At 71.3% G+C, this 111192-nt stretch carries 102 protein-coding genes, 8 tRNA genes, 1 pseudogene and 1 riboswitch (1 of these 112 running past the window's edge); of the genes and pseudogenes, 44 read left to right on the top strand and 67 right to left on the bottom strand.

What is annotated here, in order from left to right; translation table 11 throughout:
- Together HNR30_RS32060 and HNR30_RS32055 are read right to left on the bottom strand one after the other, a co-directional pair.
- Positions 1-2439, bottom strand: partial view of a WD40 repeat domain-containing serine/threonine-protein kinase gene (locus tag HNR30_RS32060; protein WP_181613770.1) — the 5' portion only. The gene continues 852 nt to the left of window position 1, outside the view; 2439 of the gene's 3291 nt are visible here — the first part of the coding sequence; the start codon lies at positions 2437-2439; its stop codon lies off the left edge, out of view.
- A 27-nt stretch (positions 2440-2466) separates the two neighbouring features.
- Positions 2467-3582, bottom strand: a complete 1116-nt coding sequence (locus HNR30_RS32055; protein WP_181613769.1) for an alpha/beta hydrolase — start codon at positions 3580-3582, stop codon at positions 2467-2469.
- A 77-nt stretch (positions 3583-3659) separates the two neighbouring features.
- On the opposite strand from HNR30_RS32055, the gene nfi reads away from it, so the two are divergent.
- Positions 3660-4310 (top strand): deoxyribonuclease V, encoded by a 651-nt coding sequence (gene nfi / locus HNR30_RS32050; protein WP_181613768.1) that lies wholly within the window; start codon positions 3660-3662, stop codon positions 4308-4310.
- On the opposite strand, the gene HNR30_RS32045 is transcribed toward nfi, so the two are convergent.
- On the bottom strand, positions 4303-6966 hold the full coding sequence (locus HNR30_RS32045) for a glycoside hydrolase family 2 TIM barrel-domain containing protein (RefSeq protein WP_181613767.1): 2664 nt from the start codon (positions 6964-6966) through the stop codon (positions 4303-4305). The genes nfi and HNR30_RS32045 overlap by 8 nt on opposite strands.
- A 118-nt stretch (positions 6967-7084) precedes the next feature.
- On the opposite strand from HNR30_RS32045, the gene HNR30_RS32040 reads away from it, so the two are divergent.
- Positions 7085-7441, top strand: coding sequence for a hypothetical protein (locus HNR30_RS32040; RefSeq protein ID WP_181613766.1), 357 nt, complete (start codon positions 7085-7087; stop codon positions 7439-7441).
- Here HNR30_RS32040 and HNR30_RS32035 read toward each other — a convergent pair.
- Positions 7424-7903 carry a DUF2283 domain-containing protein gene (locus HNR30_RS32035; protein WP_181613765.1) on the bottom strand — a complete coding sequence of 160 codons (480 nt, stop codon included), beginning with the start codon at positions 7901-7903 and terminating at the stop codon, positions 7424-7426. The two genes, HNR30_RS32040 and HNR30_RS32035, sit on opposite strands and share 18 nt — an antisense overlap.
- Before the next feature lie 24 nt (positions 7904-7927).
- On the opposite strand from HNR30_RS32035, the gene pcp reads away from it, so the two are divergent.
- Positions 7928-8548: a pyroglutamyl-peptidase I gene (gene pcp, locus HNR30_RS32030; RefSeq protein ID WP_181613764.1), complete on the top strand. Its 621-nt coding sequence runs from the start codon at positions 7928-7930 to the stop codon at positions 8546-8548.
- 4 nt (positions 8549-8552) lie between these two features.
- The gene (gene pyrF, locus HNR30_RS32025) at positions 8553-9365 is read left to right on the top strand and encodes an orotidine-5'-phosphate decarboxylase (protein WP_181613763.1); all 813 of its coding nucleotides are present in this window, start codon (positions 8553-8555) and stop codon (positions 9363-9365) included.
- 17 nt (positions 9366-9382) lie between these two features.
- Here pyrF and HNR30_RS32020 read toward each other — a convergent pair whose 3' ends face one another.
- On the bottom strand, positions 9383-10282 hold the full coding sequence (locus HNR30_RS32020; RefSeq protein WP_181613762.1) for an oxidoreductase: 900 nt from the start codon (positions 10280-10282) through the stop codon (positions 9383-9385).
- A 64-nt stretch (positions 10283-10346) separates the two neighbouring features.
- Between HNR30_RS32020 and HNR30_RS32015 the strand changes: the two genes are divergently transcribed.
- On the top strand, positions 10347-10919 hold the full coding sequence (locus HNR30_RS32015) for a TetR family transcriptional regulator (protein ID WP_220134174.1): 573 nt from the start codon (positions 10347-10349) through the stop codon (positions 10917-10919).
- A 27-nt stretch (positions 10920-10946) separates the two neighbouring features.
- Here HNR30_RS32015 and HNR30_RS32010 read toward each other — a convergent pair whose 3' ends face one another.
- From HNR30_RS32010 to HNR30_RS31955, 12 genes are all read right to left on the bottom strand, one after another.
- Positions 10947-11738: an inositol monophosphatase family protein gene (locus HNR30_RS32010; RefSeq protein WP_312894783.1), complete on the bottom strand. Its 792-nt coding sequence runs from the start codon at positions 11736-11738 to the stop codon at positions 10947-10949.
- A gap of 14 nt (positions 11739-11752) precedes the next feature.
- Positions 11753-12574: a maleylpyruvate isomerase family mycothiol-dependent enzyme gene (locus HNR30_RS32005; RefSeq protein ID WP_181613759.1), complete on the bottom strand. Its 822-nt coding sequence runs from the start codon at positions 12572-12574 to the stop codon at positions 11753-11755.
- Positions 12575-12659: 85 nt separating this feature from the next.
- A complete protein-coding gene (gene rbsK / locus HNR30_RS32000; RefSeq protein ID WP_181613758.1) occupies positions 12660-13550 on the bottom strand; it encodes a ribokinase in 891 nt (296 codons plus the stop codon).
- Positions 13531-14943, bottom strand: coding sequence for an ADP-ribosylglycohydrolase family protein (locus HNR30_RS31995; RefSeq protein WP_181613757.1), 1413 nt, complete (start codon positions 14941-14943; stop codon positions 13531-13533). Before HNR30_RS31995 ends, rbsK begins: the two co-directional genes overlap by 20 nt.
- Positions 14940-16079: an ADP-ribosylglycohydrolase family protein gene (locus HNR30_RS31990; protein WP_181613756.1), complete on the bottom strand. Its 1140-nt coding sequence runs from the start codon at positions 16077-16079 to the stop codon at positions 14940-14942. The genes HNR30_RS31995 and HNR30_RS31990 overlap by 4 nt, the downstream gene beginning before the upstream one ends.
- Positions 16076-17239 carry an ADP-ribosylglycohydrolase family protein gene (locus HNR30_RS31985; RefSeq protein ID WP_312894781.1) on the bottom strand — a complete coding sequence of 388 codons (1164 nt, stop codon included), beginning with the start codon at positions 17237-17239 and terminating at the stop codon, positions 16076-16078. Before HNR30_RS31985 ends, HNR30_RS31990 begins: the two co-directional genes overlap by 4 nt.
- Positions 17240-17269: 30 nt before the next feature.
- Positions 17270-18238 carry an ADP-ribosylglycohydrolase family protein gene (locus tag HNR30_RS31980; RefSeq protein ID WP_181613755.1) on the bottom strand — a complete coding sequence of 323 codons (969 nt, stop codon included), beginning with the start codon at positions 18236-18238 and terminating at the stop codon, positions 17270-17272.
- 5 nt (positions 18239-18243) lie between these two features.
- Entirely contained in the window at positions 18244-19554 is a 1311-nt protein-coding gene (locus HNR30_RS31975) for an ABC transporter substrate-binding protein (protein ID WP_181613754.1), read from the bottom strand.
- A 17-nt stretch (positions 19555-19571) separates the two neighbouring features.
- The gene (locus HNR30_RS31970) at positions 19572-20390 is read right to left on the bottom strand and encodes a carbohydrate ABC transporter permease (protein ID WP_181613753.1); all 819 of its coding nucleotides are present in this window, start codon (positions 20388-20390) and stop codon (positions 19572-19574) included.
- Complete coding sequence (locus HNR30_RS31965; RefSeq protein ID WP_181613752.1) at positions 20387-21298, bottom strand: carbohydrate ABC transporter permease; 912 nt, start codon at positions 21296-21298, stop codon at positions 20387-20389. The genes HNR30_RS31970 and HNR30_RS31965 overlap by 4 nt, the downstream gene beginning before the upstream one ends.
- Complete coding sequence (locus HNR30_RS31960) at positions 21295-22302, bottom strand: LacI family DNA-binding transcriptional regulator (protein ID WP_181613751.1); 1008 nt, start codon at positions 22300-22302, stop codon at positions 21295-21297. Before HNR30_RS31960 ends, HNR30_RS31965 begins: the two co-directional genes overlap by 4 nt.
- A 100-nt stretch (positions 22303-22402) precedes the next feature.
- Entirely contained in the window at positions 22403-23611 is a 1209-nt protein-coding gene (locus HNR30_RS31955; RefSeq protein WP_344982558.1) for an MFS transporter, read from the bottom strand.
- A gap of 23 nt (positions 23612-23634) precedes the next feature.
- Between HNR30_RS31955 and HNR30_RS31950 the strand changes: the two genes are divergently transcribed.
- The 3 genes from HNR30_RS31950 to mihF all read left to right on the top strand — a co-directional run bounded on the left by HNR30_RS31950 (position 23635) and on the right by mihF (position 25705).
- Positions 23635-24768: an ROK family protein gene (locus tag HNR30_RS31950; protein WP_246379614.1), complete on the top strand. Its 1134-nt coding sequence runs from the start codon at positions 23635-23637 to the stop codon at positions 24766-24768.
- Positions 24769-24892: 124 nt separating this feature from the next.
- Positions 24893-25297: a GlcG/HbpS family heme-binding protein gene (locus tag HNR30_RS31945; RefSeq protein WP_181613749.1), complete on the top strand. Its 405-nt coding sequence runs from the start codon at positions 24893-24895 to the stop codon at positions 25295-25297.
- Positions 25298-25399: 102 nt separating this feature from the next.
- A complete protein-coding gene (gene mihF, locus HNR30_RS31940; protein ID WP_181613748.1) occupies positions 25400-25705 on the top strand; it encodes an integration host factor, actinobacterial type in 306 nt (101 codons plus the stop codon).
- 78 nt (positions 25706-25783) lie between these two features.
- Here the strand turns inward: mihF and HNR30_RS31935 are convergent, their stop codons facing one another.
- Positions 25784-26431, bottom strand: coding sequence for a response regulator transcription factor (locus HNR30_RS31935; RefSeq protein WP_181613747.1), 648 nt, complete (start codon positions 26429-26431; stop codon positions 25784-25786).
- Positions 26409-27671, bottom strand: a complete 1263-nt coding sequence (locus HNR30_RS31930) for a sensor histidine kinase (protein WP_181613746.1) — start codon at positions 27669-27671, stop codon at positions 26409-26411. Before HNR30_RS31930 ends, HNR30_RS31935 begins: the two co-directional genes overlap by 23 nt.
- A gap of 156 nt (positions 27672-27827) precedes the next feature.
- Between HNR30_RS31930 and HNR30_RS31925 the strand changes: the two genes are divergently transcribed.
- Entirely contained in the window at positions 27828-29084 is a 1257-nt protein-coding gene (locus tag HNR30_RS31925; RefSeq protein WP_181613745.1) for an acyltransferase family protein, read from the top strand.
- Positions 29081-29581 (top strand): GNAT family N-acetyltransferase, encoded by a 501-nt coding sequence (locus tag HNR30_RS31920; protein ID WP_181613744.1) that lies wholly within the window; start codon positions 29081-29083, stop codon positions 29579-29581. Before HNR30_RS31925 ends, HNR30_RS31920 begins: the two co-directional genes overlap by 4 nt.
- Here the strand turns inward: HNR30_RS31920 and HNR30_RS31915 are convergent.
- A complete protein-coding gene (locus HNR30_RS31915; protein WP_181613743.1) occupies positions 29570-30499 on the bottom strand; it encodes a DUF4344 domain-containing metallopeptidase in 930 nt (309 codons plus the stop codon). The genes HNR30_RS31920 and HNR30_RS31915 overlap by 12 nt on opposite strands.
- Before the next feature lie 98 nt (positions 30500-30597).
- Between HNR30_RS31915 and HNR30_RS31910 the strand changes: the two genes are divergently transcribed.
- Positions 30598-33099, top strand: a complete 2502-nt coding sequence (locus tag HNR30_RS31910; protein ID WP_181613742.1) for a DEAD/DEAH box helicase — start codon at positions 30598-30600, stop codon at positions 33097-33099.
- Positions 33100-33223: 124 nt separating this feature from the next.
- Here the strand turns inward: HNR30_RS31910 and HNR30_RS31905 are convergent, their stop codons facing one another.
- The gene (locus HNR30_RS31905) at positions 33224-33811 is read right to left on the bottom strand and encodes a hypothetical protein (protein ID WP_181613741.1); all 588 of its coding nucleotides are present in this window, start codon (positions 33809-33811) and stop codon (positions 33224-33226) included.
- A 26-nt stretch (positions 33812-33837) separates the two neighbouring features.
- On the opposite strand from HNR30_RS31905, the gene HNR30_RS31900 reads away from it, so the two are divergent.
- Positions 33838-34329, top strand: coding sequence for a DUF2087 domain-containing protein (locus tag HNR30_RS31900; protein ID WP_181613740.1), 492 nt, complete (start codon positions 33838-33840; stop codon positions 34327-34329).
- A 16-nt stretch (positions 34330-34345) separates the two neighbouring features.
- On the opposite strand, the gene HNR30_RS31895 is transcribed toward HNR30_RS31900, so the two are convergent.
- Together HNR30_RS31895 and dusB are read right to left on the bottom strand one after the other, a co-directional pair.
- Entirely contained in the window at positions 34346-35131 is a 786-nt protein-coding gene (locus tag HNR30_RS31895) for a phytanoyl-CoA dioxygenase family protein (RefSeq protein WP_181613739.1), read from the bottom strand.
- 6 nt (positions 35132-35137) lie between these two features.
- Complete coding sequence (gene dusB, locus HNR30_RS31890; protein WP_181613958.1) at positions 35138-36379, bottom strand: tRNA dihydrouridine synthase DusB; 1242 nt, start codon at positions 36377-36379, stop codon at positions 35138-35140.
- A gap of 106 nt (positions 36380-36485) precedes the next feature.
- On the opposite strand from dusB, the gene HNR30_RS31885 reads away from it, so the two are divergent.
- The 5 genes from HNR30_RS31885 to HNR30_RS31865 all read left to right on the top strand — a co-directional run bounded on the left by HNR30_RS31885 (position 36486) and on the right by HNR30_RS31865 (position 39493).
- Positions 36486-37148, top strand: a complete 663-nt coding sequence (locus HNR30_RS31885) for an ACT domain-containing protein (protein WP_181613738.1) — start codon at positions 36486-36488, stop codon at positions 37146-37148.
- A 20-nt stretch (positions 37149-37168) separates the two neighbouring features.
- A tRNA-Gly gene (locus HNR30_RS31880) sits at positions 37169-37240 on the top strand.
- Positions 37241-37261: 21 nt separating this feature from the next.
- A tRNA-Val gene (locus HNR30_RS31875) sits at positions 37262-37336 on the top strand.
- Positions 37337-37964: 628 nt separating this feature from the next.
- Positions 37965-39278, top strand: coding sequence for an MFS transporter (locus HNR30_RS31870; protein ID WP_312894777.1), 1314 nt, complete (start codon positions 37965-37967; stop codon positions 39276-39278).
- A gap of 68 nt (positions 39279-39346) precedes the next feature.
- Positions 39347-39493 (top strand): hypothetical protein, encoded by a 147-nt coding sequence (locus HNR30_RS31865; RefSeq protein WP_181613736.1) that lies wholly within the window; start codon positions 39347-39349, stop codon positions 39491-39493.
- A 244-nt stretch (positions 39494-39737) separates the two neighbouring features.
- Here the strand turns inward: HNR30_RS31865 and HNR30_RS31860 are convergent, their stop codons facing one another.
- The gene (locus HNR30_RS31860; protein WP_181613735.1) at positions 39738-40652 is read right to left on the bottom strand and encodes a carbohydrate kinase family protein; all 915 of its coding nucleotides are present in this window, start codon (positions 40650-40652) and stop codon (positions 39738-39740) included.
- A gap of 43 nt (positions 40653-40695) precedes the next feature.
- Between HNR30_RS31860 and HNR30_RS31855 the strand changes: the two genes are divergently transcribed.
- Entirely contained in the window at positions 40696-43041 is a 2346-nt protein-coding gene (locus tag HNR30_RS31855) for a GcvT family protein (RefSeq protein WP_181613734.1), read from the top strand.
- On the opposite strand, the gene HNR30_RS31850 is transcribed toward HNR30_RS31855, so the two are convergent.
- Genes HNR30_RS31850 through HNR30_RS31835 form a run of 4 tightly spaced genes read right to left on the bottom strand, consistent with a single transcriptional unit; the run spans position 43031 to position 47686 of the window.
- A complete protein-coding gene (locus HNR30_RS31850; RefSeq protein WP_181613733.1) occupies positions 43031-44185 on the bottom strand; it encodes a cytochrome P450 in 1155 nt (384 codons plus the stop codon). The genes HNR30_RS31855 and HNR30_RS31850 overlap by 11 nt on opposite strands.
- 12 nt (positions 44186-44197) lie before the next feature.
- The gene (locus HNR30_RS31845) at positions 44198-46204 is read right to left on the bottom strand and encodes a bifunctional aldolase/short-chain dehydrogenase (protein ID WP_181613732.1); all 2007 of its coding nucleotides are present in this window, start codon (positions 46202-46204) and stop codon (positions 44198-44200) included.
- A gap of 8 nt (positions 46205-46212) precedes the next feature.
- Positions 46213-47361 (bottom strand): L-rhamnose isomerase, encoded by a 1149-nt coding sequence (gene rhaI, locus HNR30_RS31840; RefSeq protein WP_181613731.1) that lies wholly within the window; start codon positions 47359-47361, stop codon positions 46213-46215.
- Between the two features lie 13 nt (positions 47362-47374).
- Positions 47375-47686 (bottom strand): L-rhamnose mutarotase, encoded by a 312-nt coding sequence (locus tag HNR30_RS31835; protein ID WP_181613730.1) that lies wholly within the window; start codon positions 47684-47686, stop codon positions 47375-47377.
- A 105-nt stretch (positions 47687-47791) separates the two neighbouring features.
- On the opposite strand from HNR30_RS31835, the gene HNR30_RS31830 reads away from it, so the two are divergent.
- Both HNR30_RS31830 and HNR30_RS31825 read left to right on the top strand, forming a co-directional pair.
- On the top strand, positions 47792-48775 hold the full coding sequence (locus HNR30_RS31830) for a LacI family DNA-binding transcriptional regulator (RefSeq protein ID WP_181613729.1): 984 nt from the start codon (positions 47792-47794) through the stop codon (positions 48773-48775).
- Positions 48772-50184 carry a rhamnulokinase gene (locus HNR30_RS31825; RefSeq protein WP_181613728.1) on the top strand — a complete coding sequence of 471 codons (1413 nt, stop codon included), beginning with the start codon at positions 48772-48774 and terminating at the stop codon, positions 50182-50184. The genes HNR30_RS31830 and HNR30_RS31825 overlap by 4 nt, the downstream gene beginning before the upstream one ends.
- Before the next feature lie 62 nt (positions 50185-50246).
- Here HNR30_RS31825 and HNR30_RS31820 read toward each other — a convergent pair whose 3' ends face one another.
- The 5 genes from HNR30_RS31820 to HNR30_RS31800 all read right to left on the bottom strand — a co-directional run bounded on the left by HNR30_RS31820 (position 50247) and on the right by HNR30_RS31800 (position 54646).
- Positions 50247-50816 (bottom strand): hypothetical protein, encoded by a 570-nt coding sequence (locus HNR30_RS31820; RefSeq protein ID WP_181613727.1) that lies wholly within the window; start codon positions 50814-50816, stop codon positions 50247-50249.
- 58 nt (positions 50817-50874) lie between these two features.
- On the bottom strand, positions 50875-51420 hold the full coding sequence (locus HNR30_RS31815) for a dihydrofolate reductase family protein (protein ID WP_181613726.1): 546 nt from the start codon (positions 51418-51420) through the stop codon (positions 50875-50877).
- A gap of 29 nt (positions 51421-51449) precedes the next feature.
- Positions 51450-52307, bottom strand: a complete 858-nt coding sequence (locus HNR30_RS31810; RefSeq protein WP_181613725.1) for an SDR family oxidoreductase — start codon at positions 52305-52307, stop codon at positions 51450-51452.
- A 104-nt stretch (positions 52308-52411) separates the two neighbouring features.
- On the bottom strand, positions 52412-54223 hold the full coding sequence (locus tag HNR30_RS50385) for a CocE/NonD family hydrolase (RefSeq protein ID WP_181613724.1): 1812 nt from the start codon (positions 54221-54223) through the stop codon (positions 52412-52414).
- A 15-nt stretch (positions 54224-54238) separates the two neighbouring features.
- Entirely contained in the window at positions 54239-54646 is a 408-nt protein-coding gene (locus tag HNR30_RS31800; protein ID WP_181613723.1) for a hypothetical protein, read from the bottom strand.
- Between the two features lie 313 nt (positions 54647-54959).
- Here HNR30_RS31800 and HNR30_RS31795 point away from each other — a divergent pair, with 313 nt between their 5' ends.
- The 4 genes from HNR30_RS31795 to HNR30_RS31780 all read left to right on the top strand — a co-directional run bounded on the left by HNR30_RS31795 (position 54960) and on the right by HNR30_RS31780 (position 59540).
- Entirely contained in the window at positions 54960-56549 is a 1590-nt protein-coding gene (locus tag HNR30_RS31795; RefSeq protein WP_181613722.1) for a glycoside hydrolase family 64 protein, read from the top strand.
- Positions 56550-56707: 158 nt separating this feature from the next.
- Positions 56708-57862, top strand: a complete 1155-nt coding sequence (locus tag HNR30_RS31790; RefSeq protein ID WP_181613721.1) for a sensor histidine kinase — start codon at positions 56708-56710, stop codon at positions 57860-57862.
- Positions 57859-58518: a response regulator transcription factor gene (locus tag HNR30_RS31785; protein ID WP_181613720.1), complete on the top strand. Its 660-nt coding sequence runs from the start codon at positions 57859-57861 to the stop codon at positions 58516-58518. Before HNR30_RS31790 ends, HNR30_RS31785 begins: the two co-directional genes overlap by 4 nt.
- Before the next feature lie 47 nt (positions 58519-58565).
- Positions 58566-59540, top strand: a complete 975-nt coding sequence (locus tag HNR30_RS31780) for a hypothetical protein (protein WP_181613719.1) — start codon at positions 58566-58568, stop codon at positions 59538-59540.
- A 52-nt stretch (positions 59541-59592) separates the two neighbouring features.
- Here the strand turns inward: HNR30_RS31780 and HNR30_RS31775 are convergent, their stop codons facing one another.
- From HNR30_RS31775 to HNR30_RS31755, 5 genes are all read right to left on the bottom strand, one after another.
- On the bottom strand, positions 59593-59922 hold the full coding sequence (locus HNR30_RS31775) for a nucleoside triphosphate pyrophosphohydrolase family protein (protein WP_181613718.1): 330 nt from the start codon (positions 59920-59922) through the stop codon (positions 59593-59595).
- 98 nt (positions 59923-60020) lie between these two features.
- Positions 60021-62210, bottom strand: a complete 2190-nt coding sequence (katG, locus tag HNR30_RS31770; RefSeq protein ID WP_181613717.1) for a catalase/peroxidase HPI — start codon at positions 62208-62210, stop codon at positions 60021-60023.
- Positions 62211-62231: 21 nt separating this feature from the next.
- Positions 62232-62654, bottom strand: a complete 423-nt coding sequence (locus HNR30_RS31765) for a Fur family transcriptional regulator (protein WP_181613716.1) — start codon at positions 62652-62654, stop codon at positions 62232-62234.
- A gap of 34 nt (positions 62655-62688) precedes the next feature.
- Positions 62689-63438 (bottom strand): class I SAM-dependent methyltransferase, encoded by a 750-nt coding sequence (locus HNR30_RS31760; protein WP_181613715.1) that lies wholly within the window; start codon positions 63436-63438, stop codon positions 62689-62691.
- Between the two features lie 41 nt (positions 63439-63479).
- Positions 63480-64100: an alpha-ketoglutarate-dependent dioxygenase AlkB gene (locus tag HNR30_RS31755; RefSeq protein ID WP_181613714.1), complete on the bottom strand. Its 621-nt coding sequence runs from the start codon at positions 64098-64100 to the stop codon at positions 63480-63482.
- A 113-nt stretch (positions 64101-64213) separates the two neighbouring features.
- Between HNR30_RS31755 and HNR30_RS31750 the strand changes: the two genes are divergently transcribed.
- Both HNR30_RS31750 and HNR30_RS31745 read left to right on the top strand, forming a co-directional pair.
- Entirely contained in the window at positions 64214-64978 is a 765-nt protein-coding gene (locus tag HNR30_RS31750; protein WP_181613713.1) for a VOC family protein, read from the top strand.
- Positions 64979-65008: 30 nt separating this feature from the next.
- Positions 65009-66235 (top strand): MFS transporter, encoded by a 1227-nt coding sequence (locus HNR30_RS31745; RefSeq protein WP_312894774.1) that lies wholly within the window; start codon positions 65009-65011, stop codon positions 66233-66235.
- Here HNR30_RS31745 and HNR30_RS31740 read toward each other — a convergent pair.
- The 5 genes from HNR30_RS31740 to HNR30_RS31720 all read right to left on the bottom strand — a co-directional run bounded on the left by HNR30_RS31740 (position 66224) and on the right by HNR30_RS31720 (position 69895).
- Positions 66224-66751: a CGNR zinc finger domain-containing protein gene (locus tag HNR30_RS31740; protein WP_312894773.1), complete on the bottom strand. Its 528-nt coding sequence runs from the start codon at positions 66749-66751 to the stop codon at positions 66224-66226. The two genes, HNR30_RS31745 and HNR30_RS31740, sit on opposite strands and share 12 nt — an antisense overlap.
- 15 nt (positions 66752-66766) lie before the next feature.
- The gene (locus HNR30_RS31735) at positions 66767-67747 is read right to left on the bottom strand and encodes a WD40 repeat domain-containing protein (RefSeq protein ID WP_181613711.1); all 981 of its coding nucleotides are present in this window, start codon (positions 67745-67747) and stop codon (positions 66767-66769) included.
- A 1-nt stretch (position 67748) separates the two neighbouring features.
- Positions 67749-68741 carry a hypothetical protein gene (locus HNR30_RS31730; RefSeq protein ID WP_181613710.1) on the bottom strand — a complete coding sequence of 331 codons (993 nt, stop codon included), beginning with the start codon at positions 68739-68741 and terminating at the stop codon, positions 67749-67751.
- Between the two features lie 87 nt (positions 68742-68828).
- Positions 68829-69188, bottom strand: coding sequence for a DUF2203 domain-containing protein (locus HNR30_RS31725; protein ID WP_181613709.1), 360 nt, complete (start codon positions 69186-69188; stop codon positions 68829-68831).
- Positions 69189-69199: 11 nt separating this feature from the next.
- Complete coding sequence (locus HNR30_RS31720; protein WP_181613708.1) at positions 69200-69895, bottom strand: GntR family transcriptional regulator; 696 nt, start codon at positions 69893-69895, stop codon at positions 69200-69202.
- Between the two features lie 86 nt (positions 69896-69981).
- On the opposite strand from HNR30_RS31720, the gene HNR30_RS31715 reads away from it, so the two are divergent.
- Entirely contained in the window at positions 69982-71274 is a 1293-nt protein-coding gene (locus HNR30_RS31715; protein WP_181613707.1) for an MFS transporter, read from the top strand.
- Between the two features lie 61 nt (positions 71275-71335).
- Here HNR30_RS31715 and HNR30_RS31710 read toward each other — a convergent pair whose 3' ends face one another.
- Positions 71336-72622 (bottom strand): MFS transporter, encoded by a 1287-nt coding sequence (locus HNR30_RS31710; protein WP_181613706.1) that lies wholly within the window; start codon positions 72620-72622, stop codon positions 71336-71338.
- 158 nt (positions 72623-72780) lie between these two features.
- On the opposite strand from HNR30_RS31710, the gene HNR30_RS31705 reads away from it, so the two are divergent.
- Together HNR30_RS31705 and HNR30_RS31700 are read left to right on the top strand one after the other, a co-directional pair.
- On the top strand, positions 72781-73587 hold the full coding sequence (locus HNR30_RS31705; RefSeq protein ID WP_312894771.1) for a sirohydrochlorin chelatase: 807 nt from the start codon (positions 72781-72783) through the stop codon (positions 73585-73587).
- Between the two features lie 42 nt (positions 73588-73629).
- Positions 73630-74190: a GNAT family N-acetyltransferase gene (locus tag HNR30_RS31700; protein WP_181613705.1), complete on the top strand. Its 561-nt coding sequence runs from the start codon at positions 73630-73632 to the stop codon at positions 74188-74190.
- Positions 74191-74410: 220 nt separating this feature from the next.
- On the opposite strand, the gene HNR30_RS31695 is transcribed toward HNR30_RS31700, so the two are convergent.
- Positions 74411-74869, bottom strand: coding sequence for a hypothetical protein (locus tag HNR30_RS31695; RefSeq protein WP_181613704.1), 459 nt, complete (start codon positions 74867-74869; stop codon positions 74411-74413).
- 60 nt (positions 74870-74929) lie between these two features.
- Between HNR30_RS31695 and HNR30_RS31690 the strand changes: the two genes are divergently transcribed.
- Complete coding sequence (locus HNR30_RS31690) at positions 74930-75334, top strand: nitroreductase family deazaflavin-dependent oxidoreductase (RefSeq protein ID WP_181613703.1); 405 nt, start codon at positions 74930-74932, stop codon at positions 75332-75334.
- On the opposite strand, the gene HNR30_RS31685 is transcribed toward HNR30_RS31690, so the two are convergent.
- Positions 75324-76802: an Nramp family divalent metal transporter gene (locus HNR30_RS31685; protein ID WP_181613702.1), complete on the bottom strand. Its 1479-nt coding sequence runs from the start codon at positions 76800-76802 to the stop codon at positions 75324-75326. The genes HNR30_RS31690 and HNR30_RS31685 overlap by 11 nt on opposite strands.
- Before the next feature lie 114 nt (positions 76803-76916).
- On the opposite strand from HNR30_RS31685, the gene HNR30_RS31680 reads away from it, so the two are divergent.
- Positions 76917-77285, top strand: a complete 369-nt coding sequence (locus HNR30_RS31680; RefSeq protein WP_181613701.1) for a PH domain-containing protein — start codon at positions 76917-76919, stop codon at positions 77283-77285.
- On the opposite strand, the gene glgA is transcribed toward HNR30_RS31680, so the two are convergent.
- A complete protein-coding gene (gene glgA, locus HNR30_RS31675; RefSeq protein WP_181613700.1) occupies positions 77267-78436 on the bottom strand; it encodes a glycogen synthase in 1170 nt (389 codons plus the stop codon). The genes HNR30_RS31680 and glgA overlap by 19 nt on opposite strands.
- Positions 78437-78445: 9 nt before the next feature.
- Entirely contained in the window at positions 78446-78967 is a 522-nt protein-coding gene (locus HNR30_RS31670) for an isochorismatase family protein (RefSeq protein ID WP_181613699.1), read from the bottom strand.
- Positions 78968-79024: 57 nt separating this feature from the next.
- Here HNR30_RS31670 and glgC point away from each other — a divergent pair, with 57 nt between their 5' ends.
- Positions 79025-80260 carry a glucose-1-phosphate adenylyltransferase gene (glgC, locus tag HNR30_RS31665; RefSeq protein ID WP_181613698.1) on the top strand — a complete coding sequence of 412 codons (1236 nt, stop codon included), beginning with the start codon at positions 79025-79027 and terminating at the stop codon, positions 80258-80260.
- A 38-nt stretch (positions 80261-80298) separates the two neighbouring features.
- On the opposite strand, the gene HNR30_RS31660 is transcribed toward glgC, so the two are convergent.
- Positions 80299-81252: a Gfo/Idh/MocA family protein gene (locus HNR30_RS31660; protein ID WP_181613697.1), complete on the bottom strand. Its 954-nt coding sequence runs from the start codon at positions 81250-81252 to the stop codon at positions 80299-80301.
- Positions 81253-81312: 60 nt separating this feature from the next.
- On the opposite strand from HNR30_RS31660, the gene HNR30_RS31655 reads away from it, so the two are divergent.
- Together HNR30_RS31655 and HNR30_RS31650 are read left to right on the top strand one after the other, a co-directional pair.
- Positions 81313-82584, top strand: a complete 1272-nt coding sequence (locus tag HNR30_RS31655) for a lipopolysaccharide biosynthesis protein (protein WP_181613696.1) — start codon at positions 81313-81315, stop codon at positions 82582-82584.
- Positions 82585-82598: 14 nt separating this feature from the next.
- On the top strand, positions 82599-83666 hold the full coding sequence (locus HNR30_RS31650) for a GNAT family N-acetyltransferase (RefSeq protein WP_181613695.1): 1068 nt from the start codon (positions 82599-82601) through the stop codon (positions 83664-83666).
- A 3-nt stretch (positions 83667-83669) separates the two neighbouring features.
- On the opposite strand, the gene HNR30_RS31645 is transcribed toward HNR30_RS31650, so the two are convergent.
- The 3 genes from HNR30_RS31645 to HNR30_RS31635 form a co-directional block, all read right to left on the bottom strand.
- A tRNA-Leu gene (locus HNR30_RS31645) sits at positions 83670-83743 on the bottom strand.
- A 99-nt stretch (positions 83744-83842) separates the two neighbouring features.
- A tRNA-Pro gene (locus HNR30_RS31640) sits at positions 83843-83917 on the bottom strand.
- A gap of 143 nt (positions 83918-84060) precedes the next feature.
- Positions 84061-84792 carry an enoyl-CoA hydratase/isomerase family protein gene (locus HNR30_RS31635; protein WP_181613694.1) on the bottom strand — a complete coding sequence of 244 codons (732 nt, stop codon included), beginning with the start codon at positions 84790-84792 and terminating at the stop codon, positions 84061-84063.
- A gap of 101 nt (positions 84793-84893) precedes the next feature.
- Here HNR30_RS31635 and HNR30_RS31630 point away from each other — a divergent pair, with 101 nt between their 5' ends.
- The gene (locus tag HNR30_RS31630) at positions 84894-86636 is read left to right on the top strand and encodes a gamma-glutamyltransferase family protein (RefSeq protein ID WP_181613693.1); all 1743 of its coding nucleotides are present in this window, start codon (positions 84894-84896) and stop codon (positions 86634-86636) included.
- Here HNR30_RS31630 and HNR30_RS31625 read toward each other — a convergent pair.
- Genes HNR30_RS31625 through HNR30_RS31610 form a run of 4 tightly spaced genes read right to left on the bottom strand, consistent with a single transcriptional unit; the run spans position 86618 to position 91143 of the window.
- A complete protein-coding gene (locus HNR30_RS31625; protein ID WP_181613692.1) occupies positions 86618-87961 on the bottom strand; it encodes a pyridoxal phosphate-dependent decarboxylase family protein in 1344 nt (447 codons plus the stop codon). The genes HNR30_RS31630 and HNR30_RS31625 overlap by 19 nt on opposite strands.
- Before the next feature lie 2 nt (positions 87962-87963).
- On the bottom strand, positions 87964-88812 hold the full coding sequence (locus tag HNR30_RS31620) for a fumarylacetoacetate hydrolase family protein (RefSeq protein ID WP_181613691.1): 849 nt from the start codon (positions 88810-88812) through the stop codon (positions 87964-87966).
- Positions 88805-89707, bottom strand: a complete 903-nt coding sequence (locus HNR30_RS31615) for a 3,4-dihydroxyphenylacetate 2,3-dioxygenase (RefSeq protein ID WP_181613690.1) — start codon at positions 89705-89707, stop codon at positions 88805-88807. The genes HNR30_RS31620 and HNR30_RS31615 overlap by 8 nt, the downstream gene beginning before the upstream one ends.
- Positions 89695-91143: an aldehyde dehydrogenase gene (locus tag HNR30_RS31610; RefSeq protein ID WP_181613689.1), complete on the bottom strand. Its 1449-nt coding sequence runs from the start codon at positions 91141-91143 to the stop codon at positions 89695-89697. Before HNR30_RS31610 ends, HNR30_RS31615 begins: the two co-directional genes overlap by 13 nt.
- 98 nt (positions 91144-91241) lie before the next feature.
- Here HNR30_RS31610 and HNR30_RS31605 point away from each other — a divergent pair, with 98 nt between their 5' ends.
- Positions 91242-92684, top strand: coding sequence for an aldehyde dehydrogenase family protein (locus HNR30_RS31605; protein ID WP_181613688.1), 1443 nt, complete (start codon positions 91242-91244; stop codon positions 92682-92684).
- Here the strand turns inward: HNR30_RS31605 and HNR30_RS31600 are convergent.
- Both HNR30_RS31600 and HNR30_RS31595 read right to left on the bottom strand, forming a co-directional pair.
- Positions 92679-93455 carry an acetoacetate decarboxylase family protein gene (locus HNR30_RS31600; protein WP_181613687.1) on the bottom strand — a complete coding sequence of 259 codons (777 nt, stop codon included), beginning with the start codon at positions 93453-93455 and terminating at the stop codon, positions 92679-92681. The two genes, HNR30_RS31605 and HNR30_RS31600, sit on opposite strands and share 6 nt — an antisense overlap.
- A gap of 46 nt (positions 93456-93501) precedes the next feature.
- Complete coding sequence (locus HNR30_RS31595; protein ID WP_181613686.1) at positions 93502-95190, bottom strand: thiamine pyrophosphate-dependent enzyme; 1689 nt, start codon at positions 95188-95190, stop codon at positions 93502-93504.
- 171 nt (positions 95191-95361) lie between these two features.
- Here HNR30_RS31595 and HNR30_RS31590 point away from each other — a divergent pair, with 171 nt between their 5' ends.
- Positions 95362-96903 (top strand): oxidoreductase, encoded by a 1542-nt coding sequence (locus tag HNR30_RS31590; RefSeq protein ID WP_181613685.1) that lies wholly within the window; start codon positions 95362-95364, stop codon positions 96901-96903.
- On the opposite strand, the gene HNR30_RS31585 is transcribed toward HNR30_RS31590, so the two are convergent.
- From HNR30_RS31585 to HNR30_RS31570, 4 genes are all read right to left on the bottom strand, one after another.
- Positions 96838-97932, bottom strand: a complete 1095-nt coding sequence (locus HNR30_RS31585) for a mechanosensitive ion channel family protein (RefSeq protein ID WP_246379607.1) — start codon at positions 97930-97932, stop codon at positions 96838-96840. The genes HNR30_RS31590 and HNR30_RS31585 overlap by 66 nt on opposite strands.
- A gap of 12 nt (positions 97933-97944) precedes the next feature.
- On the bottom strand, positions 97945-98940 hold the full coding sequence (locus tag HNR30_RS31580) for a ribonucleotide-diphosphate reductase subunit beta (protein ID WP_181613954.1): 996 nt from the start codon (positions 98938-98940) through the stop codon (positions 97945-97947).
- On the bottom strand, positions 98940-101093 hold the full coding sequence (locus tag HNR30_RS31575) for a ribonucleoside-diphosphate reductase subunit alpha (protein ID WP_312894770.1): 2154 nt from the start codon (positions 101091-101093) through the stop codon (positions 98940-98942). Before HNR30_RS31575 ends, HNR30_RS31580 begins: the two co-directional genes overlap by 1 nt.
- Positions 101094-101172: 79 nt before the next feature.
- A riboswitch (cobalamin riboswitch) is annotated at positions 101173-101381 on the bottom strand.
- 23 nt (positions 101382-101404) lie between these two features.
- Positions 101405-102349 carry a tripartite tricarboxylate transporter substrate-binding protein gene (locus HNR30_RS31570; protein ID WP_181613683.1) on the bottom strand — a complete coding sequence of 315 codons (945 nt, stop codon included), beginning with the start codon at positions 102347-102349 and terminating at the stop codon, positions 101405-101407.
- A 131-nt stretch (positions 102350-102480) separates the two neighbouring features.
- Between HNR30_RS31570 and HNR30_RS31565 the strand changes: the two genes are divergently transcribed.
- On the top strand, positions 102481-103176 hold the full coding sequence (locus tag HNR30_RS31565) for a hemerythrin domain-containing protein (RefSeq protein WP_181613682.1): 696 nt from the start codon (positions 102481-102483) through the stop codon (positions 103174-103176).
- Here the strand turns inward: HNR30_RS31565 and HNR30_RS31560 are convergent, their stop codons facing one another.
- Entirely contained in the window at positions 103177-103719 is a 543-nt protein-coding gene (locus HNR30_RS31560) for an ArsR/SmtB family transcription factor (protein WP_181613681.1), read from the bottom strand.
- Positions 103720-103801: 82 nt separating this feature from the next.
- Here HNR30_RS31560 and HNR30_RS31555 point away from each other — a divergent pair, with 82 nt between their 5' ends.
- Positions 103802-105163, top strand: a complete 1362-nt coding sequence (locus HNR30_RS31555; protein WP_220134171.1) for an alpha/beta hydrolase — start codon at positions 103802-103804, stop codon at positions 105161-105163.
- On the opposite strand, the gene glmS is transcribed toward HNR30_RS31555, so the two are convergent.
- Both glmS and HNR30_RS31545 read right to left on the bottom strand, forming a co-directional pair.
- Complete coding sequence (glmS, locus tag HNR30_RS31550; RefSeq protein WP_181613680.1) at positions 105150-106970, bottom strand: glutamine--fructose-6-phosphate transaminase (isomerizing); 1821 nt, start codon at positions 106968-106970, stop codon at positions 105150-105152. The genes HNR30_RS31555 and glmS overlap by 14 nt on opposite strands.
- A 16-nt stretch (positions 106971-106986) precedes the next feature.
- Positions 106987-107250, bottom strand: a complete 264-nt coding sequence (locus tag HNR30_RS31545) for a hypothetical protein (protein WP_181613679.1) — start codon at positions 107248-107250, stop codon at positions 106987-106989.
- 211 nt (positions 107251-107461) lie between these two features.
- Between HNR30_RS31545 and HNR30_RS49555 the strand changes: the two genes are divergently transcribed.
- From HNR30_RS49555 to HNR30_RS31520, 5 genes are all read left to right on the top strand, one after another.
- Positions 107462-109444 carry an N-acetylmuramoyl-L-alanine amidase gene (locus HNR30_RS49555; protein WP_281389850.1) on the top strand — a complete coding sequence of 661 codons (1983 nt, stop codon included), beginning with the start codon at positions 107462-107464 and terminating at the stop codon, positions 109442-109444.
- A gap of 106 nt (positions 109445-109550) precedes the next feature.
- Positions 109551-109622 (top strand) — tRNA-Gly (locus HNR30_RS31535).
- A 19-nt stretch (positions 109623-109641) separates the two neighbouring features.
- Positions 109642-109712: transfer RNA gene (locus tag HNR30_RS31530), tRNA-Cys, on the top strand.
- A gap of 51 nt (positions 109713-109763) precedes the next feature.
- Positions 109764-109835: transfer RNA gene (locus HNR30_RS31525), tRNA-Gly, on the top strand.
- A 22-nt stretch (positions 109836-109857) separates the two neighbouring features.
- Positions 109858-109932 (top strand) — tRNA-Val (locus HNR30_RS31520).
- Between the two features lie 628 nt (positions 109933-110560).
- Here HNR30_RS31520 and HNR30_RS31515 read toward each other — a convergent pair.
- Entirely contained in the window at positions 110561-110944 is a 384-nt protein-coding gene (locus tag HNR30_RS31515) for a hypothetical protein (RefSeq protein ID WP_181613678.1), read from the bottom strand.
- A pseudogene (locus tag HNR30_RS31510) lies at positions 110941-111192 on the bottom strand (hypothetical protein); the annotation flags it as partial. The gene HNR30_RS31515 and the pseudogene HNR30_RS31510, both read right to left, overlap by 4 nt.

Here is a 111192-nt window from a genome sequence, read left to right as displayed (position 1 = left end):
CTCGCCGTCGGCGGCGCGCGATGCCAGGTCGGGAGCCAGGTCGACGGTGGGGACCAGGCCGGAGGTGGTGAGGTAGGAAGCGGTGGTCCCGCTCACCCTGACGGTCTCCGGATACTCGTAGCCGAAGGAGTAACGCCACGGCCGGCCGCCCGGCTCGTCGAGCCGCCACAACGCCATCGCCTCGTAGCTGTGCCCGAGCGAGTCGGACTGGGTGACCAGCAGGTGCTCCCCCCGGCCGGTGAAGGTCAGCTCCACCGCCCGCGGCTGGCTCATGGTCAGCTCCACCCGGTGCGCGCCCGTGGCGGGCTCGTAGAAGGCGATCTCCGCCCTGGTGCCGACGGCCAGCACGTTGTCACCGGGCGAGAAGGCCAGGCTGTAGGCCTCCTTGACCGGGAAGGTCCTGGTGCGGCGGCCGCTCTGGCGGTCCCACAGCTCCACCTGGCCCTCCTGGTTCACCAGGGCGACCCAGCCCGCGCCGACGGCGACGGCGCCGAGCCCGCTGCCGCGCCGCTCGAACAGCGTGCCGTCCCTCCACAGCGTGACGCCGCCCTCGTCGCGCAGGACCAGGACGTCGCCGTCGTAGCCGATCGCGGTGACGCCGGGGACGTCCGGCGTCACCGCGGCGCCGCTCCGCAGGTCGTGCACCACGACCGAGCCGCCGTCGAGCACCGCCAGCGCTCCGGGGCCCAGCGCGAGCGCCTGGGCGTCGCGCACGGCGAACTGGCGCAGCACGCGTGCGGCCTTCACGTCCCAGACGCGGGCCTGTCCCCCGCGTACCGAGGCCAGGCGCGTGCCGTCGGGCGACAGGGCGCGCACCCCCAGGCCCTGGTCGGGGTCGGCGAACACGTCGAGCTCGCGCTGGGTCTGCGCGCCGTACAGGGCCGAGCGGGCCTCGGTGACCGGCGCGAGCCGCCAGGCGGCCACCGCCAGCCGCCTGGACAGCAGCGGGTCGGTGACGCGCAGGCTCTCCGCCCGCCGGGCGGCGTCCTTGGCCAGGGCCTGGTCGCGCTGCTCGGCGACCGTGCGCCGCTGGTACTCCGCGTAGCCGCCCGCTCCCAGCGCCACGGCCAGCAGCACCGCCAGCGCCGCCGAGACCAGGCGGCGCCTGGTGGTGCGGCGGCGGGTCAGCCGCGACGCCGCGGCCAGGAAGTCGCTCTCGACGCTGTTCAGGCTCAGGCGCCGTCGCCCGGTCGCCGCCCAGCTCAGCGCGTGCTCCAGCGCCGAGCCCTGGTAGAGGTCGCCGTCACGCCTGCCGCCGGTGTGCCACTGGCGGGCCGCCCTGGTCAGCCCGCGGTGGACGGCCAGGCCCTCGCGCTCGTCGTCGAGCCAGGCGCGCAGCTGCGGCCAGGCGCGCAGCAGCGCCGGATGGGCGATCATCACCGAGCCGTCGCCCGCCGAGATCAGCCCGGCCCGGGAGAAGGCGGTGATGACCTCGTCGGCCTCGCGCCGCCCGTCGGTCAGCTCCTCGCGCGGCACCCTGCGCACCGCGTCGGCGCCCTCCTCGTCGGCCTCGACCATGCGCAGGAAGACCTCGGGGACCAGGTCGCGTTCGTTCTGGCCGAGCCGCTCGTACACCTCCTCGGCCAGCTCGCCCAGCGCGCGCTCCGACACCCGGGGGCGGACCAGTCCCGCCGCCGTACGGCTGCCGCCCGCCAGGTCCAGCCCGCCCACCAGCGCCCACAGCAGCTCGGCGGCGCTGGGCCTGGCCTGGGGATCCTTGGCCAGCGCTGCCGGGACCAGCGAGCGCAGCGGCTCGACCAGCATGCCGGTGTCGGGCTCGCGGCTGAGCACCTGGTACATCACCCCGCCCAGGCTCTCGGCCTCGAACGGGTCGCGGGCGGTGGCGGCGAACAGCACCACCGCGCCCCAGGCGAAGATGTCGGCGGCGGTGCCCGCCCGCTCACCCGCGATCACCTCGGGCGCCATGTACGTCGGCGTGCCCGCCACGACCTGGGCGGTGGTGAGCGACATGTCCTCGGTGCGGGCGATGCCGAAGTCGATCACCCGCGGCCCGTCGGGGCCGAGCAGCACGTTGGCCGGCTTCAGGTCGCGGTGCACCACACCGGCCTGGTGGATGGCGGCCAGCGCGGTGGCCATCCCGGTGGCCAGGCGGCGCAGGTCGTCGCCGGCGAAGACCCTGCCCTGCTGGACGGCCTGGCGCAGGCTCGGGCCGTCGACGTACTCGCTGACGATGTAGGGCCGCGGCGCGTCCAGCCGGGCCTCGATGACGCGCGCGGTGCAGAACGAGGCCACCCGCTGGGCCGCCTCGACCTCCTTGGCGATGCGTCCCGAGGCGTGGTGCAGCACCTTGACGGCCACGCGGGTGCCGTCGTCGGCGTAGGCCTCGTAGACGACGCCCTGCCCGCCGGTGCCCAGGCGCCGTCCCAGCCAGTAGCGGTCGAGGCGTTGCGGTTCGTTCGTCGGGTGGGCGGGCAGCATCCCTCTTTCGTACGGCCCAGCGGGCGCCTACCGCAAGGCGTTCGCGATGGCCAGGGCGGTGGTCTGCCAGATCGGGGCCTTCGGGTTGATCACCGCGAAGTGGTCTCCTGACATCTCCAGGTAGGTCACGTCGTCACCCGCCTCCTTGGCGGCCCGGGCGTAGCGGCGGGCGAAGTCGACCAGGTCGAGGTCGTCGCTGCGGCCCTGGACGATCAGCTGGCGCACGCCCAGCGGCAGGCGGTGCAGCGGGCTCGCGTCGCCGTACACGGAGTTGAACAGCTCGCTCTGGTACAGGCTGGGCTCGACGCCGGTCACGGGTTCGACGCCCGCGGGCAGGTGCGTCAGTCCGGGGGCCAGGCCCGGCCCGGCGGGGCCGACCGCGCCGAGCGCCGAGCGCACGGCTCCCGAGCTGAGCCAGCGCCGGTCGCCCTCGACGAGGTCGAGCACCCCGGCCAGCGACACGGCCAGCGCCGCCGAGAGGGCGGGACCGTTCCCGGGTTTCTCGTCCGCCGCCAGGTCGGCCGCGGCCCGCAGGGCCAGCTGGCCGCCCGCCGAGTGCCCGGCGACCGCCACCTTGTCCAGGTCGAGAGGCACGTCGAGGGTGGCGAGCCTGCGCAGCCCGTCGGTCACGTCGGCCGCCGTCGCCTCCCAGCCGTGCAGGTCGGGGCGGCGGTACTCCAGGTTCCACGCGGCGAAGCCGCGCTCGCGCAGGTCGACGCAGAGGGCGTCCATCAGGTCGGCGCCCCAGATCGAGCGCCAGTAGCCGCCGTGCACCAGCGCCACCACGGGATGCGGCCCGGGACCCGGCGGCAGGTGCAGCTCCGCCCACTGGTCGGGATGTGTGCCGTAGGCCACGATCTCGCCGGGATGGCGCCGGCGGTGCACCGCCCTGCGCACCGCCCAGGTCAGCCCGGCCACGCCCCGCCCGTGGATGTCGGGCCCGTGGTCGTTCCTGGCCAGATCCAGCCACACCGCGCCGGGGAACTGCCCGGCCAGGTCGGGATCGGAGGAGACGACCACGACCGCCTCGCCCTCACGGCCCAGGGTGACGTCCAGCGCGGCGCACTCGCGCTCGGCGACCTCCTGGAGCAGCGCGGCGTCGGCTACGACGTCGGGGCCGACGATGATTCGCACGTCCGGCATGATCAGACAGTACGGTGAAAGCCGGACGCCCGCCAGACGAGGCCCACCGGACGGCGGAGCGGGTCTACCATCGCCTGATGCACCCTTGGCCGAAGACCGCGGCGGAGGCGGAGGAGATCCAGAGACGCCTGCGTCCGCGCGTGAGCTTCACCGGACCCGACCGTTTCGGCACCGTGGCCGGGCTCGACGTGCACTACCGCGGCGACGACGAGTTGTCGGCGGCGGTCGTGGTGCTCGACGCGCGATCGCTCCAGGTCGTGGACCAGGCTCTGGTGCACGGGGAGGCGGCCTTCCCCTACGTGCCGGGGCTGTTCGCCTTCCGCGAGATCCCCGCGCTGGTCCAGGCCCTGGAGCGGTTGTCGAAGGCGCCGGAGCTGCTGGTGTGCGACGGCCACGGGCTGGCCCATCCGCGCCGCTTCGGCCTGGCCTGCCATCTGGGGGTACTGACCGGCCTGCCGTCGGTGGGCGTGGGCAAGACGCCGTTCGTGGGCGAGTTCGACGATCCCGCCCCGGCGCGCGGCTCGTGGTCGCCGATCGTGCTCGACGGCGAGGTGGTGGGCCGGGTGTTGCGCACCCAGCCCACGGTGCGGCCCGTCTTCGTCTCGCCGGGCCACCGCATCAGCCTCGAGACCGCGTGCGAGCAGGTGCTCAGGTGCGCGCCGCGCTACCGGCTGCCGGAGCCGATCCGCCTGGCCGACCATCTGGCCCGCTACGGCACGGTCAGCTGACCGGCTCGAACAGCAGCCGGATCGCCGCCGGGCGGGCGGTGAGGCGATACTTCTCCAGCGGGCCGGGACCGCACGAGGCGGTGCCGATGCCGTGCTGCGCCAGGTCGACGATCAGGTGCACCTTCTCCCCCGCCACCAGGTCGGTGCGGTGCCTGGCCGCGTCGAGTTCCGCGGTGCTCCAGCGCCTGACCGTCAGGCCGAACGGCCGGTCGCCGGTGATCTTGACGCCGGGGCCGCGCGGCGTGCTCAGGACCGCGATCCGCACGTCGGCCCGCTGGCCGTTCTCCTGCGGGTGCACGTACGGCGTCTGCAGGTCGTCGATCGTCCTGGTGAACAGGCCCACGTAGGCCGCCGCCCCGGTGTCGGGATAGGCCTCGCCCGGTCCTCTGCCGTACCAGGTGACGGTGGTCAGCTCGGCGGGCAGCTCGAAGGCCAGGCCCAGGCGGGCCGGCGGCACCTTCCACACCCCCACCGGCTCCAGATCGGCCTCCAGCAGCAGCCCGGAGGTCGTCTCGCGCCAGGTGTAGGTGGCCAGGTAGCCCTCGTCGGTGGCGGCGGGGGCGACCCGCTGCACGATCGTGCCGTCCTGGCGCTGCTCGGTGCGGTAGGTCAGCCGGTCGAGCCCGTGGTGCGACCAGTGCCACCGCAGGCCGCCGCCCTGGTCGTTGTCGGTGGGCGCCCGCCACAACTCCAGCCGGGGCGTCACCCGCTCGAACAGGGGGATCGCCGGGGCCGCTCCCTCGGTCAGCCCGGCCAGGCGATCGGGGCCCGGCGTGAGCCGTACCTGGTGCCAGGCCACCTCGTGCCCGGCGGGCGCCCACGCCGTGTCGCCGGCCAGGCACGCGCGCACGGTCAGCCAGCGCTCGTCCTCGCCGCCCGCGGGCAGCTTCAGCTCGGAGCCCTCCATCGGGCCGGAGTCGACGAGCACGCCGTCGGCCTCCACGCACCACTCCAGGTCGAGCCCGGCCGTGTCGCCCTCGACGCGCAGCACGCCGCCCGCTTCGGTGAAGCGCAGCGGCTGGTAGACCTTCTTGAGGTCCAGCAGGCCGGGTGAGGGGGTGCGGTCGGGGAAGAGCAGCCCGTCGCAGACGAAGTTGCCGTCGTGCAGCACCTCGCCGAAGTCGCCGCCGTAGGCGTAGCCGTGCCGGTCGTGCCGCAGACCGTGGTCGATCCACTCCCAGACGAAACCGCCCGCGCAGCGCGGATGGGCGTCGTACAGCTCCTGGTATTCGGCCAGGCCGCCGGGTCCGTTGCCCATGGCGTGGGCGTACTCGCACTGCACGAACGGCATGGCGCGGCGGCGCTCGTCCTCGTCCTCGCCCCTGCCGATGGCCTCGACCTCGGCGTGCGAGGCGTACATGCGGCTGTGGACGTCGACGTCGGGGCAGGCGCGGTCGCCCTCGTAGTGGATCGGGCGGGAGGAGTCGCGTCCCCTGGTCCAGGCGGCCATCGCGGCCAGGTTCCGTCCCGTGCCCGCCTCGTTGCCGAGCGACCACATGATGACGCTCGGGTGGTTCTTGTCCCGCTCGACCATGCGCCGCATGCGGTCGAGCAGGGCCTGCTCCCAGCGCGGGTCGTCGGAGGGGTTGCCGCGCCAGTCGAGCTCCTGGAAGCCGTGGGTCTCGTAGTCGCACTCGTCGACCACCCACAGGCCGTACCGGTCGCACAGGTCCAGGAAGTGCGGATGCGGCGGGTAGTGGCTGGTGCGCACGGCGTTGATGTTGTGCCGCTTCATCAGCAGCACGTCGGCGAGCATGGTCTCGGCGTCGAGCGCGCGCCCCTTGACCGGGTGGAACTCGTGGCGGTTGACGCCCTTGAGCTTCAGCGGCTCGCCGTTGACCTTCAGGACGGCGTCCTCGATGGTGACGGTCCTGAAGCCGATGGCCAGCCGTACCCGCTCGTGGCCGTTGCTGACGGACGCCTCGTACAACCGCGGGTGTTGCGCGCTCCACGGCTCGACGTGCTCCAGCGTGATCGTCTCTCCGGCGGGCCGGTCGTGGACGCCCAGTTCCTCGACGGTCAGCAGGGCCTCACCCGCCTCGACCCTGAGCGTGCCGCCGCCGGTCGTGTGGTCGTAGTCGGCGTGCACGAAGACGTCGTCGATCGGCTCGGCGGGGCGCTCGATGACCGTCACCTCGCGGAAGATGCCCGGCCACCACCACATGTCCTGGTCTTCGAGGTAGCTGCCCGCCGACCACTGGTGCACCCGTACGGCCAGCACGTTGCGTCCGGGCCGCAGCGTCACGTCGAACTCCACCGGCACCCTGCTGCCCATGGAGTAACCCAGCTCCTGGCCGTTGAGCCAGACCCTGGCGCAGGAGTCGACCCCCTCGAAGCGCAGCACCGCCCGCTCGAAGCCGGCCTCGAAGGCGATCCTGTGGTCACCCGTGAGGTTCTCGCCGGGCACACGCGGAGGGTCGATCGGGAACGGGTAGCGCACGTTGGTGTAGGCGGGGGTGCCGAAGTGTCCCGGCACCTGCCGCAGCTCCCAGGCCGTGTCGTCAAGGTCGGGGTCGGCGAAGTCGGGGGCGTGCGCGGTGGGCGAGAGCCGGAAGCGCCACGGGCCGCTCAGGTCGATGACGCGGGCGTCGGTGTCAAGGGCGGCCCTGGGGGCCTTGCGGCCGGCGCCGGGAAGGAAGTCCTCGAAATAGCTCACTAACCAACTTTTTCCGACATATCGTCATTTGGGAAGAGCTCCTCCAGGATCGCCGCCACCCCAGGTCGGTCACGACGATGCGCACAGAGCTCACCCGCCGATCATAGAATTTCCCTATATGTCTACTGAGATCGATAAAGGTTCAGCCCTGCGCTTCACCAGCGAGATCCTCGCCTGGGTGGCGACTCCTTGGGCGATCTGGCCGCATTCCGTGCCGCTGGCGGTGATCTCCGTGGTCGTGCTGATCGGTCTGCCGGCCGTCTTCGCCACGCCGGGCTCGCGCCCGCACGTGCTCGTGGCCGTGCCCGGCTACGTGACGGTCGGCCTGGTGATGCTGCAGCTGCTGGCGGCGGTCATCAGCTCGTGGGCCGCCTGGATTCCCCTGGCCGCCTGCATCGTCACGCTGATCGCGATGACCACCGTCGCCTTCGAACTGCCCCGCTGGAAGCTGCTGCTGTCAAAGGCGCATCTCTGAGGGCATCTGGCGGTCGGCGTCGAGCAGCTCGACACCCAGCAGCTCGCCCTCCTGGCCGAAGTCGAGGACCGTGTCCTCACCTGCCACGACCTGCCTGACGGCCTCGCCCGAGGAGATCTCCCGCTTCATCGCGATGTAGGCGGCATTGGCCTCCATGTCCCAGCGCACGAACACCGCCCGCTGGCCCGCCCGCTCCCCGTCGAGCATGCCGTCCAGCAACCCCTCGCGGGCCTCGTGCGATCCGGCCAGCGCGCTGCGCACCACCGCCAGCACCAGCTCCAGGGCGTCGACGGCGTCCTCCCCCGTCACCCGGCGCTGGTGCTCCCATCCGTCGAGCCCGTCGATGCGGTAGGGGCAGCTCCACTCCCCCGAGGGCTCCTCGACCGGGAGCCCGATCGTCACGGTCACCTCACGTGGCGGCGATGAGCGCAGCCACAGGGTGCGCCGGGCGATCTCGTACATGTCGATGATCTACCCTTCCTGGTTATGCGCACTCTCGTCACCGGATTCGAGCCCTTCGGGGGTGAATCGACCAACCCCTCCTTCGAGGCGGCCCGGCGGGTCGGCGGCGTGGCCGTCGTGGAGCTGCCCTGCGTCTTCGCCACCTCGCTGCAGGCGCTGCGGGAGGCGATCGACGAGCACGACCCGGAGCTGGTGCTCTGTGTCGGCCAGGCCGGCGGGCGCAGCGGGATCAGCGTCGAGAAGGTCGCCATCAACCTCATGGAGGCGCGCATCCCCGACAACGCGGGAGCGCGGCCGATGGACGCGGAGGTGGTCCGCGGCGGGCCCGCCGCCTACTTCACGAACCTGCCCGTCAAGGCCATGGTCGAGGCGGTACGGCAGGCGGGCGTGCCCGCCTCCGTCAGCTACAGCGCGGGGACGTTCGTCTGCAACCAGGTCGCCTACGGGCTGGCGCACCTCATCGCCACCGAGCGGCCGGGCCTTCGAGGCGGATTCGTGCACGTGCCGTACTCACCCGGCCAGGTCACCACGTCCTCGCAGCCCAGCATGGCCGTCGAGACCGTCGCCCACGCCCTGCGGATCCTGGTGGACACCGCTCTGACTGTTGAGGTGGATGTGCCGGTGGTGTCCGGCGAGATAGCCTGACCGGGTGGGTGACTCCTTCGGCACGAGGCTCCGCGCCGGCCTCGACAAACGTGGTCCGTTGTGCGTGGGCATCGATCCGCACCCCCAGCTGCTCCACGCCTGGGGCCTCGACGACTCGCCAGCCGGGCTCGAACGTTTCTGCCACACCGTGGTCGACGCCGCCGCCGACGTGGCCGCGGTGGCCAAGCCGCAGTCGGCCTTCTTCGAACGCTGGGGCAGCCGCGGCATCGCCGTCCTGGAGCGGCTGCTGTCCGACCTGCGCGAGGCGGGCGTGCTGACGGTGCTCGACGTCAAGCGCGGCGACATCCCCAGCACGATGGCCGCCTACGCCGAGGCCTACCTCGACGAGGGCAGCCCGCTGGCCTGCGACGCCATCACCGTCCACCCCTACCTGGGCTTCGGCTCCCTGAGCGGCGCCATCGCCTCGGCCGTCGGCAACGACGCCGGGCTCTTCGTGCTGGCCCGCACGTCCAACCCCGAGGCCGCCGAGCTCCAGGACCTGGTCGCCGGCCAGATCCTCGGCTCCGTCGCCGCCGCCAACACCGCGAGCGCCGCCCATGAGCCGCTCGGCCCGGTCGGCGTGGTGCTCAGCGCCACGCCGCCGTCGATCGGCCATGCGCTGGAGCGGCTCCACGGGCCCGTCCTGGTGCCCGGCGTGGGCGCGCAGGGCGCCTCGCCCGCCGACGTGGCCAGGCTCTTCTCCCCGGTACGGCAGGCGGTCGTGCCGTCGGTGTCGCGTGCCGTCCTGGCCGACCCGGGGCGGGTGCGCGAGCGGGTCACGGCCTACCGCGACGAGTTCGCCACGCTCCTCGGCTGACCGCCGCCTTCCGCCGACTAGCCGGGGAACTTGTAGACGACGCCCGTGAGCTGCTCCGACAGCGTCCACAGGCGCCGGGCGCTCTCGGGGTCCTCCGCGGAGGCGACAGGGCGGGCCACGACCGGATAGCCGCGCATGCCGCGGTGCGGGCCGATGAACTGCCCGCCCTGGGCCTGCGGCGCGACGGCGGCGTAGACCTGGCTCAGCGCGCCCATGTCGACGCTCTGGGCGAAGATGCGGTTGCCGAGCCAGCCACCCCACTTCAGCACCCCGCGCGGACCTGAGGTCTGCAGGTTGGTCGCCGAGTATCCAGGATGGGTGACCAGGCTCCTGATCCGCGAGCCCGCCACGGTCAGCCGCCGGTCGAGCTCCAGGGCGAACAGCACGTTGGCGAACTTCGACTGGGCGTAGTGGCCGAGCGGGGAGTAACGCCGCTCGCCGTGCGGGTCGTCGAAGTCGATACGGCCGCGCCGGTGCAGGTCGGAGCTGACGGTCACCACGCGCCCGTCGTCGGCCAGGCGGTCGAGCAGCAGCCCGGTGAGCGCGAAGTGGGCCAGGTGGTTGGCGCCGAACTGCAGCTCGAAGCCCTGCTTGGTGAGCGTGCGGGGCGGCATCATGACGCCGGCGTTGTTCATGAGGATGTCGATCCTGCCGTCGACGCCCGCCGCGAAGGCGCGCACCGAGTCGAGGTCGGCCAGGTCCATGAGGCGCAGGTCCAGATCGGCGCCGGTGATCGCCTGCTCGATCTCGGCCTTGGCCGCGCCGCCCTTGCGCTCGTCGCGCACCGCCATGATCACTTTGGCGCCCTTGCGGGCGAGCTCTCTCGCGCTGACGAACCCGAGGCCGCTGTTGGCTCCGGTGACGATCGCGGTCTTGCCCGTCAGGTCGGGCACGTTGGCATAGGTCCATCGGTCCATGCGTCCCAGAGTGCATCTTTTGGCACTGAGTGTCAAGGACTGCATGGGGTGCTATCCTTGCCGGGTGAGTTTCCTCGAGCGCAAGCGCCAGCTGGTCAAGGACGAGCTGTCGCACGTCGCGGCCCAGCTGATCGCCCGCAACGGCTACGAGGAGACGACGGTCGAGCAGATCGTCGAGGCCGCGGGCGTGTCCCGGCGCACCTTCTTCCGCTACTTCCGCTCGAAGGAGGATGTGATCGTCGAGGTCCTCACGGCCGTCGGCGAGCACGCGGAGTCGGTGATCGACGGGCGGCCGGCCGACGAGGCGCCCGCCCTGTCCGTACGGCACGCGCTGATGGAGCTGACGGTGCACTATCGCGGCTTCCCGGAGAAGGCGCTGGCTCTGAGCAAGCTCATCATCGGCACGCCCGCGCTGCGTGCCCGGTACCTGGACCGGCAGTTCCAGTGGCGCCAGAGCGTCGCCGCCAGGCTCCAGGCACGGTCGGGGACCGACCCGGTGCGCGCCGCGCTCATCGCGGGCGTCGCCTTCACCGCGCTGGACGTCGCGCTCGCCGCGTGGGTGGCATCGGACGGCGCGGCGGATCTGAGCGACCTGGTGCAGCGCACCCTCGACCTGGCGAAGATCGACGAACTGTAGCCGGCCGGTGGCCGGGCGGGCCGGCGCCTAGAAGACCAGTGCGGCGACCCGTTTCCAGGAGGCGGCGTCGGCCGCCGCCAGCAGGCCGACGCTCTCCTCGGCCGGGCGGTAGGCGGCGCCGCCCGGACGTGCCGCCATGCCGCCCGCCTCCGACACCAGCAGGGTGCCAGGCGCGTGGTCCCACGGCAGGGTGCGGTGGAAGAGCACGAAGTCCTGCTCCCCGTCGACCACCCGGGGATAGTCGACCCCGGCGCACTTGGCCCCCGGCGTCAGGCGCCTGAAGTGCACCTGCGCCGCGGTCAGCCTCGCCCTGGCCTGGGGGTCGAAGAAGCGCGTGAGCGCGGCGCCGCTCAGCGGGGGGCGGGCGGGTTCGCGCCAGAGGCGTTCACCGTCGCGCCACGCGCCGCCGCCCAGCTCCGCGGCGTACATCCGCCATCCGGTGAGCCGGGCGCCGTCGAGCATCGGGCGCAGGATCCAGCCGGCGACCGTCCTGCCGTTCCTGACCAGGGCCGCCATCACCGCGAAGTCCGGGATCCCGGCGATGAAGTTGGAGGTGCCGTCGAGCGGGTCGACCAGCCACGCCGTGTCGTGCAGGGCGGCGCGCAGGCCGGGAGCGTCGGAGCTGGCCTCCTCCCCCACGACGGGCACGTCGAGCAGGGCGCGCAGCCGCGGGGCGATCAGCGCCTCGGCCTCGCGGTCGGCGACGGTGACCAGCTCGCCCGGGGACTTCTCGCTCACGTCGCCCCCGGACAGGGCCCTGAAGCGCGGGATGATGGCCTGCTCGGCGACCTCGCGAAGGATCTCGGGCACCTGGTCCATGATCGTCATCGTACTCACACGGGCGGAACCAGCACGAAGTAACGGTCCAGAAGGGAGCGGTCGCCGGTGATCCGGAGGGTGTCGGTGCCGATCCGGTGCCAGAGGAAGAGCATCAGGTCGGAGGCGGTGCCGTCCGCCTCGACCGCGTGCGCGCCCACCTCGCCCGCGTGCTCGGCGGCCTCGGCTGGGTGCTCGCCCGCTTCGTACGTGATCGCGGCGCCGTCGAAGCGCACCGCCCACACGCCGTCGCCGTCGCTTTGACGGAACAGGTAGCTCTCGCCCGCGCCGGGCGGCGCCTGGGTCCAGGCGCGGCGGGCCGGGACCATCACCTCGAAGGTCTGGGCGACGGCGTCGGCGGCCAGCTCGCGGTCGATCGGCTCCGGCTCGCCCACCGCGAGCTGGGCGTCCCACCGGTGGCTCGCCGCCTCGACGGTCTGCATGCGCAGCCAGAACCCGACGGTCTGCTCGGCCGACCAGGTCCACGCCGGTTCGTCGGCCGTGCGCGCGGCGAACAGCGCCGCCAGCTCCGCCGCGCCTTCGGCGAACCAGTCGCACAGGTCCGGCGGCATCGGCCCGAGGTTCGGTGCCCGCGCGGGGTCGGGCCAGCCGGACAGGTCGTCGGGCAGCTTCAGGAACCCCAGGTCGGACATGTCGGGGAAACCCTGGCGCTTGTCCTCGACGAGCTGCACGATGCCGCGGTGCACCCCGCCCAGGTGCATTACCAGGTCGGCCATCGACCAGCCGGGACACGACGGCACCGGCGGCGCGTCGGTCACCTGCCGCGCGACGGCCTCGAACTTCTGGATCTCACGACGGAAGTGCGGGAGGAAGTCCATGGGTCCACCATGTCATGGGCGCCGCGACGACCCGTGCAGGGTCGGGACGGGCCGGAGGTCGATCCCACCCCGGCCCGCCCCGAGCTCAGTGGGCCGCCAGCTGGGCGTCGATCTCGTCGCGGCCGGGCATCGAGGTGCTCGCGCCCTCGCGCTGGACCGAGATCGAGGCGGCCGCGGAGGCGAAACGCAGCGCCTCCTCAGGACCGAGACCCTCCGAGCGGGCGACGGCCAGCGCGCCGACGAAGGTGTCTCCGGCGGCGGTCGTGTCGACGGCCTCCACCTTGACGGCGGGCACGCGCAGCCGCTCGCCGGAACGCGAGCCGTACAGCGCCCCTTGTGAGCCGAGCGTGATGACCACCTCGGGCACCAGCTTCAGCAGTTCCTCCAGCGCGGACTCCGCGTCGGAGGCGCCCGTCAGGTCGGCCGCCTCGTGCTCGTTGGGCACCAGCAGGGTGACGGCCTCCAGCAGCTCGGCGGGAAGCGGCCTGGAGGGCGCCGGGGTGAGCACGACCTGCACGCCCGCCTCGCGGGCGGCGCGGGCGGCGGCGGTGACGCCCTCGATGGGCAGTTCCAGCTGGAGCAGCAGGGCGCTGGAGGCGGAGATCAGGGCGTGGTCGTCGCCGGTCAGGCCGGTGACGGTGCCGTTGGCGCCGGGCACCACGATGATGGAGTTGCCGCCCGAGTCGTCGACGACGATGTGCGCGATGCCGCTGGCGCCCGGCACCTGGCGCAGCGCCGACACCTCGATCCCGGCGTCCACGAGGGTGGAGCGCAGGGCGATGCCGAAGCCGTCGTCGCCGACGGCGCCCAGGAAGGTGACCTCCGCGCCCGCACGGGCGGCGGCGACGGCCTGGTTGGCGCCCTTGCCGCCCGGGACGGTGTGGAAAGCCCGACCCGTGACCGTCTCGCCGAGCTTGGGGGCCTGGGAGACGTACGCGACGAGGTCCATGTTCGCGCTACCGAAAACCGAGATCATGAGTCCATCCTCCCAGCTCGTCCAGGCCGATTCCGTCGAATCCGGTGAGGCTGCTGGCCAGGGTGTTCTTCATGCGCCACCGATCGGGCACGCCGGAGATCGCCCCGGCCACGGACCCGACCGTGGCGCCCGCCGAGTCGGTGTCCCATCCGGCCGCGACCGCCCCGGCGATCGAGCGGGTGAAATCGCCCTTCCCGTGCACGAGCGCGGCGGCGATCAGGGCCGCGTTGTTGATCGTGTGCACCCAGTGCAGGTGACCGTGGCGTTCGTAGAGCCGGTCGATCACCCTCTCGAAGTCGGGCTCCGACCGCGCGTCGTCGACGGCCGCCCGCAGCGCCGCGCCCAGGCGGGAGGCGGGCGGCACGACCGCTATCCCCGCCTCCACCGCCTCCAGGACGTCGGAGGCGACCAGCGACTGCGCGCACAGGGCGGCGGCGAACATGGCGCCGTAGACGCCGTTGGCCGTGTGCGTCAGGCGGGCGTCGCGCCAGGCGTGCTCGGCCGCGGTGGCCGGGTCGCCCGGGTTCGTCCAGCCGTACACGTCGGCCCTGATCAGGGCGCCGATCCACTCCCTGAACGGGTTGCGGAAGCTCGCCGTCTCCGGCGGCTCCAGGCCCTGCAGCAGGTTGCGGTAGGCGACACGCTCGGCGGTGAACGTGCGGCCCGCGGGCAGCTCGTCGAGCCAGACCTGGGCGACGTCCTCGGTCGTGAACGCCCTGCCGTACCTGCGCAGCACCGTCAGGGCCAGCAGCGGGTAGTTGAGGTCGTCGTCCTCGGGGACGCCGTCGATGTTCTCGGCCAGGGAGTTGACGGCGCTGCGGCGGTTCCACGGCCAGCGGCCCGCGACCTCCGGCGGCAGGCCGACGGCGGTGAACCAGCCGCTGATCGGCCAGTTGCCGGTGGCCTCGGCGATCTCCCTGATGCCCTCGCGCGGGATCTTCTCCACGGGCTTGCCGAGCACGCATCCGGCCGCCCTGCCCTGCCAGGCGTTCAGGACCCGCTCGCCGCTGGTGATGCCGCGGCCGGGCTCGGGCCACGCCGGGCAGGCGGCGACGATGTCGTCGAACTCGGACGGCTCGTCGAGCGGCGAGGGGATGGCGGCCAGCTCGTCGAGCAGGGCCTCGGCCAGGCCGCGCAGGTGGCGGGCGTCAGGAGCCGAGGCGCCCGCCCGTGGCGGCGCCTCGTGCCCACCGGCGTCACGCCACCGCCGCGCGATCTCCGCCACGGCGTCCGCCGTACCAGCACCCCTCGCGGTGCCACCGACGTCACGGGTCTGCTCGGCACTGGCCGGCCGACCGGCACCGGGGGCGCCGGGGGCGCGGCCGTCCTCGGTGGCCTGGCGCAGCTCGTGGCCGACCAGGTCCTCCGGCTGGACCCAGGTGAGCCGGATCATCCGTCGGCCAGCCGGGCGAAGGCGTCCTCGTGGGCGCGGCGGCGCAGCAGGTCCTGCGCGTGGACGCGGCGGGCGACCCCGGCCAGCGCCAGTCCCGGGGCGACCAGGTCCGTACGGCTGGCCGTACCGACCTGCTCCACCCACTCCTGAGGAACGCACGCCAGCCCGCCGAGGGCTCCGGCGACGGCTCCGCCCATCGAGGCGATGGAGTCGGCGTCCCGGCCGTAGTTGACGCCGCCCAGCACGGTCTCCCTGAAGTCGCCCTTGGCGATGACCAGGAACGCCAGCGCCAGCGGCAACTCCTCGATGCTGTGCAGCCGCGACGGCCTCCGGGCGCCCAGACCCTGGTCCCGATAGGTGTCGGCGACGGTGTCGAACGGCCTGATCGCCTCGCGCAGCGCCTCGAACGACTCGCTCCAGTGACCCAGGTCGCGGGCGCGGGCGCAGACCGCCTCGATGGCCGCCTTCGTGCCGTCCTTGGCCAGGCCGGCGGCGGTGGCGACGACCGAGTCGACGGTGGCGCCCGGCCGCATGGCCTCGGCCACCGCCGCGGCCATCACCCCGGCCGCCTCCCTGCCGTAGCTGGACTGGTGCGCCCCCGCCAGGTCGATCGCCTCGTCGTAGGCCTTGCGCGGGTTGCCCGCGTTGACCACGCCCACCGGCGCCATGTACATCGCGGCGCCGCAGTTGACGATGTTGCCCGTCCCGGCCTCGCGCGGGTCGACGTGCCCGTAGTGCAGGCGGGCGACGAGCCACTTCTCGGCCAGGAAGATCCGCTGCAGGGGCAGCGCCTCGGCCTCGAACTCGGGGATCCACACCTTCTCGGTCATCAGCTCGGGCACCAGGTGGTCGGCGGCCGCGTAGGCGTCGAGGTGGTCGCCGGCCTTCTCGTAGACCCTGATCAGCGCGTGCGTCATGAGGGTGTCGTCGGTGATGTGGCCGTCGCCCTTGTGGTAGGGCGCGATCGGCCGGGCGTTGCGCCAGTCGGCGTTGTACGGCGGGACGACCCCCTCGACCGCCCCGCCGTACCTCTTCACGATCTGCTCGGGCGTCCACCCCTCCGTGGCGCCGCCGAGCGCGTCCCCCACCGCCGCTCCCACCACGCACCCCGTGGCCTTGCTCTCCAGCGGCGTCATGCGATTCCTTCCACAAGTTCCATCAGATCCCTGCCTGCCAGGTCGGGCAGGCAGCAGCCGGTCAGGGTGCGGGCGGCCCGCGCCCAGCCCTCCGGTATCGCGTGGTACCCCGCGACGGCGCCGGTGAGCGCGCCGGTCAGCGCGGGCGCCGAGTCGGCGAGCGAGGCCAGGCAGGCCGCCGCGGGCACGGCACGTTCCAGCGGCCCGGCCGAGGCCAGCGCGAGCGCCACCGGCACGGTGAGCGCGGCGGCGACGCCGTAGCTGTAGACGTGGTCGAGCAGCGCCGCGTCGAGCGCGGGGACGGCGGCGAACGGGTCGCCCGCCTTGGCCGCGATCGCCAGCGCCTGGCGGGCGTTGTGGCCGATCGCGGTGTCGTCGGGGAGCTCGGCCAGGGCGGCGTCCAGGGCGTCGGCGATCCGGCCGGTCTCGACGACGGCCGCCACCGCACCCGCCATCGCCCGTGCGGCGAGCACGCCGTCACCGGCGTTGGTCACCTCGGCGTCCCGCCCGGCGTCACGCACAGGGTCCCTCGTGACACCGCGACCGGTGCCGCGAGGAGTGCCGCGAGGGGTGCCGCGATCGTCGTACGCGGTGTGCGCGGTGCCCGGCCTTGGGGCTCTTCCCGCGATGCCGAAGGCGACCGCCCTGACGGCCGCGGCGTCGTCGAAGAAGTGCGGGTTGTCGTGGCCGCTGGCAGGCGGTTCCAGGCCCCTGGCCAGGTTGCCCAGGGCGGTGGTCACCGAGATGCGTGCCCTGATCGGCGCGCCGATCAGCCCCCTGAACGCCTCCGCCCTGGGCTGGTCGATGGTGAGGATCGTCCACGCGAGCCACTCGGCGTCGTCCGACGGCCCGAGCGCCAGGGGCTCGGTCGGCTGGTTGAGCGCGAACGGCACGGGCAGCGACGTCACCCCGTGCTCCTCGGCGAAGGTGTCGAGCTCGCGGTGCAGACGCCTGCTCCAGGGGGCGTGCAGGTGCGAGCGGTGCCGCGCCGCGGGCCAGCCCGTGGCGTCGCCGACGGCGAGGCCGAGCGCGGCACCCATGGCCCTGCCCGCAGCCCCGCCGGACGATCGGCCCACGGCACCACCCACCGAGCGGCCCACCGAGCCGCCCACCGAGCCGCCCAACGAGCCGCCCAGCGCGCCGCCCACAGAGCCGCCCACAGAGCCGCCCACTGACGTGTTCCCCGACACTTACCGTCCTCCCCGAGCCGCGATCAACTCGTCCGCGACGTCCAGCACGTGCCTGCCCGCGACGGCGGGCAGGCTCTTGCCCGCAACGCTACCGATCTTGCTCGCCCAGCGATCGGGGACCCCCGATTCGCCCTGTCCCGCTCCCGCCAGGGCGCCGGCGATGGCGCCGATGGTGTCGGCGTCACGGCCGAGGCTCACGCCGAAGGTCACCGACCGTTCGACGTCGCCCTCGCCGTGCAGGTAGGCGGCGAAGGCGAGCGCCACCGCCTCGGGCGCGAGGTCGGTCCACGGGTAGTGGGGCACGACGACCGCCTCGTGCAGGGCCTCGACCAGCGCGGGCCCCTCCGGCGAGGCCGTCAGGGCCACCACACGTTCCACGTTCCTGGCCGTCCACGAGTCGGCCGGGATCGCCGACAACGCGGACGCCACCACCTCGGAGGGCGGGGCGCCGGTCATGGCGGCGGCCACCGCGGCGGCCACGGCCCTGCCGCCGGTGATGCCCTCGCCCGCGTGGCTGACCAGGCCGTCCTGCTCGACCAGCCGCGCGGCCTCCAGTGGGTCGCCCGCGGCGAAGATTCCGTAGGGCGCGGCCCGCATGGCCAGCCCGTCGGACCAGCCGTGGAAGTGCGACGCGCCCGTCAGCGGCGGCTCCAGGCCGCGCCGCAGGGCCGTGACGGTGCCGAGCTCCGAGAAGCCGGCCCCCTTCATGGGTCCCGCGACGAGGGGCAGGACCCGCTCCCGATAGGCGGCGGCGACGTCAGCCGGGGTGAGGGCGAAGCCGTGGCGGACGAGCAGCGAGGCGGCGAAGATCGCGTATTCGGTGTCGTCCGTGCCCCCGCCCGAGATCTCGGTGAGCCGCCCCCATCGGGCGACGATCTCGGCGGGGGTGAGGTTCTCTGCGGGTGCCCCGAGGGCGTCTCCTGCGGCCAGGCCGAGGAGACACCCGCGGGCACGGTCCCGGTAGTCCATCAAGATCAGTACCGCTCCAGGACCTTGTTCCCCTCCTCGACGAGCCGCTTGGCCGCGTCGTCGAGGGAGATCTTGCCGGCGTAGTACTCCTGCAGGACCGGGGTGGCGACCTTGGACTTCCACTCGTCGTAGCCGTTGACCTTGAGGAAGGGCGCGACGACGAGGTTCTTCACCGAGGCGGTGGCGACGTCCCAGCCGTTCTCGGCGCCGGTGATCGACGGGTCGGTGGCGGCCTTCTGCGAGGTGGGCAGCAGCCAGTCACCCTTGGCGAGCCTGGCCTGGTTCGGCCCGTTCAGGAAGAAGGAGATGAACTTCAGCGCCTCGTCGGGGTTCTTGCTGTCGGCCGAGACCGACAGGGTCTGGGAGACCGCGCCCTGGTTGGAGCTGGTGCCCTTGAGCGGCGGGAGCGTCACCCACTCGAAGCCCTCCGGAGCCTGCTCGGCGACCTGCTGGCGCAGGTAGACGCCGACGGGGAGCATGGCGTACTCACCCTTGTAGAAGCCGGGCAGCGGGTCGGCGGTGCCCATACCGAGCGTCTTGGGGTCGGCGGACTTGTCGACGTGGATCTGGTTGTAGATCCGCTGCAGGACCTCCTTCTCCTCGGGCCCGACCTTGACGGTGGACTTGCCGTCGGCGCCGGTCTGGAAGAAGGTGCCGTTGAAGTTGAGCGCCAGGTTCAGCGTCTTGTTGACCGGCGACTTCATCGGCCAGGCGACGCCGAAGGCGCCGTCCTTGGTGAGCTTCTTGCTGACCTCGGCGAACTCGTCCCACGTCCACGGGTTGTCCGCGGTGGGCACGCGCACCTTCGCCGCGTCGAGCAGCTTCTTGTTGGCGATGATGACCTGCGACTCCTGCAGGAACGGCACGCCGTACACGCCGCCCTCGGCGCCGAAGGTGACGGTGTCCCACGCGGGCTGCGGGATGTCGCTCTTGAGCTCGGCCGGCAGCTTGTCCTTCAGGTCCAGCAGGTAGCCGCGGGTGGCGAAGCCCGACAGCGCCGGGGAGTCGTTGTGGATCACGTCGGGGGCGCCGCCGCCCTCGAACTGGGTGACGAGCTGGTCGTTGACGTTGTCCCAGCTGCCCTGGACGTAGGTGACCTGGATGGTCGGGTTGTTCTTGTTCCACTCGTCCACCAGGGCCTTGTTGGCCTCGATGGACTCCTTCTGCCAGGCCAGCGAGAGGAAGTTCAGCTTGACGGGTTCTGCGGGCGCCTCGGAGGCGGTGCCGCCGCCGGTGGCTCCGGTGGAGCCGCCGCTGCCGCATGCGGCCGACAGGGCGAGGACCGCCGCTGCCGCCAGAGCGGATGTGATGCGCATATGGGGAGACCTCCGAACTAGCCCTTGACGGCTCCGGCCATGAGGCCGGACTTCAGCCGCCGTTGGATGATTGCGAAGAAGATCAGGCTGGGGATCGTCGCCATCAGCGATGCGGCGGCGAGCGGGCCGAGCCTGGCCACTCCCTCCGGCCCGGTGAAGCGGGCCAGGGTGAGGGGCAGGGTCATCACGTCGGGGTCGCGCAGGACCACGAGCGCGAAGAGGAACTCGTTCCATGAGGAGATGAACGAGAACAGCAGGGTGGCGACCACGCCGGGTGCCAGCAGCGGGGCGACCACGCTCACGATGGAGCGCACCCGTCCCGCCCCGTCGACCGACGCGGCCTCCTCCAGTTCGCGGGGTACGGCACGCACGTAGCCCTGCAGCATCCACAGCGCGAACGGCAGCGTGAAGGTGACGTGCACGAGGACCAGGCCGGTCAGCGTGTTGGTCAGCTCCAGGTTCCGCAGCACCATGAAGAGCGGAATGATGATCAGGATGAACGGGAAGACCTGGCTGACCAGCACCCATCCGGTCGCCACACGGCTGGCCAGGCCCCGGTGTCTGGCCATCACGTAGGCGGCAGGCAACGCCAGGGCCACGGTCAGCAGGGCGCTGAACAGCGCCACGACCAGGCTGCGGAAGGCGGCGCCGATGAGGTCCTGCTCGCCGAAGGCGTCGATGAAGTTGGCGAAGGTGGGGTCGGCCGGGATCCACGACGGGTCGGTGGAGGCCATCTCGCGTGGTGTCTTGAGGCTGGTCGACAGCAGCCACACCAGCGGGAAGCCGAGGAAGACCACGTAGACGACGAGCGCGAGGTACTGCAGGGGCCGCTTCACGCGTTGGCCTCCCTCATCTGCCGCCACAGGTAGACCCCGAGGATGGCGAGCACCACGATCATGATCACCACTCCGAAGGCGGCCGCGGAGCCGAACCGGCCGTAGCGGAAGGCCTCCTGGTAGGCGAAGACCATCGGCAGTGTCGTCCGGCCGCCCGGTCCACCCTGCGTGAGCACCCAGATCAGGCTGAACTGGTTGAAGTTCCAGACGAAGTCGAGCGAGGTGATGGCCACGATGACCGGCTTGAGCTGCGGCAGGGTGATGTTGCGGAAACGCTGCCAGCTGCCCGCTCCGTCGATCTTCCCGGCCTCGTAGAGCTCGGCGGGCACGTTCTGCAGGCCCGCGAGCAGCACCACGGTGGTCTGCGGCATGCCGCTCCACACGCCCATGAGGATGATCGCCGGGAGCACGAAGGTGAAGTCGGCCAGCCAGTCGATGTCGGTGCCGAGGATGCCGTTCAGGATGCCGGCGTCGGCGTGGTAGACCATGCGCCACATCAGGCCGATGACGACCGGCGGCATCGCCCACGGCACCACGGCCAGCACCCTGGCGAAGCCGCGGAAACGCAGGTTCTCGTTGAGCAGCAGGGCCAGGCCCAGGCCGAACAGGAACGTCAGCACGGTCACCGAGACGGCCCAGATCAGGCCGGTGACCATCGCCTGCCAGAAGGCGCCGTCGCCCATGAGGCGGGTGAAGTTGTCGAGGCCGTTGAAGCCGTACTCGACGTTGCGCCCGGCCCTGGCGTCGGTGAAGGCCAGCGCGATGCCGTACAGCAGCGGCCCGACGCTGAACAGCACGACGGGGACGAGCGCGGGCAGCATCAGCACGAGCAGTTCGCGCCGCTGCCGCGAGGCCGGCGAGGGGCCGCGCGAGGCGGTGCGGACCGGCCGCGTGGCCGTTGCCGTCATGAGGTCTCCAAGGTGGACTCGCGCACGATCAGCCGGGGAGGCACGGTCACCACGGTGGGTGCGCGTCCGCCGTCCTCGAGCCGGGCGAGCAGTAGCTGGGCGGCGGCGCGGCCGCGTTCGGCCGAGCCGAGCGAGACGCTGGTCAGCGTCGGCCAGGAGGCGGCGGCCAGGTCGGTGTCGTCCATGCCGACCACCGCCACGTCCTGCGGCACCCGCTTGCCGTACTGGCGCAGCACATCGAGCGCGCCGAGCGCGATCAGGTCGTTGGCGCACATCAGCGCGTCGACGTCGCCGTCGCGCTCCAGCAGCCGCCGCGCGGCCTGCGCGCCGGCCTCCCGGTAGAAGTCGCCGACCTCGACCAGCGCCGGGTCGTACGGCAGGCCGCATTCCTCCAGCGCCTCGCGGAAGGCGGCGTCGCGGGCGGCGCCGGGCACGGTGTCGAGCGGGCCGTTGAGGAAGCCGATGCGCCGCCTGCCCCGTTCGTGCAGGTGGCCGACGGCCAGCCGCACGCCCTCGCGTGAGTCGGCGCGCACGTTGTCGACGGCGGTGCCGTCGGGCACCAGGCCGATGATGACGACGGGGGCGCGGGCGTTCTCGATCATCTTCAGGTGGTCGTCGGTGACGCGGATGGGGCTCATGATGAGCCCGTCGACGTAGCGCTCGCCGAGGCTGCGCAGCACGTCGATCTCGTCGGCGACGACGGCGTCGGTGGAGTGGAGCACCAGCCGGTAGCCTGCTGTCTTGAGGACCGGCTGGATCTGGCGCACCATGGCCAGGTAGACCGGGTTGCCGATGTCGGCCATGGCGAAGGCGATCTGGTGGGTGCGGCGTGATTTGAGGGAGCGGGCGACGGCGTTGCGCACGTATCCGAGCTCGTCGGCGGCCCGCATCACCTTGCGCTCGGTCTCGGGCCGGGTGGGCAGGCCGTTGAGGACTCTCGAGACCGACGCGATCGAGACCCCGGCGTGCTCGGCGATCGTGGTGATCGTGGGTCCGTCGGGCACCGGGAGCCCCTTTCAGCCGTACTGTAAACGTTTACTGTGCTGGCCCCATGAAACCCGTCGGTAACCTGGGGGTCAAGTCACAGCTACATAACGCGACGATTCACACCTTGGCGGGCACCTTCGTGGCCGAGGGCAGGCGGCGCAGCGCGGGCACTCCCGCGAGCGCGATGATGGCGGCGAAGACGGCCGGGATGATGAGCGAGATCCGCAGCGAGGTCGCCTCCGCCACGAAGCCGAGCACGGCCGGCCCCATCAGCAGGCCGGTGTAGCCGAAGGCGGTCAGCAGCGCCAGGGCCTTGCCCACCGACCCGCCCGAGGCGCCGACCGCACTGAACAGCACCGGGATCACCGTCGCCAGACCCACGCCCGTCAGGCCCCAGCCGATCCAGGCCAGCGCCACCCCGCCGAAGACCGGCGACAGCAGCACCAGCACGTATCCGCCGGTGGCGATGGCCCCCGCCAGGCCGACGGTGGTGACGTTGCCCAGCCTGGCGCGCACCGGGTCGCCGACGAAGCGCACGACCGTCATGGCGGTCGAGAAGATCGTGAAGGCGATCGGCGCGATGGCCGGGTCCACGCCGAGGATGTTCGAGCTGTGCAGGCCGGTCCAGTCCATGGCGGCGCCCTCCGACAGGTGCGCGGCGAAGGCGGCCACGCCGAGGATCAGCACCAGGCCCCACGGGATCCTGCGGCCGTTGCCCTCGCCCTCCTGCTCGGCGGCGGGCTCAGGGGGCGGGAGCAGCGTGCCCACCAGCGTCAGGAAGAGCAGCGGGATCACCAGGGCGGCGGAGACCAGCAACGTCTGGGGGTCGGCGCCCAGGCCCAGCGCGATCGAGGTGATCGCGCCGCCGACCGCGCCGCCCAGGCTCCAGGTGCCGTGGAAGGCCGAAATGATCGGCCTGCCGTACTGGTGCTCGACCTCGACCGAGTGGGTGTTGATGGCCACCTCGACCACGCCGATGCCCAGGCCCAGCACGACGGCGGAGACCATCAGCGTGACGTAGTCGGGCGCCAGCGCCGGCCCGAGCAGCGCCAGCGCGCACAGGGGCGCGGCGACCTGGCTCATGCGCCTGCTCGACAACCGGTCGACGAGCTGGCCGGCGATCAGCATCGAGCCCAGCGCGCCGAACGACACCAGCAGCAGGACCACGCCCAGGCGGCCCTCGCCGAGCTGGAGCCGCTGGTTGAGCGACGGCAGGCCCGCGGCCCAGAAACCGACCATCAAACCGAGGAGGAAGAAGTACCCGAACACGCCCAGACGGGCCCGCTTTATGTTCACGACTAGAGCATAATGGAAGAGTGATGCCAACCGTAAGTGGTGATTTGCGAGCTTTGAATAGGGTTCGCCTCCTTCGCGCCGTCCACGAGGGCGGGGCGACCAGGACCCGGGCGCAGCTGACCCGCGACCTGGAGCTGGCCCGCGGCACCGCGTCGGTGCTGGTCGGCGAGCTGGCCGCCGCCTCGCTGCTGATCGAGTCGCCCGCGGCCGAGCACGGGCGCGGGCGGCCCACCATGGTGCCGGGCGCGCATCCCGGCGGCCCCCAGGCGCTCGCCGTGGACCTGCGCGAGGACGAGTGGGAGATCGCCGTCTGCGAGCTCGGCGGCGCGGCGCGCACGGTGGAGACGCGCGCCCACGACCGCACCCCGGAAGGCGCGCTCCATCCGCTCGGGCAGGTCCTGCGCACCCTGGTCACCGGCCGCACCGTCGGCGTCGGCCTGGCCATCGCGGGCCCCGTACGGCAGGGCGAGCGGGTCGACATCGCCCACCTCGGCTGGCGCGAGGTCGACGTGGCCGGACTGCTCGGCCTGGGCGCCACCCCCCTGACCGTCGGCAACGACGCCCGCCTGGCGGGCCTGGCCGAGGCACGGCGAGGCGCCCTGCGCGGCACGAAGGTCGGCCTGCACCTGCACGTCGCCTTCGACCCCGGCGGCAGCCTCCTGATCGACGGCTGGCCGGTGACGGGCGCGACGGGCCGGGCGGGCGAGTACGGCCACATGCCGCTCGTCCCCGGCGACGAGCCGTGCCTGTGCGGCGCCACCGGCTGCTGGAGTCTCCAGGTGGGCGCCAACGCCCTGCTCAGGCACCTGGGCCTGCCGTACGGCCAGGGCCACGGCCGGGCGGAGGCCGAGCAGGTGCTGTCCAGGACGGACGCCCCCGCGCGCCGCGCGGTCGAGCGTGTGGCCTCGGCGCTGGGGTCCGGCATCGGCGCGCTGGTCAACGCGCACGACCCCGACCTGGTGTCGGTCTCCGGCTTCGGCGGCGACCTGCTGGAGCCCGGCTCCTTCCGCACGGCCTATCTGCGCGCCCTCATGGGCATGCACCGCGAGGCGCCCGCCCGGGTGGTGGCGTCGGAGCTGGGGTGGCGCGGGCCGCTGATCGGGGCGATGGAGTCGGTCTTCGACGGATTCCTCACCCCTGGACGCGTCGAGGCGTGGCGACACGCCCGGATGCAGAGTGTGATGTAGACCACGTACCCCTCGGTCGGTTCAGCTGCTCCGATGCCGGAAAACCGCAGGTCAGAGCGCATCCTTGCGGTCCGGCGAGCGGAGCGGTACGGATAGAGGCGATCAATGTGTTTTTGGGGGTTATGTGGACCTGGAACTGGCCCTCCGCATGTGCGAGGCCGCCGTCAAGCAGGCCGGCCGGGAGGGCGCCAAGATCGCCGTCGCCGTGGTCGACGACGGCGGCCATCTGGTCGCCTTCCAGCGTATGGACGGGGCCGCGATCGCCGGCCCCGTCCTCGCGCCCGGCAAGGCGTACACGTCGGTGGCAAACCGCGTCCCAACTGCGGTTCTGGCAGATTTGACCAAGCCGGGAGGCGAGCTCGCGGGCCTGCCGGGCGACCGGTTCGTCTGCCTGGGCGGAGGCCTGCCCCTGTGGTCCGACCAGGGGGAGAACGGCCGCGTCGCGGGCGGTGTGGGAGTCAGCGGAGGCACCGTCGCGCAGGACGTCTCGTGCGCCGAAGCGGCGGCTCTGGTATGGCGAACCCGCTGAGATGCGCTTTCGGCAACGCAAGCCGCTGGTATCCGCCATGATTAGCCGTTGCAATACGGGTAACAGAGTCCCGGAACGAAACTCCCCGAGGAGAGATACACGATGGCACTTCCCACGCTGACCCCTGAGCAGCGCAAGGCGGCTCTGGAGAAGGCCGCCCAGGCGCGTGCCGAGCGCACCGCTCTGCTGGCCAAGGTCAAGTCGGGCGAGCTGACCTTCGCCCAGCTCCTTGAGCGCGACGACGACATCGCCAAGAAGATCAAGGTCTCCCAGGCGCTGCGTGCGGTCAAGGGCATCGGTCCCGCCAAGGCCACCGCCCTCATGGAGGAGGCGGGCGTCGACGAGAAGCGTCGCCTGGGTGGTCTGGGCGCTCAGCAGCGCAAGAAGCTTGTCGACGCGCTCGGCTAGACAAGCAGTTTTCCGGGGGTTCTAGGGCCGCTGGCGGTTGTGGGGGAGCACCCGGCTCCCCCACCCTCCCCCGGCGCGCTAGGACCGCAGATAGGCGAGCACGGCCAGCACCCGGCGATGCTGGTCGGAATCCTCCGCATGCAGGCCGAGCTTGGCGAAGATGCTGCGGATGTGCTTCTCCACGGCGCCGTCGCTGATCACCAGCTGGCGCCCGATGGCCGGGTTCGACTTGCCCTCGGCCATCAGCCCGAGCACCTCCCGCTCGCGCGGGGTGAGCTGGGCGAGCGGGTCGTTCTTGCGCCGTCGCACCATCAGCTGCGACACCACCTGCGGATCGAAGACCGTTCCGCCCGAGGCGACGCGCCGCAGCCCCTCGAGGAACTCCTCCACGTCGATGACGCGGTCCTTGAGCAGGTAGCCGACCGCCCCGTGGGCATCGGCCAGGAGGTCATCGGCATACGACACCTCCACGTACTGCGACAGGATGAGCACCGGCGCTCCGGGCACCTTCTGGCGGACCTCCACCGCGGCCCGCAGGCCCTCATCGGTGAACGAGGGCGGCATGCGTACATCGACGACCGAAACGTCGGGTTTGTACTCCTGGACGGCCTGCACCAGCGACGGACCATCCCCGACGGTGGCCACCACCTCGTTGCCGAACTCCTCCAGGAGCCTGACGAGCCCTTCCCTGATCAGGACTGCGTCATCGGCCACCACCACCCGCACAGGGCACCTCCGCCACGATCATCGTCGGCCCGCCGTCGGGTGACTGGACCGCCAGTTCCCCGTCGACTGCGCGGAGACGATCGGCCAGGCCCGCCAGGCCATGTCCCTTGGCGACGTGCGCGCCGCCGACCCCATCATCGCCGATCGTGAGCAACAACGAGTCTCCGGTACGGCTGAGCGTGATCGCGCAGAGGGTGGCGCGGCTGTGTTTGGCGATGTTGGTGAGGCATTCGGCGACGACGAAATAGATCGCGTTCTCCACCGAGGCCTGGAAGCGGCCCTCGATCTGGACGTCGAGGTCGACGGGGACGGTGCAGCGGCCGGCAAGCGCGGCGAGGGCGGGCGCGAGCCCGCGGTCGGCCAGGATCGGCGGGGCGATGCCGCGCGAGAGGGCGCGCAGCTCGTCGAGGGTCTCGCGGGTGGCGGTGATGGCGCTGGTGATGGTCTCGCGCGCCGCCTCGGGGTCCTTGGCCATCTGGCGCTGGGCCCGCGACAACTCCATGGCCAGCGAGACCAGGCGCTGCTGGGGTCCGTCGTGGATGTCGCGCTCGAGCTTGCGCAGCGCGGCCGCCTCGGCCGAGACCGCGGCGGCGCGGCCCTCGGCCAGGTCCTCGATCCGCTCCTGCAGCTCGGCGACGCGGGTGAGCAGGATCTGGCCGTATCCGGCGCGCAGCAGCACCCCGCCGCGGATCAGGAACGGCATCAGAAGCAGGCCGAGCAGGCCGATCACGCCGTAGACGCCGACGCTGACCCAGTAGCCCTCGCCCAGGCCCATGAGCTCGGCCAGGTCGGTGTTGCCGGGGATGCGCGAGGTGACGATGCCGTAGAGCGGGTAGGTCAGCCCGGTCAGCGGGATCGCCCATGCCACCACGGTCAGCACGAAGCCGATGATCGCGATCGGCAGCAGCAGGATGCCGTGGAGCAGGTCGAGCCACGACTGCCCGCTGGTCATCGGGTTGACCAGCCGGCGGAAGGCGCCGGCCCCGGCGGGTGCCGCCTTGTAGCGGGGCCGCACGGGGGGCCTGTCCATGACGTCGGCCATCCAGCTGCGCTCGGCGTCGGCCAGGCCGCGGGCGAGCATGAGGGTGCCGGCCAGGATCGGCACCCCGATCCACACGACCGCGGTGCCCACGCCCGCGGCGAAACCGGTGATCAGCATTGCGAAGCCGAGCACGGCGGCGGGGAAACCGACAATCAGGTATCGCGAGTCGAGCAGGACTCGCCGCATCCGGGAACGCATGGCCTCAACGCTACGGCGCTCGATCAACCGCAGCGACCCGGCAGGCAGGCGAGGTCGCGGTAGTGCTGGCCCCACCACGGGGGTGAGGGGATCTTGACCTCAAGACGGCAGTCTGCGTGACTGTGCCCGACGTGCCGAAACGCCAGATTTGTGGCCATGACGGTTCTCCTCGATCGCCCCGTACGGCAGGCGTCCGCCCGCCGCGATCCCTTCATCGACGTGTTGCGGATCTTCGGCATGGCGCTGGTGGTGCTGCAGCACTGGAGCATCCCGGTGCTCGCCTACGACGGCGCCCGGCTGGCCACCGGCAACGCCCTGGCCACGCCCGGCGTCTGGGTGATCACCTGGATCAGCCAGGTCATGCCGCTGGTCTTCTTCGCCGGCGGCGCGGCCAACGCCATCAGCTTCCGCAGGGCCGCGGGCACCGCGCCGATGTGGCTGGGGGTGCGGCTGCGGCGCCTGGCCTGGCCGCTGCTGCCGCTGGCCGCCGTCTGGCTGCCGCTCCCCCACCTGCTGGCCACGCTGGGCGTGCCGGAGCAGCCGCTGGAGACCGGCGCCAAGCTGACCGGGCAGCTGCTGTGGTTCCTGGCCGTCTACCTGATCGCCGTCACCGCGACGCCGCTGCTGATGCGCCTGCACGAACGGTTCGGCGCGCGGGTGCCGCTCGTGCTCGGCCTCGGCGCGGTCGCCACCGACCTGCTGCGCTTCGGCACCGGGGTCGACTCGCTGGGCTACCTCAACATCGTCTTCGTCTGGCTCGCCGTCCACCAGCTCGGCTTCCTCTACCGCGACGGCCTGCTGCGCCGTCCCGGCGTGCTGGCCCTGGCCGGGTACGGCACGGCGGCGCTGCTGGTGGCCTTCGGCCCCTACCCGGGCAGCATGATCGGGCTGCCGGGCGCCGAGATGTCGAACATGGCGCCGCCCACGCTGGCCATGCTGGCGGTCTCGGCCGGCCAGATCGGCCTGTTCACGCTGCTGCGCCCGTGGATCCTGCGCCTGCCGCTCGACCGGCTCGTCACGTGGGCGGGGCCGCGCATCATGACCGTCTACCTGTGGCACATGCCCGCCCTGTTCGCCGTCACCGGGATCGTGGTGGTCCTGGCGGGCGTGGAGACGCCGCAGCCGTTCAGCGGCGGCTGGTTCGCCGGATGGCCGCTGTGGCTGGCCCTGCTGTCGCTGGTGATGGCCGGGCTCCTGCGGGCCTTCGCGCGCTTCGAGGAGCCGCCCGCCCTGCCGTACCGCGCCCTGGGCTGGGGCGCCGCCCTGGCGGCGTCGGTGCTGGTCGGCGGCGCGCTGCTGACGCTCACGGTCACCGGCTTCGCGCCGGGGGTGGCCCCGCTCCTGGCGGTGGCGGCTCTGGGCGGGGGTCTGCTGATCACGCTGCCGCGAGTGCGGAACAATCAGCCGGTATGAGCCTGATTCGCCCCCTGCGTGACGACGATCTGACAGCCGTGCGGGACATCTACGCCCACTACGTGGCGCAGACGGTGGCCACCTTCGACGAGGTGGCCCCCGACCTGGACGCCTGGAGGGCCAAGGCGGGCGCCGTCACGGCCGCGGGGATGCCGTTCCTGGTGGCCGAGGCGGACGGCCGGGTGCTGGGTTTCGCCTACGCGGGCCAGTACCGGCCCAAGCCCGCCTACCGTCACACCGTCGAGGACACGATCTATCTGGCGCCCGAGGCCACCGGGCACGGGCTGGGCGGGCGGCTGCTGGCGGCGCTGATCGAGGGGTGCGCGGCGACGCCCGCCCGCCAGATGGTCGCCATGATCGCCGACACGGGGATCGCCGCCTCGGCGAAGCTGCACCTGCGGCACGGCTTCACCGAGGCAGGGCGGCTGGACCGGGTGGGATTCAAGCTCGGGCGCTGGGTCGACGTGGTGATCTACCAGCGGGAGCTAGTTTCCTGACGGGCTGGGCGCGGCGGGTGGTCGCGACAGCTGCGTCGGCGAAGGGCTCGGCAGGTCGGTGCGCAGGTACGGCTGCAGCAGCCGGCTCCACGAATCGGCCATCTTCGCGTATTCGTGCTCGCAGCGCTGCGCCCTGGCGACCGGCAGGTCCCCCTCCGACACCAGCGGCAGGAAGGCGTTGTGGTTGGAGCCGTACAGGTAGCACATGACGTTGTAGAAGCGCTGGCCGCTGAGGGAGTGCTCGTCGGCGAAGACGTCCTTGCCCAGCGAGCCGTCCTCGGCCTGCGCCATGCGGCCCCAGGCGTCCATCATGCTGATGATGCCGGTGTAGTCCTTGCTCTCCTCGGCCGCTCCGATGAGCACGAGCGCCGACAGCTGGTCGACCGCGTCCTCCTCCTTGCCGGTGGTCGGCAGGTCGTACAGGTCGATCAGGCCGTGGCCCAGCTCGTGGAAGAAGATGCCGTTGAGCGCGCCGACGACCCGCGCGTCCACCGCGTCCGTGCCCGGTGCCTGCTCGCCCTGCTCCGGCTGCGCGAACAGCTGCTTGAGATAGCCGGCCATCTCGTAACACATGGTGATCGACTTGTCGTCGGGGTTGTAGAAGGCGTTGACCGTGTCGCACTGCATGCCGGTGATCGGCACGTTGACGGGCGGGACGAAGCTGGTGTTGGCCGAGTCCGTCCACTGCTGGATCAGGTCGTGGTCCTTCATCAGCTTCTCGGCGCTCAGCAGGTCGCGGTTGCCCGGCGCCTCGTAGCCGGCGGTGAAGCGGAAGGTGGACACGGGGCTGGGCACACTCTTGCCGCCCGCCTGGCCGGAAGCCGACGGCGTGGCGGAGGCGCCCGTGGCCGCCCGCTGCGGCGGATTGCCGCAGGCGGCCAGGGACAGGGCCAGCACGCCGAGCACGATCAGTCTCATAGCGGTATGTAATCAGACGATCTCATCTTGTCACCGCTGGGGTCGGGTGAGATCGGTGTCCTGACTGGGCTCGGTTAAGTCGGTGAGATTATGGACGCGTGGACAACCTCCTCATTGACCGCTTGCCGGACGACATCGACGCCAGCCCCGACGACATCTTCTCGGCCTTCGCCGAGTGGAACTCCGAACGCGGCCTGACGCTCTACCCGGCGCAGGAGGAGGCGCTCATCGAGGTCGTCTCGGGAAGCAACGTGATCCTGGCCACCCCGACCGGCTCGGGCAAGTCACTGGTGGCGGCCGGCGCCCACTTCGCGGCCCTGACCAAGGACCAGCGCAGCTTCTACACCGCGCCGATCAAGGCGCTGGTCTCGGAGAAGTTCTTCGACCTGTGCGCGATCTTCGGCACCGAGAACGTCGGCATGATGACCGGCGACGCCTCGGTCAACGCCGGAGCGCCGATCATCTGCTGCACCGCCGAGATCCTGGCCAACCTGGCGCTGCGCGACGGTGAGCGTGCCGACGTGCACCAGGTCGTCATGGACGAGTTCCACTTCTACGCCGAGCCCGACCGCGGCTGGGCCTGGCAGGTGCCGCTGCTGGAGCTGCCGCAGGCGCAGTTCGTGCTGATGTCGGCCACCCTCGGCGACGTCTCCATGTTCGAGGAGGACCTGGCCCGGCGGACCGGCCGCCCCACGGCGGTGGTCAAGCACGCCGAGCGTCCCGTCCCGCTGATCTACTCCTACCGCATGACGCCCCTGCACGAGACGCTGGAGGAGATGCTCTCCACCGGCCAGGCCCCGGTCTACGTGGTGCACTTCACCCAGGCCGCGGCGATGGAGCGGGCGCAGTCGCTGATGTCGATCAACATGTGCTCGAAGGCCGAGAAGGAGGCCATCGCCACGATGATCGGCAGGTTCCGGTTCACGACCAAGTTCGGCCAGGCCCTGTCCCGTCTCGTACGGCACGGCATCGGCGTGCACCACGCGGGCATGCTCCCGAAGTACCGCCGTCTGGTCGAGCGCCTGGCCCAGGCGGGCCTGCTGAAGGTCATCTGCGGCACCGACACGCTGGGCGTGGGCGTCAACGTGCCGATCCGCACCGTGCTGTTCACCGCGCTGTCGAAGTACGACGGCAACAAGGTGCGCCGCCTGCGCGCCCGCGAGTTCCACCAGATCGCCGGACGCGCCGGACGCGCCGGCTTCGACACCATCGGCTACGTCTCCTGCCAGGCGCCCGAGCACGACATCGAGAATGCCAAGGCCCTGGCCAAGATCGGCGATGACCCGAAGCGGCGGCGCGGCTACGCGCGCAAGAAGCCGCCGGAGGGCTTCGTCGGCTGGAGCGAGGAGACCTTCGCCAAGCTCCAGGAGGCCGAGCCCGAGCCTCTGGGCTCGCGCTTCAAGGTCAGCAACGCCATGCTGCTGGCCGTCATCAACCGGCCGGGCGACTGCTTCCAGGCCATGAAGAAGCTGCTCACCGACAACCACGAAGACCGCAAGTGGCAGCGGCGGCACATCAGCCAGGCCATCGCCATCTACCGCTCGCTGCTGGCCGGCGGCATCGTCGAGCAGCTGCCCGAGCCCGACGAGCAGGGCCGCCGCGCCCGGCTGACCATCGACCTGCAGGAGGACTTCGCCCTCAACCAGGCGCTGTCCACCTTCGCGCTGGCCGCGATGGACCTGCTCGACCGCGAGTCGCCCACCTACGCGCTCGACATGGTCTCCATCGTGGAGTCGATCCTGGAGGACCCGCGGCAGATCCTGTCGGCCCAGCTGAAGAAGGCGCGCGGCGAGGCCGTGGCGCAGATGAAGGCCGACGGCATCGAGTACGACGAGCGCATGGAGCTCCTGGCCGAGGTCATGTACCCCATGCCGCTCGAGACCCTGCTGCTGGGCGCCTACGAGACCTACCGGCGCGGCCACCCGTGGGTCGCCGACTACACCGTCAGCCCCAAGTCGGTCATCCGCGACATGTACGAGCGGGCGATGACCTTCACCGAGTACATCTCCTTCTACGAGCTGCCGCGCTCGGAGGGCACGGTCCTGCGCTACCTGGCCGACGCCTACCGCACGCTGTCGCGCACCATCCCCGAGCACCTCAAGACCGACGACCTGGTCGACCTCATCGAATGGCTCGGCGAACTGGTGCGTCAGGTCGACTCCTCGCTCATCGACGAGTGGGAGAAACTGGCCAACCCCGCCGAGGCGCTGGAGCGCGAGCAGGAGCTCGAGACCAAGGTGCGCCCGGTCACCGGCAACCCGCGCGCCTTCCGCGTCCTGGTGCGCAACGCCATGTTCCGCCTGGTCGAGTTGGCCGCCATGGACCGGCAGGAGGAGCTGGAGGAGCTCTACCCCGACCGCGACTGGGGCGCCATGCTCGACGCCTACTACGACGAGCACGACGAGATCATCATGGACGGCGACGCGCGCGGGCCCAACCTGCTGCGCATCACCGAGGAGACGGGCCTGTGGAAGGTGCGGCAGGTCGTCCTCGACCCCGACACCAACGGCGACTGGGGCTTCGACGCGGAGATCGACCTGGCCGCCTCCGACGAGGAGGGCCGCGCGGTCGTGCACGTCCTGGGGCTCAACCGGCTGTGACGACGAAGGCGTGTGCCGGAACGGACTGGCAAGGACGTCCCGGCACACGCCTGTCTCTTCAGTGTTGTCCGGCTATGGTCGGAGTCTCGTCATGAGAATGTCGCAAGATCGGGACAATCGCCGGTCAGCAGGCCGCGATCTCACAGATCTTGCCGAGCATGCGAGTAGCGTCCTTGGTCTGTCGCGCGTAGTCACCACCGGACGGCTTGCCCCACTCCCCGCCCTGCGTGTAGATCACGATCGCGTTGGCCCTGCGCGCCACGATCGCCCGCTCGCCGCCGATGCGCGCCTTGCTGCCCTGGTAGTACTGCCCGCGCACCGCCAGCGCCTCGTCGCCCAGCGCCCGCGCCGAGGCCGCGAACCGGTAGGAGCCCGCGCCGTAGTCCTTGCGCACGGCACACGTGCGCACCGCCGCACGAAGCTCGCCCATCGCGCCCTCGGCCGCCTTGACCGACGAGTAGACGATCACCTGCTCGGTCTTGGAGAAGTCGGGCACCGCGGTGTACACGACGGTCTTGGCCGCCGCACGCCCCTTCTGCGCCAGACCCGCCCGGTTGCACGGGTTGACCGCGAACAGGGCGCCCTTGCGGGCGCTGACCTGCCAGGAGGTCTCCGGGTCGTTGTCCTTCTTGGCGGCCTGCCCCTCGTACAGCAGGAAACCGTTGGGGATGGTCAGACCAGCGGCGACGGCGAAAAATAGGATCAGGTTCACCGGGCACATGATGCCAAAATGGGCAGGTGCACGACGAAGAAATCAGACGGACCATCGGGTTGCTCGCCCAGGACGACACCCTTCGCGCCTTCGCCGGCCTCGTGCTCGGCTCCTGCGACGCCCCCGACGAGGTGCTGCAACGCCTCGAACGCGGCGGCCTGGCCGTACGGCAGGACGACGGGGCCTGGCAGGCGCGGCCGACGCGGTTCCGCGAGATCCTGCAGGCCACGGCGGCTCCCGCCCCCAAGCTCAGCCCCGAGGAGAAGGTGCTGCGCACCTTCCTGGGCGACGGGCGGCTGCGCGAGATGCCGATGAAGCGTGACAAGCGGCGCATCGTGCTGCAGTACATCGTGCGGGTCTTCGAGCCCGGCGTGCGTTACCCCGAGAAGGACGTCAACGTGGCGTTGCGGGCCTTCCACGACGACTACGCCGCCCTGCGGCGGTACCTGATCGACGAGGACCTGCTCTCGCGCGAGGACAACGTGTACTGGCGCAGCGGCGGGCCGGTCGACCTGTAGCTCCGGGCTCCCGGTTTCAGGTGCCCGGCCTGACCGGGGGTTGCGGACGCAGGATGCGCCTGCGCCGCTCGGTCAGCCCGGCCAGCCACTCCTCGTCATAGACGTAGCCGTACCTGCTCGACCCCCAGACCGGCCCGTACCGGTAGATGACGACACGGCGCTCCCCCGGATTGTTCCTCGTCGCGCCACCATGCAGCAGGGCGTCGGTGAACAGCAGCGCGTCCCCCTTGCCCAGATGCACCGGCTCGGCGCCCGGCAGATCCTCGGGGTGGCTGGAGGCGGCCATCGGGTGCGGCAGGTTCGACTTGTGCGAGCCGGGCACCACGATGGTCGGCCCGTCACCCGGGCCGATGTCGGTGAGGGCGAGCAGGATGTTGACCATGCCGCAGCGGAAGACGCCGTGGCTGTAGCCGTACGCCGTGCGCAGCGCCGAGCGGTGCCCGCCGGAGTGCAGGCCGTGGCGGCCGCCGCTGTGACGCACCGAGGCGATGGTCTCGTCGACGAAGACGCCCTCGACGTAGCTGCCCTCCTCGCCCGCGTAGTGCCTGACCAGGTCGTACCAGCTCGGGTGGTCGATCAGCTCCTCGAACGGCGGCCCGGCCGCGACGGCCTGGTGCAGCTCGTAGCCGCTCTCGCCCGTGTAGTCGCGCCGCTGCGCGCCCCGGTGCCAGCCGCCGCGCTCCAGCTGCCGGGGGAAGGCGTCGACCTCGGCGTTGAGCCTGGCGAGCAGGCTCGCGTCGACCGCGTCACGCAGGATCAGGTAGCCGCGCAGGTCGAACAGGAAGTCGTCGAGCTCCCCCACCGGCGATCACCCTCCAGAGACGTCGGACTCCTCGCTCACCACACCGTCGTCGGGGTCGTCGAGCCAGCCCTCGGGCAGCAGCACCTTGGAGCGCTCGCCCGACTTGCCCCGCGGGGTGTCGGTGTTGGGCGGCCACGGCTGCCCCTGGTCGAGATTGTTCGTGACGCGGCGGAACTCGTCCACCGACTCCACGCTCGTCAGCTCCCGCCGCAGCTCGGCGCCGACGGTGAAGCCCTTCAGGTACCAGCCGACGTGCTTGCGGAAGTCGACCACCGCCGAACGCTCGCTGCCCAGCGTGCCGACCAGCGCCTCCAGGTGGCGGATCATCACCTCGGCCACCTCGCCCAGCGCCGGCCTGGCCCGCTCGGCGCTGCCGTTGAAGGCGTTCCGCAGGTCGCGGAACAACCACGGGCGGCCCAGGCAGCCCCGCCCGACCACGACGCCGTCGCAGCCGGTCTGCGCCACCATGCGCATCGCGTCGTCGGCGCACCAGATGTCGCCGTTGCCCAGCACCGGGATCTGCGTCACTGTCTCCTTCAGGCGGGCGATGTGGCTCCAGTCGGCGGTGCCGCCGTAGTGCTGCCTGGCCGTACGGGCGTGCAGCGCGACCGCGGCCACGCCCTCCTCCTGCGCGATCCGGCCCGCGTCGAGGTAGGTCAGGTGGTCGTCGTCGATGCCGGTGCGCATCTTGATCGTCACCGGCAGCGCCCCGGCGTTCGCGACCGCGTTCCTCAGGATGCGGCGCAGCAGATTGCGCTTGTACGGCAGAGCGGACCCGCCGCCGCGCCGGGTGACCTTGGGCACCGGGCAGCCGAAGTTCAGGTCGATGTGATCGGCCAGGTCCTCGTCGACGATCATCTTCACGGCGCGGCCGACCGTGTCGGGGTCTACGCCGTAGAGCTGGATGCTCCTGGGTGATTCGCCGGGGGCGAACCTGATCATGCGCATCGTCTTGACGTTGCGTTCCACCAGGGCGCGGGTGGTGATCATCTCGCAGACGTAGAGCCCTGCGGCATCGACCACCCCAGGCACCCTCGGGCCCGGAACGCCCCACCCGGGGTGCGACGCGGCAGCGTGTTGCACGTCCCCATGGTCATCGCCGTGGGCACCCCCTCGGGCGCCCTCGCGCGCATCCCGGCGGGCATCGCCATGCACGCCCCCGCGGACATCCCCCTGCTCAGTGCCTTGCTCGTCGCCTTGGACATCCCGACAAACCACCCGGAACGCCGCATTCGTGATGCCCGCCATCGGCGCCAGCACCACCGGCGGCCACACCCCAATCGGCCCAATCTTCACTCCCACAGTTGTAGCGCAGCCCGGCCCCAGAGCGTTATTCGCGGCTACGCTGGAACCGATGCTTCTCCGTCTGCGACTCTCCCTCCCCGACCGGCCAGGATCGCTCGGGCAGGTCACCCACGTCCTGGGCCAGTCGGGTGCCGACATCACCCAGCTCACCGTCCTCGACCGCGGCGCCGGCCGCGCCGTCGACGACCTCACCGTCTTCTGCCCCGACGGCCTGTCACGCGAGGCCCTCACCAAGAGCCTCCAGACCATCCCCGGCGTACACGTCGAAGGCGTCTGGACCACCCGCGAGGCCCCCGGCACCTATCCGGAGCTGGAAATCCTCAAATACATCACCACAGCCGGCGAACGCGGACTCTCCACGCTCGTCGACTCCCTGCCGGTGCTCTTCAGCGCCGACTGGGCCGCCGTCACCACCCCCGAACGCCCCGTGTACGCCAGCTGGAGGGCCCCCACCGACATCCCCCTCCCCGCAGAAACCCCACCCCGTCCCGCAGCCTCTACCCTCACCTCGGACCTCCACGTCATCACCGCCCCACTCCCACCCCTCGCCCTCACCCTGCTCCTGGCCCGCGCCGACGGCCCCTGCTTCCACCGGATCGAAGTGCACCGCCTGACGCGCATCCTCGAGATCTTCCTCAGCCTGCCGGGCACCGAACGCGCCATCTCACGCCGGACCTCCAGCGGGGACGCAAGCACCCCTGGAGTCGGGTAAAGTACTTCCTGCAGCGACACGCGGAAGTGGCTCAGGGGTAGAGCATCACCTTGCCAAGGTGAGGGTCGCGGGTTCGAATCCCGTCTTCCGCTCGGAGTCTCTTCGGAGATTTTGGACGATTAGCTCAGCGGGAGAGCGCTTCCCTGACACGGAAGAGGTCACTGGTTCAATCCCAGTATCGTCCACCATCTTTTTCTCCCACCCTCCCCTTTCAAAGGCATGGGCTTCCTGGGAACTGGCGCTTCGCGCCTGGTGAGTCAGGCTCCCCTCATTGGGGGCCGAGCCCCCAAACCCCAGCCGGGGCTGCCGCCCCGGACCCCGCATGGTTGCGCACTTCCAAACTCGCGGGAGTAAAGGGGTGGTGACTGGCCCCTGGACACATGCAGCCACCGTGACTTGGCGAATAACGTGGCGGCGCTCGACTTCTCGTCTGTAGGTCTGATTGCTCTCGGCCCGCAGAGTCTGGTTCGCCTGGGGCTCATGGGTGCGTCGGCGAGCTCGAGTCTCTTCACCGCCCAGTCACCAGCCGTCCAAGCAGAGCTGCTACTTGGCGGGCTTATCAATCTTCTCCGCGTGACGCCCTCGCTCTCCTTCAGAGGGTGTCGCAGCTGAGTCCTGTCGAGCCGACTCATAGGCGGCGCCAACCCCCGGCTCCAGCTCAGATGGGCACCAACACAAGAATCCTGGAGACAGCGACAAGGGTGCGCACAGTGGCAGGAGGCGCTGCGGGGCTGGCCGTCAGCTGAAGCCGTCGCCGGCGCAGGGCAGCGTGCTCGCCCCACACACGCAACCGCATTTGACGCCACGCCCCCACCCATGATTCCTTGGCTGCAGGCCGGCGGGCGGCCAGCAGGGCGGAAAGAACCGTCAGCACCCGAGGTTTCTCTCGAATCCCCGAGTCCTGGAACGGTCATGCCCTACCTCACTCTTCTTCGCCGCCCGCACGTCACCCGCCTCCTCTCCAGCTCTCTCATCGGCCGTCTCCCCACCGCTATGGCCGCGCTCGCCATCGCCCTGGTTCTGCGCGAGGCCGGGATGGATTACCGGCTTGTTGGTCTGGCTACGGGCGCGTATGCCGTGGCGGGGGCCGTGGGTGGGCCGTTGCTGGGGCGGGTGGTCGATCGGGTGGGGCAGTCCGGGGTGCTGGTGGTGGCCGCTGTGGTGTCGGCGGTGGGGTTCGCGTTGGTGGCGCTGGCTCCCGGGGTGGCCTTCTGGGCGGTGGCCGGGGCGGTGCTGGCGGGGGCTGCCACGCCGCCGCTGGAGCCGTGTTTGAGGGCTCTGTGGCCGGAGCTGGTAGATGAGGGGGAGCTTGACGCCGCCTACGCGATGGATGCGGGGGCGCAGGAGATCGTGTTCGTGGCGGGGCCGCTGCTGGTGGGCGGGATGGCGGCGTTCGGGGCGGGGCGGCCGGCGTTGTGGGTGGCGGCCGTGCTGGGGCTGGTGGGGTCGCTGGCGATGGCGAGTGCGTCACCCTCGCGGCGGTGGCGCGCCGGAGCGCGGTCGGCCGACTGGCTGGGGCCTCTGCGTAGCCGGGCGTTGGTGGTGCTTCTGGTGGCGCTGGCGGGTTCGGGGTGGGCGCTCGGGTCGTTCAACGTGTTCGCCGTCGCCTACGCCGAGGCGCGCCCGCTGCCCGGCGGGGCGGGGCTGCTGCTGGCGTTGTCGGCGCTGGGGGCGCTGATCGGAGCGGTGAGTTTCGGGGTGATCCGGTGGAAGGCGTCGGCGGCGATGAAGGCCTGGGTGCTGGCCGCGGGGATGGCGGCGACGTACTGGCTGGTCGTGCTCGTGCCGGGGGCCGTGGGGATGTGCTTGATCGCGCTGGCGACCGGGGTGTTCTTCGCGCCGCTGTTGTCGGTGTCGTTCGGGCTGGTGGGGCAGCTGGCTCCGGCGGGGACGACGACGGAGGCTTTCGCGTGGCTGGTGACGCTGATCGGTACGGGGATCGCGGGCGGATCGGCGGTGGGCGGGGCGCTTCTGGACGGTGGTGCGAGTGGTCCGGGCGGCGCGCTGCTTGAGAGTGGTGCGCTCGCCCGGGAGGCGGCTGTGGGGGCGGTTGGGGTGACGGTGTGCGCGATCCTGCTGCTGGCGGCACGGCGGGTGATCACGAAGGAAGCGAGAGTCACGGTTCGGTAACGAGCATTCCTGCAGGTCGCATAGGGTTGGGTGGTACGTCACCAAGCAGGGAGACAACAGGGAGATCAGTGAGCAAGCTACGCAGCGCCCTCCTCATCGTCGTGGCGGCCGTGGTGGCCGTCGCGGCGGGTCAGGCGCTGGCCGCGCCCGCCGGGGCAAGCGAGGAGGGACCGCAGACCGTCGTCGTTTCCGTGAGGCCGGACAGCACCCGATAGCGCGGGCGATTGAGCTGGACGGGAGCGGGATGTCGGGCGAGGCCGTGGAGCGTTATGTCGGCGGCTGGATCGGGACGATCACCGACGTCACGGACCGCGTCACCGATCTCCACCGTGCTCTGCGCCAGGGTGAGAACCTCGCCGCCCGCCTGCCGTACGAGCCACCCGCCTGCCGTACGAGCCGACCGCCTGCCGTACGAGCGCCCCTACCCGCTCTCGAAGGAGTCGGAGCGCGCCCTAGGCGTCACCGCAGGCCGACCGCCCACGGCGGGTCGGCTCCCGGTACCTCGCAGGTCCGCGCCGCCGCTCTGACCCCGAGCTCCAGCGCCCGCTTCACGATCTCGGGGGTGAGCCCGTCGAGTCGCCCGCCGAGCTCGCCGGAGGCGGCGAGCGCGTGCAGCAGCCCGGCGGTGAACGTGTCGCCCGCGCCGACGGTGTCGACGACGTCGATGACCGGTGCGGGCACCTCGATCTCCGTGCCGTCCAGCGACGCCCTGGCCCCACGCGCGCCGAGGGTGACCACCACGAGCCTCACTCCCTGCTCGTGCCATCGCTCGCATGCCTGCCGCGCCGTCAGCCCGAGGTGGTCCAGGTCCTCCTCGCTGACCCTGATGAGGTCGGCGAAGGCCGCCCATCGCGGCAGCGCGGCCAGGTACCGGGCCGCCGGCACGATCGACGGGCGCACGTTGGGGTCGACGGAGATCGTGGCGTGCGGGCGAGCCAGGGTGAACAGCTCCTCGACCTGCGGGGCGAGCGCCAGCGTCAGCGAGCCGCCGTGCAGGCAGAGGCTTTCGTACGGCACGCGCGCCGAGAGCTCGTCGGCGGTCCATGCCCAGTCGGCGGTGCCGTCGACGTAGAAGGAGTACGAAGCGCTGCCGCAGGCGTCGAGGGCGGCGATGGCCAGGCTGGCCTGCTCGGAGGCCTCCACGACCTGGCTCAGGTCGACGCCGGAGCCGAGGAGATGGTCGCGCAGCAGGTCGCCCGCCACTCCCCCGGCGAGCCTGCCGAGGTAGCGCGTGGGGGTGCCGAGCCTGGCCAGTGCGACGGCGGTGTTGAGGGGCCCGCCGCCGGGCCGTACGCGCAGATCGAGACGGCCGGGTCCGGGAGTGGCGAAGGCATCGGCGACGGCCTCGCCGATCACGGTCACGGTCGCGGTCATCGCTCTTCCCTTGGCTCTGGGGGAAGACTGTAGCGTGATCGGCATGAGCCTGCCCAGCCGTGCCCACGTGGTGATCATCGGCGGTGGAGCCGTCGGCACCAGCGTCGCCTACCACCTGACCGCTCTGGGCTGGACCGACGTGGTCCTGCTCGAACAGGGCAAGCTCTCCTCCGGCACCACCTGGCACGCCGCCGGGCTGGTGGGCCTGCTGCGGGCCAGCGAGAGCGGCACCCGGCTGGTGCAGTACTCCGCCGAGCTCTACCAGCGCCTGGAGGCCGAGACGGGCCTGGCCACCGGCTACAAGGCGTGCGGCGGCCTGATCGTGGCGCGCACGAAGGACCGCATGGTCCAGCTGAAGCGCACCGCCGCGACGGCGGCCGCGTTCGACCTGGAGTGCGAGCTGCTGACGCCCGCGCAGGCCGGGGAGATCTATCCGATCCTGCGCACCGACGACCTGCAGGGCGCGATCTGGCTGCCGGGCGACGGCACGGTCAATCCGACCGACCTGACCCAGTCGCTGGCCAAGGGGGCCAGGCAGCGCGGCGCGCGGGTCTTCGAGCGCACCCGCGTGACCGGCATCGAGCCCGGCTACACGGTGGTCACCGACCAGGGCACGATCGAGGCGGAGGTCGTCGTCAACTGCGCGGGCCAGTGGGCCAAGGCGGTGGGCGCGATGGCCGGGGTGAACGTGCCGCTGCACTCGGCCGAGCATTTCTACGTCGTGACGGAGCGGATCGAGGGTGTGCGGCCCGACTATCCGATCCTGCGCGACCCCGACGGCTACACCTACGTCAAGGAGGAGGTCGGGGGCCTGGTGGTGGGCGGGTTCGAGCCGGAGGCCAAGCCGTGGGTCTCCCCCGACAGCCTGCCGTACCCTTTCGAGTTCCAGCTCCTGGAGGAGGACTGGGAGCACTTCGAGGTGCTGATGAACAGCGCCCTGCACCGGCTGCCGGTGCTCAACGAGACGGGGATCAAGAAGTTCTACAACGGCCCGGAGAGTTTCACGCCCGACAACCAGTTCATCCTCGGCGAGGGGGCGAGGAACTTCTTCGTCGGAGCCGGGTTCAACTCCGTCGGCATCGCGAGCGCGGGCGGGGCGGGCAGGGCGCTGGCGGAGTGGATCGTCGCCGGTGAGCCGACGATGGACCTGGGCGGCGTCGACATCCGGAGGTTCGGCCCGTTCAACGGCAACAACCAGTGGCTGCGCGCCCGGGTGGCGGAGGTGCTCGGGCTGCACTACGAGATCCCGTGGCCCAACCGCGAGCTGGCCACGGCCAGGCCGTTCCGCCGCTCGCCCGTGCACCACCTGCACGAGGGGGCGTTCTGGGGGTCGAAGCTGGGCTGGGAGCGGGTCAACGTCTTCTGCCCCGAGCCGGTCGTGTACTCGTGGGGCCGGCAGAACTGGCAGCCGTACGCCGACGCCGAGCACCGGGCCTGCCGCGAGGACGTGGCGCTGTTCGACCAGACCTCGTTCGGCAAGCTCCTGGTCAAGGGCGCCGACGCCGAGCGCGGGCTGCAGTGGGTGTGCACCAACGACGTGGCGGTGCAGCCGGGGCGCACGGTCTACACGGGGGTGCTCAACGAGCGCGGCGGCTACGAGGCCGACGTCACCGTGACCAGGCTCGCCGCCGACGAGTACCTGTGGGTGACCAGCGCGGGCAGCGTCTACCGCGACCTCGACCATCTGCGGCGGCACCTGCCTGGCTCGGTCGCGGTGGTCGACGTGACCGCCATGTACGCGGTCTTCGGCGTCATGGGTCCGCGCAGCCGGGAGCTGCTGCAGAAGCTGACCCGCGTCGACCTGTCGCACGCGGCCTTCCCGTTCGGCACCAGCCAGGAGATCGACCTGGGTCCGTACACCGTGCGGGCGACCAGGATCACCTACGTGGGCGAGCTGGGCTGGGAGCTGTACGTGCCGGTGGAGTTCGCCGTCGGCGTCTACGAGCTGCTCCTGGAGGACAACCCCACGCGGGCCGGCTACTACGCGATCAACTCGCTGCGGCTGGAGAAGGGCTACCGGGCGTTCGGCGCCGACATCGGGCCCGACGACAACCCGGTCGAGGCGGGGCTGACGTTCACCTGCAAGGACGGGCCGTACCTGGGGCGCGAGGCGGTGGAGAAGGCGACCAGGAGGCGGCGGCTGGTGTCGTTCGTGGTGGACGACCCCGAGGTGATGTTGTGGGGCGGCGAGCTGGTGCTGCGCGACGGGGAGCCGGCGGGCCGGATCACCTCGGCGGCGTGGGCGGCGACCACCGGGTCGTGCGTGGCGCTGGGGTACGTCGACGGGACCGAGGGGCGGTTCGAGGTCAACGCCGGCGGTGACGTACGGCAGGCGAGGCTGCACCTGCGCCCGCCGTACGACCCGGGGAACGAGAAGATCAGAAGGTGACGGGCAGCCGGTCGACCCCGCTGGTGAGCTTGTCCGGCTGGCGTTGGATCTGCTCCACCGGTATCGCCAGCCGCAGCCCCGGGCAGCGTTCGACGAGCTTGCCGAAGACCACCCGAAGCTCGATGCGGGCCAGCGGGGCGCCGATGCAGTAGCGCAGCCCGTGACCGAACGTGATGTGGTGGGCGTTGTCCCGGGTGATGTCGAAGCGGTCCGGCTCGGGGAACGCCTGGGCGTCGTGGTTGGCCGCCGAGGTGTCGAGCACGACCAGATCGCCGGTTTTCACGGCCGCCCCGCAGATGTCCAGGTCGGTGCGGGCGTAGCGCGGGATCACGCCGATCGCGTCGGCGGGCGTGCGCAGCATCTCGTCCACCGCACCCTGGATCAGTTCCGGCCGTTCGACGAGCAACTCCCACTGCGACCGGTTCTCCAGCAGGAAGAGCGCCCCGAGCTCGATGGCGACGACCGTGGTCTCGTGCCCGGCGAACAGCATCGCCATGGAGAGCATGGCGATCTCGTCGTCGGACACCGTGTCGATCATGCGGGAGATGAAGTCGTCACCCGGCTCCTTGCGCTTGCGCCGGACCAGCTCCTGCCCGTAGCCGTACAGGGCGAACAGGCCCTGCTCCGACAGCTCGCGGTTGGTGACGTCCGAGGTCTGCTGGCTCCACGCGCGAAACTGCGGACGGTCCTCGTACGGCACGCCCAGCAGCTCGCAGATCACCAGGATCGGCAGCGGCAGGGCGAGCGCCTCGCACAGGTCGGCGGGCGAGGTCATCGCGTCGATCAGCTGGTCGGTGAGGGCCTCCACGCGAGGGGTGAAAGCCCGCATGCGTTTGGGCGAGAAATGCGGCTGGAGCAGCTCGCGCATCCGGGCGTGTTCTTCGAGTTCGGTCTCGAAGCCGCCGCGGGGCCCGCCGAACAGCGCCGACTCGCCGGTGCGCGCGGCGTTCGCCGGATCGGGATGGGAGCGGCCCAGCCGTTCGTCCGACAGGTACTTCTTGACCTCCTCGTAGCCGGTGACCAGCAGGGCCTCGTGCCCGACGCGGGTGCGGACGCGATGCACGGGGCCCTGCGCGGCCAGTGCGCGTAACAGCGGGGGGACTTCCAGCGGATGCTCAGCCGGGAACGGCAGCTGTGGAGTCATGCCCCCAAGAAATCATCGAAGGAATGCCGCCGCCACCCCCGCGTCGACCGGGATGTGCAGGCCCGTGGTGTGGCTGAGCTGGGTGAGCAGGAACACCGCCTGGGCGATGTGCTCGGGCAGTACCTCACGCTTGAGCAGTGTGCGCTGGGCGTAGTACTCGCCCAGCTTCTCCTCCTCCACTCCGTAGACGGCCGCCCGGTTGGCGCCCCAGCCGGAGGCGAAGATGCCAGAGCCGCGCACGACGCCGTCCGGGTTGACGCCGTTGACGCGGATGCCGTGGGCGCCGAGTTCGGCGGCCAGCAGGCGCACCTGGTGGGCCTGGTCGGCCTTGGCCGCGCCGTAGGCGACGTTGTTCGGTCCGGCGAAGACGGCGTTCTTGGAGGAGATGTAGACGATGTCGCCGCCGAGGCCCTGGGCGATCATCACCTTGGCGGTCTCGCGGGCGACCAGGAAGGAGCCGCGGGCCATGACGTCGTGCTGCAGGTCCCAGTCGGCGACGCTGGTCTCCAGCAGGCTTCTCGACAGCGACAGCCCGGCGTTGTTGACCACCAGGTCCACCCCGCCGAAGGCCAGGACCGCCTGCCGTACGGCATGGGCGATCTGCTCCTCGCTGGTCACGTCGGCCTGGACGGCCAGCGCCACGTCGGCGTTGCCGAGTTCGGCGGCGACCTTCTCCGCCGAGCCGAGGTCGCGGTCGGCGACGACGACGCAGGCACCCTCGGCGGCGAGCCTGCGCGCGGTGGCGGCGCCGATGCCGCTGCCGCCGCCGGTCACGAGGGCGACGCGGGCGGCCAGCGGCTTGGGCGGGGGCATGCGCCGGAGCTTGGCCTCCTCCAGGTCCCAGTACTCGATGCGGAACTTCTCCGACTCGTCGATGGGCGCGTAGGCGGAGATCGCCTCGGCGCCGCGCATCACGTTGATGGCGTTGACGTAGAACTCGCCGGCGACACGTGCGGTCTGCTTGTCCTTGCCGAAGGAGTACATGCCGACGCCGGGCACCAGCACGATCGCCGGGTCTGCGCCGCGCATCGCGGGTGAGCCTTCAACGGCGTGACGCCGGTAGTAGGCCGCGTACTCCTCGCGGTAGGCCGCGAACTGCGCCTGGACGTCTCCGGAGGGGTCCAGGACGAGCGGGGCGACCTTGGTGCGCAGGAAGTGGTCGGGGCAGGAGGTGCCCAGCGCGGCGAGCTCGGCCAGGCGCTCGCGGGAGACGAAGTCGAGCACCTCGGGTGTGTCTGTGTAGTGGCCGACCTGGGGGCGGTCGGTGGAGGCCAGGCCTCGGACCAGCGGGAACAGCTCGGCTGCCGTGGCCAGGCGCTCCTCGGCCGGCAGGGGCTCGCGCACGAGCGCCCCGAAGGGGTCGGGGCGGCCGTGCTCGGCGATGTACCGCTCCGCCGTACGGATGATCTCCAGGCTGTTGGCCTGGCACTCGTCGGAGGTGTCGCCCCAGGCGGTGATGCCGTGGCCGCCGAGGATGACGCCGATGGCCTGCGGGTTGGCCGCCTTGACGGCGGCGATGTCGAGGCCGAGCTGGAAGCCTGGCCGGCGCCACGGCACCCACAGCACCCGCTCGCCGAAGATCTCGCCGGTCAGTCGCTCGCCGTCGGCGGCGGTGGCGATGGCGATGCCCGCGTCGGGGTGCAGATGGTCGACGTGGACCGCGTCGACCAGGCCGTGCATGGCGGTGTCGATCGAGGGGGCGGCGCCGCCCTTGCCGTGCAGGCAGAAGTCGAAGGCGGCGACCATCTCGTCCTCGCGCTCGACGCCCGGGTAGACGTCGGTCAGCGCGCGCAACCGGTCGAGCCGCAGGACGGCCAGGCCGGGCTCGGTCAGCGTGCCCAGGTCGCCGCCGGAGCCCTTGACCCACATCACGTCGATCTCGGAGCCGGTCACCGGGTCGGTGTCGGCGCCCTTGGCGGAGGCGTTGCCGCCCGCGTAGTTGGTGTTGCGCGGGTCGGCGCCGAGCGTGTGACACCGGTCGAGCAACTGGTCGACACTGCTGTTCGTAGTGGGGTTCATGGTGGTTCTCAGGCCCCCCAGCCTGCTTGCGCGCCGCCGACACGGTCGGCGCAGATCTTCTCGAAGTAACCGGATCGGGCGTAGGCGCCCATGGGGTCGGGGTCCAGGCCCATGCTCTCCCGCAGGGAGGCGAGCATCGGCCGCACGTCGGTGTTGTAGGCATCCATGAGCACGGCGTTGGCGCCGAGCACGTCGCCCTCGCTCTGCGCGGTGGCCAGTGCGTGGCGGTCGAGCAGCAGGGCCTTGGCGGTGGCCTCCTGGACGTTCATCACCGAGCGGATCTGGCCGGGGATCTTCGGCTCGATGTTGTGGCACTGGTCGAGCATGAACGCCACGTGCGGGCCGTACCCTCCGCCGCCGATCACCTCGACCATGATGCGGAACAGCTGGAACGGGTCGGCGGCGCCGACCATCAGGTCGTCGTCGGCGTAGAAGCGGGAGTTGAAGTCGAACCCGCCGAGCTTGCCCTCACGCAGCAGGAACGCGACGATGAACTCGATGTTGGTACCCGGCGCGTGGTGGCCGGTGTCGACCACGACCTGCGCCTTGGGGCCGAGCTTGAGGCAGTGCGCGTAGGCGGTGCCCCAGTCGGGCACGTCGGTGGCGTAGAAGGCGGGCTCGAAGAGCTTGTACTCCAGCAGGAAACGCTGGCCGTCGCCGAGGCGGTCGTAGACCTCCTTGAGCGATTCGGCCAGGCGGTCCTGGCGGGCGCGCAGGTCGTCCTGGCCGGGGTAGTTGATGCCGTCGGAGAACCACAGCTTGAGCGTGTCGGAGCCGGTGGCGTCCATGATCTCGACGCATTCGAGCAGGTGGTCGGTCGCCTTGCGCCGTACGGCCTTGTCGGGGTGCGTCACGCTGCCGAGCTTGTAGTCGTCGTCCTGGAAGACGTTGGAGTTGATCGCTCCGATGGCGACGCCGTGGTCACGGGCGTGGGCGGCGAGGTGGGCGTAGTCGTCGACCTTGTCCCAGGGGATGTGCAGGGCGACCGTGGGGGCGACGCCTGTGAAGGCGTGCACCTGGGCCGCGTCGGCGAGCTTCTCGTAGGGGTCGCGCGGCACGCCTTGCTGGGCGAAGACCTTGAAACGCGTGCCGGAGTTGCCGTACGCCCACGAGGGCGTCTCGATGTGCTGCTCGCGTAGCCGGGAGGCTGTGTCCATGGGGGTCCCCGATTCAGCTGAGATGGAAGATCTCGGTCAGCGGCGTCATCTGCTCGTCCGGCCGCCCGGATTCGAAGAAGGGCGCCATCTCCGCCTGCCAGCGCGCGTTGACCTCGGTGGCGTCCATGCCCTTCAGGGCGGCCTCGAAGTCGTCGGTCTCCAGGTAGCCGACCAGGAGACCGTCGTCGCGCAGGAACAGGCTGTAGTTGCGCCAGCCCGTCGCGCCGAGGGCCGCCAGCATCTCCGGCCAGACCGCCTCGTGCCGCTTCTTGTACTCCTCCAGGTGCTCCGGCTTGACCCTGAGCAGGAAGCAGACTCTCTGCATGACCTCACGTCCACGAAAAACGTTTTAATGTCTGCCAGGAAGGTAGGACGCGCCAGATCCCCTGTCAATTGCGGTTTCTGGATTATTTCGTTTTAATCATGCTCCATGACGGTGAGCATCAAGGAGGTCGCCGAGCACGCGGGCGTCTCCCCGGGCACGGTGTCCAACGTGCTGAACCGGCCCGACAAGGTGGCCGCCGCCACCCGCAGCCGGGTCGAGGCGGCCATCCGCGAGCTGGGTTTCGTACGGCACGGCTCGGCTTCGACCCTGCGCGCGGGGCACAGCAGGACCATCGGCCTGTCCGTGATCGACATCGGCAACCCCTTCTTCACCGACGTGGCGGCCGGCGTCGAGGACGTGGCCAGCGAGCTCGGCTACGCCGTCATCCTCGGCAACTCGGCCGGCTCGCGCGTCAAGGAGGAGCGCAACCTGCTCGTCCTGGCCGAGCAGCGGGTGCGCGGCGTGCTCATCACCCCCTCCGACGAGGACCTGGCCAGGCTCGACCGGCTGCGCGAGCGCGGCATCCACGTCGTGCTGGTCGACCATCCGCCGCACCGTCCCGACCAGTGCTCGGTGGCCGTCAACGACCTGGCCGGCGGCCGCGCCGCCGTGGAGCACCTGGTGCGGCGGGGCAGCGAGCGCGTCGCCTACGTGACGGGCCCGCTCACCATCCGGCAGTGCCAGGACCGGCTCGCGGGCGCCCGGCAGGCGCTGCCCGCGGGGATCGAGGTCGTGGAGATGGGCGCGATGAACGCGCGGGCGGGCGAGCAGGCCGCGGCCAAGCTCGTGGCCTCGGGCGAGCTGCCCGACGCCGTCTTCTGCGCCAACGACCTGCTGGCCCTCGGGATGTTGCGCGGGCTGCTGCAGGCCGGAGTGCGGGTGCCCGAGCAGGTCTCGCTCGTCGGCTACGACGACATCGACTTCGCCTCCGCCTCCGCCGTGTCGCTCACCTCGATCAGGCAGCCGACCTACCAGCTCGGGAAGGTGGCGACGGAACTGCTGCTCGACGAGTGCGACAACCCCGTCACCCACGCGCACCAGCAGATCATGTTCCAGCCCGAGCTGATCGTGCGGGAATCCACCCGATGACCCGGTTCGCCGCCGTCGACCTGGGCGCCTCCAGCGGGCGGGTGATCGTCTCCGACGCCTCGCTGACGCTCACCGAGGTGCACCGCTTCCCGAACGGGCCCGTCGAGCGGGGCGGCTCCCTGCACTGGGACATCCGCGGGCTGTTCGGGCAGATCGTCGACGGCCTGCGCAGGGCCGGGCCCGTCGACTCGATCGGCATCGACTCCTGGGCCGTCGACTACGGGCTGCTCGACTCCTCAGGGGACCTGCTCGGCGACCCCTTCCACTACCGCGACAGCCGTACCGACGGGGTGATGGACGGCGTCCCGCGCGAGCTGCTGTACGGCGTCAGCGGGCTGCAGTTCCTGCCTTTCAACACCGTCTACCAGCTGCTGGCCGACCGGCGGCTCGACGCGGCCTCGGTGATGCTGCTCGTGCCCGATCTGCTCACCTACTGGCTGACCGGGTCGGTCGGCGCCGAGGTCACCAACGCCTCCACGACCGGGCTGCTCGACGTGCGCACGCGGACGTGGTCGTCGTCGCTGATCGCCGAGCTGGGCCTGCCCGCCGGGATCTTTCCCGAGATCCGCCGGCCCGGAACGGCCGCCGGCGTGGTCAGGCCCGGCCTGCTCGGGTGGAGCGCCCCCGTCACCGCGGTCGCCTCCCACGACACCGCCTCCGCCGTCGCCGCCGTCCCGGCCTCCCCCGGCTCGCGCTTCGCCTACATCTCCTGCGGCACCTGGTCCCTGGCCGGGGTCGAGCTCGCCTCGCCCGTACTGTCGCCCGAGAGCCTCGCGGCCAACTTCACCAACGAGGCAGGGATCGACGGGACCATCCGCTACCTGCGCAACGTCATGGGCCTGTGGCTGCTGCAGGAGTCGCTGCGGGTGTGGGGGCTGACCAACGCCGACCTGGGCGACCTGCTGCGGGCCGCCTCCGCCGAGCCCGCCTTCGCCTCCGTGGTCGACCCCGATCTTCCCGCGTTCCTGCCGCCCGGCGACATGCCCGCCCGCATCGCCGCCGAATGCGCCAGGACCGGGCAGCCGGTGCCCTCCACACCGGCGGCGTTCGTCCGGTGCATCCTGGAGAGCCTCGCCCTCGGCCACCGCGCCGCCATCCGCCAGGCGGTGGAGCTGAGCGGGCAGGAGGTCGAGGTCGTCCACCTCGTCGGCGGAGGCTCGCGCAACGCGCTGCTGTGCCAGCTGACGGCCGACGCGTGCGGCCTGCCCGTCGTGGCCGGCCCCGTGGAGGCCACGGCGCTGGGCAACCTCCTGGTCCAGGCGCGTACGGCAGGCGTGGTCGGGTCGTCGTCCGAGATGCGGGCGCTCGTCGCCTCGACGCAGCGATTGGAACGATTCGAGCCGTCGGGCTCCGATGCGGCGGCCTGGGAGGAGGCGGAGGCTCGCATCGGGCTGCTCTGCGGGCGATAGCGGCATGATCCGCGCCTTCGCGCAGGTCGTGCGCGACCTCGGCCCGCTGTGACCTTCCCGGTTCAGACCCTGACCGGTTCCGGGGCGGTACGCGCCAGCGGGAGGAAGGAGATGAACAGGATGACGGCGCCGACCGGGATGAGGTCCTTGTCGATGAAGGGCATCAGCAGGTCGATCAGGACCAGGAAGGGGGTCCAGATCTTGACCCGGCGCTTCACGGCCAGCTGGATGATCAGGGCGAGCTGGCCGACGTAGAACAGGTAGGGCCCGGCGTCGTAGACGGCCAGGGAGACACCCGGCAGTTCACGCACCTGGCGGATGATCATGGACATGCCGTAGTGGTCGGTGGCCATCAGGCCGGCCACGATGTCGACCACGAACTGGGCGATCAGCGCCACGGCGCCGGTGATGGCGAGACCGGCCAGCAGCGTGGACAGGGGCCCGCCGCCTGCCATGCGGCGGAGCTGGACGAAGATGGAGACGAACAGCAGCAGGGCGGCGACGAAGGCCAGGTGGCCGGTGGTCCAGGCCGGACCGGGCCCGCGTTCTCCGTCGAGCCCGTCGAGGATGCGGATCACGCCATAGGTCAGCGTGAGAGCAGGAGCGGCGACGAAGGCCGCGCGTGCGTTCATGGGGATTGGTCCTTGGGGATGAAGGGGGCAGTGGGCCCGGGGGGCGGGCCCACTGCTTTCAGGCGGAGGCCGGGCGGTAGTCCAGCACGATGGCTCCCGAGCTGAAGGCGGTCGTCCCGGCGAGCTGCCAGGCGCTGGTGTCGACCCCTTCGGGGAACATGCGCTTGCCCGCGCCGACGACGACCGGGTGCAGCCACAGCTTGAGCTCGTCGACGAGCCCGAGCTTGATCAGCGAGTTGGTCAGGTCGCCCGCGTAGGTCAGGATGTCGCCGTCGTGGCGCTCCTTGAGCGCGGCCACCTCACCGGCGAGGTCGCCGGTGATGATCGTGGAGTTGTTCCACTCGGCCTTGTCGAGCGTGGCCGAGACCACGTACTTGGGCAGGGTGTTCATCCGGACGGCGAACTCGCCCTCGGTCTCCTCCATGTGCGGCCACACCTCGGCGAAGCCCTGGTACGTCACCCGGCCGAACAGCAGGGCGTCGCTGGAGAACAGCCGCTCGTTCGCGTACGCGGCGTGCTCGTCGTTCCAGTAGGGGCCGGTCCAGGACGGGTCCTCGACGACGCCGTCCAGCGAGATGTAGACCAGCGAGACGATCTTGCTCATATGTCGCTCCAAGAGATCGGTGAGGGATGTCAGGGTGAGCCTTCGCCGCCGGGGGCGGGGATGGCGTGCTCGGCGGCCCTGCTGACCTCCTCCCACCCCGCCCAGACCTCCATCCGGCGGCGTGAGATGTCGAAGGCCAGGTCGTAGACCATGCTGCCGAGCAGCAGCCGCAGCGGAGGCTCCTCGGAGTCGACGAGCCTCAGCATCGCCTCGGCCGCGAGCCGCGGATCGCTGTCGATCGACCCTTCGGCCCACTGCCTGGCCAGTTCCTCCCGAAGCGGGCCGTACGGCTCGGCCGGGGTGGTCGAGGTCATGCTGGTGTACAGGTCGGTCCAGTAGCCGCCCGGCTGGACGATGCTGACCTTGACCCCGAAGACGGCCGCCTCCATCGCCAGCGCCTCGCTCATGCCCTCCAGCGCGAACTTGCTCGCGCTGTACAGGCCCGTGCTCGGGAAGCCGCCCAGGCCGCCGATGCTGGAGATCTGCACGATGTGGCCGGAGCCCTGTTCGCGCATCAGCCCCATGGCCGCCTGGCTGACCCACAACGCGCCGAAGAAGTTGACCTCCAGCTGGGCGCGGGCCTCGGCCTCCGTGAACTCCTCCACCATGCCCGCCGACATGGTGCCGGCGTTGTTGATCACGATGTCGAGCCGCCCGAAGTGCTCGGCCGCGGTGGCCACCGCGGCGAACACCGCCGCCCTGTCGGTCACGTCGACCGCCAGGGGCAGCACGCGGTCGCCGTGGGACTCGTCGAAGTCGCCGCGCGCGGCGCTCCGGGAGACGGCGACCACCCGGTCGCCCCGCTCCAGCGCGGCCACGGCATAGGCACGGCCCAGGCCGCGGCTGGCGCCGGTGATGAACCAGGTGCGTGCGGAGGAAGAAGGCATTCGAGAAACTCCTAGGCTCACACGAGACAAGACGAGTCGTCTTGTCTCGTGTGGTGGACAGTACAAGAGATGGGCAGCTTATGCAAGACGGTGCGTCTCGTCTTCTAGTGGGTGATGACCAGCGGCAGGGTGATCGAGGTGCCGGCGAGGTCGACGGAGACCCTCGCCCCCGTAGCGCTCTCGCCGCTGCCGAGCGCGGGCTGCGCCAGGTCGGCGTTGGTGCCGGTCAGCACCAGGCCCAGCCGGTGCCCGGCCTTGAACTCGTAGTCCTGCGGCAGCAGGTCCCAGGTGACCTGGTACGGCCTGCCCGGCGTCAGCGGCGCCGAGCGGCTCAGCGACCTGCGGTTCTGCGCGTCGATGAGCCCGCGGGAGACCACCTGGTAGGCGGAGGTGATGGTGTTGTCGGCGGCCCTGACGTAGCAGCTGCTGTCGTCGTCCGTGCTCTCACCCACGCAGTCCTGGCCCTCGACGAGCTTGAGCCCCTGGGCCTGGGCGGGGTCGACACCGTGGATCCGGGTGTCGACGCCGTAGTCGACGAGCAGGACGCCCAGATTGGCGGTCGGCTTGTCCAGGGTGACCTTGAGACTCACCCTCGGCGTTCCCGACAGGCGCACCGGCTCCTCCAGCGGCGGGGTCAGGTAGGCCAGCCGGTTCGGGTCGGCGGTACCGGGGCTGCCGGCCATCGCGAGCTCGCTCTGGCCGGTGTCGAGATAGCCGCCCCGGCCCTTCGAGCGGGCGGGGGCGAGCGAGCCGTCCGCCTGCGGCCGCAGAGTCACGCTCCTGGCCGGGGCGGGCCAGTCGGCCTGGGTGATCCAGCGGCCGGGGCCGAGCTGCACGTCGGCGCGGGGCTCGCGCGTGATGCCGTTGTCGATGCCCATCAGCTCGTGGTCGAACCACCGGTGCAGGGTGGCGACCCACGCCTCGCGGCGGGCCCAGAAGGGGTCGAGGTGACCGTACTGCGTCACCCACACCTTTCGCTCCACCGTTCCGGGAAGCTGCTCCCACCAGGTGGAGAACTGGTTGCCCATCACGTTGCGGTCGTGCAGGCCGACCACGGAGAAGACGCTGGCCCGCACGTTGCGCGCGGTGAGACGGTAGTCGAGCTCACGCCAGTAGCCGTTGTAGTCGCCGGTGGCGTCGTCAGAAGCCTCCGTCATGCCCTGCCGTACGGCGGCGCACTTGCCTTCCGGGTCCGCGTCGATCAGCTTGGCCATGAACGCCTGGCCGCCGCGGAAGTCGGTGATGGTGCCGTTGAGGCGCCACATGTCGTACCAGCTGCTCGGCCCGGCGAGCGGCACGATCGTCTCCAGACCCCGCACGCCGGTGCCGGCGACGCCCATGGCGAGCCCGCCCTCGTACGAGTGGCCGATCATGGCGGTCCTGCCGGTCGTCCAGTCGGCCCTGACCGGCCTGCCCTGGGCGTCGTAGGCGGTGGCGCGGCCGTTGAGCCAGTCGATGACGGCCTTGCCGCCCGCCACGTCCGAGGGACCGCCACCGGTCGGGCAGCCGTCGGACAACCGGGTGCCGATCATGTCGACGGAGATGAACGCGTATCCGCGCGGTACGAAGTAGTTGTCGTAGAACAGCGGGAACTTCGTCAGGTTCCCGTCCGCGCCGTACGTCTTCCTGTCCAGCTGGAATCCGACACCGGGCGTGTCGAAGTACGGGCTCTGGTGCATGATCACCGGAACCCTGGAGCCGGTCCTGGGCCGGATGATGTCCACCCGGACTTGGTCCTTCCTGCCGTCGCCGTCGCTGTCGACCGGCGACTCCACCCGCACGTGCTCGCGGATGGCGTCGGCGTAGGAATGGACGGGCCGCGTGCCCGCCCTCGCGGTGGCGGGGGCGGCGGGAACCCCCGCGACCGCGATCACGGTCGCGAGGGGGACGGCGGCGAGTCGATGGGGAATGGTCACGTAAGTCCTGTCTGACTAGGCGGCGTCGAGCGCTGCGGTGATCTTGCGGGTCATCTCGGCGGCGGTGGGGCTGGGCTCGCCCCGGTGCGCGCGGGCGGCGGCGTCGAGGGCGACCAGGACGGTGTCGCGGAAGTCCGCGGCGACGGCGGGGTCCTGCTGCTTGAGCAGAGCCACGGAGGCGGTCAGCGCGGGCAGCACCTTGTCGGCGATCTCGGCGGCGTTCCTGCCGTCGATGTCGACGCCCGGCTTCTTCTCGGCGAGCACGTGGCCGATCGGGCCGGTCGCGGCGTACAGCGCGAGCGAGCCGGCGGTGGCGGCCTTGTGCGCCGAGCCGGCCACATCGGCGGCGGCCAGCAGCGCGACGGCGCCGTAGGCGGCGCTGCGGAGGGTGAGCTTGTCCTGGGCGGAGAGGGTGACGGTCATGGTGGTGAACTCCTGTGAGTCAGTGGTGAACTTCGATGACCTGACGATCGCGGACCGCTCTGACGGCGCGCTGTCACCGGGCTGATACGGCCGCTGACATCCGGCCCGCGAGTACGCCCGGGAGAGTTGTACGTGCGCGGCACCCTGCCCGCAGTCCATTGACTTCACGAGTCAAGCGGCCGTAATGTGAGAGCGCTCTCTCAGGTCGCAACCTGGAACCGAGAGAGCGCTCTCAATCCTCGAGGATCCTCGCCGCCGAGGGCCTGGCGCCCACGGCGGACATTCGGCCACGCCCCCCCGATTGAGAGGCGCCATGCGCATCCCCCCTCGCATCGCCCGCATCCTCGCCACCACCCTCCTGGCCGCCCCGCTCGCCCTCGCGAACGCCTCCCCCGCCCAGGCCATCGGACCCGCCATCCTCCCCGTCACCGTCACCAACAACAGCGGCCGAGCCGACGCCGTCCATCTGTACGTGCTCGGGACGAACCTGGCCACCGGACGCCTGGGCCACGTCAACGCCGCCGGCACGTTCACGCCGTGGAGCGGCGGGCAGATCCCGCCGTCGCCCGCGCCCGACGTGTCGATCGGCGGACCGGGCAACGGCGGCAGCTCGACGATCCGCTTCCCGCGCGGCTTCTCCGGCCGGGTCTACTTCTCCCTCGGCCAGAAGCTGCAGTTCTTCCTGACCCCCGACGGGCTCGTCCAGCCCGCGCCCTGGGCGGGCGGCGACCCCAACCGGTCCATCCTGTTCGACTGGAGCGAGTTCACCTACAACGACGCCGGGTTATGGATCAACAGCTCGCAGGTCGACATGTTCGCCGTGCCGCACGCGGTCTCCGTGACGGGAGCGTCCGGCGCCACGAAACGCACCGGTGACCTCGTCGCCAACGGCCGTGACGCGATCATCGGCGCCATCCGCGCCCAGGCCGGATGGGCCAACACGGTGATCACCCGCTCGGACGGCACGGTGCTGCGCGTCCTGTCGCCGGGCAAGGCCGCCGACGCGGGACTGCTGTCCCCGACCTACCTCGACTCCTACATCGCCTCGGCGTGGAACGCCTACACCGCCAAGACCCTGACCGTCGTCCCGTTCACCGACCAGCCGAACACCAGGTTCTTCGGGCGCACAAGCGGGACCGTCATGACCTTCACCAACACCTCCGGCGCCCAGGTGGCGTCGTTCAACCGGCCGTCGAGCGCCGACGTGTGGGGGTGCGCGGGCAACCTCCACGCACCCAACGACCTGGTCGTCGGCCCGATCGCCCGCACGCTGTGCGCCGCGCTCAACCGGGGCACGCTGGGCACCGTCGACACCCAGCCGAGCCTCAACGCCGCCGAGTTCTACCGGAACAACCCCACCAACCACTACGCCCGGATCATTCACGCGAACATGACCGACGGCAAGGCGTACGCCTTCCCCTTCGACGACGTCGGCGCCTTCGAGTCGCTCGTGCACGACGGCGACCCCCGGTCGGCCGGGATCATCCTCACCCCGTTCACCGGGGGTAGCGCAAACCCGGCCAGGACGATCGTCGGGCCCGGCGGCAAGTGCGTCGACGTCTCCGGTGACGACACCGGCGGCAACGGCGCCGCCGTACAGCTGTGGGACTGCCAGTCGTGGGCCGTCGACCAGCGCTGGACCCGCAACGGCGACGGCACGCTGCGGACGCTCGGCCGGTGCCTGGACGTCGTCTCGGGCGGTACGGCCAACGGCACGAAGGTGCAGGTGTGGGACTGCAACGGGACCGGCGCCCAGGTGTGGGCGCCGCAGGCCGACGGCTCGCTGCGCAACCCGCAGTCGGGACGCTGCCTGGACTCCCCCGGCGGCGCCACCGCCAACGGCACCCGCCTGCAGATCTGGGACTGCAACGGCACGGGGGCTCAGAGGTTCCCGCTCTCCTGACAGTCGGCGGTGCTCCTCTCCCGCGGGAGGCACGCGGAAGAGGAGCACCGGTGGGCGACCACCACCCGCCTGAGCCGGCGAGCATGGGCCCGCGGCGGCGGGCGGGTGTCTGACATCTGTCACTCCGCGACGATCATGCGGGCGACGACAATGGGGGCATGCGTGCCCGCTCCTGGACGAACCTCTGCCTGATCTTCCTGCTGTGGCCGGTCCCCGCCTTCCTCGAACGCGAGCCGGGCGCGACGGCGGCGGCGGTCGTCTTCGCGGGGATGGTCGCCTTCGCCGCGCTCTACCTGCGTACGATCTCCTCGGCGCACAGCGGCGACACCAGCAGCGGCGGAGCCCAGGGCCCTACGGCGCGCTGGTGGTCGGTGGCCGCCCTGTACGGCGTGGCCGCAGCCCTCACCCCCGCCCTCGGCGAGCTGTGGGTCTTCGCCGCGCTGTTCTTCCTCATCGCCGCCCTCTTCAGCGCCCTCCCCCGCATCACCGCCCTCGTCCTGTGCGGCCTCACGATCATCGCCGCCTGTGCCGTACTCCCCCTGGCCACGGCCTGGTGGATCCCCCTGCAGGCGGTCGTCTTCACCGGCGCGATGGACGTGTTCATCCGCCTCGAGGCCGCCAACCGGGCGCTGAAGGCCGCGCACGCCGAGACCGAACGGCTCGCCGTCGACAACGAGCGGCTGCGCTTCTCGCGCGACCTGCACGACATCCTCGGGCACGCGCTGTCGGCCATGACCCTCAAGAGCCAGCTGGCCGGACGCCTGGTCGACGCAGACCCCGCGCGGGCGCGCACCGAGATCGGCGACGTCGAGGAGCTGTCGCGGCAGGCGCTCGACGACGTGCGGGACGCGGTGGCGGGGTACCGGGCGCTGTCGCTGGACGGCGAGCTCGCCACCGCCAGGCGCACCCTGGCGGCGGCCGGGGTGACGCTGGACGTCGCCGCCGCCCCGATCCCGGCGGACGCGGGCTCGCTGCTGGCGTGGGTGGTACGCGAGGGCACGACCAACGTCGTACGGCACAGCCGCGCGCGGTCATGCCGCATTCACCTCGGGGTGGAGGGCGGGCAGGCCTTCGTGGAGGTCTCCGACGACGGCGGCCCCACGTCCCCGGCCGACCGGCGGGGCACGCAGGGAGGCGGGGTTCATGGCACCGGACTCCACGGCAGTCCCGCCAACGGCGGCGCGCCTGCCGGGAGCGGGCTTCGCGGGCTGGCCGAGCGCCTTGAAGCGGCGGGAGGCACGATGCACCGCACTCGCGCCCCGGAGGGCGGCTTCCTGCTCAGAGCGGCCCTCCCCCTAGGAGCGCCGCGATGACACGACTCCCGCCCAGCGACGACGCCCCCCACGACGCCCCCTCGGGGGCCCCGCACCCGATCCGCGTCCTCCTGGCCGACGACCAGCACCTCGTACGGCAGGCGATCGCCGCCCTGCTCAGCTTCGAACCCGACATCGAGGTCGTCGCCGAGGTCGACCGGGGAGACCTCGTCCTCGACGCCGCGGCCGGCGCCCAGCCCGACGTGATCCTGCTCGACATCGACATGCCCGGCCGCGACGGCCTGGCCGTGGCCGCCGACCTCAGGGATCACCCCGCCAGGGTCCTGATCCTCACCACCTTCAGCCGCCCCGGCTACCTGCGCCGCGCCCTGTCCGCCGGAGCCGCCGGATTCGTCGCCAAGAACGCCCGCGCCGAGGACCTGGCCGCCGCCATCCGCCGTGTGCGGGCGGGCGGCACCGTCGTCGACCCCCGCCTGGCCGCCGCCAGCCGCGAGCTCGGCGACAACCCTCTCACCGACCGCGAGTGCGACGTCCTGCGCGCCGCCACCGGGGGCGGGACGATCGCCGACATCGCCCGCGGGTTGTTCCTGTCGGAGGGCACGACCCGCAACTACCTGTCGTCCGCGATCGGCAAGACCGGCGCCCGCAACCGCGCCGAGGCGGGCCGCATCGCCGAGGAGCGCGGCTGGCTTTAGGACGTTCGTCACTACTGACACCCGCGGCTGATCACGATGCTGGGGCCATGGTCAAACGATGGACACCCGTTCTCACCCTGTTCCTGCTGGCTCCGCTGGCCGCCGAGTTCCTTCTGGGCAACCTGCCGATCACGATGCTGATCGCCCTGATCTCGCTGGCTCCCCTGTACGGCGGCGGCGCCCTGCTGATCCGCGAAGTGTCGAGGCGCCTGCCGCTCGGCTGGACCGGCATCGCCCTGCTCGGCCTGGCCTTCGCGGTCGTCCAGGAGGCGTTCGTCACCGGCTCGCTGTTCGACCCGCGCTACGCCGCGATCCCCATGACCGACTACGCCTACCTGCCCGGGCTGGGCGTCAGCGCCTGGTGGACGGTGTTCGTGCTCACCTTGCACAGCGCGTGGAGCGTCTGCGCCCCGATCGCGGTCACCGAGGCGCTGTCGGACTCGCGTGAACCCTGGCTCGGACGCGCGGGGCTGGGCGTGGCGGGCGCGCTCTTCGCCGCCGGAATCGTGATGTCACGCGCGTTCACCGCCTCGCCCCACCAGCCCTCGACGGCCCAGCTGACCGGCGCCGCCGTGGGCGTGGCCATCCTCATCGGCGCCGCCGTGCTCCTCGGCCGCCGCCCCGTCCCGGCCTCTGCCCGCTCCGCCCCCGCTCCCCTGGCGGTGGGTGCCTTCACGCTCACCACCGGGTCGCTCTTCTGGGCCATCACCCTCATCGCCGGCCCAGCCCTGGCCTGGCCCACCGTGGCCGTCCACCTCGTCCTGGCCGTCGCCACCCTCGTGACCCTGCGGCAGTGGTCGGCCGGTCCGGGCTGGGACCGGCGCCACCTGCTCGCCGCCGCCGCGGGCGGGCTGCTCACCTACGCCTGGCACGGCTTCGCCCAGCCACCCGCCGTCCCCACCCCTCCCGCCACGGACCTGGCCGGCGACGTCCTGTTCGCGGCGGCGACCGTGGGCATGCTCCTCGCCGCCGCCGTACGGCTCAGCCGGACACGGAACCCTGCACCCGCGCAAAGCCGCTGACGCCGAGCGTCTGGGCGGACCGCTCCCGCACGGGCCCTTGGTCTCCCCGATGTCAGCGGTCGTCGCCGCTCCCACGCAGCACGCCACGATCCTGGCGGCCGGCCAGCTTGGCCAGGTTCGTCCTCGCGACATCGTCCAGCGACAGGTCGAGGTAGTCCGCGAGCACCGCCACGTACCAGAGCACGTCGCCCAGTTCCTTGGCGATGTCGGCCCGATCGATCCGCGACTCGTCGCTGTCGAGGTCGCGAACCCACTTCTTGAACTTCTCGGCGATCTCGCCTGACTCACCGACCAGCCCGAGCACCAGGTGGAGCAGCTCGTTCCTCTTGTCGCGCGGTGCCGCGGTGCGCAGGGCTGCGCGCTGATACTCATCCAGTTCCATGGCGGATCAGTATGGCCGCCTGGACGCGTTCGATCCGGCGACAGGCGGGCGACCCCGCGAGGCCCATGCCTCGCGGGGTCGCCCACGCGGGAGGAACGTCAGACCAGGTCGAACCGGTCCGCGTTCATCACCTTGTTCCACGCCGCCACGAAGTCCTTGACGAACTTCTCCTTGGCGTCGTCGCTGGCGTACACCTCGGCCAGCGCGCGCAGCTCCGAGTTGGACCCGAAGACCAGGTCCACCCGACTCCCCGTCCACTTGACCGTCCCGGCCGCGTCGACGCCCTCGAACAGGTTGGCGTCTCCGGTCGACTTCCAGGTCGTCCCGAGGTCGAGCAGGTTGACGAAGAAGTCGTTCGTCAGCGCCCCGGGAGTCTCGGTGAGGGCGCCCACGCGAGACTGCTGCGTGTTGGCGCCGAGGACGCGCAGGCCGCCGAGGAGGGCGGTCATCTCCGGGGCGCTGAGCCCGAGCAGGTTGGCCTTGTCGAGCAGGAGGTACTCGGCCGGGAGGCGGTTGCCCTTGCCGAGGTAGTTGCGGAAGCCGTCGGCGACGGGCTCCATGGCGGCGAACGACTCGACGTCGGTCTGCTCCTGGGTGGCGTCGACGCGGCCCTGGGTGAAGGGCACCTCGATGGCGAGCCCCGCGTTCTTGGCGGCCTGCTCGACACCGGCCGCGCCGGCCAGGACGATCAGGTCGGCGAGGGAGATCTGGATGCCGGACGACTGCTGGACGCCTTCGAGGGTGCGCAGCACGACGGCGAGCTGGTCGGGCTCGTTGACCTCCCAGCCGGCCTGCGGCTGCAGGCGGATGCGGGCGCCGTTGGCTCCGCCGCGCTTGTCGCTGTCGCGGTAGCTGGAGGCGGAGGCCCAGGCGGTGGAGACGAGCTGGGAGACGGTGAGGCCGGTCTCCAGGACGGCGGCCTTGAGGGCTGCGATGTCGCCGGCCGACAGCGCCGGGGCGGTGGCGGCGGGCAGCGGGTCCTGCCAGAGCTGGACCTCGGCGGGAACCTCGGGGCCGAGGTAGCGCACGACGGGGCCCATGTCGCGGTGGGTGAGCTTGAACCAGGCCTTGGCGAAGGCCTCGGTGAGCTCCTCGGGGTGCTCCAGCCAGCGGCGGGTGATCTGCTCGTAGACCGGGTCGAACCGCATCGACAGGTCGGTGGTGAGCATGGTCGGGTGCGTGCGCTTGCCGGGGACGTGTGCGTCGGGCACGAGGTCGGCGGCGGCGCCGTCCTTGGGGCGCCACTGGTTGGCGCCGGCGGGGCTCTGGAAGAGCTCCCACTCGTAGCCGTAGAGGATCTCGAGGAAGCGGTTGTCCCACGCGGTGGGCGTGTCGGTCCAGATGCCTTCGAGGCCGGAGGTGATGGTGTCGGCGCCCTTGCCGGTGCCGTGGGTGCTGGCCCAGCCGAGGCCCTGGGCCTCGATGGGGGCGCCTTCCGGGTCGGCGCCGACGTTGGAGGCGGGTCCGGCGCCGTGGGTCTTGCCGAAGGCGTGGCCGCCGATGATGAGGGCGGCCGTCTCCTCGTCGTTCATCGCCATGCGGCGGAAGGTCTCGCGGATGTCGCGGGCGGCGGCCAGCGGGTCGGGGTTGCCGTTGGGGCCCTCGGGGTTGACGTAGATGAGGCCCATCTGGACGGCGGCGAGGGGGTTCTCCAGCTCGCGGTCGCCGGTGTAGCGCTGGTCGTCGAGCCAGGCGGTCTCGGGGCCCCAGTAGACGTCCTCGTCGGCCTCCCACACGTCGGCGCGGCCGCCGGCGAAGCCGTAGGTCTTGAAGCCCATGGACTCGAGCGCGACGTTGCCGGTGAGGATCATGAGGTCGGCCCAGGAGATCTGCTGGCCGTACTTCTTCTTGACCGGCCAGAGCAGGCGGCGGGCCTTGTCGAGGTTGCCGTTGTCGGGCCAGCTGTTGAGCGGGGCGAAGCGCTGCTGGCCGGCGCCGGCGCCGCCGCGGCCGTCCCAGATGCGGTAGGTGCCGGCGCTGTGCCACGCCATGCGGATCATGAACGGGCCGTAGTGGCCGAAGTCGGCGGGCCACCAGTCCTGGGAAGTGGTGATCACGTCGAGGATGTCGCGCTTGACCGCGTCGAGGTCGAGGGAGTTGAACGCCTCGGCGTAGTCGAAGTCGTCGCCGAGCGGGTTGGCCACCGCGGGGTTCTTGGCGAGGATCCTCAGGTTGAGCCGGTCCGGCCACCACTGGCGGTTGCCGCCGCCCTGGGTCGGGTGCGGCGCCCGCTCGTGCGCTACGGGGCACTTACCTTCGGTGACGATCGGGTCGTGGTTCTCGGACATCGGGATCCTTCCGGACATGGCTCAGGAACTTGTACAGGCGGGGCACAGCCCCCAGTAGACGACCTCGGCCTCGTCGATGCGGAAGCCGTGGTCGTCGGAGGCGTCGAGGCAGGGCGCGTGGCCGACGGCGCAGTCGACGTCGGCCACGGTGCCGCAGGAGCGGCAGACCACGTGGTGGTGGTTGTCGCCCACCCGCCCTTCGTAGAGGGCGGGGCTGCCGGCGGGCTCGATGCGGCGGATGAGCCCGGCGGCGGTCAACGCGTTGAGAGCTTCGTAGACGGCCTGGACGGAGATGTGGCCGACGCGGTCTCGCACCCGGGAGGCGATCGTCTCGACTCCGAGGTGGTCACCGCCGCGGACGGTCTCCAGCAGCGCCGCTCGGGCCGCCGTGACCCGAAGGCCCGCGCCGCGCAGTTCCTCTGCGGGGGTCGGGGTCGCGCTCATGACCTGAACGTATCATAAACACGAGTCATACAAGTTAACGATGGGCCAAGGTTTGAGCTCGGGCCACGACGACCATCACCCGGCTGCCCGGCGTCACCGGCCCTCCCGCGAAGTCACCGTAGAGCTCCTCGACCGCGAATCCGGCCTCTTCCAGGAATTCCCGCAGCTCAGGCTCGTCGAAGAAGCGCAGAACGCCCCGATCGACCCGCTCCGCCGTACCGTCGGCCTCGCCGGTCGTCTCGGTCATCGTCACCACGCCGCCCACGGCCGACTCCACGACGTGGGAGACCCGCAGCCTGCGCCCGCTGCCGTCGACGATCTCCTCGGCGTTGCCCGGATGCCACTCCTTCCACTGCTCCGACTGGATGTGGCGGGTCTCGAAGGCCAGGCGGCCGCCCGGCTCCAGCGCGCCGTGGATCGCCGACAGGGAGGCCCGCACCTCGTCGTCGGTGATCAGGCACATGAAGGCGTTGCTGGTCATCGTCGCGAGCTCGAACTCCTCGCGCCAGGCGGTGACGTCGGCGGCGACCCCGTCGACCCACTCGATGTCGTCGCGCCGCCTGGCCAGCTCCATCGCCGCCCGGTCGGGGTCGATGCCGACGAGACGGCCGCGATGGCCTCGGCGCCTGGCGTCGTGGAGCATGGCCCCGGTGCCGCATCCGACGTCGAGCACGGATCGGGCGCCCATGACCATCGCGGTGTAGTGGGCGGAGTCGGCCCTCCGCTCGGTGTCCCACGGGTTGAGCACGTCGTACAGCGCGGCGATATCCGCATCAGAGAACATGCGGCGGATTATTCGAGTGGCACCGGCAAGGACTCAACCGGTTATCGCACCCCTCGCGGGCGGAACTGGACGCTGATGCGGGGCCCGACCGTGCCGCCGGCCTTCGGCACGGCGTGTTCCCAGGTGCGCTGGCAGCTGCCGCCCATGACGATCAGGTCGCCGTGCCCGAGGTCGTAGCGCAGCGAGGCGCCGCCGCCGCGAGGGCGCAGGGCGAGGGTGCGCGGGGTGCCGACGGACACGATGGCGACCATCGTGTCCTCGGTGCCGCCGCGGCCGATGGTGTCGCCGTGCCAGGCGACGCTGTCGCGGCCGTCGCGATAGAAGCACAGCCCGGCGGTGGCGAAGGGCTCGCCCAGTTCGGGCAGGTAGTGGCGGGTCAGCCGCGCCCGCGCCTCCTCCAGCGCGGGATGCGGCAGCGTCTCGTGCTCGTCGTAGAACTTCAGCAGGCGCGGCACGTCGACGACCTTGTCGTACATGCGCCGGCGCTCGGCCTTCCACGGGACGGCGGTGACGAGCCGGTCGAACAGGGCGTCGGCGCCCGACATCCAGCCGGGGCACAGGTCGATCCACGCGCCGTGGTCGAGGACGGTGCGTCGTACGGCGGAGCCGAGCGGCCCCGGCGCGGTCGGCGAGTCGAGATCGAGCAGCGAAGCCTGGAACATGACTCGATTATACGTTCGATATGGCTCCCCGGGGCAGCGGTATGCAAGGCTGTGACCTGCCGGGTTTCCCTGTCCGCACCCAGCGGGGACATCCCACCCATAAGGAGCACATCATGCTCACCACCGAATATGTGCCGGGCGCGCCCAACTGGATCGACCTCGGGAGCCCCGATCTCCAGGCCTCGACGGCCTTCTACACCGCCGTGCTCGGCTGGACCTTCAGCCCGCTCGACGACTCCTACGGTTTCTTCCTCGTGCGCGACACCGTGGTCGCCGCCGTCGGGGCTCTCACCGAGGAGCCGGCGCGTCCGGCGTGGATGCCGTACTTCGCCTCGCAGGACGTCACGGCGACCACCAAGGCGGTGGAGCACGCGGGCGGGGTCGTGCGTGTGCCGCGCACCCCGGCCCAGGACGGCTTCATCGCGCAGTACACCGATCCGAGCGGGGCGGAGTTCGCCGTGCTGCAGCCCGGGGCCGCGGGCGCGCTCGGGACGGTCTCCGAGCCGGGGTCGCTGAGCTGGCTGGAGCTGTACGTGGCCAACCCGCGGGCGATCCGCCCGTTCTACCGCTCGGTGTTCGACTGGCGTTTCGACGACATGCTCATGGGCGACGACGTCTACACGGTCGTCAGCACGGCGAGCGGCGACGACGCCTCGATCGCCGGGCTGGGCCCGCTGCCCGACGGCGGCAGGGCGCACTGGCAGGCCTACTTCGAGGTGGCCGACTGCGACGCCACCGTGGCCAGGGCGCAGGAGCTGGGAGGCACCATCACGATGCCCGCGACCGGCGTGGAGACGGTCGGGCGTTTCGCCATGCTCCGTGATCCTCACGGGGCCAGGTTCGCGGTGATCACCAGCGAGGAGGCCCCCGCCGCGTAGCAGAACATTCGTTCATGTAACGTCTCACCCGTGTTAGGACGTTACATGGCCGGCGCGGTCGCCGCGCGGACGGGTAACGAGATGGCCGGGCCGGCCCTGCTCGTCCTCGGCCTCGCGGTGACCGACTCGGCGGTGGTCGCCTCCTCCCTCCTGTCCGGCCTCACGGTCTCGGCCGCCGTCGGAGGACCCCTCCTGGGCGTGATGCTCGACCGGGCCAGGCGGCCCGGTCTGCTGCTGGCCGCGAGCATCGGCGGGTACGCGGCGGGTCTGGCGCTGATCATCGCGGGTGTCGGCCGGGCGCCGCACGCCCTGCTGGTGGCGCTGGCCGTCCTGGCCGGTCTGCTGGGCCCGGCGCTGGCGGGCGGGTGGACGGCGCAGTTGCCGCTGGTGTCGCCACCCGAGCGCCTGCCGCGCTCCAACGCCCTCGACGCGATGACCTACAACGTCGCGGGGCTGGCCGGTCCCGCGGTGGTCGGGGTGATCACCATGGCCGCGGGCGCGCTCGCCGCGGCGCTCGCGTCGGTGGCCCTGGTGCTGGCGTCGACCGGGGCCGCCTGGATGCTCCCGCGCAAGGATGCCAAGGACGACAAGGACACCAAGGGCGCCGAGGATGTCACGGATGCCGAGGATGTCATGGACGGCAACGCCGCCACCGGCGGCACGGAGCCGGCCAGGCCCCGGAGCCTGCGCGCGGAGCTGACCGCCGGTTTCGCGGCGATCGCGCGCAAGGGCAGCCTGCGCCGGGCAACGGTCACCTCGATGATCACCATGGTCGGCGTGGCGATGCTCGTCGTGGCCGCCCCCCTGCTGGGCGAGGAGCTGACCGGCGAGGTCGGCTACGGCGCGATGTTGCTGGCCGTCGTCGCGGTCGCGGGCCTGGCCGCCAACGCGGTCCTGGCCAGGATCACCTTCGACCCCGACCGCATGCTGCTGGGCAGCACGCTGGTGATCGCCCTGTCGCTCGCGCTGGCCGCCGCGGCCGGCTCCTACTGGGTCGCGGTGGTGGCCGCCGTCGTGGCGGGCGTGGGCGAGGGCCCGCAGCTCACGGCCCTGTTCGCCATCCGGCACCGCGAGGCGCCCGGCCGGTTGCGCAGCCAGATCTTCACCACCGGCGCCAGCTTGAAGATCACCTCGTTCGCCGTCGGCTCGGCGCTGGCCGGTCCGCTGGTCGACCTGTCGCCGAGCACGGCGCTGCTGGCCGGGGCGGGGATCATGGTCGTGGCAGCGCTCGCCTACGCGCTCCTGTCACGACCGTGAGGCCGCCCGGTGCGCGGCGACCCGCTCCCTGGTCGCGCACCGGCTGCTGCAGTAGCGCCGCGCGCTGCCGCCGCCCAGGTCCACGTACGGCAGGCGGCACGCCGCCGAGGCGCACAGCCCGCCGGGCAGCCGCTGCTGCTCCGACAGCAGCAGCGCCAGCGCCATCGCCGACGACGACAGGAACCACTGCCCCCATCCCGCGTCCTCGGTGTCGACGTGCACGTGCCAGCCGGTGGTGCCGCCGTGGTCGGTCAGGCGGGGCGGCCTGGCGCATCCGGCGAGCAGGTCGTTCAGCAGCCGCGCCGCCTCGTCGAGCCGGGAGGCGGCGAAGACCGCCAGGAGCCGCCGTGCGGCCTCGCGCATCTCCGCCACGTCGCCCGGGGTGATCAGGATCGGGGCCGCCTCGCCGTACCTGATCAGGGTGTCCTCGACCCGGGCCGGGTCGTCGTCCGCCAGGAGTGCCCGGCACAGGTCGGCGGCCCTGGATGCCATGACTCTGGTCGAGTGAACCTGCACGCGGCCAGCCTAGGCTCAGCCCCCGCAGGCGGCGAAGACGTAGCTGTCGGCGAGCACCTCGTAGCGGTCACGGATCTTGACGGCGCCGGAGACGACGTCGATCTGCACGATCGTCATCCGGGTCGGCCTGGTGTCGCGGTACTCCTCCAGGTGGAGGGTCACCTGGCTGGGCCCCGTCCAGTCGATCATGTGCACGCTCCCGGCGGGGAGCTTGACCTTGACGCGGCTGGTGATCTTCTCCGCGCGCATGTCGTAGAGCACGAGTTCGGGCTTGCCCGCCGCGACCACGTTGGCGACCGTCCTGCCGTCGGCGGCCAGGGCGTGGGGGCCGTTGGCCGAGACCAGCTGCGGCGGGGTGGCGCGGTCGATGAGGGCGCCGGTGTCGCTGTAGGCGCCGAGGTCGAAGGTGCCCTCGTCGCCGTCGCTCGTGGTCAGCACCTCGTCACCGTCGCCGCTGAAGTCGGCGAAGTTCTCGGCCGCGGGGATGGTGCCGACGCGCGCGCCGGTGGCGGTGTCGAAGACGCGGACGGGCCTGCGGTCGCCGCCGGACTGCATCGCCGCGAGCCTGCGGCCGTCGTCGGACAGGACGAGCGTGATGTTGTACTGCGCGACCGGGGGCAGCGCGTTCTTCGGCAGCACGGTCACGCCGCCGCCGAGCGTGCGGATCGCCAGGCGCCCCCGGCGGTCGAAGTAGGCGACCTTGCTCCCGTCGCCGCTCACCGAGATGGGCGCGGCCTGGTAGACGGAGGACGTGCCCTTGGCCGTGAGCGCCACGACCTGGGCATCCTTGAGCAGCTGGACGCTGCCGTCGTGCAGGGCCAGCCGCCAGTACCCGCAGGGCTTGCGCGCGCCGTCGGCGGCCGTGCAGGCCTTGACGGAGGCGTAGCGGATCGCGTGATGGGCGGAGTGGTCCTGCGTGTTGTGCGGGGCCGCCACGGCCGGCGTGCCCAGCAGGGCCAGGCCCAGGACGGCCACGGCCATCGTCTTGGTCTTCATCTCATTCCCCCGGAAGTGCCCACGTGTAGGAGTGCTTGCTGATGGTGAGGCGCCGGCTGCCTTCCACGGCGCCCGAGTCGACGTCGAAGGTGAGCACCCGGATCTTCACCGGGGCGCCCTCGCCGCCCTCGCTCACGTGCGCGACGAGCTTGCCGTCGGCGGTCCAGTGCACGTGGGAGGGGGTCTGCGACGGCAGGAGCGGCAGCGTGACCGAGGCCGTCAGGTGCTCGCCGACCAGGTCGTACAGGCGCAGCCGCGGCGGCAGCTTCCTGTCCTCGTTGCCGGCGACGACCACCGCGAGGGTGCGGCCGTCGGCGGCCAGGGCGCGGGCGTAGGCGCCGGCGACCACCTGGGGCGGGGTCGTGGCCAGCACACCGCCGCCGAGCCGGTGACCGTACAGCTTGACGACGTTGTCGTTCCGGTAGCGTCCGGCGAGCACCTCGTCGCCGTCGGCGCTGAAGCCCTCCGGGTCCTGGTCGGCCGGGAGCTCGACGGTCTTGCCCGTGGATACGGTGATCACCTTGGTGGGGGTGGGGTCGCCGTCGAGGCCGACGCTCACCATGACCCTGTCGCCCTTGGGCGACAACCACACGCCCACGTTCTCGGTGCCCACGCCCTTGGGCACGAGCGAGGCGGGCAGTGCGCGGGCGGCTCCCCCCGCCGCCCTGCGCACCATGAGCCGGTGGTCGCCGTCGCGCTCGTAGAGCACCCAGCGGCCGTCCGCGCTGATGGCCAGGCGCGACTGCCAGTCGGACCTGCCGCCGCTCTGGGTGGTGGCCCGCGGCGCGGCGCCGGTCAGCTCGCGCGTGCTGCCGTCGCCCAGCACCAGCCGCCACCTGCCGCACGGCTCGGTGTAGCCGCCGTCGCCGACCTCGCAGCCCTTCATCCAGGCCGCTGTGGCCGGCGGTTGTGCTCCGGCGTGAGCGGGTGCCGCCCCCACCCACCCGATCGCCGCGGCGGCCAGTGCCGCGGCGGCCCATGAGGTGTGCCTCATCGGTGTGTCTCCCCCTGTTCGGTGCCTTCTCACGAAGTAGGACACCTCAGGGGCACTACCGGTTGATCACAGGTCAATCACGACATTTCACAGCGGGCGGCGACCGGCGAAACCCAGCTCGGTCCTGTGGTACCAGACCAATTCGTTCTCGCCCTCGATCCAGCACAGCCGTACCGACACGCCGTCGATCAGGGCGGGGAAGTCGAGCAGCACCGGGGCGATGCCCTTGATCTCGAAGCCCTGGCCGGTCCAGTCGCTGAGGATCTCCTGGATGCGCGCCTCGACCGCCTTGATCTCGGCCAGGCCGCCCAGCGGCGAGGCGCCGAGCGCCTCGCGGTCGAAGGTCATCTCCGCCAGGTCGGCGCGCATGCCGACCAGTGCCTCGGCCTGCGCCAGCACTCCGGGCAGCAGCTCGCGCACCTCGTCCACGGAGAAGAGCCTGCTCATGGAACAGAACGTTATCCGGTCGGCTCGTAGGCGCGCAGGAGCATCTGCTCGGCTTCGTCCAGATAGGACTCCAGGTAACCGGCGGCGGCCTGGCCCTCCCCCGCCTCGATGAGCGCCAGCAGCTCCCGGTTTCGCGCGACGAAGGGCTCGTGGAAGGAGCGCGGGTTCTTCATGACGTGGAAGACGAGCCTCAGCTCGGCCAGCAGGTGCCGCATCGACTCGTCGAGGCGTGGGCTCTGGTTCAGCGTCACCAGCGCCTGGTGGAAGCGGCTGTTGGCGGTGCCGACCGCCTTCCAGTCGTCCTGCGCGGCGGCGCGCTCGGCGTCGGCCACCGCTTCCTTGATCGAGGCGAGTACGGCGGGCGGCGCTTCCTTGCTGCGCCGTACCGCGGCCACCTCGATCACCCGGCGCACGCGGTAGAGGTCGGCCACGTCCTCCGCCGACAGCACCCGCACGAAGACGCCCCGGTTGCGGCGATGCTCCAGCAGCCGCTCGTGGCCGAGGAGGCGGAAGGCCTCCCTGAGGGTGTTGCGCGAGATCGCGAGCTGGTCGGCGATCTCGGTTTCCAGCAGCTGCGTGCCGGGCTCGTCCACACCCTCGATGATGCGTTCCCGCAGCAGGTCGGCGACCTCTTCCGCGACGCTGACGCGGCCGATGCGGGTGCGGGCGTGAGCAAGACTGATGACGACGTCGTCCACATTTAACATGAAATCAGTGAACAAACCTCTTGTCGAGTTGTTCAACAATCCTTAGCGTGAAGGGGTGTGACCCCCCTCACCCTAGGAGCGTGCTCATGCACCAGACGCGGCGCGTGATCGTCGCCAGCCTCATCGGCACGTCGCTGGAGTGGTACGACTTCTTCCTCTACAGCACCGCCGCCACGCTGGTCTTCGGCCAGGTGTTCTTCCCGAACTTCGACCCGCTCAACGCCACTCTCCTGGCCTTCACCACCAATGCCGTCGCCTTCGTCGCCCGCCCGCTGGGCGGCATCGTCTTCGGCCACTTCGGCGACCGGGTCGGGCGCAAGACGGTCCTGGTCGTGACCCTGCTGGTGATGGGCATCGCGACCTTCCTCATCGGCCTGGTGCCGACCTACGCCACCATCGGCGTGGCCGCGCCGATCCTGCTGGCCACCCTCCGATTCGTACAGGGGCTCGGACTGGGCGGCGAGTGGGGAGGCGCGGTGCTGATGTCCATCGAGCACGGCTCGGACAGGAAGCGGGGCTTCAACGCCTCGTGGCCGCAGGTCGGGGTGCCCGCGGGCAACCTGCTGGCCGCGGGGCTGCTCGGCCTGATGTCGCTGGTGCTGTCGGACGAGGCCTTCCTGAGCTGGGGCTGGCGCATCCCGTTCCTGCTGTCCGGGCTGCTGGTCGTGGTGGGCCTGTGGATCCGCCTGAAGATCACCGAGTCGCCGCTGTTCGAGGAGGTCGAGGCGCGCGGCGCCAAGGCCCAGATGCCGCTGCTGGAGGTGCTGCGCACCCACCCGCGCGCCCTGCTGTCGGCCTTCACCGCCCGCATCGGCGTCGACGTGGCGTTCTACACCTTCACCACGTACATGCTGCTCTACATCACCCAGAACCTCGGGCTCGAGCGGCAACTCGGCCTCAACGCGGTCCTGATCGGCTCGGCCTTCCAGCTCGCGCTCATCCCGCTGTTCGGCGCTCTTTCCGACCGGTACGGCAGGCGTCCGGTCTATCTGGGCGGTGTCATCGCGGCGGCGGTGTGGGTGTTCGCCTTCTTCCCGCTGCTCGACAGCAAGTCGTTCGTGATCATCGCGCTCGCAGCGGTCGTGGCGCTGGCCACCCACGCCGCCATGTACGGCCCCCAGGCCGCCTTCATCGCCGAGCTGTTCAGCACCCGGCTGCGTTACAGCGGGGCCTCGATGGGATACCAGCTGGCCGGCATCGCCGGGGGCGCGCTGGCGCCGATCATCGCGCTGAAGCTGCTCGACGTCTACGGCACGTCGACGGCGGTGTCGATCTACGTGGTGGCCGCGCTGGCGGTCACCGCCTTCGGCCTGGCCATCGCGCCGGAGACGCGCGACCTGGACCTGTCCACCGCCGACCCGAAGCAGCCCGTGCCGTAATCGAGCCGCCGCGAAAGGAGTGGGCGGTGGCTGCCACCGCCGCCCACCCGCACGGGACCCTCTAGACGGGCACCTTGGCCTCGGCCCGCCATCTGCCCCTGAAGGCCGCGATGGAGACCAGGAAGACCACCTGCCCGGCCATCGCGATGAACAGCCAGGTCGCCCAGCCCGAGGTCTCGGCGACCTGCGTGGCGCTGACGAGCAGCACCACGACCATGATCCGCACGACCATGCCCCACATGCCCAGGGCCGCTCCCTGCAGCCGGGGGTCGACGTCCTCGGCGTCCTCGGAGAAGCCCGCCATCCACGGCACGTAGGCCAGCCCCAGGAAGACGAAGAGCAGCGCGTAGACGAACGCGATGAGCACAGCGCCGGGGCGCTCGCCGACGAGGCTGATGAAGTAGGCCAGCGTCGCGATGGTCAGGGCGGTGCCCGCCGCGATGAAGGGCTTGCGCAGTTGCAGCCGGTCGGAGACGCGTCCCACGACGACGACCACCAGGGCGTTGAGGATGAGCCCGATGGCCACCACCAGGTTGGCCTCGGCGGGACTCAGCCCGAAGGACGTGGTCAGGATGGTCTGGCCGAAGATGGCGAAGGTCCAGTAGAGGATCTGCCAGCCGGTGTTGCCCAGCACGTGCGCCCACAGGTGCGGGTGGCGCAGCAGCTCGCGGGCCTTGCCCGGGTCGATCTTCTCCTCGGCGCTGACGGCGGCCTCCGCGGTGAGCACCTGGGCGCGCAGCGCGGCGCTGGGCTCGGCGATCTGCCAGATGATGACCGCGCACATGACGAGCGACAGGATGCCCATGATGATCGCCTGCGACTGCCAGGCGTTGTCGAAGAGCGGCAGGGTGAGCCCGGCGATGCCGGAGGCCAGGAAGCCGGCGCCGACCGGGCCCCAGGTCCAGAAGCCGAAGGCCTGGGCGCGGCCCATGCGCGGGGAGAAGTCGCGCACGAGGCTGGCGGTGATGGTGATGCCGGCGCCCTCGATGAACAGCATCAGGCACCGCACCGCGAACAGCTGTCCTGTCGTCTCGACGAGGGCGAGCAGGAAGTTGCACGCGGCGGTGACGGTCAGGGTGGGGACCAGGATGGTCACCCGTCCCCAGCGATCCGACAGGATGCCGCCGAAGCCCGCCGAGATCCCGGCGACGAGCACCGAGGCGGCGGCGATGAGCCCGTAGGTGCCCAGCGACATCTGCAGATCGGTCATGAGCAGCGGGAGGATGGTGGCCAGGGTGGTCTCGAAGTTGGCCACGAGGCTGGCCAGGACGGCGATCGAGAGTAACCAGACGCGGCGCCGCCCGACGGGGTAAACGCTCAGCTCACGGACATAGAACGGCTTGCGCATCCGCCCTCCTCCAGAACTCATTTCTAGAGCACGATTCCGTTCCGGTCGTCCGAGGTCAACGGGGCGTTTGATCACGATGTGATGTCGATCACACCCGTGTTGTGCTTGTGATTGGTTTCGAGCACAGGGAGGGCGAAATGGTCATAAACTGCGGGCCTGTGAGCGAGCTTGTCGAGGGATCCAGCCTGCCGAACCGCACCGCCCTGCCCACGCGCCAGAGAGCGCCCAGGCCCGGCGGCGGAAGGCACCGTGCTCCCGTACCCACCAGCCTGCCTTCGGACGCACCGATCCTCGTACTGGTGGTGTCGGGCCAGACCGACGGCGCGCCGTCCGAGATCGCCTCCGTGGTGCAGGTCGACAATCCCCAGATCGAAGTACGCCTGGCCTCCACCGGCTCGCTGGCCGAGGCACTGCCCGAGGACCGGGCCGCGGTGATCGTCCCGCTGCTCACCTGGCCGGACCCCGCCGTCCTCGGCGAGATCGGCAAGACCGTCGCCGCCACCGGGGGCGACGCCGTGATCACCGAGCCGCTCGGGCCGCACCCGCTGCTGGCCGAGGCCCTGCACATCCGCCTGGCCGAGCGCGGGCTGGCCCGCGCCGACCGGGTGCGCCTGATCAACATCGCGAGCCCGGTCGACGCGGTCATCGTGGGCGTCAGCGGCGGCCCCGCCGCCGTGCAGGCCGCCCAGCCGACCGCCGTGCTGCTGGCCTCGCGCCTGACCCTGCCGGTCGTCGCCGCCTGCCTGGACGGCGAGCCGGGACTGGAGGCCGCGGCCACCCGGCTGCGCGCCGCGGGTGCGCAGCGGCTCGCCGTCGCGCCCTGCATCATCGGACACGAGATGTCGGCCGTGGCACTGGCCGACGCGGCCGGGGCCGTCGAGGCCGGCTGCGCCGCCCCTCTGGGCGCGCACAGCCTGCTGGCGGACCTTGTCGCGCGAGCTTACGGGAGTCAACTCGCGACTTGACAGCTATTGTCAAGATCATGTGGATAGGTTTACGTTTGCCCCATGCGTTGCGTACAGGTCACCGGCGCCCAGCTCGGCCTGCGTGAGGTCACGCCGGCCGATGTCGCCGCCCTGCACGCCATCTACGGCGACCCCGCCGCCACCGAGCACCTGCCGTTCAACCCGCGCACGCCTGACGAGGTCTCGTCGATGATCGACGAGGCCCGCAAGGAGGCCGACGCGGAACCGCGCCGCCTCTACCTGCTGGCCGCCACCGAGCCGCACGACGACCGGGTGATCGGCGTCGCCCGGCTGCACATCGAGGCCGACCATCCGCACAGCGCCGAGATCGGGCTCGGGCTGCGGCCCGACCTGTGGGGGCGCGGGCTCGGGACCGACCTCGTCCGGCTCATCCTCGGGTTCGGGTTCCGGCAGCTGCGGCTGCACCGGATCTGGGGCGCCCGCTCGCCCGCCAACGTGCCGGCGCAGCTCGCCATGCTGGTGGCGGGCATGGTGGAGGAAGGCCGGGTGCGCCACCACGTGCTCACGCCGACCGGGTACCGGGACTCGATCGTGCATTCGGCGATCTCGGACGAGTGGCTGGGCGAGCAGGGCCAACGCTGACCCGCCGCACCACCCGCGCCGAGCCACCCACCCGCGCGAACCGAACGACCCCACCCGCGAGTCACGCCCACCCACCCGCACCGCACGCGCGGGCCGGAAACGCGGGCCGGAAACGCGGCCCGAACACGCGGCCCGAACACGCGGCCCGAACACGCGGGCCGAACACGCGGGCCGAACACGCGGGCCGGACACGCGGGCCGGAAACGCGGGCCGGAAGCGGCTACAAATACGCCCGGGCCGCCGTCACGAGGTCGGCCGGGGCGTCGGTGGTGTCGATGAACAGCGCGCCCTCAGGGGTGCGCTCCCGCACGTCGCGGTCGCGGATGGCGAAGACGGCGGGCGCGGGCCCGGCGAGGTCGCCGAAGCGCGCGACGACCGCCGCCACCACGGCGCGCCGCACGTCGGCCACCACCTCCCGGACGCTGTGGTCCTCCCCCGCGGCGACCACGTAGCCGAGCATCGCGGCGAAGCGCGCCTCGGTGTCGGAGGCGGGCAGCTGGCCGGGCAGCACCGGCCGGTCGAGCCAGAAGACCCTGCCCGCCAGGAAACCGTCGTAGCGCCTGCCGTCGCGCTCGAGCGAGCGGGCGGCGGTCGTGACGATCTCCCCGAACTCCGCCAGGTCGGCCCGGGACGGCAGGTCGGTGGTGACGAACAGCGGCACGATGAGCGAGTCGAGCATGCGCGACATCGTAGGGGCGGCCACCGACATTTAACGGCGTGAGTGGGTAGCTGGAACGGCATGTTGTACGGAAAGGAACACGTCAAGCGTTACCAGGAGACCGGCGGCGCCGAAGGCCACGACTGGAACGGCGCCACGGTCCTGCTCCTGACCACCACCGGCCGCCGTTCCGGCGAGCCGTACACCACGCCGGTCATCTACCAGCGCGACGGCGACGCCCACGTGGTCGTCGCCTCCAACGGCGGCGAGCCGAAGGACCCCGACTGGTACCTCAACCTGCTGGCCGACCCGGACGCGGAGATCCAGGTCGGCCCCGACAAGCACCACGTCACCGCCCGTACGGCCGAGCCGGAGGAGAAGCCGCAGTTGTGGGGCCTGATGACGCGCGTCTGGCCCGACTACGACGCCTACCAGGGCAAGACCGACCGGAAGATCCCCGTGGTCGTGCTGGAGCCTAGAAGGTGATCAGCGGATCGCCCACCAGGTCGGCGACGAAGTTGACGAAGAAGAAGCCGAAGAACAGGAAGTTGAGCACGAGCACCACGTAGTGCCACGGCCTGGGCCGCGCCGGTCTCGGCAGCTTGCGGTTGAGGTAGATGAGCAGGAACGGGTAGATCAGCGCGCCCAGGTTCGACATGTTCGCCGACCAGTTGACCAGGTTCTGCGGCAGCGTCAGGTGGATCGCGATCGAGATGATCACGAGCAGCACCAGCATGAACGGGTAGTAGAACTTGCGCGGGTCGCCCTCGATGAGCCTTCGCAGCCGCGGGCTGGTGGCGTGCGAGGCGTCGGTGGTGACGCGCACCATCGCCTCGAAGATGCCCAGCTGGGTGGAGAAGAGGATCAGGACCCCCATGACGAGCGCCAGGTAGAACATCGGCCTGCCGTACTCCGCGTCCAGGGCGCTGGCCACGAAGGTGGGCACGTTGGCGTCGGTGGGCTTCTCGCCGCTGAGCTGTACGGCCTGCGCCATCAGGATGACCGGCAGCAGCATGCCGAAGATCGCGCCGAAGAAGAAGACGCCCCACATGTCGACCATGAGCAGCCGGTACCAGCGTTTCCACAGCGCCTGGTTCTTGGCGTCGTCGGGGAAGGTGACGCCGCTGGCCAGGAGTTCGCGCCGCTCACCGCGCAGGCCGGACAGGTAGCCGGCCCGGAAGCCCATGCCGTAACCCTTGTCGCGGTAGTGGCCGAGGATGTACCAGTTCAGCCCCGAGGCAAGCGCGGTGAATCCGGCCAGGGCGCCGATCTGGGTCGCGGTGATGCCCGCCGGTGGCATGGCCGGGGTGAAGAAGCTCCTGATGCCCTCCCACCACAGCGAGAAGGGAACCACGAACAGGTCGATGATCAGCAGCACGACGAGGATGGTGCCGACCATGATCCAGTTGGCCAGCTCCAGCGCCCGGCTGATCCGGCGGGCCAGCGCGGTGATGAGGAAGACCAGCACCAGCAGCGCGATGGCCCACAAACGTGGTTCCTCGGCCCCGCGCGGCGGCACCACGCCGTGCACGAGCGCGTAGACGCCCTGTCCCGCGGAGGCGGCCCAGCCGCCCGCGATGAAGGCGAACAGGACGATCACCACCGAGAGCGGGACCCAGAGCTTCCAGCCGGGTGGCACCCGCCCCCAGCCGACGACGGGGCTCTCGCCGGTGGCCAGCACGTAGCGGGCGCATTCGACGTTGTAGAAGGTCTGCAGCAGCGCCGAGACCAGGATGACCCAGCCGACGCCGATGAATCCGAACTCCCCGACGCTGCGGGGGCCGATCAGCCATTCGCCGCTGCCGATCGAGATGCCCAGCGCGATCAGGCTCGGGCCGACGGCGTACTTGAACAGTTCCTTGGGGCCGATCCTGGCGACCTTGAAGACCTCTTCAGGGGTGGGCAGATCGACGATGTCGAGATCTGGGCGGCTGACTCCGAGTTTGTAGGCCATGGCACGCCTCCTCCGGATTTCAGCGTGATCCTCCGCATATGAGGGAGCAAGACCCATTTCTTCAGGCGCCGGGGCGCACGGAACCCCGGCTCGGCCGCCACACGTTGCCCTGATATGGCAGACATCCCTTATGACCGAAAAGAGCAACTCAAGCAGATCGAGAGCGGCTTATTGCGCGGCGAGCAGATCATCGCCGTCTACGACGCCATCGGTGCGGGCACCGGATTCCTCGGCCTCACCGACCGCCGCGTGATCGTGCAGGACAAGTCGTTCGTCGGCAAGAAGATCGCCATCACGAGCATTCCGTACAACAAGATCTCCGCGGTCAGCGTCGTCAGCAACAAGTCGCTCGCCGGGCAGTTCTTCTCCTCCGGGGCCATCGCCATCCACGTCGGCACCCACACCTACGAGGTGGAGTTCCGCGGCGACGACAAGGCCCACCACGTGCACAACGTGATCCTGCACTACATCAGCGCGGCGTAGAGCTCCAGGGTGCGCTCCGCGATCCGCGCCCACGAGAAGTGCGACACCGCCCGCGCCCGTCCCGCCGCCCCCAGGGCGGCCGCGCGCGCCGGGTCGCCCAGCAGGGCGTTGACCCGCTCGGCCAGGTCGGCGGCGAAGAAGTCGGGATCGTGCGGCTCGCCGTCCGCCTTGGCCGAGATCGGCACCAGCAGCCCGGTCTCGCCGTCGGCCACCACCTCAGGGATGCCCCCCGTGGCGGTGGCGACCACCGCGGTCTCGCAGGCCATCGCCTCCAGGTTGACGATGCCCATCGGTTCGTAGACCGACGGGCAGACGAAGACGGCGGCGTGCGTGAGCAGCTGGATGACCTCGGGCTTGGGCAGCATCTCGGAGATCCAGAAGACGCCGTCGCGCTCCAGCCCCTCGACCAGGCCCTTGATCTCGGCGGCGATCTCGGGCGTGTCGGGCGCCCCCGCGCACAGCACGAGCTGGGCGGCCGGGTCGAGGGAGCGGGCGGCGCGCAGCAGGTGGGCCAGGCCCTTCTGCCGGGTGATGCGGCCCACGAAGATCACGTACGGCCGGTGCGGGTCGATGCCGTGCTTGCGCAGCACCGCGGTGTCGTGGTCGGGGGTGTACTCGACGGTGTCGATGCCGTTGTGGATGACGCTCACCCGCTCGGGCGCGATCTCGGGGTAGGCGCTGAGCACGTCTTTGCGCATGCCCTCCGAGACGGCGATGACCGCGTCGGCCGAGGCCAGGGCGGTGCGCTCGGCCCAGGAGGAGACGGCGTAGCCGCCGCCGAGCTGCTCGGCCTTCCAGGGGCGCAGAGGTTCGAGGCTGTGCGTCGTGACGACGTGCGGCGTGCCGTACAGCAGCTTGGCGACGTGACCGGCGAAGTTGGCGTACCAGGTGTGGCTGTGGACCACGTCGGCGCCCTCGCACGCGGCGGCCATCTCCAGGTCGACGCCGAGCACCTGCAGGGCGGCGTTGGCCGTCTCCAGGCCGCCGGGGACCCGGTGGGCGGAGACGCCGGCCTCCTCGCGGGCGGCGCCGAAGCAGCGCACCCTGACGTCGGCCAGGCGCCTCAGCTCGCGGGCCAGGTACTCCATGTGCACCCCGGCTCCGCCGTACACCTCGGGCGGATACTCACGGCTCAGCAGATCGACGCGCATAGGCCAACCCTAGCCAAGCGCGGCGAGGAGTTCGGCGGAGGTGGCGACCGTGCCCAGGCGCGGGAAGACGTACTCGAAGGCGAACTCGTGCGCTTTGGCGTCGAGCCCCGTGGTGCCGCACTCGAGCACGATCACCTCGTAGCCGAACTCGTCGGCGAAGCGGGCCGTCTGCTCGACGCCGAAGTTGGTGGCGATCCCCGCGATGACCAGCGTGGTGATGCCGCGCCCGCGCAGTTCCTCGTCCAGGCCGGTGTTGTGGAAGGCGCCCCACGTCCGCTTGACGATCTCCAGGTCGCCCTCCTGGGGGCGGGCGTCGGCCACGAAGCCGCTGCCGGGCGGCTGGGCGGTCACGTTCGGCCGCTCGACCCTGACGTTGACGACGAGCCCTCCGACCTTCCGCATGGCGCTCGCCATCGCCGCACACCGCGCGACGACGACCCCGCCCGAGTACGGAGCCAGTTCCTGGCCGACGATGCGCTCCATCAGATCGACCAGCACCAGCGCGCTGGTCCGGGGGTCCAGGGTGATCATGCGCGCCACAATAGTCCGTTGACTGTTCTCGCGCCCGTTTCGGGGTAGCTTCTGCCTATGACGTCGCCCAGGGTCCTCGCAGTCGTGCTGGCAGGTGGAGAAGGAAAGCGGCTCATGCCGCTGACAGCGGACCGGGCCAAACCGGCCGTCCCCTTCGGCGGCATGTACCGGTTGATCGATTTTGTCCTGTCCAACCTCGCCAACGGTCACTACCTCAAGATCGTGGTGCTCACCCAGTACAAGAACCACAGCCTCGACCGGCACGTCTCGCGCACCTGGCGGCTGTCGGCGATGCTGGGCAACTACGTGACGCCCGTCCCCGCCCAGCAGCGCCTGGGACCCCGCTGGTTCTCCGGCAGCGCCGACGCCCTCTTCCAGAACCTCAACCTCATCTACGACGAGGAGCCCGAGCACGTGATCGTGTTCGGCGCCGACCACATCTACCGCATGGACCCGCGGCAGATGGTCGCCCAGCACGTCGACTCCGGCGCCGACGTCACGGTCGCGGCGATCAGGCAGCCGCTGTCGCTCGCCGACCAGTTCGGCGTGATCGAGACCGACCCCACGGGCAACAAGATCGTGGCCTTCCGCGAGAAGCCCAAGGACGCCGTCGGCCTGCCCGACTCGCCCGACGAGATCTACGCCTCGATGGGCAACTACGTCTTCAAGACCCAGGCGATGATCGACGCCCTGCGCGAGGACGCCCTGGACCCCACCTCCAAGCACGACCTCGGAGGGAACATCATCCCGATGCTCGTCAAGGGGGGCGTCGCGGACGTCTACGACTTCGCCGACAACCTCGTGCCCGGATCCAACGAGCGCGACCGCGGATACTGGCGCGACGTGGGGACCCTGGACGCCTACTACGAGGCGCACATGGACCTGATCTCCGCACACCCCGTCTTCAACCTCTACAACGACCGCTGGCCGATCTACACCGGCCACGACCCGCTCCCCCCGGCCAAGTTCGTGCACAACGAAGGTGACCGGGTGGGCCGCGCGATCGACTCGCTCGTGTCGCCCGGCGTGATCATCTCGGGCGGCGCGGCGGAGCGGTCGATCCTGTCGCCGCGGGTGGTGCTGCACTCCCACTCGCTGGTCGAGGACTCGGTGCTGATGGACAACGTCAAGGTCGGCAGGGGCGCCATCGTGCGCCGCGCCATCATCGACAAGAACGTGGTCATCCCCGACGGGGCGCGCATCGGCTTCGACCTCGAACAGGACCGCAGCCGCTACGCCGTCACACGGGGCGGCATCGTGGTGATCGGCAAGAACGAGATCGTCGAGCGGTAGCGCGGCCGATCAAAGGGCGCCCAGACACGCACGGCCGATCAGAGGGCGCCCAGGCGGGCGCGCACCTCCTCCATCACGCGCATGACCGCCAGGCTGTCGTCGAGCGGCATGATCGCGCTCTCCGTGCGGCCCTCGGCGAGCGCCGCGGCGACCTCGCGCACCTGGCCCTCGTAGCCGCCCTGTGCCGGGTCGAGCAGGTGCTCCTCGGGCTCGACGCCGGGCCCTCTGAGCACCATCCGGCTCGGCGCCCAGAAGGGCGCGTCGATGTCGGCGCGCAGCCCCGTGCCGACGATGGTCGCGGCGTTGGCCATCGGGCTGAGCAACGAGGTGTCGAGCAGCGCGCGGGCGCCGCCGGGGTAGGTCAGCAGGATCCCGGCCTCGGCGTCGACGCCCGACGGCGCCAGCGAGCCGGTCACGTGGATCTCCTCGGGGACGCCCAGCAGGAAGTGCGCCAGCGCGATCGGGTAGACGCCCAGGTCGAGCACGGTGCCGCCGCCGGTCGCCGGATCCCACAGCCGGTGGGTCGCGTCGAAGGCGAGCGGGAAGCCGAAGGTGGCCTGGACCGAGCGGATCGTCCCGAACCGCTCGTCGGTGGCCAGCCGGCGCACGAGCGGGTTGAAGCGCATCCACATGGCCTCCATGAGGAAGACGCCCGCCTCGCGCGCCAGCTTCACCAGCCGCTCGGCGTCGGCCAGCGACGCGGTCAGCGGCTTCTCGCACAACACCGCCTTGCCCTCCGCGATCGCCAATTCGGCCACCCGCAGGTGCTGGGCGTGCGGAGTGGCCACGTAGACGGCCTCCACGTCAGGGTCGGCGCACAGCTCGGCATAGGAGCCGTAGGCCTTCGCGCCGCCCAGGTCGGCGGCCAGAGCGGCGGCGCGTCCCACGTCGCGCGAGCCGACGGCGGCCACCCTCATGCCGGGCTCGGACGCGATCACCGTGCCCACGGTCCGCGCGATTCCACCGGTTGCGGCAATACCCCAGTTCGTCATGAGTACCGATTGAAAGCCAGAGACAAGGCCACCGCAACCGGCGCACCGCACAGTGTGACCATGACCACCCTGGCCGCGCGGCTGCGAAGCGACCTGAGGAACCCCCTGTTCCTGCAGGGGTACGCGCTCATGGCCAACACGGGGATCACCGCCGTGCTGGGCTTGGGCTACTGGATGCTGGCCACCCGCCTGTACTCCCCCGAGGCCTTCGGCGAAGGACAGGCGCTCATCGCCGCGATGCGCCTGTTCGCGTCGCTGACCGGGCTGGCGTTCGTCGGCGTGCTGGCCAGGTTCATCCCGCTGGCGGGCCGGCGCACGGGTGAGCTGATCGTGCGCGGCTACATGGTGGCGGGAGCCATCGGGCTGGTGGCGGCGCTCGGATTCCTGCTCACGCTGCCGATCTGGGGCCCGGCCTACTCCGCGCTCGGCGGCTTCGGCCCCGGCCTGTTCTTCCTGGCCGCGGTGCTCGTCTGGACGATCTTCACGCTGCAGGACGTGGCGCTGACGGGACTGCGGCGCGCGGTCCTGGTACCGGTCAACAGCATGCTCTACGGCCTGGTCAAGATGGGCATGCTGGTGGGCCTGGCGGGCGCCATGCCGGGTGACGGCATCTTCGTCTCCTGGGTGCTGCCGACCGCCATGGCGGTCATCCCGATCAACTGGCTGATCCTGCGCCGCTGGGCGCCCGCCGCCCGGCACGACGGGCCGCCGCCCACCGCGCGCGAGGTCGGCCGCTTCCTGGCCGGCGACTTCCCCGGCGCCCTGTCGGCGCTGCTGGTCGTGTTCCTGGTGCCGGTGCTGGTGGCCGCCTGGCTGGGCGACCCGCGGCTGTTCGGCTACTTCTCCGTCGCCCACTCGCTCGGCTGCATGCTGTGCGTGCTGACCGCGAACATGGCGGTCTCGCTGACCGTCGAGAGCTCGGGCAGGCGCGACGAGCTGGCCCGCAACGTGCGCGCGACGCTGCGCCGCACCTTCACGCTCGTCGTCCCCGTCGTGCTGTTCGTACTGGTCGGCGCCCCCGCCATGCTCGGATTCTTCGGAGCGGAACTTTCCGCGTACGGCACGCCGTTGCTCAGGCTGATGGCGCTGGCCGTACTCCCAGGAGTCCTCATCGACGTCCACCTCGGCACCCTGCGGGCCACCGGCGAGGCAGCCCGCCTGGCCGTGGTGCAGATCGGCCAGGCGGTGCTGGTGCTGGGCTCGGTCGCCGTGGCCTTCCCCGTCTGGGGCATCGCGGGCGTCGGCTACGCCATCGTCGGCAGTCAGTTGCTCGTCGCGGCCCTGGTCCTCCCCCGGGTCCTGAAGGACCAAGCACTCGATATCCACGCATAGGGTGAGCTCACACTATGAAGATCCACGTCGTACGGCCCGGCGAACTGGGCGACACCGAGATCGCGGCCTGGCGTGCCATGCAGGACGCCCAGCCGCACCTGGCCAACCCGTTCCTCAGCCCCGAGTTCGCCGTCGCCATGGGCGAGGTCTCGCCGCACGCGCGCGTGGCCGTCCTCGACGACGGCCGGCCGGCGGGCTTCCTCGCCTACGAGCTGAACGGCCGCGGGGTCGGCGCCGCCATCGGCGCCTGGGTCTCGCTCGGCCAGGGCCTCGTGCACCGGCCGGACCTGGAGATCACCGCCGACGAACTGCTCGGCGGCGCGGGACTGCACGTCTACGAGTACGGCACGCTGGTGCAGCACCAGCCGTGGTTCGAGCCGTTCGAGACGTTGTCGCAGGAGAGCGTCATCGTCGACGTGTCCAACGGCTTCCCCGCCTACCTCGAGGGGCTGAGCAAGCAGTTCGTCTCCAACACCTTCCGCAAGGAGCGCAAGCTCGGGCGCGAGGTGGGCGAGGTCTCCTTCGACTTCGACGTGCGCGACGAGGCGACGTTCCGCCTGCTGCTGGAGTGGAAGTCGGGCCAGTACCGGGCGATGGGGCGGCCCGACCGGTTCGCCAAGCACTGGGTGCGCGAGCTGGCCGAGCGGCTGTGGGCGATCGACACGCCGGCGTTCGCGGCGCCGCTGTCGATCCTGTACGCGGACGGCAAGCCCGTCGCGGGCCACTTCGGGCCCCGGTCGTCGACGGTGCTGGTCGACTGGTTCCCCGCCTACGACCCGGCGCTGTCGCGCTACTCCCCCGGCCTGATCATGCACCTGCGCCTGTCGGAGGCGGCGGCCGCGCACGGGGTGCGCTCGTTCGACCTGAGCGTGGGGACGGGCTCGCAGTACAAGAACTCGCTGCGCAGCCACGGCCTGCCGGTGGGCGAGGGCATCGTCCGCCGCCGCACGGCGGGCGCCGCCGCCCACTGGGTCCGCACGGAACCGGTCAGGCGCACGCGGCGCTTCATCCTGGAGTCCCCCGTCCTGTACGGCGCGGCCGACAGGCTGATGCGCCGGATGGCGCGCGTGCGCAACCGCTGATCGTGCCGCCCCAGGGATTCGAACCCTGAACCTCCGCATCCTGAATGCGGCGCCTCTGCCAGTTGGGCCAGAGCGGCGTGAGCCCCGAAAGCACGGTTGGCGTGGGCCGTGCCAGGGGCGGTCGGGCCGATATCCAGCCGGGGGTTCGCCATTCCCTCCGGACAGACCGGCACCGGTCCGAGTGGCAGGATTCGAACCTGCGACCTTCTCCTCCCAAGGGAGACGGGCTGACCAATCTGCCCTACACCCGGAAATTCAAAAGCCGCCCGGTGCAGCACCTGGCGGCTTCACGGATTCCCTGTGGCCAGGGTTATCCGGAAGCCGTGGCGGGCGGCAGAAGAAGTTCTCTCATGGCTTCCACGGTAAAGCGCGCCCCCGGCAATACGCCACCGAATTAAAAGCGCGGCGCCCGCTTCTCGAGAAAGGCCGCGACGCCTTCTGCGGCGGAAACGCGGGAGCGGCGTTGCCATTCCAGGAATCGCGCCTCGTCGGCGCGGCCGTCGGCGATCTCCTTGGTGGCGGCCAGCGACACCGGCGAGCGGGAGGCGATGGTGGTGGCCAGGGCGTGCACGCGCCCGTGCAGGTCGTCGGGGAGCTCGTCGACGAGGCCGGTGCGCAGCGCCCAGGGGGCGTCGAAGAGGTCGGCCGAGTAGAGCAGCAGTTTGGCCGCGCCCGGTCCGACCTGGTCGACGAGGCGGCGGGTCGACGACTGCGGGTAGACGAGGCCGAGCTTGGCGGGGGTGACGCCGAAGCGGGTGCCGGGGTCGGCCAGGCGCAGGTCGCAGGCGAGGGCGAGCTGGCAGCCGCCGCCGACGCAGAAGCCCTCGATCTTGGCGATGACCGGCTTGGGGAAGGCGATGAGCGCCTGCTCGGCGGCGACGGTCAGGCCGGTGTCGTCGCCGCCTTCGGTGAGCCGGGAGATCTCGGACAGGTCGGCTCCGGCGCTGAAGGTGCCTCCCGCGCCGGTGAGGACGGCGACCCTGACGCCGGGGTCGGCGGCGAGCTTGTCGAGCAGCTGGGGGATGAGCCGCCACATCTCGGCGGTGAGGGCGTTGCGCTTGCCGGGGCGGTCGAGGGTGAGGGTGGCGACGCCGCCTTCGACGGTCACCGTGATCGGTTGGGTCACCTACCGATTGTGACTCAGGGGGCGGCGACGGGCTCCGGCGGCATGGACGAAGAGGGGTCGTGCTTTCCTGTCCATGTATCGCCTGCGATGGGAGTCCCCTGATGTTCACCACCCGACCCGAGTTGTCCGGCGATTTCGGGATGGTCGCCTCGACCCACTGGCTGGCCTCCGCGACCGGGATGAGCGTGCTGGAGCGCGGCGGCAACGCCTTCGACGCCGCGGTCGCCGCCGGTTTCGTGTTGCAGGTGGCCGAGCCGCACCTGAACGGGCCCGGCGGTGAGGTGCCGATCCTGCTGTGGGACGCGCGGGAGGAGCGTGTGTCGGTGGTCTGCGGCCAGGGGGTGACGCCGGCCGCGGCGACGCTGGAGCACTACGCGGGGCTCGGCCTCGACGTGGTGCCGGGCACCGGGCTGCTGGCGGCGACGGTGCCCGGCGCGTTCGGCGGGTGGCTGCTGATGCTGGAACGCTGGGGCACCTGGCCGCTGGCCGACGTGCTGGCCCCGGCGATCTTCTACGCGGAGCGGGGCGTGCCGATGTTGCCGCGCATCGCCGACACGATCGCCCGCGTGGAGCGGCTGTTCCGCGATGACTGGCCGACCTCGGCGGCGACGTGGCTCGGTCACGGCGACCGGCTGGCCAACCCGGTGCTGGCGCGGACCTACCGCGACCTGGCCGAGCGGGCCTCGGCCGCCGCCACCCGCGAGGCGGGCATCGCCGCCGCCCGCGACGCGTGGTACCGGGGCTTCGTCGCCGAGGCCGTCGCCGAGTTCAGCCTGAAGACGGCCTGGCGTGACAGCTCGGGCGGCGTGCACGGCGGGCTGCTGTCGGGCGACGACCTGGCCTCGTGGGAGGCGTCCGTCGAGGAGCCGCTGACGTTCGGCTACCGGGGTCACACCGTCTGCAAGACCGGTCCGTGGGGTCAGGGGCCGGTGTTCCTGCAGCAGCTGGCCCTGCTCGACGGCTTCGACCTGGACGCCGCGGGCTTCCTGTCGGCCGACTACGTGCACACCGTGATCGAGTGCGCCAAGCTGGCCTTCGCCGACCGGGAGGCCTGGTACGGCGACGCGGACGTGCCCGTGGACGACCTGCTCGGCCTGCCGTACAACGCGGAGCGGCGGGGCCTGGTGGGTGAGAGCGCCGGCCGCGAGCTGCGGCCCGGCTCCCCGGGTGGCCGGTCGCCGCGGCTGCCGCGCCTGCCGGGAGCACGGGTGCGGGCGCAGGCCGGGACGGGCGAGCCGACGGTGGGGCGCGACGGGAGCGTGCGGGGCGACACCTGCCACGTGGACGTGGTCGACCAGTGGGGCAACATGGTGTCGGCCACGCCCAGCGGCGGCTGGCTGCAGAGTTCGCCGGTCATCCCGTCGCTGGGGTTCTGCCTGGGCACCAGGGCGCAGATGTTCTGGCTGGAGGAGGGCCTGCCGGCGTCGATGCGGCCGGGCGTGCGGCCGCGCACGACGTTGTCGCCGTCCTTCGCGCTGCGCGACGGCGCGCCGTGGCTGGCCTTCGGCACGCCGGGCGGCGACCAGCAGGACCAGTGGAGCGTGAACTTCTTCCTGGCGCTGGTCCACGGCGGCCTCAACCTGCAGGAGGCGATCGACGCGCCGATGTTCCACTCCGAGCACTTCCCCAGCTCCTTCTTCCCGCGTACGGCGCGGCCGGGCGTGATGCACGTGGAGGAGCGGCTCGATCCGGCGGTCGTGGCCGAACTGCGGCGGCGCGGGCACGAGGTGGAGGTGCTGGGCCCGTGGTCGCTCGGGCGGCTCAGCGCGGTCGCGCGTGACGGCGGTTTCCTGAAGGCGGCGGCCAATCCCCGCGGCGCGCAGGGTTACGCCGTGGGCCGCTGACCGGCCAGCGACTCGACGGCGGCGTGCAGCGAGTCCACGACCAGCTCCGACTCGGGTTTCATGAGCACGCTGCGCATGACACGCCCGTGGGTGGTGTCGAGTGCGATCGCCGGGTGGCGGGCGGCCATCGCCTGGCGACCGACGGTGAAGGTGCTCAGGTGGAGGCCCTCCGCCATGCCGTCGTCGAGCATGCGGGCCGAGAGCCGGTCGATCCGGCCGAGGGTCGCGGCTTTCGGGAAGTAGGTCACGATGTCGAGCTCGGGCGGCTGGTAGAGCTCCAGGACCTGCGATCCGGACAGCAGCGAGGCCCAGCGCACGGCGGCGCGGCGACCCGCGGCCAGCACCTCGCCCAGGCCTTCCCTGGTGAGCGGGAGCAGCCGCAGCGTGAACCAGAACGCGGCGGCCGACGCCCCGGCGCGTGAGCACTCCAGGCTGATCTCGCCCAGGTGCAGCTCGTCGGAGGTGAAGTAGGTGTAGGGCGAGTCGTGCACGTAGAAGCGGCCCACGGCGGGGTCGCGGAAGAGCACGGCTCCGCACCCGTACGGCTGCAGCCCGTGCTTGTGCGGGTCGACCACGACGGAGTCGCATCCGGCGATCGCCCGCCACGGCGCCGCGTCGAGGTCCGTCCCGGCCAGCAGCGCGAAGAACCCGCCGTAGGCGGCGTCGACGTGCACGCGGGCGCCGTACCTGCGGGCGAGCGGCAGCGCCTCGTGCACGGGGTCGATCGCCCCGAGCCCGGTCGTGCCGGTGGTCAGCACGACGGTGCCGATCCGGCCGGTGCGCAGCAGGTCCTCCAGGGCGCCGAGGTCCATGCGGCCGCGGTCGTCGGCGGGCACGGCGTGGCCTTCGACGCCGAGCACCCGGCACATGCGGGCGTGGGTGTAGTGGGCCTCGGCGCCGTAGGCGATGCCGAGCCCGGGGTGCAGTTCGCGGGCGACGAACAACGCCTCCAGGTTGGCGATGGTGCCGCTGCTGGTCAGGTGGCCCAGGTGGGTGCCGAAGCCGAACATGGCGGCCAGCAGCGCGACGGTCTCCCGTTCCATCGCGGCGGTGGCGGGGCCGCCGTCGAGCGCGTGGTTGTTGGGGTTGATCAGCATGGCGGTCAGGTAGCCGACGACGGCCGCGGGGTGCGGCGGCTTGAGCATCTGGCCGGCGTAGCGGGGGTGGAAGAAGGGGTAGTTGTCGTGCAGCCTGGCCACGAGGGCGTCGAAGGCGGGCTCGACGTCCTTGACCGCCAGCGAGGGGTGGCGTTCGAAGGGCCCGTGCCCGGCCTCCCACTCCTCGATCGCGCTCACGGCGCGCTCCAGCCAGTGCCGCAGGTCCATGGTCAATCCCTTCGAGGCGCCCTGATGCCGCGGAACTCCCAGTCGCCGCCGAGCGCGGTGGAGAGCACCTCTTCCGAGGCGGTCGGCTGCGCTCCGACGTCGGCGCGGATGGCCGCCGGCCCGGCGACGACCCTGTTGGCCAACGTACCCAGCCCCTCGACGGAGACTTCGACCAGGTCGCCGGGCTGCACGGGCCGGGATCCCGCCGGGGTGCCCGACAGGAGCACGTCGCCCGGGTGCAGGGTGATCGTCCTGGCGATGTCGGCGACGAGGTAGTGCATGTCCCAGGCCATCTCGTCGGTGCCGCCGTCCTGGACCACGGCGCCGTTGACGCGGGTGGTGAGGCGTTTGCCGCGGAAGTCCCAGCCGGTGACCAGGCCGGGGCCGAGCGGGCAGAGCGTGTCGGAGCCCTTGACCCTGAGCATCGATCCGGCGTCGGTGTCGCGGAAGTCGTGCAGGCCGAAGTCGTTGGCGATGGTGTATCCGGCGATGTGGTCGGCCGCCTGCCGAGGCGAGACGTTGCGGCAGGTGCGTCCGATGACGATGGCCACCTCGCCCTCGTAGTTGAGGTAGCGGCAGCCTTCCGGCCTGACGACGGCGCCGTTGTGGGCGTTGAGCGAGGAGGTCGGCTTGTGGAAGTAGGTGGGTGTGGCGGCGAGCCGGACCTGGAACTCCTCGACCCGGCTGCGGTGGTTGAGATGCACGGCGATGATCTTCGATGGGGTGACGGGTGGCAGGTGCACGGCGTCGTCGGCCTTCACCCTGCGCCCGTCGCCCGCGACCAGTTCCTCCCCCTCCCGCGTGACGTCGGTGACCGCGCCGTCGAGGAGGATCCTGCGGTGTTCAGGCATGCCAGCCGCCTTCCGGCCGGTCGAACCACAGGTGCACCTGCCCGGTGCCGACCGAGTTCTCGTAGTCGCTGTAGCGCCTGGCCGGGGCGGTGCACGCCGATTCGCCGAGCGCGCCGATCATCATCAGGTAGTGGCCGAAGCGCGCCTCGGGCTTGACCGTGAGGAAGTGCGGCATCGTGTCGAGCACCTTGGCGTGCTCGCCCGCCTCGAACCAGGCGATGCGCTCCAGGTCGGCCTCGCGCGCGGCGGCCGTACGGATGTGGGACGGGTCGCTCGGCTCGTGGTCGCGGATCTCGCGCAGCGGCCAGAAGGTGTGGCTCAGCGCGCCGGAGGCGATCAGCACGACCTTGCGGTCGCTCGCCTCGATGGCGGCGCCGAGCGCCCTGCCCAGCCGCAGGAAGTCCTCGGTGTCGGCGGTCTGGCAGACGCCGACGGAGATCCAGCGTTTTCCTTCGGCGCCCAGGTAGGGGTCGTCGGGCACGCCCAGGTAGCGCCACAGGTTCACGGTCGCGTAGTAGATCGGCAGGTAGGGGTCGTCGACGGCGGTGATCCAGGTGCCGTGCGGTCCGGCCTGGGCGGCGACGGCGTGCGCCAGCTCGGGATCGCCGGGGATGTCGTACGGCACGCGGCACATGCCGCGCGGCAGCTCCTCCGAGGTGTAGAGCCCCGCCCTGCGCCGGTGCGCGGTGACGACAAACTCGACGGTGGTGGCCCAGTGGGAGTCGAGCACCACGACGGTGTCGTAGTCGAGCGTGTCGAAGACCTCCGCCCGCAGCCGCCGCAGCCCCGGCACGAGGCTGATCTCGCGGCCCTCGTTGAGCTCGCGCCTGGTGACCTCGGGCAGCACGATCGTGGGGACGTGCGACAGCAGGCCGGCGGCGGCTATCTCACCCATGGCGCGCTCACCGTGTTCTTGACGTCGCAGTAGAAGTCGAAGCTCCAGTCGCCGCCTTCGCGTCCGACGCCCGACCGGCGCGAGCCGCCGAAGGGGGCGCGTAGGTCGCGCACGAAGAAGCAGTTCACCCAGACCGTGCCCGCGACCAGCCGGCCGGCGACCCGTTCGGCCCGCTCGGGGTCGCCCGTGACGACCACCGCGGCCAGGCCGTAGGTGGTGTCGTTGGCCATGGCGACGGCCTGCGCCTCGTCGTCGAAGGTCTGGAGGGTCAGCACGGGGCCGAAGACCTCCTCGGTGAGGATCTCCGTGCCGGGCTCGACGTCGGTCAGGAGCGTGGGCGGGTAGAAGAACCCCTGGCCGGTCGTGGGGCGGCCGCCGCCGATGAGCGCGCGGGCGCCGCCGGCCAGGGCGCGGCGCACGAAGCCGTCGACGCGCTCGACGTGGCGGGGGTGGATGGAGGGTCCCACGTCGGTCTCCTCGTCGCGGGGGTCGCCCTGCACGAGGGCTCGGGCGCGTTCCAGGAACCGGGCGGTGAACTCCTCGGCGACCGCCGACTCGACCAGCAGCCGGGTCGCGGCCAGGCACACCTGCCCGGCGTTGTCGTACTGCTCGACCGCCAGGTCGGCGGCCTGGTCGAGGTCGGCGTCGGCGAAGACGAGGAGCGGCGACTTGCCGCCGAGCTCCAGGCTGAGCGGGGTGAGGTTGGCGGAGGCGAGCCCGGCGATCCTGCGTGCGGTCGGCACCGAGCCGGTGAAGCTGATCCGCCGCACCCGGGGGTCGGCGACCAGGGGCTCCCCCACCTCGGCTCCGTAGCCCTGCACGACGTTGAGCACGCCGGGCGGCAGCCCGGCGGCGTGGGCGATGTCGGCCAGCAACGAGGCGGTCAGCGGCGACCATTCCGCCGGTTTGAGCACGACGGTGTTGCCCGCCGCGAGGGCCGGGGCGATCTTCCAGGTGGCCAGCATGAGCGGCGCGTTCCACGGGGTGATGAGGGCGCAGGGACCGGCCGGGTCCCAGCTGACGTGGTTGCGGTGGCCCCGGGTCTCGAAGTCCTCGCGGCCCAGTTCCAGCAGCCAGTCGGCGAAGAAACGGAAGTTGTGCGCCACCCGGGGCATGACGCCTCGCCGGTGGGAGCGCAGCAGGGCGCCGTTGTCGGTGGTCTCCACGGCGGCCAGTTCTTCGAGGCGCTTGTCGACGCCGTCGGCGATGGCGTGCAGGAGTGCCGCCCGTTCCTCGCGCCCGATGGCCGCCCATCCGGGGAAGGCGTGCGCGGCGGCGGCGACGGCGGCCGAGGCCTCGGCGGCTCCTCCTCGGGCGATGTGGGCGATCACCTGCCCGTCGATGGGCGACACATCGGCGAACGTCTGCGAGGAGGCGACCCGCTCACCGCCGATCCAGTGCCGGGTGTCCACCTCCACTCCGGCGACCCGCGTCATCACGACCTCCACCGTTTGGTTCCGAACAAACTAACCACTCCCGAAATGCCCGGTCAAGGCACTATTGTTTGGGTCCGAACAGTCCCACCGGAGGCCCCATGATGGACGTGCCCGGCTGGCTGGATCTGGCCGCGACGCTCGACCTGCCCCGCTCCGGAGCCGGTCCCGCCTTCCCCGTCGTCTCCCCGCGCGACGGCACGGTCGTCGCGCACGTGCCCGACGGCGGCCAGGCCGAGGTCGACGCCGCCGTCGCCGCCGCGCGGCGGGCCTTCGACCACGGTCCGTGGCCGCGCATGGCACCGGCCGAGCGCGGCCGGGCCCTGCTGGCCCTGGCCGATCAGGCCGAGCGCCACCGCGACGAGCTGGCCCTGCTCGTCTCGCTGGAGATGGGCAAGCCGATCACCGACGCGCACTCCATCGAGCTGCGCGCCCTGATCTCGACGCTGCGTTTCTACGGAGAGCTGGCCGGCAAGGGCGCCGACGAGCTCCCGCACACCGGCCCCGACGCCCTGGCGATGGTCACGCGCGAGCCCTCCGGCGTGGTCGCGGCGGTCGTGCCGTGGAACTTCCCGCTGACCCTGGCCGGATGGAAGATCGCCCCCGCCCTGGCGGCGGGCTGCACCGTGGTGCTCAAGCCGTCGGAGCGCTCCCCGCTGTCGGCGCTGCGCCTGGCCGCCCTGGCCCGCGAGGCCGGGCTGCCCGACGGCGTGCTGAACGTCGTCACCGGTGACGGACCCGCCGCCGGCCGCGCCCTCGGCCTGCATCCCGGCGTCGACGTGCTGGCCTTCACCGGCAGCACCGAGACCGGGCGCCATTTCCTGCGCTACAGCGCCGACTCCAACCTCAAGCGCGTCTGGCTGGAACTGGGCGGCAAGTCGCCGAACATCATCTGCCCCGACGCGCCCGACCTGGAGCGGGCCGCCGCGACGGCCGCGTGGGGGGTCTTCTTCAACGCCGGCGAGATGTGCACCGCGCCCTCGCGCCTGCTGGTCCACGCCGATGTGGCCGACCAGGTCGTCGACGCCGTCGTGGAGAAGGCGCGGGCCCTGCGGCTCGGCGACCCCCTCGACCCGGCCACCGAGATGGGCCCCCTGGCCGGCCGCGCCCACCTGGAGCGGGTGCGCGGCTACGTCGACGCGGGGCGGCGCGAGGGCGCCAGGCTGCGGTCCGGCGGCGGTCACGACGGGCTCTTCCACGAGCCGACCGTCTTCGACCGGGTGAGGCCGGGTATGGCCGTCGCCCGCGAGGAGATCTTCGGTCCCGTGCTCTGCGTGCTCACCTTCACCTCCGTCCAGGAGGCCGTCCTGATGGCCAACGACAGCCCGTACGGCCTGGCGGCGGGCCTGTGGACCGCCGATCTGGGTACCGCGATCACCGTGAGCCGTTCGCTGCGCGCCGGCACGGTCTGGGTCAACTGCTACGAGGAGGGCGGCCTCAACGTCCCCTTCGGCGGCTACAAGCAGTCGGGCAACGGCCGCGACAAGAGCGTGCACGCCCTGGAGAAGTACACCGAGCTGAAGACCACCTGGATCCAGCTATGACAGCACCCTCCCGCCGTTCCACGTCACCCCGACCTGGCGGTAGTAGGCGCCGATGATCTCGTGCGCCTCCAGGCGGGCCAGTTCCTCGGTCGGCGACTCAAACAGCGCCAGCGTGGCCTCGGCCGCCCACGGCGTGCCCGCCTCGAAGGCGGCGGCCCCCGACTCGACCAGCTCGTCGAGAGGCGCCTGACCGCCGGGTTCGATGCTCGGCATCCAGCGGTGGTGTGCCATGGGATGGGCGTTGACGAAGCCGTTCGACTCCGACGGACCGGTCAGGGTGATCACCGCCTCGGCCAGGCGGCGGTCGGCGGCGGCCAGGGTGGCGCCGAACCTGGCGCCCGGCTCGATGCGCGGGGCCGGGCCGAAGGGGTGAGGCCTGGTCTGGTGGATGGAGCCGAGCTTCTTCGGATAGCCCTGGTGCAGGCCCCTGGCCAGGGCGAAGTCCTTGTCGACCCAGATGTAGACGCACCGGGAGTAGGTGCGGCCCTCGAAGGAGCAGCGCACCACGGCGAAGCACTCCTTGTACTGCGCGCGCACGGGGTCCAGGAGCTCCTCGCCCGTGTCTCCGCACGACTGCCAGTCGGCCCAGATGAGCGCGACCGCGCCGGGATCGTCGGCCGCCGGCAGGAGCGGGGCGGGCAGCAGCTCGGCCACGCGGGCCGGATCGGTGCGGTACTCCACCGTGATCAGATCGCCGGAGTAATGCCAGGGCGGCGCGGGGACGAGCGAGGCGAGTCCCGTCGCCGTCCGCGGATACAGGAAGCCTTTCATTTGGATCCGTACAGTAGCCTTTCCGCCGCATGCGGCGCCAGAGTCCTCATGGGCGGAACACCGTGTCGGGCACGACCGCCACGTCCAGCAGCAGCGGCTCGGTGCGGGTGGGCAGGGTGGGCACGACCTCGTCCAGCACGGCCAGCAGGTGGTCGTGGTCCTCGACACGGATCGCCGGGCAGCCGAACGAGCGGGCCAGGCCGCTCAGGCTGACCTCCTCGAACGACGGCCACGGCGCCTTGCCGCCCTCGTGCATGTCGGCCAGGCGGTCCATGACGGCGTAGCGGCCGTTGGCCAGGACCACGAAGAGGGCGCCGACCTGGTAGCGCACGGCGCTCCACAAGGCCTGGACACCGTAGATCGCCGAGCCGTCCCCGACCACGGCGACCATCGGGCGCTCGGGCGCGGCCATGCGCAGGCCGACCGCGGCGGGCAGGGCGAACCCCAGGCCGCCCATCGCCGCCGAGACGAAGCCGAGGGGGCGGCGGGCGGGCAGGATCCGGTGCAGGTCGGGCCGCGATGAGGGGGTCTCCTCGACGACGACGGTGTCGGGCGCGAGCCGTACGGCAAGCGCGGCCAGCACGTGACGCGCCGACATCGGCTCGCCCGGACCCGGCCCCGTCACGCCGGGATCCCGCTCGCCCGTCCTCCACGTCCTTCCGGCCTCGGCCGGGACGCCGAGCTCGGCCAGCAGTCCCTCGCAGACCGTGGCGGGCGGGCCGAGCACCGCCAGGTCGGCCGGGCTGCGGTGGGCCTCGGCCGGGTCGTCGGTCACCACGGCGATCCGTGTGCCCTCCTCCACCAGCGGCCCCGGCTGGTACGGGTAGTGCCGCAGCGCCGCGGCGCCCACCACCAGCACCAGGTCGTGCCCGCCGAGCGCCGCCCGCTGCTGGGCCCGCCCGGCGGGCAGCACCCCCGCGTGGAGGGCGTGGTCCTGCGGGAATCCGGCCCGCGCGCCGAACGACTCCTGCCACACCGGGCACCCCAGGTGCTCGGCCAGCGCCACGAGCGCCGCCCACGTGCGCGAGGAGTCGGCGCCCGACCCGGCGACGATGACGGGCGTGCGCGCCTCGGCGACCAGGGCGGCCAGCTCGGGCACGACGTCGGCGGAGGAGTGCAGGTCGATGGCGAGCACGTCGCGCATGTCGGGCGCGGCCGAGGTGCCGAGCGTGTCGCGCAGTTCGGGGGGCCGTCCGGCGCGGATCAGCTGCCGGGGCGCGGCGATCACCTCGTGCGGGTCCATCTCGGCCGGCCAGTCGTCCATGGGCACGACGACGAGGGCGGGCCCGCGCCAGGTCTGCGCCTCGTGCCAGGCGCGCGCGATGGCGCCCGGCACGTCCTGGGCGCGCGGCGGCTGGTCGAACCAGACCGGGTAGTCGCCAGCCAGCCCCGCGAGCCGTCCGGTAAGGAAGGGCTCCAGGGCCAGGTGCCGCCGGTCCTGCTGCCCGACGATCACCACCAGCGGGGCGCGGTTGACCCGGGCCGTGGCGATCGCCCCCACGGCGTTGCCGAGCCCGGCCGTGGTGTGCAGGAGGGCCAGGGCCGGGCGCCGGGTGGCGATCGCCACGCCGGTCGCCATGCCCACCACCGACCCCTCGTGCAGGGCCAGGACGAACGAGAGGTCGTCGGGCAGCCCGCACAGCAGGGGCACCTCGGTGGAACCCGGGTTGGCGAACAGGGTGGTCATGCCGTGGCGCCGCAACACGTCGAAGGTCACGTCTCGAACCGTCAGCATTGTCGTCCAAATTTGTTCGGAGAACGAATCGTGAATCACATGCTCTGCGTTGCCGCGAACGTAGGCGCTGATGGAGGCGGCGTCAACCAGTGATCACGAGGTTCGCATGTCGAACGACCATACGCTCTATGGTTTCCTAGAGGTAACCATGCGGCCGGGTAGTCTGCTGGGGTGCGAAGATCGAGACGTCTGACCGCGGCCGAGCGAACGTTATGGTCCGCCTTCCCCTCGGGCGACTGGGTCGATCTGCGCACCGGCGACCGCGAACACGACGACCCGGCGCAGGCGCACACCTGGGGCCGCGAGCGCCAGATCCGCGCGGAGGTCATCACCGAGCTGCTCATGGGCGCCGCCGAGCGCCAGCCGGGCCGGGTGCCCGCCCTGCGGCTGGCCGGCGCGCGCGTCGTCGGCGACCTCAACCTGTCGGAGTCGACGCTGGAGACGACGCTCCACCTGCTCAACTGCCACGCCGGAGCCGTCGACCTGACCGACGCCACCACCAGGAGCGTACGGCTGCGCGGTTGCGAGCTCGACCGCGTGATCGCCAGCAGGGCGCAGGTCAGCGGAGTGCTCGACCTCAACGGCTCGACGATCGCCCACGGGGTGCGCATCGACAACGCGCGCATCGAGGGCCAGCTGCGCATCAGCCACGCCACCGTCGGAGCACCGCCGCCGCCCGCCTCCTCCACCGAAGGCGGCCACTACGACGTGCGCGAGCCGGAATCACCCCTGGTCGGACGCTCCCAGCACGAGTGGGCGATCTGGGCGGGCGGCGTCGCCGTCACCGGCGCGGTGTTCCTGCGCGAGCTGACCGCCACCGGCGGCATCCGCATGATCGGCGGCGCCTTCCCCGGCGGCCTGTACCTGCGCGGCTCGCAGATCACCGCCCTGGGCCCCGTCGCGATCAACCTCGACTACTGCACGGCCGGAGCGGTCGAGCTCGACGACGGCTTCACCGCCCGCGGCACCGTGCGCATGCGCAGCGGCACGATCACCGGCACGCTCTTCATCTCCGACGCGACGCTCATCGCCGAGGAGCGCAGCCTGCACGTCACCCACATGCAGATCGACGAGCTGGTCCTGCTCCCCCGCCACATCGAGGGCGAGGTCAACCTGCGCTACTCCCGCATCGGCGTGCTGTCCGACCGACCGGGCTCCTACCCCTCCCGGGTGATGCTCGACGGCCTGACGTACGAGTCGATGCGCGGCACCTGGCGCGTCGACGAGCGCATCGCCTGGCTGGCCCGCGACACACGCGGCTACCGGCCGCACCCGTACGAGCAGCTGGCCGCCTGGTACCGGCGCATCGGCCACGAGAGCGACGCGCGCCGGGTGCTGCTGGCCAAACGCCGCAGGCAGACCGGCACCCGCCGGCCCCGCGCCCGCATGGCGGGAGCCCTCCTCGACGTCACGGTCGGGTACGGCTACCGCAGCTGGCTGGCGGGCCTGTGGGCGGCGCTGCTGCTCACGGCCGGCACCCTGGTCTTCTCCACCTGGCGGCCCACCAAGGTCGACCCCGACGAGATGCGCACCTTCTACCCGTTCGTCTACACGCTGGACCTGCTCGTGCCGGTGAGCGTCTTCGAGGCGCGCGGCGCGTGGGAACCGGTGGGGTGGACGGTGTGGGTGGCGTGGACGCTGATCGTCTCAGGCTGGGTCCTGGCCACCGCCCTCATCGCGGGCGCCACCCGCATTCTGCGCCCGGGGGCCTAGCTCGATCCGGAAGCTGGGCAGCGTGTGCGGGTAGCGGGTGCGGATGAACTCCACCAGGTGCTCGCGCGCGTCGCACTTCAGGTCCCACACCGAGGCCGAGTCGGCCGCGCTCATCAGGGCCCGCAGCTCGACCAGGCCGTTGGGCAGGATGTCGGTGATCTGCAGGGTCCAGTCCTTCTGGTCCCAGAGCGGGTGCTCCTTGACGAAGGCGTGCAGCTCCTCCCGCAGCTCGGGCACCGGCACCGACCAGTCGACCCGCAGGTAGACGTGGCCGATGACGCGGCTGCCGTGCCTGGTCCAGTTCTCGAACGGGTTCTGGGTGAAGTACGACACCGGGAAGACCAGCCGCCGCTCGTCCCACGAGCGGACCACGACGTAGGTGAGGGTGAGCTCCTCGATGCGGCCCCACTCGTTGTTGACCACGACCACGTCGTCGAGGCGCAGCGCGTCGCTGAAGGCCAGTTGCAGCCCGGCGAGCATGTTGCCGATCGTCGACTGGGCGGCGATGCCGACGATGGCGCCCGCGATGCCGGCCGAGGCGAGCAGCCCGGTGCCGAGCGCGCGCACCTGGGGGAAGCTGAACAGGATCGCGCCCAGGGCGATGACCACGATCACGGCGGCCGCCACCCGCCGCACGAGGGTGATCTGGGTCCTGATGCGGCGGGCGCGGCGGTCCTTCTCGCCGTCGATGCGTTCCAGCTGGTTGAGCACCACGTCGGTGACGGCGTAGGTGGCCTGGATGACCAGCCAGGTCGCGGCGACGATGGTGAGCAGGCCCAGCACGTGGTCGACCTGGGCGGCGGCCTCCTTGCCCTCCGCGTCGGTGCCGAACATGTTGGGCAGGAAGCCGATGTTGAAGGCCACCAGGACGGCGACCGCGAAGCCCGGCCAGACGCAACGGCGCAGGAACGGCTCGGCCGCCGACCACTTGGTGGTGGCGCGGATGAGCAGTCTCCGGATCAGCTCGACCACGATGACGGCTCCGAGAACGCCGCCGGCCAGGTTGAGCAGATTCTGGGACAAACTCATAGTCCAATCACATCAGAAAGCCTCGTCAAAGGTCACATTGCCCTCGACGGCCACCTGGTAGGCGGAGACACGCCGTTCGAAGAAGTTCGCGAGTTCCTGGACGTCCTGCAACTCCATGAACGCGAACGGGTTGGCGGTGCCGTACCTGCGGCCGAAACCGAGGCGGGCCAGGCGCTGGTCGGCGACGTACTCCAGGTACTGGCGCATCTGCTCGGCGCTCATGCCGGGCATGCCGTCGCCGCACAGGTCGCGGGCGAAGGCGAGTTCGGCGGCGACCGCCTCCTCCAGCATCTCGACGACCTGCTTGTCCAGGTCGGCGTCGAACAGGCCGGGCTCCTCCGCGCGCACGGTGTCGACGACGCTGAAGGCGAACTCCATGTGCATGGACTCGTCGCGGAAGACCCAGTTCGTCCCGGTGGCCAGGCCCTGGAGCAGGCCGCGGGAGCGGAACCAGTAGACGTAGGCGAAGGCGCCGTAGAAGAACAGGCCCTCGATGCAGGCGGCGAAGCAGATCAGGTTGAGCAGGAAGGCCCTGCGGTCCTCGCGGGAACGCAGCTCGCGCAGGTCGCCCAGGGAGTCGATCCACTTGAAGCAGAAGTCCGCCTTGTCGCGGATCGAGGGGATGTTCTCGATGGCGGCGAAGGCCTTGATCCGCTCGTCCAGGTCGGGCAGGTAGGTGTCGAGCAGCGTCAGGTAGAACTGCACGTGCACGGCCTCTTCGAACAGCTGCCTGCTGAGGTACAGGCGCGCCTCGGGGGCGTTGACGTGCTGGTAGAGGTTGAGCACCAGGTTGTTGGCGACGATCGAGTCGCCGGTGGCGAAGAAGGCCACCAGCCGGTTGATCAGGTGACGCTCCTGGGCGGTCATCCTGGGCAGGTCGGCCAGGTCGGTGTGGAGGTCGACCTCCTCGACCGTCCAGGTGTTGCGGATGGCGGCCCGGTAGCGCTCGTAGAAGTCCGGGTAGCGCATCGGGCGCAGGGTCAGGTCCATTCCGGGGTCGAGCAACATCACTGGCACGCCTCGCAGTACTCGGGGTTCTCAAGGGAGCAGGCCACGGCCTCCTGGGCGGTGACCGTCGTCTGGGCGATGCGCGTCGCGGGGCGCGAGCGCAGGTAGTAGGTGGTCTTCAGGCCGCTCTTCCAGGCGTAGGCGTACATCGACGAGAGCTTGCCGATGGTGGGGCTGGCCATGAAGAGGTTGAGCGACTGCGACTGGTCGATGTACGGCATGCGCGCCGCCGCCAGGTCGATCAGCGCCTTCTGGGGAAGCTCCCAGGCGGTGCGGTAGAGCAGGCGCAGGTCGGCGGGGACGCCGGGGATGTCCTGCACGGACCCGTCGGCGCGCTTGATCGCGTCGCGCATCTCCTGGGTCCACAGGCCGCGCTCCTGGAGGTCGCGCACGAGGTAGCGGTTGACCTGGAGGAACTCACCCGACAGGGTCTCGCGCTTGAAGACGTTGGAGACCTGCGGCTCGATGCACTCGTAGCATCCGGCGATGGAGGCGATCGTCGCGGTGGGCGCGATCGCGATCATCAGGGAGTTGCGCAGGCCCGTCTTGGCGATCTTGGAGCGCAGCGCGGCCCACGCGACGCTCGTCGCCGCGCCGTAGTGGTCGGGATGCAGCACGCCCTGGAAGGCCCGCGTGTCGCCGTACGAAGGGTGCGGCCCGCGCTCGACCGCGAGGTCGGCGGAGGTGTCGTAGGCGGCCAGCGCGATCTCCTCGGCGATCCGCGTCGACAGCTCCTGGGCCTGCGGGGAGTCGAAGGGCAGGCGCAGGGCGAAGAAGACGTCGGCCAGGCCCATCACGCCCAGCCCGATCGGCCGCCACTTCCTGTTGGCGCGCTCGGCCTCGGGCGTCGGGTAGAAGCCGAGGTCGATGGTCTTGTCGAGGAACCGTACGGCGGTGCGGACGGTCGCGCGCAGCCGGGCGAAGTCGACGCCGCCTCCGGCCACGTGCGCGGCCAGGTTGATCGAGCCGAGGTTGCAGACGGCGGTCTCGGCGTCGCTGGTGACCTCGAGGATCTCGGTGCACAGGTTCGACAGGTGGATGACGTTCTCGGGCCGCGCGGTCTGGTTGGAGGTGCGGTTGGCGGCGTCCTTGAACGTCATCCAGCCGTTGCCGGTCTGGGCCAGGGTGCGCATCATCCGGCCGTAGAGGGTGCGGGCCGGGATGGTCCTGGTGGCCAGGCCTTCGGCCTCGGCCCGGCGGTAGGCCTGGTCGAAGGCGTCGCCGTACAGGTCGGTCAGGTGCGGGACGGCCTTGGGGTCGAACAGCGACCAGTCGGCGTCGGCCTCGACCCTGCGCATGAACTCGTCGGGGATCCAGTTGGCCAGGTTGAGGTTGTGCGTGCGGCGGGCCTCCTCGCCGGTGTTGTCACGCAGCTCCAGGAACTCCTCGATGTCGGCGTGCCAGGTCTCGAGGTAGACGCAGGCGGCCCCCTTGCGGCGCCCGCCCTGGTTGACGGCGGCGACGCTGGAGTCGAGGGTGCGCAGCCAGGGCACGATGCCGTTGGAGTGGCCGTTGGTTCCGCGGATGAGCGAGCCGCGCGAGCGCACCCTGGTCCACGCGATGCCGATGCCTCCGGCGTACTTCGACAACCGCGCGACCTGGGCGTAGCGGTCGTAGATGCCCTCGAGCTCGTCGCGCGGCGAGTCGAGCAGGAAGCACGACGACAACTGCGGCCGCCTGGCACCGGAGTTGAACAGCGTGGGCGAGGACGGCAGGTAGGCCAGGCCGGACATGAGCCGGTAGAGCTCGGCGGCCTCCTCGACGCTGTCGGACAGGCCGCAGGCCACCCGCAGGAAGAAGTGCTGTGGGCGCTCCAGCACCGCGCGGGTGGCGGGGTGGCGCAGCAGGTAGCGGTCGTAGACGGTGCGCAGGCCGAAGTACTCGAAGCGCTCGTCGGCGTCGTCGTCGACGAGGGCGTTCAGCTCCTCGGCGTGGGCGGCGACGAAGGCGGCCAGGGAGTCCTGGACGAGTCCTTCCGCGTGGGTGGCGGCGATCGAGTCGGAGAACGACCGCACCCCGTGCGTGGCCGCCTCGTCGGCGATCTCCTCGGCCAGCAGGCCGGCGGCGACCCGGGAGTTGGCCGGATCGGCGATCACCCGTGCCGCGGCCTCCTCGATGGCCAGCCTGCGGTCGGCGGAAACGATCTGTGTCACGCTCTCTCCTCGCGAGCTCTTCCCCGTATGAGGGCAGGCAGGCGAGCACGGAGCTCCCTGGAGCCGCCCTCGAGGCCCATGGATGGACACGTCGCTGGCAGGTCTTCGGACTCGTGGGCTCGGCAATGCTTCCTACTGGCCGTCGCTTCCCAGGCGCGTGATGCGCCCAGTGCTCGATGACGGCGGTCGTTCCCACTCACCGCTGCGGGGCAGTCCCCGATTTCCACGGGGTTCCCTTTTGCTCCGCCACCCTGGTGTGGGCGGCGAACCAGCAACGGGCAGGATCCTACATCTAGTGGCGGAGACCGCAACTACCCCCGGTATGTTGTGGCGGGCGTGTCGAGCAGTCCGAGATCGATGAGCACGTCCCTGATACGGTCGACCTCCGAGGTCAGCCAGACGCGGAAGTCGTCGCCGCTGAGCGGCATCGGCGTCCAGCCCCGGCTGCGGCAGGCGTCGAGCCACTGGTCGGAGTAGGCGGCCTCGTCGCAGGCCGCCATCGCGGCCTGCCGGGCGGGGTCGGCCATGTCCTTCGGGCCGAAGGCGGCGCACCACTCGGCGAAGTCGACCCGGACGCCGCACTCCTTGAGCGTCGGCGCGTCGACCTCGGGGACCCGTTCGTCGGTCGAGACGGCGAGCACCCGGACGCGGCCCTGGTCGAGGTGCGTCCGCCAGGCGTCGAGGGTTCCCGCGGCGGCGGCCGCGGCGCCGTTGAGCAGGGCCGGGGAGGAGTCTGCGCTGGCGGCGTAGCCGGAGTAGTCGACCAGGCGCGAGTCGGCTCCCAGACCGCGCGCGATCAGGCCGAACAGCACGTGGTCGGTCTCCCCCGTGGGGCCTCCGGCCAGGAAGGTGCGGGCGGGGTCGGCGACCAGTTGCGCGGCGAAGGCGTCGAAGTGGCTGAACGGCGAGCCGGCCGGCACCACCACGACGACGGGCTCGCCGGCCAGGCGCGCCAGCGGGGTGGCCACCTCCAGGATCGGGCGGCCGTGGTTGAGCTCCGCGGCGGCCAGGGCGGGCAGGCCGGTGACGGTGATCGTGGTGATCGGCCCGGTGGTGTCGCGTACCGCGAGGGGGAAGCCCCGCTGCTCCAGGGCCCTGCCGTACGCCTGGGCCATCGGCGTCCACGGCGCGGCGGCGGCCACCACCGAGACAGGCCCCAGCTGCGACGGCGTCCCCGGCCCCGAGCCGCAGGCGGCCAGGCCCACGGAACCGGCGGCCACCCCCAGCCCCAGCGCGAAGAACTGCCGACGCCGCATGGACACTCTCCCCCGACGATCTACCTGTTACCAGAGGTTATGCACAGATCACGGCGAGTTACACATCGATCCGAGATAGTGACAAATCAGGATTGGAGTCACTTCCAAGTGGGCTGCCGCACCCTGGCGGCATGACTCAACTGATGCTCCCCGGCCAGGCCGCCGCGCCCGCGGGACCGGTCGACCTGAGCGCCATGTACATGGTGCACCACGCCTTCCGCCGCGACCTGACCGCCTTCTGCGAGGCCGTCGCCCGCGTCCCGATCACCGAGCGCGCCACCTGGCGGGCCCTGGCCCGGCGATGGGACCGCTTCCAGCAGATCCTGCACAAGCACCACACCGGTGAGGACACCGCCCTGTGGCCGTTACTGCGCGAGCGCGCCGCGGGCGACCTGCACGCGCTGGCCACCCTCGACGGGATGGAGAGCGAGCACGCCGAGATCGACCCGCTGCTGGTGGCCTGCGATGCCGGGTTCGGCCGGCTGGGCGAGCACGCCGACGAGGACGCGCGCGACGCGCTCCTGGGGCGGCTGCGCACGCTGGCCCAGCGCCTGCACCGGCATCTGGAGCACGAGGAGAGCGAGGCGATGGCCCTGGTGCAGCGCCTGCTGTCGCAGGCCGACTGGGAGCGGCTCGACAGGGAGTTCCAGTCCGCGTACGGCATGCGCGAGCTGCCGTTCATGGCCTCGTGGGCGTTGTACGGCCTGCGCGGCGAGCAGCTGCGCGAGGTGCTCGCCAAGATCGACAGCAAGCCGCTGGAGCTGCTGTGGTCGTGGTGGTGGCGGCGCTCGTTCGAGCGCGGCGAGAAGGAGGCCTTCGGGCGATGATCAGTCGTCGGCCGGGACGGTGAAGAAGCGCAGCTGGACCGGCCTGGACCCCTCCGTGCGGCGCTCCTGGTAGGCGCGCAGCAGCCGCATGTAGTCGTCGAAGAACTCGCGCACCTCGGCCTTGGTCAGCCAGGCGAGCCCGCGCGAGGCCAGCACCCGGTCGGGGTCGGCGGCGTAGGCGGCCGGCAGGCTGTCGAGCAGCCGCCGGTCCTCCTCCAGCGCCACGCGGTGGAACGCCATGAGCGCGTCGCGGCCTTCCGGGGCGAGCTGGTCGGGTGTGGGCAGGCGGATGTCCCCGGGTCCGCTCCTGCGCCACCAGCGCTCACGGCCCGCCGAGCGTTCGGGGATCTCCTCGATGAACCCGTACTTCTCCAGCTGGCGCAGGTGGTAGCTGGTCGTGCCGGTCTTGGCGCCGAGCAGGTCGCCGAGCGTCGTCGAGGTGGCGGGGCCGTGCACCTCGAGGTGGCGCAGCATCTGCTGGCGCATCGGATGGGCCAGGGCTTTCAGCCTGGCCGGGTCGTCGAGCATCCACGGCTCCTCCATGGGGATGACCTTACTCCTTCCACCGAACGATTTCTGCAGACAATTGTTTGCAGAGAACTCTCGGCAGAGTAGCGTCGGCGACATGCTGAAATCTCTCCTCTTAGCGCTCGTCATGAGCACGACGCCGCCTGCCGTACCGGCGGACCTGACCACGACGGAGGTCAGCTTCCCCGGCCACGGGATCACACTGCACGGCACCGTCGTCTCCCCCGCCGACGCCAGGCCGGGCCGTCCCGGCATCGTGCTGATCCACGGCTCGGGCAGCGGCAACAAGCGCACGACCCTCATGGCCGAGGCGACGGCCTTCGCCCGGCAGGGCCTGTCCGTCCTGGTCTACGACAAACGATCGGCCGGCTACTCGCTGACCAGGCGCAGCTACCAGGAGCTGGCCACCGACGCGCTCGGCGCGGTGGGCGCCCTGCGCGCCCGGCCCGGCGTCGACCCCGGCAAGGTGGGTGTTCTCGGCATCAGCGAGGGCGGCTGGGTCGCCCCGCTGGCCGCGTCGCGCTCGCCGCAGGTGGCGTTCGTGGTGACCGTGGGCGGCAACGCGATGCAGCCGCTGCGCCAGCAGAGCTGGGCGATCGCCGACTCGCTGCGCCGCGCCGGGGTCTCCGGGTCGCTGCCCGGCCACGCCGTGCCCTCCTTCTACCGGCTGCTGGCCGACGGCGGCATGTTCGCCGAGGCCTACCACGACGCGACGGGCGTGCTCGGCCGCGTGCGCCAGCCGGTGCTGGGCATCTGGGGCGACGGCGACCTGCTCACCCCGCCGCAGGAGACGCCGGAACTGATGGCACGCGCGCTCTCCCACGACCACTACACGCTGCGGATCTTCGCCGGGGCCGAGCACGCGGCGCACGTCACCCCCGACGGAGGCGTCACCCGCTCGGCGGAGCTGGCGCCAGGGTACGCCGAGAGCGTCGGCCGCTGGGTGGGCGAGGTCACGTCGGGACGGCTGCCCGGCGGGGAGCAGGTGGGCACGCTCCCCCGCCAGACGTCGCTGACCGTGCCGGTGCCCCCGATGGCCTGGTGGGAGTCGGCGGCGGCGCAGCTCGCGGCGCTCGCGCTCTTCGCGGTGATCCTCGCGGGATACCCGCTCTGGGCGCTCGCGCGACGCGTGCGGGGCGGGAGCGTCCGGGGCAGCAGGGCGGCACGGGTGCTCGCCCTGCTGGCCCCGCTGACCGCCTTCGGCGCGCAGGCCTACCTGATGTACCTGGTGATCACCGGGGCCGAGCTGGCCACGCCGGGCCCGCTGCTGTTCGGCCGCCCGCTGCTGTGGCTGGGGCTGCAGCTGCTGGCGGTGGCGGCGCTCGTGGCCGCCGTGCTGACCGTGCCCGCCTGGCGGCGGGCACGGGGCTCGGAGAGGGTACGGCTCGGCGTCCTGCTCACCGGTGGAGCGCTGTTCCTGCCGTGGGCCCTCTACTGGGGCCTGCTCACTCCACTGTGACGCTCTTGGCGAGGTTGCGAGGCTTGTCCACGTCCCGCTCCAGCGCCACGGCCGCGTGGTAGGCCAGGAGCTGCAGCGGGATGGTGAGCAGGATCGGGTCGAGCTCGATCTCGTTCTTGGGCACCACGATCACGTCGTCGGCCAGGTCCGCCTCGGGCTCGCGGTGACCGACCATGAGCACCTTGCCGCCGCGGGCGCGGATCTCGCCCAGGGTGGTGAGATTCTTGTCGAGCAGCTCGTCGTCGGGGACGATCGCCACGGTCGGCAGCTCGGGGTTGATCAGCGCGAGGGGCCCGTGCTTGAGCTCGCTGGCCGGGTAGGCCTCGGCGTGGATGTAGGAGATCTCCTTGAGCTTCTGGGCACCCTCGCGGGCCACCGGGTAGCCGCGCACCCGGCCCACGAACATCATCGACGGGTGGTGGGCGTACTTCTCCGCCAGCTCCTTGAACCTGTCGCCCTGCTTGAGGATCTCCTCGATCTGCTCGGGCAGCTTGCGCAGGCCCGCGCAGATGCGGCGGCCGTCGGCGGGCGACAGGTCGTGCACCCGGCCGAAGTGCAGCGCGATCAGCGCGAAGGCGACCGCGGTCGAGGTGAAGGCCTTGGTGCTGGCGACGGAGACCTCGGGGCCGGCGTGCAGGTAGACGCCGCCGTCGACCTCCCGGGCGATGGCGCTGCCGACCGCGTTGACGATGCCGATGACCCGGCCGCCCTTGCGCTTGAGCTCCTGCACGGCGGCCAGGGTGTCGTAGGTCTCGCCCGACTGGCTGATCGCGACGTAGAGCGTGTCGGGGTCGACGACGGGATTGCGGTAGCGGAACTCGGAGGCGGGTTCGGCGTCGGCGGGGATGCGGGCCAGCTCCTCGATGAGCTGGGCGCCGATCTGGCCGGAGTAGTAGGCGCTGCCGCAGCCGATGATCTTCACGCGGCGGAAGGAGCGGGTCTCGCGCGGGTCCATGTTGAGCCCGCCCAGGTGGGAGACGTGGAAACGCTCGTCGATGCGGCCGCTCAGGGTGCGCGCGACCGTCTCGGGCTGCTCGGAGATCTCCTTGAGCAGGTAGTGCTCGTAGCCGCCGGTGTCGTAGTGGCCGGCGTCCCAGTCGACGGTCAGCGGCTCCTTGGCGGTCTCCAGGCCCTCGGAGGCGAAGGTGTGGAAGCCGTCGGCCTTCAGCACGGCCAGCTCGCCGTCCTCCAGGTGCACCACCTGGCGGGTGTAGCGGACCAGGGCGGCCACGTCGGAGGCGGCGAACATCTCCTTCTCGCCGATGCCCAGGACGATCGGGCTGCCGTTGCGGGCGACCACGACCTCGCCGGGGCGCTGGGAGTCGATGACGGCGATGCCGTAGGTGCCGACCACCCGCTTGAGCGCCAGCCGTACCGCCTCCTCCAGGGTGGAGGTCTCGTCGACGGTGGCGGCCAGGAGGTGCGCCAGCACCTCGGTGTCGGTCTCGGAGACGAAGACGACGCCGTCGGCCTGGAGCTTGTTGCGCAGCTCCGTGGCGTTCTCGATGATGCCGTTGTGCACCACGGCGATGCGCTCGTCGGACGAGAGATGCGGGTGCGCGTTCACGTCGCTCGGCACGCCGTGCGTGGCCCAGCGGGTGTGGCCGATGCCGGTCTTGCCCTTGAAGCTGGCGGGCACGAGCTTGGCCAGGTCGGCGACCCGGCCCTTGGCCTTGCGGACCTTCAGGCCCTTGTTGGAGACCACGATCCCGGCCGAGTCATAGCCCCGGTACTCCAGGCGTTGCATGCCCTCCAGCAGGATGGGGGCGGCGTCCTTCGGTCCCACGTAGGCGACGATTCCGCACATTCCTGGAAATCTCCCTCTATCCGTAGACGATCCGGCGCAGCTGCCTGAGCGACAGCTCCGGGGCCGACACGCGGCGCGCCGGCAGTTCTGCGGCGATCCTGGGGAAGATCTCATCGTTGGTCAGGCCGCGGCCCTTCAGCTCACGGTGCCGGCGGCGGACGAACTCCTCGGCGGGTTCGGAGAAGTACGCCAGCACATCGGCGACCACGCGCGCCGCCTCTCCTGGGCCCAGCGGACTGGTCCTGGTGAGGTGGGCGATGAGGTCCTCGTAGGGATGCACGTCCTGGACCGTACCCACGCTCGCGCGCTTTCTCCAACATCCTGCCCGAAATCGGGCAAGAATTGGCCCAAGTCGCGCCTGGATCGTCGCCTGGCGGCGATTCGAGTCGCCGACGGCCCCGCAGACCTCATGCGCATCACCCGACCCGGGTGAACCACCTTCAACAGGGCATGATTACTCTATGTAGCACTTCCGACACACTGGAGTGACCATGCCCCTTTGGATCGTCCCCTTGGTCCTCGCCGGCACCATCGCCCTCCCCGGCCACCAGCCGGGGGGACGCCAGGGCGACTTCGAGTCGGCGGCGCGAGAGTACGGCGTGCCCAGCAACGTGCTGATGGCGCTGTCGTACCTGGAGTCACGCTGGGACGGCAACGCCGGACTGCCCAGCACGGCGGGCGGCTACGGGCCCATGCACCTGATCGGCGCCGCGCCCGAGGGCCACGAGGAGGACCGCCGCGGCGACACCTCCCGGCCCATGCCCGCCCCGCCCACCCAGGTGGCGGGCGCCACCCTGGCCGAGGCCGCGGCGCTCACCGGGCTCGCGGTGTCGCGCCTGCGCGACGACCCGGCGGCCAACATCCGCGGCGGCGCCGCGGTGCTGGCCTCCTACCGGGGGGCGCGTTCCTGGAACGTTCCCACGGATTGGTACGACGCGGTCGCGCGGTACGGGGGGTCGCGCGCGTTCGCCGACGAGGTCTTCGCCGTCGTGCGCTCGGGCGCCGAGCGGGTCACCGACGACGGGCACCGGGTACGGCTGGAGCCCTCGCACTCGGTGCCGCCCCCACCCGCCCGCGACCCCCAGCGCGCCACCGCGGGCCAGGCCGGGGGCCAGGCTGGGGGCCAGGGCTTGGGGCAGGGCTCGGGCCGCGGGTCGGGCCAGGCCGCTGGTCAGGCCTCGGGCCAAGCGTCCGGCCAGACCTCGGACCGAGCGTCGGGCCAAGCATCGGGCCAAGCGTCGGGCCAGACCTCGGACCGAGCGTCCGGCCTGGCCTCAGGGCAGAGCTCGGGCCAAGCCGCGGGGCAGGCCGAGTGCCCCGCCTCCCTCGCCTGCGAGTGGATGCCCGCCGCCTATGCCAAGGTGGGCCGGCACGACTACGGCAACCACGACCGGGTGCGCGGTACGGCACGGCGGGTCGACTACATCGTGGTGCACGACACCGAGGGCTCCTACCGGGGCATCCCGACGATGGTGCGTGACCCCAAGTACGTCAGCTGGCACTACTCCATCCGCTCCCACGACGGACATGTCGCCCAGCACGTGCCGACCTCCGACATCGCCTGGCACGCGGGCAACTGGGACATCAACAGCCGCGCCATCGGCATCGAGCACGAGGGTTTCCTGGCCAAGGGAGGCACCTGGTACACCGAGGCGATGTACCGCTCCTCGGCGCGGCTGGTGCGGTGGCTGGCGGCCAAGTACGACGTGCCGCTCGACCGCGCCCACATCATCGGCCACGACAACGTGCCGGGCACCAACGCCAAGACCCTGCGCGGCATGCACGAGGACCCCGGGCCCTTCTGGGACTGGGCACGCTACTTCGCCCTAATGCGCGCACCCTTCACCGCACACACCGGAACCTCGGTGATCATCCGGCCGGACTTCGACACCAACCACCAGACCTTCACCGGCTGCTCGCGCAAGAAGCCCGCCTGCCCGGCGCAGGGCTCGTCGACCGTGTGGCTGCGCACCGCACCGCGCGCCGACGCTCCCCTGGTGGGCGATCCCGGCAAGCGCAACCCCGGCACCTACAGCGTCTACGACCACAGCGCCCGCGCCTCCACCGGCCAGCGCTACGCCGTGGCGGAGCGAAGCGGCGACTGGACGGCCATCTGGTACCTGGGGCGCAAGGCCTGGTTCCACAATCCCGCCTCCCGGCCCACCGCCATCCCGGCCTCAGGGGCCCTGGTCACACCGCTGCGCGACTCGATCCCGGTGTTCGGCCGCGCCTACCCGGAGAAGTCGGCCTACGGCGCCAAGGCGTCCTACCAGAAGCACCTGCGCCTGCCGTACACCCTGAGCTCCGGCCAGAGCTACAGCCTGGGCCAGACCCTCGCCGGGTCGTACTACGCGGCCAACTCCTTCGACCCGCGCCGCCACGTGCTCGTCCGGGGGAAGCTCCGCTACCACCAGATCCAGCTCGGTCACCGCGTGATGTTCGTGAAGGCCAGAGATGTGAGAGTGATCGACTAAAATACGGACATTTAGGACGGCTTTCCGCGCTTGCGGCGCTCGATGCGCACACGCACTCCCCAGAGACGATAAGGTTTTCACGTGGCCAGCCAACCGCAGGCCACACGCGGAAGTGGCTCAGGGGTAGAGCATCACCTTGCCAAGGTGAGGGTCGCGGGTTCGAATCCCGTCTTCCGCTCGGAGTGGTTGTAACTCCTGGTGGAGTGGCCGAGAGGCGAGGCAGCGGCCTGCAAAGCCGTCTACACGGGTTCAAATCCCGTCTCCACCTCGGTGCCGGATCACGGGCTTCCGCGATCCGCTACAGTAGTGCAAGCGCCATGCGGAAGTGGCTCAGGGGTAGAGCATCACCTTGCCAAGGTGAGGGTCGCGGGTTCGAATCCCGTCTTCCGCTCGGAGTCTCTTCGGAGACTTTTGGACGATTAGCTCAGCGGGAGAGCGCTTCCCTGACACGGAAGAGGTCACTGGTTCAATCCCAGTATCGTCCACCATCTTTTCTCCCCTTTCCAAGCATGGGCTTCCTAGGAGCGGGCGCTTCGCGCCTGGCGAGTCAGGCTCCCCTCATTGGGGGCCGAGCCCCCAAACCCCAGCCGGGGCTGCCGCCCCGGACCCCGCATTGTCACCCGCCTCGAACGGTAGCCAACCCTTTGTCGAGAGCGTGACCGCTTCCCGCCGCGCCATTCGCTGCAGAGCTCGACGGAACTGAGTACTGCCTCGCATTCGTTCGCAGGAAATGCGAAAGGACCGCCGAGGAAGCCTCTTATCGACCCTCCTGTGGTGGGGGCTGGCTGGATTGAGCCTGGTCGTTAGCAACATCGTCTTGATGATTGGCAGCCTGCGTCTTTCAGGTGAGCGTGCTCTGCGTCATCCATTACAAACGATCAGGTCACAGCTGGTTGGGCACCATCATGCGAAGCCTTCGACGCGGCTTCCAAGCGCTCTGGCAAGGCATGTCTTAGAACTCACGAATCGCTTGCTTCCCGGCCATCGAGTTCTGCTGACTCGGCTGTCACCATCCAGCCCTGCAGGACCGCAGGGTCGTCGACCTGGGCGCCTTCGAACACGGTCTGCCTGCCGACTGAGGCCGATGCGGCTCAGTACTCCAGTGACACTTTTAGATCATGACTGCTGGCCGGATGCGCCCTCCTGGGCGATGAGAAATCGGTAGCCCTCGATCATGGCGTTGAACGCCCACTCACCCCATGGCGCGTGGCGTAGTTCTTGAGTCACCACTCCGGCTGCCTGGTGCTGCTCGTGGACCTTCTCCACGCCGTCATCGAGCCGAATGTAGACCTCGACACCTGCGCCGCGGTGGTCGCGAGCGGCCGCTGGAAGGAATCGTTCGTCGTCGACGCCCAGCATGACTTGGGCATCACCGAGGCTCACGCAGGCAAGGCGGTCATCGGAGTCTGGCGGCGTGGCGAACACCAGCTCCCAGCCCGCCCGCTTGAAGGACTCGGCAGCACGGTAGGGGTCGTTGCAGGCGAGGATCACGGAGATCATGCGACATAACTTCGTGCTCCAATGGCGTCGCGCCATCGTGGTTGGGATCTGCGCCGGTATTGGCGGCGGCGTCCTTGTGACCAGTGCAGCACCTGCCGGGTGGTGCGGCACCGGGTCGGGATGAGGACGGCCAGCAGGCGGCGGATCTCGGGCACGGTCAGCGGAAGGTGCTCCTCGTCGCAGGCGGGCTGAAGCGCGGCGAAGGTGGCCAGCACGGCCGGAGCGAGCACGGCCGGAGCGAGCACGGC

The organism is Nonomuraea soli (assembly GCF_013761175.1).
In the GTDB taxonomy this organism is placed as follows: Bacteria; Actinomycetota; Actinomycetes; order Streptosporangiales; family Streptosporangiaceae; genus Nonomuraea; species Nonomuraea soli.
Note: the sequence above shows the minus strand (reverse complement) of the source record. Positions and strands in the feature narration are given on the sequence as shown.

Bases quoted from the DNA above. Each gene is read 5' to 3' on its own strand.
- HNR30_RS32055 (WP_181613769.1), bottom strand. From the start codon at position 3,582: ATGCCGGACGTGCGAATCATCGTCGGCCCCGACGTCGTAGCCGACGCC.
- nfi (WP_181613768.1), top strand. From the start codon at position 3,660: ATGCACCCTTGGCCGAAGACCGCGGCGGAGGCGGAGGAGATCCAGAGA.
- HNR30_RS32040 (WP_181613766.1), top strand. From the start codon at position 7,085: ATGTCTACTGAGATCGATAAAGGTTCAGCCCTGCGCTTCACCAGCGAG.
- HNR30_RS32035 (WP_181613765.1), bottom strand. From the start codon at position 7,903: ATGTACGAGATCGCCCGGCGCACCCTGTGGCTGCGCTCATCGCCGCCA.
- pcp (WP_181613764.1), top strand. From the start codon at position 7,928: ATGCGCACTCTCGTCACCGGATTCGAGCCCTTCGGGGGTGAATCGACC.
- HNR30_RS32020 (WP_181613762.1), bottom strand. From the start codon at position 10,282: ATGGACCGATGGACCTATGCCAACGTGCCCGACCTGACGGGCAAGACC.
- HNR30_RS32010 (WP_312894783.1), bottom strand. From the start codon at position 11,738: ATGGACCAGGTGCCCGAGATCCTTCGCGAGGTCGCCGAGCAGGCCATC.
- HNR30_RS32005 (WP_181613759.1), bottom strand. From the start codon at position 12,574: ATGGACTTCCTCCCGCACTTCCGTCGTGAGATCCAGAAGTTCGAGGCC.
- rbsK (WP_181613758.1), bottom strand. From the start codon at position 13,550: ATGATCTCGGTTTTCGGTAGCGCGAACATGGACCTCGTCGCGTACGTC.
- HNR30_RS31995 (WP_181613757.1), bottom strand. From the start codon at position 14,943: ATGATCCGGCTCACCTGGGTCCAGCCGGAGGACCTGGTCGGCCACGAG.
- HNR30_RS31990 (WP_181613756.1), bottom strand. From the start codon at position 16,079: ATGACGCCGCTGGAGAGCAAGGCCACGGGGTGCGTGGTGGGAGCGGCG.
- HNR30_RS31980 (WP_181613755.1), bottom strand. From the start codon at position 18,238: ATGGACTACCGGGACCGTGCCCGCGGGTGTCTCCTCGGCCTGGCCGCA.
- HNR30_RS31975 (WP_181613754.1), bottom strand. From the start codon at position 19,554: ATGCGCATCACATCCGCTCTGGCGGCAGCGGCGGTCCTCGCCCTGTCG.
- HNR30_RS31965 (WP_181613752.1), bottom strand. From the start codon at position 21,298: ATGACGGCAACGGCCACGCGGCCGGTCCGCACCGCCTCGCGCGGCCCC.
- mihF (WP_181613748.1), top strand. From the start codon at position 25,400: ATGGCACTTCCCACGCTGACCCCTGAGCAGCGCAAGGCGGCTCTGGAG.
- HNR30_RS31930 (WP_181613746.1), bottom strand. From the start codon at position 27,671: ATGCGTTCCCGGATGCGGCGAGTCCTGCTCGACTCGCGATACCTGATT.
- HNR30_RS31925 (WP_181613745.1), top strand. From the start codon at position 27,828: ATGACGGTTCTCCTCGATCGCCCCGTACGGCAGGCGTCCGCCCGCCGC.
- HNR30_RS31920 (WP_181613744.1), top strand. From the start codon at position 29,081: ATGAGCCTGATTCGCCCCCTGCGTGACGACGATCTGACAGCCGTGCGG.
- HNR30_RS31915 (WP_181613743.1), bottom strand. From the start codon at position 30,499: ATGAGACTGATCGTGCTCGGCGTGCTGGCCCTGTCCCTGGCCGCCTGC.
- dusB (WP_181613958.1), bottom strand. From the start codon at position 36,379: ATGGCGGGCATCACGAATGCGGCGTTCCGGGTGGTTTGTCGGGATGTC.
- HNR30_RS31885 (WP_181613738.1), top strand. From the start codon at position 36,486: ATGCTTCTCCGTCTGCGACTCTCCCTCCCCGACCGGCCAGGATCGCTC.
- HNR30_RS31870 (WP_312894777.1), top strand. From the start codon at position 37,965: ATGATTCCTTGGCTGCAGGCCGGCGGGCGGCCAGCAGGGCGGAAAGAA.
- HNR30_RS31860 (WP_181613735.1), bottom strand. From the start codon at position 40,652: ATGACCGCGACCGTGACCGTGATCGGCGAGGCCGTCGCCGATGCCTTC.
- HNR30_RS31855 (WP_181613734.1), top strand. From the start codon at position 40,696: ATGAGCCTGCCCAGCCGTGCCCACGTGGTGATCATCGGCGGTGGAGCC.
- HNR30_RS31850 (WP_181613733.1), bottom strand. From the start codon at position 44,185: ATGACTCCACAGCTGCCGTTCCCGGCTGAGCATCCGCTGGAAGTCCCC.
- HNR30_RS31845 (WP_181613732.1), bottom strand. From the start codon at position 46,204: ATGAACCCCACTACGAACAGCAGTGTCGACCAGTTGCTCGACCGGTGT.
- rhaI (WP_181613731.1), bottom strand. From the start codon at position 47,361: ATGGACACAGCCTCCCGGCTACGCGAGCAGCACATCGAGACGCCCTCG.
- HNR30_RS31835 (WP_181613730.1), bottom strand. From the start codon at position 47,686: ATGCAGAGAGTCTGCTTCCTGCTCAGGGTCAAGCCGGAGCACCTGGAG.
- HNR30_RS31830 (WP_181613729.1), top strand. From the start codon at position 47,792: ATGACGGTGAGCATCAAGGAGGTCGCCGAGCACGCGGGCGTCTCCCCG.
- HNR30_RS31825 (WP_181613728.1), top strand. From the start codon at position 48,772: ATGACCCGGTTCGCCGCCGTCGACCTGGGCGCCTCCAGCGGGCGGGTG.
- HNR30_RS31820 (WP_181613727.1), bottom strand. From the start codon at position 50,816: ATGAACGCACGCGCGGCCTTCGTCGCCGCTCCTGCTCTCACGCTGACC.
- HNR30_RS31815 (WP_181613726.1), bottom strand. From the start codon at position 51,420: ATGAGCAAGATCGTCTCGCTGGTCTACATCTCGCTGGACGGCGTCGTC.
- HNR30_RS31810 (WP_181613725.1), bottom strand. From the start codon at position 52,307: ATGCCTTCTTCCTCCGCACGCACCTGGTTCATCACCGGCGCCAGCCGC.
- HNR30_RS31800 (WP_181613723.1), bottom strand. From the start codon at position 54,646: ATGACCGTCACCCTCTCCGCCCAGGACAAGCTCACCCTCCGCAGCGCC.
- HNR30_RS31795 (WP_181613722.1), top strand. From the start codon at position 54,960: ATGCGCATCCCCCCTCGCATCGCCCGCATCCTCGCCACCACCCTCCTG.
- HNR30_RS31790 (WP_181613721.1), top strand. From the start codon at position 56,708: ATGCGTGCCCGCTCCTGGACGAACCTCTGCCTGATCTTCCTGCTGTGG.
- HNR30_RS31785 (WP_181613720.1), top strand. From the start codon at position 57,859: ATGACACGACTCCCGCCCAGCGACGACGCCCCCCACGACGCCCCCTCG.
- HNR30_RS31780 (WP_181613719.1), top strand. From the start codon at position 58,566: ATGGTCAAACGATGGACACCCGTTCTCACCCTGTTCCTGCTGGCTCCG.
- HNR30_RS31775 (WP_181613718.1), bottom strand. From the start codon at position 59,922: ATGGAACTGGATGAGTATCAGCGCGCAGCCCTGCGCACCGCGGCACCG.
- katG (WP_181613717.1), bottom strand. From the start codon at position 62,210: ATGTCCGAGAACCACGACCCGATCGTCACCGAAGGTAAGTGCCCCGTA.
- HNR30_RS31765 (WP_181613716.1), bottom strand. From the start codon at position 62,654: ATGAGCGCGACCCCGACCCCCGCAGAGGAACTGCGCGGCGCGGGCCTT.
- HNR30_RS31760 (WP_181613715.1), bottom strand. From the start codon at position 63,438: ATGTTCTCTGATGCGGATATCGCCGCGCTGTACGACGTGCTCAACCCG.
- HNR30_RS31755 (WP_181613714.1), bottom strand. From the start codon at position 64,100: ATGTTCCAGGCTTCGCTGCTCGATCTCGACTCGCCGACCGCGCCGGGG.
- HNR30_RS31750 (WP_181613713.1), top strand. From the start codon at position 64,214: ATGCTCACCACCGAATATGTGCCGGGCGCGCCCAACTGGATCGACCTC.
- HNR30_RS31735 (WP_181613711.1), bottom strand. From the start codon at position 67,747: ATGAAGACCAAGACGATGGCCGTGGCCGTCCTGGGCCTGGCCCTGCTG.
- HNR30_RS31730 (WP_181613710.1), bottom strand. From the start codon at position 68,741: ATGAGGCACACCTCATGGGCCGCCGCGGCACTGGCCGCCGCGGCGATC.
- HNR30_RS31725 (WP_181613709.1), bottom strand. From the start codon at position 69,188: ATGAGCAGGCTCTTCTCCGTGGACGAGGTGCGCGAGCTGCTGCCCGGA.
- HNR30_RS31720 (WP_181613708.1), bottom strand. From the start codon at position 69,895: ATGTTAAATGTGGACGACGTCGTCATCAGTCTTGCTCACGCCCGCACC.
- HNR30_RS31715 (WP_181613707.1), top strand. From the start codon at position 69,982: ATGCACCAGACGCGGCGCGTGATCGTCGCCAGCCTCATCGGCACGTCG.
- HNR30_RS31710 (WP_181613706.1), bottom strand. From the start codon at position 72,622: ATGCGCAAGCCGTTCTATGTCCGTGAGCTGAGCGTTTACCCCGTCGGG.
- HNR30_RS31700 (WP_181613705.1), top strand. From the start codon at position 73,630: ATGCGTTGCGTACAGGTCACCGGCGCCCAGCTCGGCCTGCGTGAGGTC.
- HNR30_RS31695 (WP_181613704.1), bottom strand. From the start codon at position 74,869: ATGCTCGACTCGCTCATCGTGCCGCTGTTCGTCACCACCGACCTGCCG.
- HNR30_RS31690 (WP_181613703.1), top strand. From the start codon at position 74,930: ATGTTGTACGGAAAGGAACACGTCAAGCGTTACCAGGAGACCGGCGGC.
- HNR30_RS31685 (WP_181613702.1), bottom strand. From the start codon at position 76,802: ATGGCCTACAAACTCGGAGTCAGCCGCCCAGATCTCGACATCGTCGAT.
- HNR30_RS31680 (WP_181613701.1), top strand. From the start codon at position 76,917: ATGGCAGACATCCCTTATGACCGAAAAGAGCAACTCAAGCAGATCGAG.
- glgA (WP_181613700.1), bottom strand. From the start codon at position 78,436: ATGCGCGTCGATCTGCTGAGCCGTGAGTATCCGCCCGAGGTGTACGGC.
- HNR30_RS31670 (WP_181613699.1), bottom strand. From the start codon at position 78,967: ATGATCACCCTGGACCCCCGGACCAGCGCGCTGGTGCTGGTCGATCTG.
- glgC (WP_181613698.1), top strand. From the start codon at position 79,025: ATGACGTCGCCCAGGGTCCTCGCAGTCGTGCTGGCAGGTGGAGAAGGA.
- HNR30_RS31660 (WP_181613697.1), bottom strand. From the start codon at position 81,252: ATGACGAACTGGGGTATTGCCGCAACCGGTGGAATCGCGCGGACCGTG.
- HNR30_RS31655 (WP_181613696.1), top strand. From the start codon at position 81,313: ATGACCACCCTGGCCGCGCGGCTGCGAAGCGACCTGAGGAACCCCCTG.
- HNR30_RS31650 (WP_181613695.1), top strand. From the start codon at position 82,599: ATGAAGATCCACGTCGTACGGCCCGGCGAACTGGGCGACACCGAGATC.
- HNR30_RS31630 (WP_181613693.1), top strand. From the start codon at position 84,894: ATGTTCACCACCCGACCCGAGTTGTCCGGCGATTTCGGGATGGTCGCC.
- HNR30_RS31625 (WP_181613692.1), bottom strand. From the start codon at position 87,961: ATGGACCTGCGGCACTGGCTGGAGCGCGCCGTGAGCGCGATCGAGGAG.
- HNR30_RS31620 (WP_181613691.1), bottom strand. From the start codon at position 88,812: ATGCCTGAACACCGCAGGATCCTCCTCGACGGCGCGGTCACCGACGTC.
- HNR30_RS31615 (WP_181613690.1), bottom strand. From the start codon at position 89,707: ATGGGTGAGATAGCCGCCGCCGGCCTGCTGTCGCACGTCCCCACGATC.
- HNR30_RS31610 (WP_181613689.1), bottom strand. From the start codon at position 91,143: ATGACGCGGGTCGCCGGAGTGGAGGTGGACACCCGGCACTGGATCGGC.
- HNR30_RS31605 (WP_181613688.1), top strand. From the start codon at position 91,242: ATGATGGACGTGCCCGGCTGGCTGGATCTGGCCGCGACGCTCGACCTG.
- HNR30_RS31600 (WP_181613687.1), bottom strand. From the start codon at position 93,455: ATGAAAGGCTTCCTGTATCCGCGGACGGCGACGGGACTCGCCTCGCTC.
- HNR30_RS31595 (WP_181613686.1), bottom strand. From the start codon at position 95,190: ATGCTGACGGTTCGAGACGTGACCTTCGACGTGTTGCGGCGCCACGGC.
- HNR30_RS31585 (WP_246379607.1), bottom strand. From the start codon at position 97,932: ATGAGTTTGTCCCAGAATCTGCTCAACCTGGCCGGCGGCGTTCTCGGA.
- HNR30_RS31580 (WP_181613954.1), bottom strand. From the start codon at position 98,940: ATGTTGCTCGACCCCGGAATGGACCTGACCCTGCGCCCGATGCGCTAC.
- HNR30_RS31570 (WP_181613683.1), bottom strand. From the start codon at position 102,349: ATGCGGCGTCGGCAGTTCTTCGCGCTGGGGCTGGGGGTGGCCGCCGGT.
- HNR30_RS31565 (WP_181613682.1), top strand. From the start codon at position 102,481: ATGACTCAACTGATGCTCCCCGGCCAGGCCGCCGCGCCCGCGGGACCG.
- HNR30_RS31560 (WP_181613681.1), bottom strand. From the start codon at position 103,719: ATGGAGGAGCCGTGGATGCTCGACGACCCGGCCAGGCTGAAAGCCCTG.
- HNR30_RS31555 (WP_220134171.1), top strand. From the start codon at position 103,802: ATGCTGAAATCTCTCCTCTTAGCGCTCGTCATGAGCACGACGCCGCCT.
- glmS (WP_181613680.1), bottom strand. From the start codon at position 106,970: ATGTGCGGAATCGTCGCCTACGTGGGACCGAAGGACGCCGCCCCCATC.
- HNR30_RS49555 (WP_281389850.1), top strand. From the start codon at position 107,462: ATGCCCCTTTGGATCGTCCCCTTGGTCCTCGCCGGCACCATCGCCCTC.
- HNR30_RS31515 (WP_181613678.1), bottom strand. From the start codon at position 110,944: ATGATCTCCGTGATCCTCGCCTGCAACGACCCCTACCGTGCTGCCGAG.